The sequence below is a fragment of the Rathayibacter sp. KR2-224 genome, assembly GCF_049446075.1.
GTDB lineage: Bacteria > Actinomycetota > Actinomycetes > Actinomycetales > Microbacteriaceae > Humibacter.
The window spans coordinates 1712192-1827534 of sequence record NZ_JBMSEB010000001.1; the positions used below are offsets into that span (position 1 = coordinate 1712192).

Here is a 115343-nt window from a genome sequence, read left to right on the forward strand (position 1 = left end):
CACCAGGTGCGACCTCAGGGTTCCCGCCTTCGCCACCGTCGACCTGAGCGGCCAACTGGTGCGTGGCGCCGTCAGCCGGGGCAAACATCTGCTGATCCGTGTCGGAGAGCACACGATCCACAGCCATCTGAAGATGGAGGGCGAGTGGCGCGTCTACGCGCCAGGCGAGCCGTGGCGGCGCCCCGCTTTCCAGGCCAGGGCCGTGCTGGCGACCTCGACCGCTCAGGCGATCGGCTTCGAGCTCGGGTTGCTCGAGGTGCTCCACACCGCGCGCGAGGCGGAAGCGGTCGGCTACCTCGGCCCCGATCTGCTCGGCCCCGACTGGGACGAACGGGAGGCGGTGCGGCGATTGACACGGCATCCCGACGTGCCCATCGCAGTCGCCCTGCTCGACCAGCGCAACCTGGCGGGTCTCGGCAACGAGTACGTCAACGAAGTCTGCTTCGTGCGGGGAGTACTCCCGACGCGGCCGGTACGCGAGGTCGACCTGCCGAAGACGGTCGCCCTCGCGCACCGGATGATCGTGGCCAACAAAGACCGCGCCATCCGCACCACCACGGGTGAGACGCGTCGCGGCCGTACGTCGTATGTGCACCGGAGGGAAGGGATGCCGTGCCGCCGATGCGGCACGGCCATCCAGCGGATGCGGCTGGGCCGCAACGAACTGGAACTGCGCGAGACCTGGTACTGCCCGGTCTGCCAGACCTGATCCGGCGTCGGGACCGCCCCATCGCACCCCGCGCCGGGTGGCGCGGGGTGCTTGCGCCGGGTGGCGCGGGGGCCCTGAGCCGGACCCCTCAGGCCGCGGGACCGGAGGTCAGTGTCACGGTTGCACTGTGCGAAGCACCGGATGCATCCGTCCAGGTGACCGCGACCGAGTCGCCCGGCTTGTAGTTCGCGAGCACCGAAGTGAGGTCAGCGGACGAGCTCACTGCCGTGCCGTTGACCGCCGTGATCGTCGAACCCGCCACGATTCCGGCAGATGCCGCCGGCGTTCCGTTGAGGACTGCGCCGACCTGGGCGCCCTGTACCTGGGTCTGGGTGCCATTGCTGTAGCCGTTCCCGTTCAGTGAGCCGGGATACCCGGACGCACCACCAACGCTCGAGTCGCTCGATGCGACCTCGACGCCGAGGAAGGCGGGAAGCCCGATCCTGACGTTCGCAGTGGCCTGCCCCGATTCGATCTGCTTCACGACGGCGAGGGCCGCCTGAACGGGGATCGCGTAGCCGTCCGAGACGCTCTGGTCGGATGAGGCGGCGGTGTCGATCCCCACGACCTCGCCTTGCGAGTCGAGCAACGGCCCACCCGAGTCGCCGGCCTGGATGCCGGCGTTCGTCTCGATGAGCCCGGTCAGGGTTTCGGACGAGACGGCGCCCTCGGCCGCGGTCGTGATCGATTTGCCGGTTCCCGTGATCTGGCCGTCTGCGGCGACCAGGCTGCCCGTACCGCCGGCATTCCCCACGGCCGTCACGTTGTCGCCGACGTTGACGCTTCCGGTGTCCAGCGTCGCAGTCGCCAGTCCCGATGCTCCGCTGAGCTCGAGAACCGCGATGTCGTCCGCGGCATCCGTGCCGACCACGCTCGCCTTGTAGCTCGCTCCCGTCGATGGGATCGTCACCGTGATGCTGGTCGAGCCCTCGACCACGTGGTTGTTGGTGAGGATCTCTCCCGAGCTCGTGAGCACGATGCCGGTTCCGGCGGCCTCGGCACCCTGATACGCGAGGTCGGTGTCGATCACGACGACGCCCTTCTGCTCGTTCGCTGTAGCGGTCTGCGAGCTTCCGGTTGCCCCCGAGGTGCCGGACGAGCCGGTACTTCCCGAGCCCGTGCCCGCGCCGCCCGAGGCGCCATAGCCCGCGCGCTCGGCCGCCGACTGTGCTGCCGCCTGCGAGAAGGCCGTAGCGATGTTCTCCACCGTCACCGCACTTGCCGCAACTCCCGCCAGTCCGAAGGCGACGGATGCCGCAACAGCGGCCGTGATCCAGCCTGCGGTGCGTCGTTTTGTCGTGTTGTTGTGCATGATCGTGGTTCCATTCCGGGTCGATTCAATGCATCAAGTGCAACTCGCGAGAACACGAAAGCTCTTTGTCTGCTCCATGCGGTTTCTATGAATGGTGGGTGGTTCTTGAGTGTTTCCTATGCTGGGTCCGCTGGGAGCCGGACCTGACGCCGGAACCCTCCTTCTCCTTGACAGAGCGGCGTTCGCTTCTCTAACCTGCAGAAACAATTCGTGATAGATACGAAAGGTTTCGCATGCCCCAGACACCCCCATCGGGATTCGTCCGCACCGACGGCACTCGGTTTCTCGACGGACACGGTGTTCCGATCCGCTTCACCGGCGTCTGCGTCGGGGGTTGGCTGAACATGGAGAACTTCGTCACGGGCTACGCCGCGAACGAGTCCATGATGCGTGCAGCCGTACGGCGGGTGATCGGCGACGACCGCGCCGATCGCTTCTTCGAGCGGCTCCTGACCGCGTTCTACGGCGAGTCCGACGCGCGCTTTCTCGGCGAACTCGGCATGACGATCATCCGCATACCGGTGAACTACCGGCACTTCGAGTCGGATGCCCGGCCGTTCGAGATCCTGCCGACGGCCTTCGATCACCTCGATCGCGCCATCGAGGCCTCCGGCCGGCACGGGATCTACTCGATCATCGATCTGCACGCGCTCCCCGGCAGCCAGAATCACCACTGGCACTCCGACAACGAGACGCACCTGCCGCACCTGTGGCAGCATCCGCACTTCCAGGACCGCGTCGAGAACATCTGGAAGGCCATCGCAGAGCACTACAAGAACAACACCTGGGTGGCCGGCTACAACCTGATGAACGAGCCCGCCGACGAGTCGCGCGAGGTCGTCGGCCCGCTGTACCGGCGGCTGTTCGAGGCCGTGCGGGCCATCGACCCGCACCACACGATCTTCCTCGACGGCAACACGTATTCCACCGAGTTCGACATGTTCGATGCCGAGCCGTGGGAGAACACTGTGTACTCGCTGCACGACTACGTGGCGGCCGGCCTTGGCCGCGGCGGGGACTACCCCGGCTACACGGACGGGGTCTGGATCGACCGCGACTACGCCTACCAGAAGTTCCTGCAGCGGTCCGAGTACGCCAGGAGAACCGGCACGCCCATCATGGTCGGCGAATTCGCACCCATCTACACGGACGACGAGCGCAAGGATGCCATGCGCAGGCAGATCCTCGCCGACCAGCTCGAGATCTACCGCGACAACGACGTGAGCTGGACGAGCTGGATGTACAAGGATGTCGGCCGCCAGGGCCTCGTGCGGGTCACCGCCGACTCGCCGTATCGCCGTCGATTCGACACGTTCATCGCGAAGAAGAACCGCCTCGCCGCCGATCAATGGGGAAGCGATCGGCTGGGCGGCGAGGGCGTGCGGGAGGTCAGTCAGGCAGTGCAGGATCTCGTGGCCCGCGAGTTCCCCGGCTTCGACCCCTACCCGTGGGGACGTTTCGACTGGGTGGCGACGCTGCTCAACAATGTGTTGCTCGCGCAGCCTCTCGCGCAGGAGTACGCGGACCTGCTCAAGGGTTTGCACGACGACGAGCTCGACGCGCTCGCAGATTCGTTCACTTTCGAGCAATGTGCAGTAGCAGAGAGCCTTCGGGATCAATTGGTCGCCGGGCAAGACTCAGCGCCCGCTCGGACGGCCTGACGTGCGCGCCGTCGTGCTCCGCGGCGCCCGGACTCCACCGCTGGTCGAAGACGTGGAACTCGCCGAGCCGAAACGAGGCGAGCTCGTCGTGCGCATCGAGGCGGCCGGTGTGTGCCACAGCGACTTCCACTACATGTCGGGCGAGCTCACGGCGCCGCTTCCGCTCGTTCTCGGTCACGAGGGGTGCGGCATCGTCGAGGAACTCGGCTCCGATTGCGACGGGCGAATCGCGATTGGCGACCGCGTCGCGCTGCTGTGGCGACCGAGGTGCGGCAGGTGCGATGCATGTCTCTCTGGAAACCCCGCGCTGTGCGAGAAGGGTGCGGTGCAGGCATCCACGGGCGGCCTGCCTGACGGCACGAGCAGGCTCTCGCTCACCGACGGTTCGGAGTTGCATCACCTGATGGGTGTCTCGTGCTTCGCGGAGCGAGTCGTGGTGAGCGAGAGCGCCGTCGTGAAGGTGCCGGAGGGCGTTCCACCTGAGGTGGCTGCCATCTCCGCCTGCGCGGTGGTCACGGGCGTCGGTGCGGTTCTCAATGTCGTGGAGCACGCGGCCGGCGTCGGGATGCTCGTGGTCGGAGCAGGCGGCGTCGGACTCTCCAGCGTGATGGGTGCACGCCTCGTCGGCGCGAACCCGATCATCGTGGCCGATCTCGATCCGGCGAAACTGGCGCTCGCACGCGAACTCGGTGCCACGCACGTCATCGACAGCGGGAAGCACGACCTCGTCGAGGAGGTGGGGCGCATCACCGCCGGGACGGGAGTTCCATGGGTGATCGAGGCCGTTGGTAGGGCAGCGACCCTCGAGGCGGCGCTCGAGTGCGTGGCCGCGGGCGGCACCCTCGTCGCCATCGGTCTCGGATCCGCCGAGACCCGGTTCGCCGTTCCGCTCAACCGGCTGGTGCAGCGCCAGAAGCGCATCGTCGGCTCGCTGTACGGGTCGGCCAACCCACCGCTGGATCTTCCGCGCATCTTCGGCTTGTACCTGGCAGGGCGCCTGCCCCTCGACCGTCTCATCGGCGAGCGGATGCCGCTGGAACGGGTGAACAACGCGTACGAGGCGCTGTTGGCCGGCTCGGTCGGCCGCGGCATCCTCGTACCCTGACGGGCGCCGACCGCCCGCAAGTCGGGCGGAAATAGGTACAACTGCCGTACGAATTGCGCGCGGCTCGAACAAATTAGGCAGACTGGAGTCTGCGTCGCGGCCAGAACCGGCATCCCACGCGTCGCATCGAAGACACCCGCTGAAGCGAAGGAGCTTGTCCATGACCCTGCGCAGCCAGGACTGGTACGGCGGAGAAGGCCGCGACCCATACATCCACAGAGCGTGGATGCGGCGCGGCATACCCGCGGATGCCTTCAACGGCCGCCGCCCGCAGATCGCGATCGCGAACACCGCGAGCGACCTCACGCCGTGCAACATCCACCTGAACGAGGTGGCGGAGTACGTGAAGAACGGCGTGTACGAGGCGGGCGGCATTCCGCTCAACCTGCCGGTCGTCAGCCTCGGCGAGACGCTCGTGCGGCCCACCGCCATGCTCTGGCGCAACATGGCCGCCATGGCGATCGAGGAGATGCTGCGCGCAAACCCGGTGGATGCCGTCGTGCTGCTCGGCGGGTGCGACAAGACCATCCCCGCGCTGCTGATGGGCGCGGCATCCGTCGACATCCCGGCGGTCGTCGTGCCCGGTGGCCCCATGCTGAACGGACACTTCCGCGGAAAGCTGATGGGCTGCGGCACCGGGGTCTGGCAGCTGAGCGAAGAGGTGCGGGCCGGCACGCTCAGCGAAGCGGAGTTCGAGCGGTCCGAGACGTCGATGATCCGCTCGAAGGGCCACTGCAACACCATGGGCACGGCTTCGACCATGGGAATCATGGCCGAGGCACTGGGTATGACGATCCCGGGCCTGGCCGGCACGCCGGCCGCCGACTCGCGTCTTCTGGAGGCCGCGCACGCGACCGGACGCCTGGCCGTCGAGCTCGTCGCGGAGGACCGCCGCATCTCTCAGGTCATCACGAAGGAGTCGTTCCACAACGCGATCGTCGCCTTGGCCGCGGTGGGCGGCTCGACCAATGCGGTCGTGCACCTGCTCGCCATCGCCGGCCGGCTGGGCATCGAGCTCACGCTCGACGACTTCGACCGCATCGGCGCCGACGTACCGCTGCTGGTCAACCTGCAGCCGGCGGGCGAATACCTGATGGAGGATCTGTTCCGCGCCGGCGGTGTGCTCGCGGTCTTCGACCAGGTGAAAGACCTGTTCGACCCCAATGCCCAGACCGTGATGGGAGCACCGCTCGTGGACTTCCTCGGCGCCCATCCCGTGTGGGACCGTGATGTGATCTCGCTGCGCGAGGACCCGCTGCAGGATGCCGCAGGCATCGCGGTGCTGCGCGGCAACCTCGCCACCCGCGGCGCCATCATCAAGCCGGCGGCGGCAACAGCCGAGCTGCTCGTGCACAGGGGCAAGGCGGTGGTGTTCGACTCGATCGAGGACTTCCACGCCCGCATCGACGACCCTGATCTGGATGTCGACGCCGACTCGGTGCTCGTGCTGCGCGGATGCGGGCCGAAGGGCTACCCGGGAATGCCCGAGGTCGCCAACCTGCCGCTCCCGCCCAAGCTGCTGCAGCAGGGCGTGCGCGACATGGTGCGCGTGTGCGACGGACGGATGTCGGGCACCGCGTACGGCACCGTGGTGCTGCACGTTGCACCCGAGGCCGCGGCAGGCGGCACGCTCGCACTCGTGCGCGACGGCGACATCATCTCGCTCGACGTTCCGAACCGGCGCATCGAGCTCGAGGTCAGCGATGAGGAACTCGCACTGCGCAAGCCTCCGTTCCGCGAGACGGGAGCGTTCGCGAAGGCCGACCGCGGCTGGCAGAAGCTCTACATCGAGCACGTTCAGGGCGCAGACACCGGGGCCGACCTCGACTTCCTGATCGGATCGAGCGGCTCGCTCGTGACGCGCGAATCGCACTGACGCCGGCTCTCCGCGGGTTGAGTAGCGGGCCAACGGCCCGCGTATCGAAACCAAGACCTGGAACCCAACGGAGCACACACCCACCCCGGCAGGTTTCGATACGCGCCTGCGGCGCTACTCAACCAGCGACGCTCACCAACGTGCGGCGCCACTCAACCAGCGATACAGCGGTCAGCCGCACGAAAGGACGCAACATGAACGACACGACGAACCGCGCGCCGCTCGCGCTCGCACGGGTGCGGTCCGGCAAAGACACGATCTGGGCGGTGCGCTCGGGCGACGCCTATGGGCCGCTGGGGACCACCCTCTCCGAACTGCTCGGGCTGTCGCGCGACGAGGCCCGCGCAAGGATCGAGCGAGCAGCAGAGCAGGCCGCCGATGGAGGCATCCCCGTGGAGGCCGTTCTGGCGCCGGTCGACCCTGCGCAGGAGGTGTGGGCGGCAGGCGTGACCTACCTGCGCAGCCGCGACGGCCGCATGGAGGAAGCCACCGACGGCACACCGTACGACCGGGTGTATGTCGCGGAGCGGCCCGAGCTGTTCTTCAAGGCGACCGGCCGACGCGTCGTGGCGCACGGCGAACCCGTCGGGGTGCGGGCCGACTCAGGCTGGGATGCGCCGGAGCCCGAACTCGGCATCGTGCTCGACGCACACGGCGAGATCTTCGGATTCGTGCCGGGCAACGACGCGAGCAGCCGTTCCATCGAGGGCGAGAACCTGCTGTACCTGCCGCAGGCCAAGGTTTACACGGCATCCTGCGCACTCGGTCCAGAGATCGTGCCGTCCTGGCTGACGCAGCAGCCGTTCGACATCGGCATGACCATCACGCGAGCCGGCGAGACGGTGTTCCAGAGCAGCACCTCGACGGATGCCATGGCCCGCTCGCTCACGGACCTCGCCGACTGGCTCTTCCGCGGCCTCGACTTTCCGGAAGGCACCATCGTGCTGACGGGAACCGGCATCGTGCCAGGCGCGGACTTCACGCTCACGCCGGGCGACGAGGTCACCATCGACATCGCGGGCGTCGGCACACTCAGCAATCCCGTGATCGGGGTCGGCCGCTGAGACGCGCCGAGTGCGCGACAATGTACAACCAGCAAACGCTTTCTCAGGACGCGCGAGAACCGGTGAAGGAGACACGATGAGCGACAGCACCACCGACATCCGAGAGGACACCGACCTCGATTCGGTGATGAGAACGGCCGCCGAGGCTGCACCGGTGCTTGCCGCAACGACCCCGTCCGAGCGTGCCGGCTGGCTTCATGCGATCGCGGATGCGCTCGACGCCGACGCAGCCTCCCTCGTTCCGCTCGCGATGCGCGAGAGCCACCTGCTCGAACAGCGTCTGAAGGGGGAGCTCGTGCGCACCACGTTCCAGCTGCGGCTCTTCGCCGAGCACATCGAGCGGGGCGCTTACCTCGAGGCCACCGTCGATCACGCCGATCCGGCATGGGGCATGGGGCCCCGCCCCGACCTGCGCCGCGTGCTGCGCCCGCTCGGACCGGCAGCCGTGTACGCCGCGAGTAACTTCCCGTTCGCGTTCTCTGTGGCCGGCGGCGACACCGCCGCCGCGATCGCCGCCGGATGCCCCGTCGTCGTCAAGGCGCACCCCGCGCACCCCGAGCTGTCGCGCGCGGTGGCGACGCACGTGAGCGCCGCACTCAAGGCCTCCGGCGCTCCCGATGGGGCGTTCGCACTCGTCGAGGGCCTGGAGACCGGCCGTGATCTCGTGCTGCACCCGGAGACCACCGTGGCGACGTTCACCGGATCGCTTCGGGGCGGCCGCGCCCTTTTCGACCTCGCAGCATCGCGCCCGACCCCCATCCCGTTCTACGGCGAGCTGGGCAGCGTGAACCCCGTGTTCGTGACGCAGGCCGGGGCATCCGCCAGGGCCGACGAGATCGCGACCGGGTTCGCCGGCTCCATGACGTTGGGCGTCGGCCAGTTCTGCACGAAGCCGGGCGTGCTGCTCGTTCCCGCAGGAGCTGGGCTCGAGGAGCTCGTCGTCGACGCGGTGCGCGCCACCTCCGGCGGGGAGATGCTGGACGAAAAGATCCACAAGGGGTTCTTCGACAGTCTCGGCTCGCTTGCCGATCGCGACGACGTCGAGCTGCTCGCCGGAGATCCCACGCGTGCCGACGTCCCCACACCGACCCTTTACGGCACGGATGCCGCGGCCCTGCTCGCCCATCCGCATGAGTTGCTCGAGGAGCATTTCGGCCCGGCCGCGCTGCTCGTACGGTACGGGTCCCCTGACGAGGCGCTCGCGGTCGCCCGGGCGCTGGAGGGCCAGTTGACCGCCACCGTGCAGGGCGCAGACGACGACCAGGATGCGGCGGCGCTCGTCTCCGTGCTCGCGGACAAGGCGGGCCGCGTGCTCTACAACGGCTGGCCTACGGGTGTTTCGGTGACGTATGCGCAGCAGCACGGCGGACCCTACCCGGCAACCACCGCACCGCACTTCACGTCGGTCGGCACGGCATCCATCGCGCGGTTCCTGCGTCCGGTCGCCTACCAGGACGTGCCGGATGCCGCGCTGCCGCCGGCGCTCCAGGAGGCCAACCCGTGGCGACTGCCTCGGCTGGTCGACGGCGCGCCTGTCCCTGCGCCGTCAGGGGAGTAGGTGCTGGCGCACTCGTCGGCGGTCGTGGTCGAGTCCCGGTTCGTCGACCGCTGACCTTGCCGGGCTGGCGCGCTGGCCGGTCCGTGCATCGTCACTGCCATCCGCCGTCGACGACCCAGGTCTGGCCCGTGCACAGTCTGGAGTCCTCGGCGGCGAGCCACAGCACCATGCGCGCGACGTCGGCGGGGTACAGCAGCTCCGGCAATGCCTGCATGCGGTAGATGTGCTGCTTCTCCGCCTCCCCCACCCACTTGTCCAGCTGCCTGGCCGTCATGATCCAGCCGGGGATGACGCAATTGACCCGGATTCCGAAGGCGCCGAACTCTCTGGCCAGTGTTCTCGTGAGGCCCTCGATGCCGGCTTTCGCGGCTATGTAGACGGGTAGGTCCCTCAGGTCGATGTGCGCACTGATCGACCCGAGGTTGATGATCGAGCCCCGCCCGGCATCCTTCATGCCCTGCACGACGGCCTGTGCTGCGAAGAAGTGGTGCCGGATGTTCACGTCCATGCGGTCGTCCCATAGGTCGACGTCGACGTCGTCGACCCGGTGCCTCGTGTCGTTCGCGGCGTTGTTGACGAGCACCGTCACCGGACCGAACCTCTCCGCGGCCGCGCGGATGCTCGCGGTGAGGCCGGGGATGTCGCGCACGTCCGCGTGCCGATACGACGGTTCAGGGTCTCCGCGCTCCACCACCTCATGGATCAGGGATGCCGCCGCGTCGTCGTCGAGATCGACGAACGACACGCTCGCACCCTGTGCCGCCAGTTGACTCACGAATTCGCGGCCCAGCCCGGATGCCCCGCCGCTCACGAATGCGTGCGCACCCCGAAGCGATGGATAGTCGGCGAACTCGGCGGCGGGCGATCGCGCAGGCTTTGCCGAATCGAGGGTCACATCGCCCGCGTTCATCGGCGGAACAGGCATCCTCGCTCCTTCGCGTGGCCTCTCGCGGTGTGCGTGAAGTTTTCTCCGCGCGCACGAAACGTCTCGTGAGCCCAGGGTAGGGGCGGGTGAGTGCATGGTCAACTTCACGAGCGACGCGAGAAACTTTCGTGGCGGCATCCCGTGGCATACAGTGTGCACATGTCTGATCGCGAGACCGCCGAGGTGCGCCCGTCGAGGGCGACGCTGGCCGAGGTGGCAGCGCTAGCGGAGGTCTCGGTCGCCACCGTGTCGAAGGTGCTGAACGGACGCACCGGAGTGTCGGACGAGACCCGCAGCCGGGTCGAAGCCCTGCTGAACGACCGCAACTACAACCGGCGCTCGACGCCGCAGGGCACGGCGCCGCTGATCGAGGTGCTGTGCTTCGAGATCGACAGCCCGTTCGGCGCGGCCGCCATCGCCAGCATCGAGCGCATCGCGAGGGAGCGACAGATCGGCATCGTGGTGTCCTCTGCAGAAGAAGACCACAGGCCGAATCCCGGATGGGTAGACGGCGTCCTGCGCAGACAGCCGCTCGGCGTCATCCTCGTCGCGTCCGAACTCGACCCGAAGGATGCCCAGCGGCTGCGCTCGCGCAGCATCCCGATGGTCATGGTCGACCCGTACGGCGCCCCTGCGTCGGATGCCCCGTCGATCGGTTCGGCCGACTGGAACGGCGGCTTCCTGGCCACCCAGCACCTGATCGACCTGGGCCATACCGACATCGCGATCATCACCGGTCCGGAGAACCAGATGGCGTCGACCGCACGCCTCTCGGGCTACCGGGCAGCCCTCGACGCGGCGCGCATCCCGGTGCGCCCCGAATACATCCGCCCCGGCCGTTTCCACCATCACGACGGCTACGTCGGCGGCACCGAGTTGCTGACTGCTGCGCATCCGCCCACCGCGATCTTCGCCTCTTCCGACCTCCACGCCCTCGGCGTCTACGAGGCCGCTCGTTCGCTCGGCATCTCCATACCGGGCGACCTCTCGGTCGTCGGATACGACGACCTGGCCATAGCGAAATGGGCGGGACCGCCCTTGACCACCATTCGTGTACCGCTCGCCACGATGGCCGAGCAGGCCACGCATCTGGTCACGCGGTTGCGCGACGAGCCCGACCTCGCATTCAGCCGAGTCGAGCTCGCGACGTCGCTCGTCGTGAGAGAGAGTACGGCCGCGCCCAGGGCCTGACGGCTCCTGCCCACCTCGTATGCAACGGCCGTCGGGCCGGGATTCCCTTGGCGCACCCCGATGAGCTGGCGCCCCCAGCCTTCGCCTGTGCTGCCCCAGTGCCTGCACCTGGATGCACCTGCCCAGCCCGGCCCTCGTCGCCCTCGCCACCCGCCACGCTGCTCCGTTCCGAATGCACTCCAATCGATAACGAAACTTTCTTGCGTACATGGAAAGCTTGACATGAAGTTTCGCGCGGAATAACGTCATGCCGACAGCGGTATCCACCCGCTGCTGCAGCGAGAACAACGGCGTCCATGCGCGAACCTCTGACCAGGCGAACGGCGGCCGCCGATCCCGAACGCCGCGATTCCACGGATCCCGGCTCCCACTCGGATACGACGCCGTATCCGCAACCGAAGAGGATCACAATGCACGTGCCATTCCGATCGAAGAAGGCGCTGAGGGCCGTCGCCCTGGCAGCACTGGTGGGCATGACAGCGCTCGGGCTCGCCGCCTGCAGCAGCGGCAGCAACCAGAGCTCGAGCGGCAGCGCCACCAAGGGAACGATCAACTGGTGGGGCTGGACCCCGACGAACAGCCAAGAGGCCAAGGATTTCATCTCGGCGTTCAACAAGAAGTACCCAGACATCAAGGTCAACTTCAAACTCATCGACATCACGAGCTACGACGCGACCATCCGCGCCGCGCTCGCCTCCAGCGGCGGACCCGACCTGTTCGATCTGCAGCCAGGCGCACGCGTCCAGCAGTTCGGGCCGTACGCCGAAGACATGGCTCCCGTGGCGAAGGACGCCCTCGGCGCGAACTGGAAGTCGAAGATCGCGCCCATCGCCATCAGTGGCATGACCCTCAAGGGCAAGCTCACCGCGTTGCCCGTGGGATCCACGTACGCAGGCATGTTGTGGGTCAACTCGCAGCTGTTCGCCAAGTACAACCTGAAGCCTCCGACGACTCTCGACGAGTGGAAGAAGGACTGCCAGGTCTTCAAACAGGACGGAGTCGGATGCTTCGTGCAGGGGGCTGCCCAGGAGGGCTTCGACCAGGACACCCTGCAGTCGATCTCCAACTCGGTACAACCCGGCGTCTGGACGAAGGCCTCGCAAGGAAAGGCGAAGTGGAATGACCCGACGATCGTGAAGACGCTGACGATCTGGAAGGACCTGTTCGACAGCGGAATCATGCAGGCGGGTGCGCTGGGCGCTCAGCAGTATCCGGATGCGAACAACCAGTTCCTGACCGGCAAGTACGCCATGATCATGATGGGCACCTGGTACACGCAGTACGCGACCCAGACCGCCATGGCCGAGGCGATCTCGGCAGCAGGTGTCGCCGGCGCGAAGACCTTCCCCATCCTGCCCGTCGCCTTCCCGGACGTCGCGGGCAAGGGCCACACCAGCGAGATGTACGGCGACGCCGACTACGGACTCGCCGTGGCATCCAAGTCGAAGAACCGCGCAGCTGCCGAGACCTTCGCCAAGTGGATCGCGACCACGACAGAGGGTCAGCAGGTCATCGCGAACCGGCTCGACACCCTGCCGACGCTGAAGGGCGTCAAGCCGGACTTCTCGCAGATCAAGTTCGTCGATCCGGGTCTGCAGAGCACTCCGGTCAACGACCTGCTGAAGAAGGTGGGAAGCGTGAGCGAGCCGCGAGAGGCGCTGCTGAGCGCCGACGTGCAGAACGCCATCCTCGCAGCCGCACAATCGGTCGCGGGCGGGAGCTCCACACCGCAACAGGCGGCCGACACGCTCGAGAAGGCCGCAGAGGCCGCGGCGAACCAGTGAGCGAGTTCCGAACGTCGGGTGTGCACCGATCCTGTGGAGGCCGATCATGACCGATTCGGTGATTCGCACCAGGCGCACGTCGCCGACCGCGCCGCAGGGCGGCCGTCCCCCTCGCGGGGCCGGCCGCCGGCGCCGCCGGCTGCACGCCCCCGGCCTGCCCTGGATCCTGCCCGCTCTGGTGCTCGGCATCGGGCTCATCTATTACTGCATCGGCTACACCGGCTATATCTCGCTGCTCAACTGGGACGGCCTGAGCCCCGAGCCGGAGTGGGTCGCGCTGCACAACTACATGAGGATCTTCCAGGACCCCGTGTTCTGGAAGGCGGTTTGGCATACCGTCGTGTTCTTCATCGTCACGTTCGGCCTGCAGACTCTGCTCGGCCTGGTCTTCGCCGTCATGATGCATTCGAAGATCAAGCTCGGCGTTCTCTACAAGGTCATCGTTTTCGTGCCCGTCGTGCTGGCACCCGCGATCATGGCTCCGGTGTTCCGGCAGATGTTCGCTGCGAACGGGCAGTTCAACTGGCTGCTCGACCACATCGGCCTCGGCTTCCTCGCTCAGCCGTGGATCGGCCAGGAGAGCACGGCGCTGCCGGTCATCATGGTCATCACCATCTGGCAGTGGACGGGCCTCACCTTCGTGCTCTACTTCGCGGCGATGAGCCAGATCGACCAGTCGATGATCGAGGCGGCCCGAATCGACGGTGCCGGTAACGTGCGCACGCTCGTCAGCATCATCTGGCCGAGCGTGCGGGGCACGACGGTGGCGCTGGCCATACTCAGTGCGATCGGCGCGCTGAAGACGTTCGACGTGCCATGGCTGGTCACGATCGCTGGGCCCAACAACGCCACCCAGTTCCTGGGCACGTACATCTACCAGACCACCATCCAGCTGGCGCATGCCGGGTACGGCGCCGCACTCTCGGTCATCCTGCTCGTCGTCGCGCTCGTCATGGCCATCATCTTCCAGACCGCCGGACGTGAGCGCACGAGGGAGAAGGCATCCGTCAGGAAGGGAGCCAACTGATGTTCGAAGTCAGAACCTGGTGGGGAAAGCTTCTCTTGCAGCTGGCGGCGACCGTGTTCGTGCTGCCGTTCCTCTTTCCGCTGATCGTCATGGTGCAGGGCTCGTTCGCCGGCGCGGGCTGGGGCAACTACTCCGCCGTTCTCGGGGTGCCCGGATTCTTCCGGTTCTTCTTGAACAGCGGAATCATCGCGCTCGGCGTGATCGTGCTCGTGTACGTCGTGACCATGTTGGCCTCGTACGGATTCGCGAAGCTGCACATCAGGGCGCGCGAGGTCTACTTCTGGATGCTTCTGGTCTGCCTCACCCTGCCCGAGGTGGTGCTTCTCACCCCGCTGTTCGCCACCACGCAGCAGCTCGGGCTGTACAACACGTATCTGTCCGTGATCCTCCCGCTGGCCGCCCTGCAGGTGCCGTTCGCGGTGCTCCTCACCCGGAACTTCATCAACGGGCTGCCGGACGAGATGTTCGAAGCCGCGCGTGTCGACGGCGCCAATTCCTTCCGCGGATTCCTCTACCTGGTCATCCCGCTCACCCGCCCGATCGCCGCGGCGGTGCTCATCTTCACGCTCATCGGCGCCTGGAACGACTACCTCATGCCGTTGGTGTTCTTGCAGTCCCAAGATCTGCAGACCATCACGTTGGTGCCGCAGTTCTTCGTCGGCGAGTTCAGCAACGATCAGACCAAGGTGCTGGCATCCGCCGTGCTGACAGCGGTTCCCGAGATCATCGCCTACCTGTGCCTGCAGGGCTTGTTCGAGCGCGGCCTCTCGGCGGGGGCGATCAAGTAGCAGATCCTCCGGCGGGCGGTGCAGAGCCGCGCGCCGCCCACATCTCCACCCTTATCGATAGAGAGGACGGCCTCGTGCCACTCATCCAAGTAGATCTGTCCCGCGAGCTCTTCGACGCGTCGCACGACGCGATCGGCGACGCCATCCACGAGGCGCAGATCGAAGCGCTAGGCATCCCAGCAGACGACCGGTTCCAGGTGTTCCGGCCGCACGGGCCCGGTGAGCTCAAGTTCGACCCGACGTACAACGACGTCGACCGCAGATCGCTCCTGCTGATCAGGGTTACGGCCGTGCACATGTACCCCGCCGCCACGAAGCAGGCGTTCTTCCGCGCCGTGGTCGACAAGCTGGAGCCTTTCGGCATCCGTCGTGAAGACGTGCTGATCAGCCTGGTCGAGAACGGCTTCGAGGACTGGTGGGCCGGTCGCTGAGCCGTCAGCGCTCGAACTTGCCGCGCTCGCAGACGCGGGCGAACCATCCCAGAGAGGAAATCACTGTGCTCAAGCACGACAACGCACCGCTGAGCGTGCTCTTCATCGGCGGAACCGGAACCATCAGCGCATCCTGCGTGCGCCTAGCGGAGGCGACCGGCATGCGCGTGACCGTGCTGAATCGCGGCTCGAACCGGGCGCAACGCGAGCTGCCGGCATCCGTCGAGCAATTGACGGCCGATGTCGCCGACGAGCATGGGATCGCCCGTGCGATCGCCGACCGCGAGTTCGATTCCGTCGTCAACTTCCTCTCCTACGACGAGGGCGACGTGCAACGGATGCTCCGCCTCTTCTCAGGCCGCGTCGGCCAGTACGTGCACATCAGCTCGGCATCGATCTACGCAAAGCCCGTGCGGCAGGTGCCCATCACGGAGTCGACACCCACTGGTCCGAACCCGCCGCTGCCGTACGCGACGGCGAAGTGGCGAGCCGAGCGGGCGTTGTTCGAGGCGCACCAGGCATCCGGCTTCCCTGTGACGATCGTGCGTCCGTCGCATACCTACGACGACCAGAACCCGCCGCTGCCTGGCGGTTGGACCGTCGTCGACCGGCTGGCGCGAGGCGAAGAGCTGCCGGTGCACGGGGACGGCACGTCGCTCTGGACGCTCACGCACGCCGAGGACTTCGCGCAGGGACTCGTGGGCCTCCTGGGCAATTCCCGCGCTATCGGAGAGGTCTTCAACATCACGGGCGACGACGTCTACACATGGGATCAGATCTACACGATCGTCGCGAGGGCGCTGGGCGTCGAGCCGCGGCTCGTGCACATCGCGAGCGAGCTCTACCCGGTCATCGCGCCCGAGTGGTTCTGGTCGGGCGAGATGGTCGGCGACCTCGGGCATTCGGCCATCTTCGACACGACGAAGATCCGCAGGTTCGTGCCGGGCTACGCGCCCACGCTCACGTTCGAGCGCGCTGTTGCGCGCATGATCGGGTGGCGCGCCGAGCATCCGGATGCGGCAGCCGGTGACTCGGAGACCGAGGCCGTGCTCGACCGCTTCGTGGCCGCGTACCATGACGCGCGAGCGGTGGTCGCCAGGCATACTCCTGTCATGTCGACCGAGCAGACCGCCGCGCCCGTCGACGCCGCGGCCGTCGACGCTCCCGAGCCGGAGGAGGTACGAAGGTGACCGTGGCAACCAGAAGCCTGGGCACGAGCGGCATCGAGGTCTCGGAGCTGTGCTTCGGAACCAGTCCGCTGGCAAGCATGGCCCGGCTGTACGGGTACGAGGTGGACGAACGAAGGGCGATCGACACGGTTCTTGCCGTGCTCGAGAGCCCGATCCGTTTCATCGACACCTCCAACGGATACGGCGAGAACGGAACGGCGGAGCGGCGCATCCGAGCCGCACTGCGCGAGTACGGCGGGCTGCCGGACGACGTCGTGCTGGCGACGAAGGTGGATCCGGACCCCGTCACGGGGGACTTCTCGGGTGCTCGGGTTCGGGCATCACTCGACGAGAGTCTCGAGCGACTCGGCGTGGATCGCATACCCCTGCTTCATCTGCACGACCCGGAGCGCATCACCTTCGAGCAGGGTACGGCCGACGATGGACCGGTTGCGGCGCTCGTCGATCTGAAGCGACAGCGAGTCGTCGACCACATCGGCGTGGCCGGCGGGCCCGTCGACCTGCTCGGCCGCTATCTCGACACCGGCGCATTCGACGTGGTTCTCAGCCACAACAGGCACACCCTGCTCGACCGCTCGGCCGATGCGCTCTTCGAAGCCGCTCGAGCGCGCGGGATCGGTGCGCTCAATGCTGCGCCGTTCGGGGGCGGGATGCTCGCCAAGGGCCCTGCTGTGCAGCCCGGTTACGCATACGGCGAGCGCGACGGCCGCATCGCCGCAGCGGCGTCCGCCATGCAGGATGCCTGCACCCACCACGGCGTGCCTCTCCCAGCTGCCGCGCTCCAGTTCTCGCTCCGGTCCGAGGTGGTCGATTCGACGGTCGTGGGCATCTCGACACCGGAGCGCGTCGAGCAGACCCTCGAGTACGCGGCGATGGAGATCCCGGCCGAGCTCTGGGACGAACTCGAGGCCCTCGCACCCCCGGCCGACCTCTGGCTGCACTGACCCACCGCCGGTTGAGTAGCCGGCCAATGGCCGGCGTATCGAAGCCGCGCACTGGGATGCCGGGCTTCGATACGCGGCTTCGCCGCTACTCAACCGGCGGTGGGCGCAGCGACCACGGCCATCACTGGTCCGCGACGATGACCTCCACGCCGCCGGCCTCGAACTCGGCGACCAGGTCGGCGGGCGGTCGCGCGTCCGTGATGAAGTAGTCGGCCGCGGCGATGGTCGCCACCTGCGCAAACAGGTCCCGCCCGAACTTGGAAGAGTCCGCGAGTATGGCGACCCGGGATGAGCGTGCGATCATCGCAGCCATCATGTCGGCGTCGCCGACGTTGCTGGTCGAGTACCCGCTCGTCGGGGAGACGGCCCCAACACCGATGAAGGCGATGTCGCCGCGTACCTCGATCTCGCGATCGCTGGAGCCGAGTCGCAACGCGAGCGGTCCCGTAGTCGTCTGCGTCACCGTGCGCACGGAGCCACCGAACACGTAGAGATCGCGAAGAACGTTCGGTGAGATCTCGGCGGGTATCCGAAGATTGTTGGTCGCGATGGTGAGATTCCGCTGCTTCCTGAGGTGACGCACCAGCGCGAGCGTCGTGGTGCCGCCGTTGAGCATGACCACCGATCCGTCTTCGACCAGTGCGGCGGCCCGTCGCCCGATCGCTTCCTTCGCCGCCGTCTGCACACGCAGCCTGACCTCGAGCTCCGTATCGGGTTTGGTTCCCGCGCTCAGGCTGACGGCGCCGCCGTGGGTGCGGATGAGCAGCCCTTCACTGTCGAGCTGATCGAGGTCGCGTCGGATGGTGTCGGTGGAGACGCCGAAGTGCGACGCGAGCTTGGCAACAGTTACCTCGCCGTGTTCCGACACGTAAGCCGCGAGATCCGCTTTGCGCCCAGCGGGAAGTCGCCGTTCAGCTTCCAGCATGCTCATCGTTTTTCCCCCTCAGATCCGGATGCGTCGGCATCAGCCTAGGACAGCAGCATAAAACAGCATCGAACGGCACGTATAGGCCTACCTTTTCGGTAGACCGTGCTGTTTTCTGCTTGACGTCGCAAGCATGACGTTCCTATCATGCAGATAACTGCATAAAGCGGTAAAGAGCAGCAGCAGTCTTACCAACGATGGGAGAATCATGGGCAAGGGAGCTCAGCGGTCGTTCAAACGATCGCGATGGATGCTCACAGCGGCAGCGACGGTGTCCGCGGCCGCGCTCGCGCTGACGGGCTGCAGCGGCGGCAGCCCCAGCGCCAGCGACACCAATCAGAAGGTGAACCTGACCTTCTCGCAGTGGTGGGCCCCGGAAATGCCGAGCGGCGCCCTGCAGAAGATCGCGGATGACTTCCACAAGGCGCATCCGAACATCACCGTCAAGCTGATCAGTGCACCGTTCGCGTCGCTGCAGACGCAGACCATCTCGCAGGCCGCGTCAGGCACGCTGCCCGACATCGTCGGCCTTGATGGGTCATGGGTGAACCCCCTGTACAAGCAGGGCGCGCTCTACAACCTCACTGACGCGATGAAGTCGGCGAAATACGACGACAGCGACCTGGCCAGCCAGGTTGCGTTCAAGGGCAGCACGTACATGATCCCTGTGGTCAACTTCGTCTACCCGCTCTTCACGAACGACGCGATTCTGGCCAAGGCGGGCATCACGACGCCGCCTGCAACCTGGAGCCAGTTCACCGACGACGCCAAGAAGATCAGCCAGTCGGATGCCGGCGCCAAGGGTTGGGTAGTGCCCCTCGGAACCACGAACCCCAACGGTGTGCAGAACGACATCCTGTCCTGGGCGTGGGCCTCCGGCGGCAGCATGCTCAAGGCCGGGCAACCGGACCTCACAGGCAATGCCGACGTCACGGGTGCCGTGAACATGGTCAAAGACCTGGTGAGCTCCAACGCCGTGCTCCCGGGCGCGAACAGCCTGCAGGAGACCGACAAGGTCACGAACTTCATCAACGGCCGCGTCGGGATGATGATCGACTCTCTCGCGCACGTGACGACCATCACGAAGGGCGCACCTGACCTCAAGTTCAGCGTCTCGGCCCAACCGGTGAAGGACGGCTACAGCGGCACGAAGGGCATGCTGACCGCATCGTGGGGTATCGGCATCTCCGCGAAGACGCAGCACGCAGCGCAGGCGTGGCAGTTCATCCAGCACCTGATGAGCAAGGACACGAACTCCAAGCTCTCCACACTCGCGAACGGGTTCCCCGGGAACAAGACGTCGAAGCCGGACTTCACCGGCGCCGACGCGCACTTCCAGGCCGCGTTCGCCATCTACCAGAAGAGCAAGCCGGTCAACGAGTTCACCGGCCTTCCGGCCGCAGACCAGCTCATGACCTCGTTCCTCACGGAGTTCCAGAAGTCGGTCGCCGGCCAGGAGTCGACCTCGGCGATGCTCCAGAACGTCCAAGCCCAGTGGAAGAAGCAATTCTGATCTGCACCTGACCTGCAGAACGGGCGGCCGGCTCCGGCCTGCTGCAGCCGGCCGCCCCGAAAGGAACCACCATGACCACATCACCACCAGACACGGTGATGATCACGAGCCCGGCATCGCCCGTGCCGTCACGTCCGCGCAGGGGGCGACGCAGACCGTTCGAGCCGTACCTCCTGATCGCGCCGACGGTGCTGCTCGTCACCGGCCTCATGGTCGTGCCGGTCGTCATCGTCATCGCGTATTCGCTCTTCGACAACGTCGTCACGAACCAGAACCCGCAGTTCGTCGGGCTCGCCAACTACTTCACGATCCTCACCGACCCCAACTTCTGGAACGCGGTCGTCAACACCGTGGTCTTCACGGTCGCCAGCGTCGTCATCCACATGATCATCGGTATCGGTTTCGCACTGATGCTCAATTCGAAGCTCGTACACAAACTGCCGCGGGCGATCTTCAGGGCGATCTACATCTTGCCCTGGATCTTCACCGCCTCCGTCGTCGCGGTGCTGTGGCGACTCCTTCTCGACCCCTCAGGCGTCGTCAACTACCTGCTGCAGGCACTGGGGATCCTGCACGAAGCGGTGCCGTGGCTCGCCACACCTGCGACCGCGCTCCTCGCGGTCACCGTGATCAACATCTGGTCCGGCTACCCGTTCTTCATGATCAGCTTGCTCGCCGGGCTGCAGGGCGTACCTGGCGATCTCTACGAAGCCGCTCGCGTCGATGGAGCTGGGCTCATTCGCCAGTTCTTCAGCGTCACTCTGCCTGCGCTGCGGCCGATCCTGTTCAGCATGGCGCTGCTGGACCTGCTCTGGACCACGCAGCAGTTCACCCTGATCTGGGCCACAACGGGCGGCGGCCCGATCAACCACACCGAAGTTCTCAGCACCTACACGTACAAGCTCGCGTTCAACAGCTACCAGTTCTCACTGGCATCCACGAGTGCCGTGCTCATTCTTCTGGCATCGCTCTTCGTCGCGATCTTCTACGTACGTCAGCAGAAGAAGGCGAGCCTGTTTTGAGCATCGCACTGAAAACCCGCACGAAACGCAACGTCGGACGCGTCTTCATCTACGTCGCGCTGCTGGTCGGTGCCGTCTTCGCCGGTTTCCCGGTTCTCTGGATGCTGTCCAGCTCGTTCAAGTCGAACGCGAACATCTTCGCCTACCCGCCGAAGCTCTTCGACGGCTCGTTCTCTCTCCAGCCCTACGTGGCGGTCCTCACCGACCCGGTCAAGATCGGGTACTTCGTCAACAGCTACATCGTCGCCATCTGCGTCGTCATCATCACGCTCGTCATCGCGCTGCTGGCCGCATACGTGTTCAGCCGATACGAGTTCAGGTTCAAGTCGATCATCCGAGTGGTGATCATAGGAGTGCAGGCGGTTCCCCCGATCACCCTGCTGATCCCGTTCTTCGGAATCATGGTCGGGCTGCACCTCTACAACACCTACCAGGGCCTGATCCTCACCTACGTGGTCTTCACGCTGCCGTACGCGATCATCATGATGACCGCCTACTTCGACAGCCTTCCCCGCGAACTCGACGAAGCGGCGCGGGTGGATGGTGCCACATCCTTATCGGTCCTCTGGCGGATTCTCGTGCCCGTCTCCGTGCCTGGCATGGTGTCCGTCGGTCTGTACACGTTCATGATCTCGTGGAACGAGTACCTCTTCGCGCTGACCCTCACTCAAACGGACGACCGCAGGACGGTACCCGTCGGCATTCAACTCCTCATGGGCCAGAACAACTACCTCTGGAACGAGGTCATGGCGATGAGCATTCTCGGCTCGATTCCCGTGCTCGTGCTCTTCCTCATCTTCCAGCGCTACTTCATCGGCGGCCTCGCGGCCGGCGCCGTGAAGTCCTGAGCCACCCGACCTGACCACAACACAGAAAGAGAAACCGTGCTGTACAAAGGCAAGTCCATCCTCGACGTAGCGAACGAGCACAATTTTGCGATTCCCGCTTTCAATATCAGCGACTGGGCGATGTTCAACGGAGTCATGGACATCAGCGAAGAACTGGCGGCGCCGGTGATCATCGCCATCCATCCGGACGAGGTGGCGCACATCACCACCGACCTCATCGCTGCGATGCACTCCCGCGCTCACCGCTCGAGCGTTCCCGTCGCGATCCACTGGGATCACGGCGGTGACTTCGAGCAGATGATCACCGCGATCCAAGCGGGCTTCACCTCGGTGATGATCGACGCGTCGCTCAAGCCGTTCGACGAGAACGTGGCGCTGACCCGGAAGGTGGTCGAGGCCGCGCACGCCGTGAACGTGCAGGTCGAAGGCGAGCTCGGCACCATCGGAGCCAACGACAGCTACGGTGAATCCGGGGCCGCCGAGATCATCTACACGAACACGGCAGACGCCGTGCGTTTCGTCGAGGAGACCGGGGTGGATAGCCTCGCCATCGCCATCGGCACCTCCCACGGGCTGTACCCGGCAGACAAGAACCCGGAACTGCGGCATGATCTGCTCCAGGAGATCAAGGCGGCCACCGGCATCCCGCTGGTGCTGCACGGCGGCTCGGCCAACCCCGACGCCGAACTTCGCCGAGCGGTGGAGCTCGGAATCAACAAGATCAACATCTCCAGCGACATCAAGGTCTCATACCACAACCGCATGCGCGAGGTGCTCGGCACAGACGAGCGGCTGCGGGAGCCGAACGTCATCCAGCCCGAGCCGATCGCAGCACTGAAGGAAACCGCGAAGCAGAAGATCGAACTTTTCGATGCAGCCGGAAAAGCGGATCTCTACTGACGCGATGTCTCCCTCGGGGCCGGGGAACATCATCCTCGGCCTCGGTGGAACCATCGACTACGAAATCGTCTGGGACGAGCAGCTTCTCCAGCGGTTGGCGTTGGAACACGGCATCCGCCGTGACGAATGCGACTCGTCGCTCCCGATCAGCGACGAGCGTTCGCTCGTCGCTGTCATCCTCGGGTTCGCTCTCGAACGGCACGGCGGCGAGCGCTTCGTTCGGTCGCCCTCCGTGATCGAAGAGTTCGCGGCCTTGCACGAGAAGACGGTCACGTTGGGCGGGACATGTGTTCGCGCCGCGCTCATCATGAGGGCGCTCGGCGTGCGTTCGACCGTGCATCTCGTGAGCATCGACGACGACTTCCGGCGGCTGTATCCCCGTGACTGCGACTACATCTCCAGCGCCGTTCACGACGGAATGCCTCCGCACCTGATCGTGCAGCTGCCCAGGCACGCACGGATCGGGCTCGCCGATGGGGAGGTGTGCATCGAGGGCGCCGATCGGCTGATCTTCGCGAACGATCCGCCGCACGTTCGCATGGAGCTCAGCCCCGACCTTCAAGAGTCCGCGCGCACGGCGCAGTGGTTGCTCGTGTCCGGGTTCAATGTGATGACAGACCTGCAGCTCCTGCAACATCGGCTCGGGGAACTGCGATCGATGCTCGCGGTGCGCCGGGCGACGGCTGTCGTGATGTACGAGGATGCCGGGTTCCATTCGCCGCACCTGCAGCGGACGGTTCGTGAACGCATCTCGCCGATCGTTGACGTGTACAGCATGAATGAGGACGAGCTGCAGACGCATGTCGGCCGCGACGTCGATCTTCTCGACCCCGGCTCGGTCGCACGTGCGATCAACGACGTGCGTGCCCTCATCCCCCACCCCACTCTGGTGATCCACACCCGATACTGGGCCCTGGCATCCGGACCGAACGCCGAGCGATACTCGACCGGGCTACGCGGAGGAGTCTCCGCGGCAACGGCGCGCTACGTGCACGGCGACGGGGTCACCGCGGCGCGTGTCGCAGCGATCGACGAGCTCGAACCGCCGGCCGAACACCGCCGGATTGCGGAGTCCCTTCCGCAGGTCGTGAGCGAGCCGGTGGTGTGCGTCCCCGCGTACTCGGTCTCCGTCGCGCACCCCACAACGATCGGGCTGGGCGACTGCTTCGTCGGCGGCTTCCTGGCCGCGCTGGCGACAGATGCCGGCCAGGAGATGAGCCCGGCGTGAGTATCGGTGCGGCCTAGGGCGCGACGAGCTTGCCGTCCTCCGCATCCTGCGGCGCTTGCGCCTTCAGCTTGAAGTGCTGCTTCTTACCTGTTGCCGTGTACGGCAGGTCCGAGACGAACGTGTACCTGCGCGGACGCTTGTAGTCGGCGAGCGCGACGCTCGCACGCAGGTAGGCGTCGAGCTCGCCGGCCGCGGCGCGGGCATCCGTCAGCTTGCCCTCGCGCGGCTGCACGTAGGCGACGACGAGTTCGCCCCACTCAGGGTGCGGAAGGCCGACGACGATGGAGTCCGCCACGTCGTCGTGACCGGCCAGCACCTCCTCGACCTGCACGGGATGCACGTTCTCGCCTCCCGAGATGATCATGTCGTCCTTGCGACCCACCACGGTGATGATCTCGTTCTCGTCCCACGTGGCGAGGTCGCCCGGATACACCCAGCCGTCCCTGAACTTCTCGGCCTGCTCCTCAGGGTTGCCGAGGTAGGCGTATCCGCTCTTCACCGAGCGCATGATCACCTCGCCGATCTCCTGGCCGTCCTTCTTCGCGTACTCGTCCGGCGACGCGATCCGGTCGGCGAAGACCTTGACGACCGCGACGTCGTCGTCGAGGCAGGCCCGGCCCGCCGCGCCTGCGGCATCCGGAAGGTCGTCGGGCCGCAGGTAGGTGTTCCAGAACGCCTCGGTCGTTCCGTAGCCGTTCGCTATGCGCGGAGTGAGCACGCGCTGGTAGCGCAGCGCGGCGGCGCGGTCGAGCGGAGCGCCCATGGTGACGATGCCGTGCAGCGACGACAGGTCGCGCGCTTGTGCTTCCTGGGCATCGGCCAGGCGCTCGAGATTGGTCGGGGCGCCGATCACGTACGTGAGCCTGTCCTCCTGGATGCCGTCGAGCACCACCTGCGGATCGAACTTCGGCAGCGTGACCACCTCGGCACCCACGTAGAACGCCGTGTTCGGTCCCGCGCAGTAGTTGCCGCCGCGGTGGAACCACGGCGACATGTTCATCGTCTTGTCCGTTGGCGCCAGCGGGAAGTGCATGATCACGTCGTGCGCCGTGAGCACCTCGTTGAGGCTGGTCAGCGGCACCGCCTTGGGCATGCCCGTGGTGCCCGAGGTGTAGAGACGCGACGTCTCATCCCAGGTGCTGGCATCCGCGGGCGCGTGGAAGGTGGGAGCGTCATCCGCCAGCAGCTCCTCGAACCGCACCGCGCCTGGCAGCACCTCGCCCGAGCCCACGCCGGCGAGGATGCGCGGCGTGTGCTCGGCGAGCTCGAGCGCCTGACGCACGTTCGACGCGTCATCCGTGTCGTACACGAACACCGTCGGCTTCTGGCTGGTGAGGATGTGCGCGGTCTCGGCCGGCGCGAGTCGGAAGTTCATCGGGGAGCTGACGGCGCGAAGCCCCTGTGCAGCGATGTACAGGAAGGCGAACTCCGGAACGTTCATCAACTGGTACCCGACGATGTCGCCGACTCCGATGCCCCGGGAACGCAGCCCCTCGACGAGCCGCCCGGTCACCTGGCCGAGTTCTGCATAGTTCCAACGACGACCAGAGGACGGATCGGTCAACGCGGGTCGCCGGCTGTACCGGTGCGTGTTCCGCTCGAAGGCCGCAGCCCACGTGAAGTGGTTCTCGAAAACGCGTCGAAAGTCGCTTGGGTCGTAGTCCGTGTTCCGCTCCGCCGAGCCGTTGCCGCCGTCTGCCATCGTGGTTCCTTCCTTCGCCCTGACGCCCGGTCATCTTCGTCGGCCGCCTGCTCGGCGTGAGCCTATCCCCGGTCAGGCATCCTCATCCGGTGCCGTCGTTGGGCGGCGACTAACGTTGAACCCCATGCAGACGCCAGCGGCAGACATCCACGTCGACGAGCAACTGGTGCGCGCCCTGCTGAACGAGCAGCACCCCGACCTGCGCGGGAATCTGCGGCTGGTGACGAACGGCTGGGACAACGCGATCTACCGGCTGGGAGACGACCTCGCCGTGCGTATCCCGCGCCGCGACGCGGCAGCCCACCTGATCGCGCACGAACAGCGCTGGTTGCCCGAGCTCGCCGCGGGCCTGCCCGCGGCAGTGCCCGTTCCCGTTCGCGTGGGAGCGCCCAGCGCGTTGTTCCGCTGGACCTGGAGCGTGCTGCGCTGGGTCGAGGGAGTCGACGGAGCGGATGTCGCGGCACCCGATCGCACGCCCCTCGCCGTGCCGCTCGCGCGCTTCGTCGCAGCGTTGCACGTTCCGGCACCCCGGATGCCCGGCGGTCAACTGCACCCGGACGTTCCGCTCAACCCGGTTCGAGGCGTACCACTGGCATCCCGCGACCGTGTCGTACGTGAGCGCCTCTGGGAGTTGCGCCGGCTCTGGGACCTCAGCGCACTGGGCGAGCTGTGGGAGGAGTCACTTGCCGCACCACCCTGGCAAGGGCCACCGATCTGGCTGCACGGCGACCTGCATCCCGGCAACCTGCTGCTGGATGACCGTGCGGGCCACCCCGCGTCGCTTGCAGCCGTGCTCGACTTCGGCGACCTCACGGCCGGCGATCCCGCGACCGACCTGGCGACGGCCTGGCTCACGTTCCGCCCTGAGGCGCGGGAGGTGTTCCGCGCGGTGGTTGCGGACTCCTCCCATCCGCTGTCGGGCGCGACGGATGCCGCCACCTGGCTCCGCGCTCGCGGCTGGGCTCTCGTAATGGGCGCCGCGCTCGCCACCGCCTCCGACGACAACCCGCGGATGCATGCGGTCGCCACGCACACGCTGAGCGAGCTGTTGCGCGAGGCCTACGCCCGCTGAGTCACGGCCGCCGCGCCACCGCGGGTCGACTAGCACGCGAAGCGCGCGTATCGAAACCCACTCCCCCTGGAACACAACGGGTTTCGATACGCGGGCCGCAAGGCGGCGGGCTACTCAACCCACGGTTGCACGGAACGCCCGCAGCCTGAGGCTGTTGCCCACCACGAACACGCTCGAGAACGCCATCGCGGCTCCCGCCAGCATGGGGTTGAGCAGGCCGAGCGCCGCGATCGGCACAGCAGCGACGTTGTACGCGAACGCCCAGAACAGGTTCGACTTGATCGTGCGCAACGTGGCCCGCGAGAGTCGGATGGCGTTCACGGCTCCCCGGAGGTCTCCCCCGACGAGTGTGATGTCCGACGCAGCGATGGCCGCGTCGGTCCCCGTTCCCATGGCGATGCCCAGATCCGACTGCGCCAGCGCAGGGGCGTCGTTGACGCCGTCGCCCACCATCGCGACCGTCTTTCCCTGGTCCTGAAGGCGCGCGACGACCTCCACCTTGTCCTTCGGGAGCACCTCGGCGATGACCTCGTCGATGCCCACCTCGGCCGCGATGCGCTTGGCCACTGCTGCGTTGTCTCCCGTGAGCAGCACGGGCGTGAGGCCCAGCCTCTTCAAGCCGGCGACCGCCTCGGCACTCGTGCTCTTCACCGTGTCGGCGACCGTCAGGATGCCCCGCGCCACGCCGTCCCACGCGACAGCAACGACGGTCTTGCCGTCCCGCTCGGCCGCCGCCTTCGCATCCTCGAGCTCGGCGCTCAGCGGTACCGCCCAGTCAGCCAGTAGCGAGACCCTGCCTACGAGCACGGCGCGCCCGTCGACGACGCCCTGAACGCCCTTGCCCGGCACGCCCACGAAGTCGTCAGCGGTCGGCAGCTGGCCGAACTGGTTCCTCGCGGCGGTCACGATCGCGTGCCCGATCGGATGCTCCGAGGCATCCTCCAGCGCGCCCGCGTACCGCAGCACCTCGGCGCGATCGACCCCGGATGCAGCGTTCACGCCCTCGAGCGCCATGCGTCCGGTCGTGACGGTGCCCGTCTTGTCGAGCACGACGGTGTCGACCCTGCGTGTCGACTCGAGCGCCTCTGGCCCCTTGATGAGGATGCCCAGTTGCGCCCCGCGTCCCGTCCCGACCATGAGAGCGGTCGGAGTGGCAAGGCCCAGCGCGCACGGGCAGGCGACGACGAGCACCGCCACCGCCGCGGTGAGGGCGGCGGCGACGGGCGCGCCCGCCACGAGCCATGCGATCAATGCGACGACTGCCACGCCGATCACGATCGGCACGAAGACGCCGGAAATGCGGTCGGCGAGCCGCTGCACGCGCGCCTTTCCGGCCTGCGCGTCTTCGACGAGCTTCGCCATCTGCGCCAGCTGCGTGTCGGCCCCCACCCGCGTTGCGCGCACGATGAGTCGCCCGCTCACGTTCATGGTTCCGCCCGCCACCTGGTCGCCACCAGCGACCTCGACCGGCACCGACTCACCCGTCAGCATCGACACATCGACCGCGGATGCCCCAGAGACCACTGTGCCGTCGGTCGCGACCTTCTCACCCGGACGCACGACGAACTCGTCACCGACCTCCAGCTCGACCACCGGAACGGATGTCTCGCGTCCGCCGCGCAGCACCCTGGCCTCGTTCGCGCCGAGCTCGAGCAGGGCACGAAGCGCGGCGCCGGCCTGACGCTTGGAACGCTTCTCGATGTAGCGGCCGGCGAGGATGAACGTCGTCACGCCCGCCGCCACCTCGAGGTAGATGTTCCCGGTACCGTCGCCGCGAGAGAGCGTGAGTTCGAACGGATGCCGCATGCCAGGCATCCCTGCCGTGCCGAGGAAGAGCGCGTACAGCGACCACAGGAATGCGGCGGCGACCCCCATCGAGACGAGGGTGTCCATCGTCGCAGCGCCGTGCCGCAGATTCACGAGCGCTGCACGGTGGAACGGCCACGCACCCCACACCGCGACGGGCGCGGCCAGCGCGAGCGATGCCCACTGCCAGTAGGCGAACTGCAACGCCGGGATCATGGCCATCGCGATGACGGGAGCCGACAGCAGCGCAGACACGATCAGCCGGCCGCGCAGCGAGTCCAGCTCGGGGTCGGCGAGCGCAGTGCCATCGGTGTTGCGCTCACCGTCACTTGCGCCGGCCTGCCCTCTGCTCAGTGCGGCAGTGACGGCGGGCGCATGCACCCATGCCTTGTATCCGGCCTTCTCGACCTCGGCGATGAGCTGCGCGAGTTCGATTCCGGCAGGAACGGCAACGGATGCCCGCTCGGTTGCGTAGTTGACGCTGGCGGTCACGCCGTCGAGCTTGTTCAGCTTGCGCTCGATGCGGTTCGCACACGACGCGCAGGTCATGCCGCCGATCTCCAGTTCGATGCTCGGAGCATCGGATGTCTGCGTCAGCGTAGTCATCGACGCCTCCCTCAACGACGCACGGCGGTGTACCCCGCCTCACGCACTGCGTCGAGAACCGCGCCATCGTCGATAGGCGCCGCCGAGGTGACGAGGAGCTTGCCATCCCTGGCGCTCACGGCGATCTCCTGCACGCCCTCCAGCAGACCGACCTCTTCGCGCACCGACGACTCGCAGTGCTCGCAGCTCATACCCGTCACGTCGTACTCGGTGGTCACCATCGTCGTTTCCTCCTCATTCAGGTTCGATTCGATAATACCCCCCAGGGGTATTTCGTTCGCAACGCGAAGGCCTGTTGCCTTATTCCGAAACTCCGCCTCCCATCTCCGCTCCATCTGCGACGCTGGAGAACGTGCGCCCGTTTCTGCTCATCGCCACGCGTTTCGACGACCATCTGGCCGACGCGGAGTACGAGGCGTTCCGATCGTTCGCGGGCCTTGGCGGCAGCGAGCTGACCCGCGTCCGCCTGGAGAAGCATCCGCTGCCAGAGATCGACCTGGATGCCTACTCGGGCGTCTTCTTCGGCGGCAGCCCGTTCAACGCCAGCGACCCGCGCGCAACAAAGACGCAGGTGCAGCTGCGGGTCGAGGCGGAGCTTTCCGCACTGCTCGATCGCATCGTCGATGCCGATTTCCCGTTCTTCGGCGCTTGCTACGGCGTCGGCACTCTTGGCGTGCACCAGGGTGGTGTGATCGACCGCACCTACGGCGAGCCGGTTGGCACAGTGCAGGTGCGGCTGACCGACGCAGGAATGCGCGACCCGCTCTTCGCAGGCATGCCTCCCACCTTCGGCGCGTGGGTCGGGCACAAGGAGGCCGTCACGAGACTTCCGGCGGATGCCACGCTGCTCGCCGAAGGGGACTCCTGCCCGGTGCAGGCCTTCAAGGTGAAGACCAACCTCTACGCCACTCAGTTCCACCCCGAGCTGACGGCAGACGACATCGTCGAGCGGGTTCGCACCTACCGCTACGAGGGCTACTTCGAGCCGGACGAGTTGGACTCGACCGAGCGGACCATCCGCGCTGCGCCGCCCGTCGAGTGGCCGTCGCGCCTGCTCCGCGCTTTCGCGCAACGTTACGCACGCTGATCGACCGGTCGAGTCGACGGATGCTCCGCGCAACCTCAGACAGCGACCTCATAACGCGGTCCAAAGCTGCTCAGAATGCACGGTGGCAGCGTGGGCGCATGCCCGACTATGCAGCCGAGATCGAGTTCCACGTTCCCGACTTCGCAGGTGCCGAGTTCCGCATGCTCAGCCGCCAACTCGTCCCTCTGCTCGAAGATGCCGAGGGCGTGACGCACGTGCAGGCCGATCGCGCGGCCAAGTGCATCCGCGCGGGTATCGCGCTGAGCGCGCCGAGTTCGTCGACCGCGAGGGCCAAGGCCGGGTCGCTTGCCAGGGCGCTGCAGGCTCAGACCCGCAGGGTACGCAGCGAGCGCATAGCCCTGCGTGTGGAGATCGTTCGCAACTCATAGCCATCCCACAAACCGCATTCAGAGGTCAACCCCCCAGGCGGAGGCCGCTGGGCCGCGCTACATTAGAGGCATATCCACTGGATGTGGCATCGAGCACTCCCAGCAGGCATCCCCAGGAGGGGAGGCGAACGGTGCGTTCCCAGGGGTACAAAGGGAATCCTGGCGGCCAAGTGTTCGGGTCACTTCGCCTCCAGGATTCCCGCTTTCATTGTGGTTTGGCCCCATCGCCCCTTGCAGGACCGGGCGTTGCTGGCGGGCGAACGGGCCGGTGCCACGGCAGACGCGTTCCTTCGCGCCTACGCGGCCGACGCCGCATAGGACTCCCACCGCGACCTACTACGACGCAGACTGTAGTTCTGAACGGAAGGGCCAGCAGATGTCCGAAGCATCCTCCATCACCGTTCGTTCCGCCGACGGCACCTCCATCGGCTATGAGCTGCACGGAGACGGCCCCGGAGTCATCCTGATCGACGGCGCCATGTGCTTCAGAGACTCCGGCCCGATGCGGCCGGTGTGCACACAGCTCAACGCGGACTTCACGGTGCTCATGTACGACAGGAGGGGCCGCGGAGCCAGCGGCGACGCCCAGCCGTACAGCGTGGACCGCGAGCTCGACGATCTCGAAGCGCTGCTCGACACGCTGCTCGACTCGACAGGCACCACGTGCGGTGCGCCGACGCTCGTCGGGATCTCGTCGGGAGGTGCGCTCGCGCTGCGCGCCGCCGCGCGCTTCGGCAACCGGGTGCGTGCCGTCATCGCGTTCGAGCCGCCGTACATGCCTGAGCCGCTCGCTGCCCATGCCCAGAGCTATACCGCTGCCCTGTCGAACGCACTCACGTCTGGTGACCGGGACGCAGCGGTCGAACTCTTCCTTCGCAGGGTGGGGATGCCACAGGAGGCGCTCGCGGGCATCCGGCAGTCCCCGGCGTGGCCGGGCATGACAGCGCTCGCGCCCACGCTCGCCTACGACGACGCGGTCATGGGCGACAGCCGGATCCCCGTAGATCTGGTCGCCTCCATCGCCGCACCCGTGCTGGCGCTGGCCGGCGGTGCGAGCCCGGACATGATGCGGTTCGGGGCGCGCGAAGTGGCGGAATGCGCTCGCGGCGGCGAGTTCGACGTGCTCGAGGGACAGGGCCACGACGCGGATCCCGCGGTGCTGGGCGCACGCATCCGGGAGCTCCTGCTGGCGTGATCGCATCGTGACCCCGCAGCATCCGTTTCGCTAAGAGAAACGGCTACCGCGTGCGGGCGCCCGTGCTTCGTCAGCGAAGCGGGGTGCCAGGACGCAAGCGAGAACCGCCGCCGCCCTGGATCAGCGCTGCACGGCGAACGACTCGCCAGGACGAACGGCGCGCAGCTGGTACGCGCCGGAGAATCCGAGTGACCGGGTCACCCACCGTGGGGTGACGGTGCGGGCGCCCAGGTCGAACGACAACGTCAGGCGGTGCGGAGTATCGATGAAGGCGACGTCGATGCGCAGCACGCCATCGGAGGAGCGGATGCCGCCCCGCACGGCCACCGGGACCTCGAGCGTTCCCGACTCCCCACCATTGGTCACGACCCACTCGCCGTCACCGACGAGCCCGCCCACCGTGCCTGTCGGTGTCGTCGAAGTGCGCTCCGGAGCGACTGCCGCGAGCCAGCCGTCTGCTGCCTCTGCAGCCGAGGTCGCTTCGGCCGGCGGGATGGCGGCCGCCTCCGCACTGCCCTGCTCGCGCACGACGACTCGCCATCCACTCGCGCCGGACCCGTGCTCGCGCTCCAAGGCCACCGAGGTCAGGGTCTCATACTCCTCGAGCGATACGTCTTCGGCGGACCGCTGGTACTCGCCGGCGGCCGCGGCATCGAGTTCGGTCAATGAGAGGAACTCTTCCTCGCTCGCACCCTCCTGCGCCGTGGCGATCGGGAAGCCGATGCCCCGGCGGATGCCGTGCAGCGCGTCGCCGCCGCCGGTCTCCTGAAGCGGCTCGTCGCGGAACGCCGGAAGCAGATGCTTCCACACGCGGTTCAGCAGGTCTTGCATGTCGACGGTCTGCGACGTGATGGCCACGACGGCGTCGTGCTCTGGCAGCACGATGCAGTACTGGCCGAAGGCTCCGTCTCCGCGGTAGCCGTGCCGCGCCATCCAGAACTGGAAGCCGTACCCCTGCTCCCAGTCCGAGTCGGCCTTGGTGAGGGAGTTGCGCAGAGCGTTGTCGACCTGGAGGCTCGTCGCCTGCCGCACCCACGACTCGGACAGCAGGCGCTTGCCGTTCCACACACCGTGCCGCAGGTAGAGTTGCCCCAGCTTCGCGACGGATTCGGGAGTCGTGAACAGCCCGGAGAAGCCCAGTTCGACATCGACGGGCTCCTGTTGCCAGCCGACGGGAGCGATACCGAGCGGCTCGAGCAGTCTCGGTCGCAGGTACTCGCTCAAGCGCACGCCTGATCGGCGTTGGACGATGGCGCCGAGCGTGTAGGTCGCGAGCTGGTTGTAGGTGAAGACGCTGCCCGGTTCACGCTCCGGCGGTGTACCGAGGAACGCCTTGATCGGATGCTCGGGATCCATCGCGAACGCGACGATCATGTCGTTCAGGTGGCCGGTCGCCATGGACGCGAGGTGCCGCACCAGGATGCCTCTGCTCGCGCGCGCAACGCTGTCGGCGTACTCCGGAAAGTAGTCTGCGGCAGGCGCGTCCAGGTCGAGAAGGCCCTCCGCGGCCGCGAATCCGGCCGCGGTCGACGTGAAGCTCTTGCTGAGGGAGTAGACGAGTTGGGGCCGATCGAGCGCGTACGGCTCCCACTGTGCCGACGCGATCACGGCGCCGTGCCGAACCACGACGAGAGCGTGCGGGTCCTGCGTCGGGTCGCCGTCCAGGTCGTCGATGAGCGAACGGATGCCCGCCGGGTCCACCCCCTCGGCCTCGGCACTGCTACGGCGCCAGCCGGCCTGATTCGCTTCCCACCCGCGGGCCAGGCCATCCTCATCGATCGTCATTTCGCGGGCGTGGTCGGCGTCGTTGCTGCTCACTGGCATCCTCTCGATTTCGTCATGACGAGCCTTCCACGTCTGCACGAAGGCCGCGAGCACTGTATACAACAGTGTTGTATAGTTGCGCACACATCGTGAGGAGACATATGAAGCTGACCAGGCACGAGCACGCTTGCGTGACGATCGAGCACGACGGGACGACGATCGTCATCGATCCGGGAACCCTGACGCCCGCCGCCGCCGACCTGCTCAGGAACGCGCACGCCGCGTTGATCACGCACGACCACTTCGACCACTTCGACGCGGATGCCGTGCGGGCCGCTCTCGAGGAGCAACCGGAGTTGCGCGTGTACGGACCTCAAGCAGTGGCGGACGCGCTGGCCGGCACCTCCGCGGCGGCCGAAGGGCGTGTGGTCGCCCTCACCGAAGACGCGCAGCTGACCGTGGGCGCCGTCGACGTGACGGCCTTCGCCGGGTTGCACGGCGTGATCCACCCCGAGATCCCGGTCCCGGCCAACGTCGCCTACCTCGTAGGCGGAAAGGTGCTGCATCCCGGTGACGCGTACATCGCTCCCGGCGCGCCGGTCGACACGCTCCTGCTCCCCACCTCTGGCCCGTGGACGGTGACCGCACAAGCGATCGACTACGTGAGGTCGGTTGCGCCGCGCCAGACCATCCCCATTCATGACGCGATCCTCAGCGAGTTGGGCAGGGCCGGCTCACAGAGGATGCTCGGTGAAACGGGCCCAACGCGAACCCCGATGCTCCAGACGGCACCCGGACAGTCGGTCGAGTTGTGACGGCGACGCCGCACCGCGCCGGCTGCCGATCACGATCAGGCGGCCGGACCTAGGGTTCTCAGATGGCCGAATCGGATGCCCGCGCGCTCGCTGAAGACCTGCGCCTCGCGATCAGCAGGCTCGTACGTGCCACGCGCGCGCAGAGCTCAGGCCTGCCCCGCGTGCACGCCGAGGCACTGGCGCAGCTCGACGCGGAGGGCGCGCAGACGATAGCCCAGCTCGCAGCACGACGAGGCGTGCGCCACCAGGGCATGAGCAGAGCGGTGGCCGAGTTGGAGTCGACCGGTTACGTGTCTCGCTCGCCGAACCCGTCGGACGGTCGCGGGTACGTCATCTCGCTCACGGAGGCGGGGCACGCGGCACTCGAACACGGCCGGGATCTGCGCAGGGATCTGCTCGCGCGCGCGATAACGGAGCGTCTCGACGACGAGCAGCTCGAGCTCCTGAAGCAGGTGCCCGAGCTGCTCAGGCGCATCACGCCGTAGCTACGCCACCGGCAACCATGTGCGACGCCGGCACTCCTACTTCAGTTGCGACGTGAGCGTGTTCTGCAACGTGGTCAAAGCATCCTTCGGCGTCGCCTTCAAAGCCAGCACGCTCTGCGCGAAGTTCGTCATGGCAGGAGTGCTGTCGACCAGGGTGACGTTCGAGAAGAGCGCGGCACCACCAGGAGCGGCCCACGTCTTGCAGACCGGTTGCCATACCGAGATCATTTTCGCGGCGTTCTTGTCCGCCTGGAACTCCTTGGTCTGGGCGATCGACTTGAGCACGGGCAGCCCGGGACCGGTCCCCTGAGTCCACAGCGGCGCCATGTTCTTGTAGTAGTAGGTGAGGAACGCCTCCGACCCCTTCTGCGACGGGGTGTTGGTGTACATCATGATGTTGTTCGGGAACGAGAGCGTGCCCTTCTTGCCGCTCGCCGATACGAGCGGGTCGCCGACATACATGTCGGGGCCGGCGTCCCCGCCCACCTGGGAGGCGAGGCCCGGCGCCTCGAAGCCCATGGCGAAGCGCCCCGCCTTCCACTGCGAATACGCGTTGTTGGTCGAGTAGCCGGTGCTGCCTGGGTCCATGTACCCCTTCTTGACCATCTCCACCACGAAGTCGAGCGCCTCGATGTTCTGCTGCGTCACGCAGTTCGGCTTCTGCTCCGCGTCGAAGAGGCCGCCGCCGTTGTTGATCAGCAGCGCGACGAGGATCTGGAAGCCGTTGCCCTGCGCTCCCGACGAGATGCCGAAGCCGTATACGCCGTTCTTCTTCAGCGCCTCGCACGCGTTCAGGTAGGACTGCCAGTCGGTGGGCGGCTCGACTCCCGCCTGGTCCAGAAGCGACTTGCGGTACCAGAGCACCCGCATGTCGAGGTTGTAGGGAACTGCGACATAACCCTCAGGGGTCTTCATCGTGTCGATGAGGCCGGGGAGGAAGTCGTCATACAGCCCGTTCTTCTTCCACGAGTCCAGCAGTCCGTCGGCATACGCGATGTGGTGCTGCTTGGAGAACTGGAAGGCCTGCGTTCCACTGCCGCTGCTGACGGCCGGACCCGTTCCAGATGCCACGGCCGATGCGAACGTCGTCGTGAAGTTGGCCCATTGCACGGACTGATAAGTGGCCGCCGGCAGCGAGCCACTTGGCTTGTAGCCAAGCGTGATCTTCTTGTCCAGCGGAGCGAACTTCACGTTGCCCCATGGCATGTTCCAGAACTTGATCGGTTTGCCGCCGGCCCCGGTCGAGGAGCATGCGGCAAGAAGCGTCGCAGCGGCCACGCCGCCTGTGACGGCCATGAAGCCACGCCGCGAGAGAGCTGCAGCACTGGGTGAGCTGTTCATCGAATTTCCTCCGCTAAGCCGATCCTGCGTCGGCGCTCGTCGTTGAACGTGGAGAACGGACGTGCTTTGCGCAAAGTACCGTCATTTGTTCAGCTGTCGGCCATATCTTGACAGCCAATTTTCCCGATTGCAACCGGGATGGTGGCTAAGGCGTTTGCGCAAACTCTCGTCCTCGATATGCTCGTGCTCATGACGGATGGCGCGAGTAACCGGCCGCCGCAGCGCGCGACGCTGTCGATGGTCGCCGAGGTCGCGGGCACGAGCATCCCCACGGTCTCCAAGGTGCTGCGGGGCGGCACCGACGTCTCGCCGGCCACGCGTTTGAGGGTGATGGATGCCGTGCGCAGCGTCGGCTACACGCGCCGGGCATCCGCATCGCCTGTCGTCCCCCCGGCCAGCGAGAGCCGGCCAGGCATGATCGACCTCGTCGTGAACCATGTCGAGGGCTCGTGGGCGAACAGCGTACTCACCGGGGTGGAACGCGTGGCGTCCGAAGCCGACCTCGACGTCGTGATCACGCTGGTGCGCAACGGGGCCGACTGGGTATCGCGGTTGCTGCGGCGCCCGTCCGCCGGAGCCGTCGTTGTGCTGGTCGACCCGACGTCCAGCCAGGTGCAGGCACTTGCCGCCGCACACATCCCGGTCGTGCTGATCGATCCCATGACCAAGCCGGCGGTCGAGGTGGCAAGCGTGGGCGTGGCGAACTGGGACGGCGGGCGCCTCGCCGCCGAGCATCTGACCTCCCTCGGGCATCGGCGCCTCGGCGTCATCGCAGGGGCAAAGGCGCACGTCTACAGCAGGGCCAGGATCGACGGCTTTCGCTCCGCAGTGGATGCGGCCGCATCGGACGGTTCAGCCGTACGCGTCGGGTACGCGGACTGGGACCGCGGGCTTGCCGCGCGTCAGACCCACGAGTTGCTCGAGCGCGATCCGGGGCTCACCGCGATCTTCGCATGCTCGGACATCATGGCTCTCGGGGTCTACGACGCCCTGAAGGCTGCCAGCAGGAGCATCCCAGCCGATGTGAGCGTGGTCGGATTCGACGACGTGCCAGAAGCAGAGTGGGCCAGGCCCTCGCTCACCACCATCAGGCAGCCGAGCGCGGAGATGGGGGCAACGGCCGTGCGGATGCTTCTGGAGCTGATCGGAAGGGGAACGGCGGCGGGTGGCGCAGTTCCGCGGTGGGAGATGTCGACCGAACTCGTCGTGCGGGAGTCCACGTCCGGCCCAGCGGCCTGACCGGCCGTACTCGGACGGAACCCAGGCGAGCAGCGTATCGAGGGCCGGGCAGAATTTGGCGAAACCTGAGGATTTCCCGCGGCGTCTCCGCTGGTCGGTCTGAGACGATCGGGGGGCTGCGTTTCGCAGTGCGCCGCAACCCGATGCGGGCGAGAGCCACCCCGAAGCGATCGCCCGGCCTGGCGAACACCCCTTCGTTCGAAGGTCGCGGTTCGGCGGCGGACCCGCCCCACCCTGCAGAGCACCGTTGGGGCGGGTCCGGCCGTCCGGCGCGTTGCGCCAGGAGACCGCTCCCTAGTCGATCCGACCGATGGGGGATTCGTCGTAGCTGTCGGTGTCGGTGATCGCCGTCGCGATGGCCCTACCCGACTGCGCGAAGGCAGCATGCACGCCGTGCGAGGTGAAGTCGGCTTCGACGATCGTCTCAGCGCGCAGTTCGCCGAAGCCGGGGAACGACACGGTGAGGAAGCGCGGAGGCGCGCTGAAGGCATCTTCGTGCACTAGCGCCGAGGCGTGGAGCAGAAGCATGCCGGGCAGGTGGTCGACTGCGTGGTCGAAGAAGAACGGGTCGGCCTCGTCCACCCTCAGCCGCGCACGCAAGTGGTCGCTGTCGCGTTCGATCGTATCGATGAGTGCCGCGCCGGCATCCCGGATGTCATCACCCAGCCGCTCGGCATGCCGCCTGATCGCGCGGTACTCACTGTCGCTGAGCACACGCGCCCCGACGTGCCCGGATGCCACGCCAGGCAGCCGGTAGTCGACCTCGAGAATGAACGGCAGGTCTTTGCGATAGCGGATGTCGGCGAACGTCACCTCGAGCTTGCCCTCGAATGCCCCAAAGCGCGGGAAGTAGAGGTTGTCGGTCTCAACTTGCAACGTCATCGTGGAGACGACGAACTGCACCGAGTGGCCCATTCCGAGGCCGGCCACGCAGATCGCCAGCCCTGCCTGCCGGAACGCCTCGGCCAGCAGCGTCACGGGAATGCGCGAGGGCACGGGATGGCACAGCCAATGGCTGCGCGGGATCTCGATCTCGGCAGACCAGGTCTGCTCGGTTACTTGCTCGATCGCCCAAACGAGCGTTTCCGATCGAGTGGAGCGGTGAGCGGCACTGCTGTCAATGAGAGGCAACGGATGCACCCTTAGCTTGTCGAGTTCGCGCTGAAAACGGCGAACCGACCGACAGGCTCGGCCGGTTCAACCATCTGACCGCTTCGGGTACGGCCGCGCGATGTGCTCCAACACTAGCGGCCGGCCGGCGCTCACGGACGCGGATTCGTGTCCCCCAATCAGGCCCTAGCGGCTCACGGATGCATGGGCAACGTCGTCAGCGGCGTCGACACCGCCCTGGCGGGCAGACGCACCGTGAAAGTCGAGCCGAGCCCCGGCTCGCTGTCCACCTTGACAGTGCCGCCGTGAGCATCCACGATCGTCTTCACGATCGTCAGCCCGATCCCGACGCCCTGGATCGCGGCCTCACGGGCGTCGCGCGTTCTGAAGAACCTGTCGAAGAGTCGCGACTGGTCGGACTTGCTGATGCCGCGGCCGTTGTCGCACACGGCGATCACGATGCTGTCGTCTTCATTCTCAAGCCGTACCGCGATGGTTCCTCCCTCTGGCGTGTATTTCGCGGCGTTGGAGATCAGGTTGTCGACGACCTGCTTGATCCTGGCGGCGTCGAGATGGGCGAGCACCGTGCCCGAAGGCACCTCGAGCTGCAGAACCTGGTGCGCGGCATCCAGCGTCGGTCGGAACGTGGTCACCGATTGCGTCAGGAGTCCCGACACGTCGACGGGCTCGATGCGCAGCGCCAGCTCCCGCGTGCTCGTGCTGAGCAGGTCTCGGATCAGGGCGAGCATCTGCGTTGCGCTGCGTTGGATCGTCCTGAATTCCTTGCCGAACCCGAGTGCATCCACATCGAAGCCGTCATCGATGAGGTCGAGGTAGCCGACGATGGAGGTCAGCGGCGTTCGCAGCTCGTGCGAAACGGTCGCGAGGTATTCCTCTCGAATCTCGATGGCGTTGGCTAGGTCGGTTACGTCGTAGGTGACGATGGCCGAGCCGAGCCGCTCGCCGTTCGGGCGCGCGATCGCATGTGCCTCGGTGACGATGGCCCGCTGTTCGCCCTCCGGGTCACCCACCCAGTAGATGAGCCCCCTCTGGTCGCCTTCAAGCGTCTCGGAGATGATGTTCTTGTCCTGCTTGACTCGGGTGCGCCGGTCGGATGCATACACATGGTGGCTGAGGCCGGTCGCCGGATCGAAACCCGTCAGTCCGAGCAGGCGCTCGACCATTCGGTTGTGCAGCACCGGCTTGTTCTCGTTGTCGTAGAACAGCACGCCGACGTTCACCGCGTCCGCAATGGAGCGGATGACGACGCTGAGATCACCCATCTCGTCGAGGAGCCGCTTCAGCTCGGCCGAAGTCTTCTGCAACTCGATTTCAGCCTGCTGCTGCCTGTCGCGCAGCCAAAGCTCCGATGTCGCACGGCCCACCTGCACTCCGATGTAGGCGAAGAGCGAGCGTTCGAATGCGGTGCGACGCGCGGGCGACGCGCCGTCCGCGACGAGGAGCGCACCTGTGGCGGAGTCGTCGAAGCCGATGGGCACGAGCACGACGCTCCGCGTGTCGCGATCGAACAACGCCGTCGCGACGTCGCGATCCTGCTCAGGCGACAGATCGACGATCGGCTTCACCACCGGCCCCGTACGCGGCGGCTCGAGCCCGGCCTGCGCATACTGCGAGGCGAGGGTCGTCAACGGCTCGACCAGTTCACCCGATTCACCGCCAGGCGATGTCCAGCAGACCGGCAGCGTCGATCCGTCTGCCGGATCGGCAGGAACCAGAACCGCAACCTCTTTCGCCCCGAAGATGCGTCGGATGCCGTCGGTCGCGGCCGCGGCAAGGTCAGGGAGTGTCTCGGCGGTGTGTATCGCCCAGGTGAGTTGCATCGTCTGGGTTCTGAGGGACTCGGCCGCGGCAAGCCGTGTACGTCGCTTCAGCGCCCGCTCCCTCAGCAGGCCGACTCGCACGGCGAGTTCACGCGGTACCTGGTCGAGAAGCACATAGTCGCGGTCGATGGCGGCCACGTCATCGTGGTCCAGGTCGCCAGGCGATTCCGCGACGATCAGCACTGCGTCGTTCTCGGCGTCCACTGCATGCCGTCGCACTGTGGCAACGGACGAGCGGATGCCTGCGGCACCCAATGCCGCGCGGGCTGCAGCCTCACCCGCTGCCGTCTGCGCGACCACGATCACGTGCGGCGCATGCACGACATGCTGCTGGCGGCCGAACGGATCCATAGCCACTGACCATCCAGACATCGCGCTCCCCCTCCGGGCGCGGGCGGGGACCTATCTCCCCGACCCCAGACCCTGGCGGCCGGTACAGCAGCCTGTGATCCACCGTGCCGCGCCGTAGCGTCACCTCAAGTGTGACATGCGAAAGCCCACTGTCCTGAGGGAGTCTTGAGCAGCCGTTGCGTTCAATGCGTAGAGAGGTGCGACAGACTGGCAAAGTTCCCGCGAACGAAGAATTGTGGGGGCGCCTTCAACCCGAATGAAGACGCCCCCTCTCCCCCGGTCCGAAACGTGCCTCAACCCGAATGTGGCTCGTCGGCACACGGCGCGTCTGTAACGATCGCAGTGTGGAGAACTACAGAGTATCCGTCCTGGCTGTAGTTCTCCACACAACGCGCGCAATTGGATCACCCCCTAGTGGGGGATTGACAAAGGTGATACCGTGCAGGACTCAATCGCGAGGAGCGGCGAGTCGGTAGCCGACGCCGCGCACGGTCTCGATGAGATACGGCGAGTTGGCGTTGTCGCCGAGTTTCTTGCGCAGGTTGCCGACGTGCACCTCGACGCCCCGCCGGTCAGCATCGCCGACGTAGGGATTGGCCACGTAGCCATCGCCTCGAAGCAGGCGCGCCAGGTCGTCCTTGCTGCGCACGTTGCGGCCGGATCGGAGCAGCGCTTCGAGGATTTCGAACTCGCTTCGCGTGAGCACGAGCTCGACGCCGTCGCGTTCGACGATGTGCGCATCCGGATCGAGCACCACTCCGTTGTGCTCGAGGCGTCCGCCGACCGACGTGTCGGGAGGATCGGGAATTGCCGCGATGTCCTGACGGCCGTGAGAACCCGAGTCGGCCGCATGGCCCCCCGGTATCGGAATCTCCATGGTGCGCGGGCGACGCAGCATGGCCTCCGCTCGAGCGCGCAGCTCACGTGGACGGAATGGCTTGAGCACGTAGTCGTCGGCTCCCACCCCAAGGCCCTGCAGAGCGTCGATCTCCTCGTCCCGAGCCGTCACCATCATGATGTACGCACTGCTGAGCGCGCGGATGCGCTTCGCAGTCTCGAACCCGTCCATGCCGGGCATGCTCACGTCCACCGTCACAAGCACCGGACGACGCTCGGCAACTTGCACAACACCGTCGACGCCGTTCGAGACGGCGATGACTTCCAGACCCATCTGCTCCAGCACGGTGCCGATCAGTTCGCGGATACCGTCATCGTCCTCGATGACGACCGCGCACTCCCCCACGATCGTTCCCATGGACCGAAGCGTAGCAACCGTGCGGCGGCGATGAGACCGGCCGAACGGCGCGGGAGATCAATGGTTTCCGCTACGCGCCGCACTTGGGGGGCATAGGCTGAGACCGATGGCACAAGCGCGAGCCGTAGCGCGACGGGATGAGATCGTGCATGCCGCGGCTGCCGAGTTCGACGAGGTGGGCTACGCCGCAGCATCCCTGTCCGGCATCGCTGCGCGCTTGGGGCGCACCAAGGGTGCGATGAGCTATCACTTCTCGTCGAAGGCATCCATCGCTCGCGAGGTTGTGGTGCTCCAATACCAGCACTGGGGCGACGTCGTCGAACGGGTGCGCCGCGAAGGCTACTCGGGGCTCGAAGCGATGGTGCTCCTCTCCTTCATCGTGGGCGGCAGATTCCGCGATGATGTTCTCGTGCGCGCGGGCATCCGTCTGCAGCACGACGCCGGCTTGCACGAAGTGGACCTGCCGACGCCGTTCGTGGGATGGAACACCCTCACGCTCGAGTTCCTCGAGGAGGCAGGGTCTGCGGCGAAACTGCCGGATGGGCTTGATCGCGCGGGCGTCGCCGAGGTTCTGGTCGCGGCGTTCACCGGTCTGCAGCAGGTCGCGTATCGCCTGACTCGTGCCGCAGACATCGACGACCGGGTCGAGCGCTACTGGCTGCTCCTGCTTCCCAGCCTCGGTGTGTCGGACGCCGGGCATCTCATCTCGCGGTTGCGCGAGCAGTCCAGGCGGTTTTAGCCAAAAGTCGCTCAATTTGCAACCGTCCAGACGCGCGTCTAGATTAAGCGCGGACCCAAGGACGGACAAGGGGCGAACGCATGGGCAGCCTGCTCGTGCCGCGGACGCGGCCGACTCACCCGGAGCATCGGGCCGATGACTCCGTCGGGCCGAGGTGAGCCCGAACGCGCAGCGGAACGCCGTCGTCATCGAAGACGATGTCGAGATCCGAAACCTCATCAGGGCGGTGCTGGAGCGTGCCGGCCTTCACGCGACCGTGTCGTCGAACGGACTCGAGGGCATCGCAGCCGTGCGTGCGGTGCATCCCTTCGTCATCACCGTGGACATCAGGATGCCTGGCATCGACGGCTACGAGACGATCCGCCGCATCCGTGCCATGAGCAACGCCTGCATAGTCGTACTCACGGCGCTCACCTCCAAGCACGATGAGGAAGAGAGCATCCGGTCGGGTGCCGACTTCTTCATGACGAAGCCCTTCCGCCCGCGCGAGCTGCAGGCGTGGGTCGCTCATCTGCTGCGCGGAGTGCGCGAGAACTGAACCTGCCCCACAGAAACTGCGAACCTACGACTCGCCCTCGGCGCTGGCGCCGCGCTTGCCTCAGGAGGCGGTGATCGGGCGGAACGTCTCCTGCAGCGAATCGAACCTGCCGTCGGCGGCGAGCTCTGCGAAGAGGTACACCTCACGCGTGGTGATGGAGCCATCCCGCCCGACCAGCCGGATGATGTGCCGCTCGGCATAGGCGGATCCGCGCGCCAACTCGTCGAGCACCTCGATCTCGACCGTCTTGATGAGGGACCGCAGGTGCTCGACCTGCGTCGCGAAGCCGCCGCGGTCTATCCACTCGCCGTCCGTGCTCTGCCGATATGAATCGGTGAAATGGCGGGTAAGCGCTTCCTCGACGGGGAGGTCGTGGTCGGCGAGGAGGTCGCGGAGTGCCGCGGAGATCGATGCCATACGGGTCCCTGATGGTCGAATCTGAGTAAGGCCACCGTACCGTGTTCGGGGGCACGCCAAAGCCTATCCGTTGCTAAGACGCGAATTCGTCGGCGCCTAGGACCCGCGCGGCGCCAACGGTGCGTCGATGGCCATGACGGGCCACCCTCGCTCGTGCGCCACTTGGAGCATGTAAGGGTCGGAGCCCACGACGACAGGGTGGTCGACGCCCTCCAGGAGCGGCAGGTCGCTTGAGTGGTCTCCGTAGCCCCAGCTCTCCGTGTCGGTGCCCAGCGCCGAGAGGTAGGCCTCGACCGTGCGCCGCTTGTCGTCGCCGATCATCGGGCGGCTGATGGTGCCGGTATATCGGCCATCGACGACCTCGAGCCCCGTGCAGTACAGGTCTTCGACGGCGAGATCGTCGGCCAGCGGGCGCAGCGGGCCCACGAACGAGCCGGAGACGAGCACGACGTGGTCGCCGCTCTGCTGGTGTTCTCGGAGCAACTCCAGAACATTCGGCCGATAGAAGCCGGGCTTCGAGGATGCCTGCGCGTACCAACTCCGGCCCGCCTCGGCTACCTGCGCGGCCGGTTGGCCTGCCCAGATGCCGAAGTAGAGGCGATTGAATTCGCTTCGGTCGAGACGCACCACCTGCTGCGCGAGATCGCGAAGCTCGTCCTGGGAGATCATCGAGGGCACGAGGCTCAGATAGTGCAGCAGAAACGACTCGAGCGTCCGCACCGATACGAGCGTCTCGTCGACGTCGAAGAACGCCACACCCTGCACACGTGACATCGGCTTCGCTCCTCACCGCCCTGATGCTCAAGACGGCATGGCTGGGCCGCTCCGACGCTAACACGCCGACGTGGCGTGCGGGAGGCACGCCGCGACGGCCCTGGAGCCCGAGAGCCCACGAGGCGAAAGAAGGATGCTGGCGCCTGCCGCTCGCCCTGGCAACCCCTTTGCAGCATGCTGCGACTCACGTTGGCTGTCGAGTGACAACAAGGAGGATGCATATGGCTCAGATCATCGAGAGCATCGACGTTTCCGTGCCGGTCACGACGGCGTACAACCAGTGGACGCAGTTCGAGTCGTTCCCCGACTTCCTCGACGAGGTGGACTCGATAACCCAGCTCGACGATACGCACACCCGTTGGAAGGTGACGGTCGGCGGCGTGACGCGGGAGTTCGATGCCGAGATCACCGAACAGCATCCGGACGAACGGGTCGCCTGGAACAGCATCGGCGGCGAGACCGAGCACGCCGGTGTTGTCACGTTCCACAAGCTGAGCGATGCGAGTTGCAGGGTGACCGTGCAGCTCGACTGGGAACCGCAGGGACTCGTCGAGAAGGCCGGATCCATGTTGGGCATGGCCAAGCACGCCGTGAACAAGGACCTCGAGAACTTCAAGAAGCTCATCGAGAGTCAGGGAATCGAGACCGGAGGATGGCGAGGCGATGTCCCGCGGTGACGAGGCGACCGGACTGCAGGAGCAGGCCAAGCGCCCGCGCACCGCGATCGCGGGGCCCTACGGGCATCCGTTCCACCCGATGATCGTGACGATCCCCATCGGAACGTGGCTTGCGAGCGTCGTCTTCGACATCGTTGCCCTGTCTGGCGTGGAGCCTCGGGCGTTCGCCCTCACGTCGCAGTGGCTCATCGCCATCGGGGTGATCGGCGCGGCGATCGCGGCATGCTTCGGGCTGATCGATCTGTCGGGCATCCCGTCGCGCACACGCGCGAAGCGGACCGGACTGCTGCACCTCACGTTCAACACGATCGCGCTGATCCTGTTCATCGTGAGCTTCATCATCCGGGCCGTGCAGGGCCCGGACCCCTCGGTGGTCGGCTTCATTCTGTCGATCATCGGGCTCATCGTCGTCGGGGTCTCCGGATACCTCGGCGGCGAGCTGGCCTACCGATACGGTGTGCGGGTGGCCGACGAGGGCACGCAGCGCGCCGGGTACTACGAAGGGTGAGGATCACTCCTCGAACGTGACGGTCCCGATATACATCTGTCTGGCCGTGCGCTGCCCGTTCCAGGCGTGGAATGCGGTCAGGTAGCGGTCGTCCGCTACCAGCACCGAGTTGTGCCCGGGGCCGGTGAGGCGCGTGCTCGCGGAGCTGAGGAAGCCGGGCGCTGGGCCAATGCCCACCGTCGACGCGAGTTCCCCGGACAAGGATCGACGCAGGCAACTCCTGCAAGGAGGAGTCGCCTGCGTCGCAGTCGAGCAAGCCGAGGTACCGGTCGCTAGGTGTCAGTGGGTCTTGACGAAGATCTCGTCGCTGAGCACGCCCGGACGGATGCGAAGCAGGCCGTCATCTCCGACTGGCACCTGGATGACAATGTTGCCCGTCACAGTTGCGCCTGCGTAGAGTTCCTGGCCGCTGAAGCTCGGATCTGGAGGTACGACCAAGTGGTCGAAGGTATTGATCACGTTGCCCTTCGAGGTGACGTAGGAGACACCGACAAGTGATGTGTCTCCGGAGTCCTTTCCGCTGTAGGTGACAGTGAGGTTGATCAGTGCATACGTCGATCCAGCCTCCGGCTGGTCGTTGAACTGGTTGGCCTGGGTGACGGCGTCTGCACCGTTCAGGTTCACCGAGTTCACCGTGACGCTGTAGTCACCGCCCGTGATCTGCGACCCGATCGGGGCCGGATTGTTCCGCGTGCCTACTTTGCCCGAGCCTGCGTCTGCCTTGGAGCTACTGCTGGCAGCGCCGGAAGACTTCGGCTCGGCCACACTCGAGTCCGTGCCACCCAACGCGCCGGCGACAACCGCGAAGAAGACCACGAACCCCACGATCGTGCCCACGATCGAAATGATGAGGCCAGTGAGTGCAAGAGCCTTGCCTTTGCCCTTGAGGAAGAGGGCGACGATGGAAAGGACAAACGCGATAGGCAGCGCCACCCAGCCAACGATGAGGGCGCCCGGAATGCAGGCGAAGATGAACCCGATGACGGCGACGCAGAGCGCGACGATTCCGAGCACGTTCACCTGCTTCGCGGGCGTGGACGGCGGGAGAGTCGTCGTCTGCCCTGTCCCATTTGCCGGAACCTGTCCTGATGAGTACTCACCAGCCTGCTGTGCCGATTGGGTCCCATACGTGGGCTCGACGGAGGCGACTGCTGCAGCTGCAACTGGTGCCGTCGTGGGCGTGTCTGCCCATCTTTGTCCGTCCCAGTACCGTTGCTGACCTGTCCCGTCGTCGTAGAAGCCGGGCGGCGGGGGTACGGGATTGTCGCTCATGTGGTGCCTTCCTCTCATTGCTGTGTAACGTGCAAACGATACTGAGCAAACACTCAGGATCAGGGCGTGCGAGCCCCTCAGACCCGTTTTGGGGGTAGGAGCGCCAGCAGTCCCGACGGTCGATCAAGGGGGCCTCGTCCGCGGCGTCGGGCCTCCTGCCCTCACCCGATCGTGATCGGCGAGCCGGGCGTAAACGCGTTGTCGCTGACGAGCAATGTCGTCGGCTTCGCGCCCGGGGGCAGGTCGAACAGCACCGGTCCCTGCACGGCGTTGCCGGGGTTGATCGCCGCGAGCCACGTGTTGGCGTCTCCGGATGCGTAGAGGGTCGCCGCGTCGTCGGCACTGAACGTCTTGCCGGATGCGTCCTTCAGCTTCAGGTCATCGGCGATGAACATCTGCGAACTGCTGCCCACGTTCGCGACCTTCAGGTCCACCTGGAAGAAGGAGCCCTGAGCTGTCTTCGTCAGCGGCGCTGAGCCGGCCGTTGTGCCGGCATCCTTGACGTCCAGCACCGTGAATTCGAAAGCGCCGGCCTTCACCGGAGTATTCATCCCGGGCGCCGATGGTGTCGAGGCCTTGGTCGCGGGCTTACCCGAGGAGGAGGAGGCAGGTGTCGTACCTGCGGAGCACCCGGTGAGGGTCGCCGAGAGAACCACGGTCGCGGCGCAGAGGAGCAGTGTGGTGCGAGCTGTTCGTGTGAACATTGGTCTTTCCGATCCGGTGAGATGTGTTCGAGTCATGCAGCCGATCAGGCCGAGACCAGATCACCAGGACAGCTCGGCGCGCCCAACGTCGGAAGGGTCGGGATCGACCGACTGAAAGGAGGGTGTCCGCGATCTCGGATCCGCATCATCGGAGGGAAGAAATCGGCTGCCCACTCCCTACCATCGGATCCATGACGACCCTGGACGCATCATCGATGCCGTACGTGCCGTAGCCGCCGGGGATGCCGCATTCAGCGCTCGTACCGCTCGGCAGCTGACCGAATGGGTGCAGGACTCGCATACGGCGCAGCTGCGACGAGATGCTCAACTCAAGCTCGCGACGCTCACGGAGCGGGAACGCGAGTACGCTCTTGCCACTGTCACCGGCGCATCCGATGCCGAGCTTGCGGCTCAGTTCTTTGTCTCCGAGACGACGGTCAAGTCGGCGCTGGCGACGATCCGCATGAAACTGGGGCTGCGGACGAAGACCGATGTCGCAGTTCTCGTCGCCCGCGCCGGCAACTGAATTGCCGGAACTCGTCCGCTCTTGTTGCCAAGAGGCGTACACCCGACCGGGTCCATGCCCGGAGCCGCATGAGCGGAACTCGACGCCCGCATCGCGCGCCTTACGAGATGCTTCCGAAGAGCCTCAGCTCGGCGATGTTGATCCAGTTGTTGTTCGTGATCCTCAGGTAGCGATAACTGACGGCTGATGTTCCGTCGGGTCGTGCCCAGCTCTGCCAGCTGAGCGCGCCGACCGCGTTGTTCGTCACACGGGTCCAGGTCGTGAGATCGTTCGAACCCTGGATGTACATTCCGCTCGCCCTACTCGTGCCGTTGGCATCCTGCCGAACAAGCAGTTCGGCGCCGTCAAGCCGGATGCTGTGCCCCGCTCCCGCATCGATGGTCTCGTAGTACTGGCCGCTCACGGGTCCTATGTCCGAGAAGGTCGCCGCGTTGTCGTCGAACATGTTCTTGACGTACTTCAGGTTGGCCGTGTCCGGCTGCCCTGTCGCTGTCACCGGAGTCATTGTGCTCAGCGGGTCGGCTATGAGCCCCACGTCCGATGTCAGGAACACACTGGACGCGTCAGTGGTCCGTGTCAGCGCTTGCCTCTGCTCACCATTCGGCCCGGAGTAGGTGATGCGGAACGCGAGCTTGCGGCCGGGGGTTGCATCGGAATCCTCCTTCAGGAAGGCGTGCCAGGACGTGCCGCTTCCTGTGACGATCGCGTCGGACCCGTCGATGCTCGCATCGACATTCGTGATCGTCTCCGAGGTGGTGAAGTCAACGGTGACTGTGTCTCCCGCGACAGCGATACCGGGTTCGGCGTCCGTGCTGCTGGCGTGCGCCGAGACCACGGAACTCACCGGTGGCGCGACTCGGGCCCCGAAGAGCCTGAGTTCGGCGATGTTGATCCAGTTGTTGTTCGAGATCCTCAGGTAGCGGTACGGCACGGGCGAGCCGCCCGGCCGCAGGGCTAGGGTCTGCCAGTCCAAAGTGCCGTGGGCATTGTTGGTGATGGTCGTCCATGTCGACTGGTCGTTGGACCCCTGGATGCTCAACCCTCCGGCCCGACTGGTTCCGTTGTTGTCTTGGCGCACGAGGACCTCGGCACGAGCTAATGCGACCGAACCGCCGTCTCCGAAGTCGAGCGTGATGTAGTACTGACCGTTGACCGGGCCGACATCGGAGAAGGTCGCCGCGTTGTCGTCGAACATCTTGGCTACGAACGGCACCTTCGAGGTCTCCACATCTCCGGCCGGGGACACGGGCGTGGAGATGCCCGGCACGTCGCTGATCAGCCCTTGGGAGTCGGACAGGAACAGTTTCGTACCGTCGCTCGTCACCTCGAGGGGGTCTGCCTTCTCTCCGTCGGCCGTGGTGTATCCGATGGCGAAGCCCGCCAGCTGGCCCGAGGCGATTGAGCTCGGAAGTACGGCCGTTGCAGTCCACGAAGTGCCGGAGCCCCCGATCGAAGCCGTCTGGCCCGCAATGGAACCGCTCACTCCATGGATCGGTTCCGTGCTGGTGAAGGCGACGGTGATCGTGTCGCCGTTACTGGCGATCCCCGGTTCAGGGTCGTTGGAGCTGATCGACGCGGTGGCGATGCGGTCGACCGCCTCGTGCCGCGCGCCCTGAATGTGGAACTCTGCGAGGTCGAAGATGCCGGGGAAGTTCGGATCCGTCGGCGCACCAGGATCGTCGACCTGCACTTTGAAGAATCGGAATGCCTCGTCTGTCAGAGACGGATCCACCGGAAGGGTCTCGAGGGCGTTCGTGTTCGTCGTCTCCTTCGTGGTGAGCTTGGTCCACGTGATGTCGTCATTCGACCCGTACACGTTGGCGCCCTGGGAGCGGTTGCCGAAGGTCTGACGAGCCTGCAGCTCAAAGGCGGTGCTCTTCACCCGGTATCCTCCGCCGAAGTCGACGGTGAACGAGTTGACGCTGAGATCGCCGGGGAACGTGTAGTTGTCGTCGTCGGTGAGGTAACCCGCAGTGCCCGAAGGCAGCGTGGACGTGGTGATACTTGCGTAGTCCAGGGTTCCGTCACGCAGCCGCGGATTGAGTAGCCGAAGCCCGGCCACAGCCTTCTGAATGCTCGAGAGTGCGACCGCGAACTCCGCGTCGCTGTCGGAGCTCATCCCCGCCGTTGCGTCGGCGACTGCCTCGTCGAAGGCCGCTTTCGTCGGTGTCGTGTATGTCTCGGTCGAGTCGTGGCCGCTCTGTGCGAGCGCGAGTGCCGCTGTCCGGTCCTTCCCGATCCGAAGAGCGACCTTCAGTGCTGTCGTCGTGGTGCCGTCGTCCGCCTGAACGACGAGTTGATGATCGCCGACATCGTTCCTCGAGGGGCTCCACCGAAGCGTGCCGTCCGCGGAGTCGACCGTGACTCCTCGGGGTTCGGCCGACGCGCTGTAGCTGACGGCGTCGTTCGAGTTCGAATCCACCGCGGCCAGGGCGACACTCATGGGCGTGCCTGCGATTCCCACGAGGGTTGCGTTGCCACCCTGCGGGAAGACGGGTGGAGTGACGGTCCCTGCGGCATTCGGGATGACGTAGTCGAGGTCGAGGTCGCCATGTGACCCGGCGAACGTGTAGTAGACGATGTTGTTGCTTCCGGAATTCCAGCCGGGCACGACGGAGGTGTCCATGTCGTAGGTGACCATCCGCCACTGCCCGTGCGTGTCCGGAATCGTGATCGTCTGATAGGGAGACGTGCCCGGTCTGCTGCGCACCTCCAACGTCGATACTGAGTTCGTGCGCACCCTGATCGCGACGGGGCTGTAGCCCGTCAGGCTGCCGTATTGCATGGTGCGCACGGCAAGGGTCGTGCCCTTGGTGCCGAGCCGGGCGCGGAGGATCCTGTTCCCGCTATCGTCGACGGACTTCGCATCGCCGCTGATGATGGATGCCTTCTGCACGAATGACACGTTCTTGTCGGGCTGCGGGACCGTTTCGCCCTTCGCCGCCGCAGGGATCGAGAGCCAGTAGTCGTCGCCGGTCAGCGTTCCACCCCAGAAGCTTTGCAGTCCGTCGGAGCCGACCTTGGTTCCGACCTCGTTGGTGTTGAAGTTGTAGAAGAGGGCTCCATCGCGCTGCTGGAACTGTTGTGCGACGTACGGCGCCACCTTGGAAACGTCGACATGTTCGTCGTAGGTGTAGACGTGGTAGAGCTCGTTGAGCGAGTTGCTCCAGCGCCCGCGGTATGACTGAGCGAGCTTGCCGCCCTGTCGGGTTATGTCGACCCAGGGGATCGTGTAGCCGTCCATGAAGCCGAAGAATGCGTTGCTGCCGGCGAGGAGCCGGTTCCCTAAGAACCGGTATGGGTCCACGGCGTTCTTCTTCGTGGAGACGGTGCCTGCCGACGGGTCGAGCTTGGTGCCCTGAGTGTTCACTAACCGCGCGAGAGTTGTCAGGGTGAGCACATCGTCGGCCGCATGCGCCTGGTCGCGCCCCATCTCCAGATGGTTCACGAAGGAGTGCCCGTAGGGGTTGTTCGGATCGTTCTTGTCGATCAGTCGGTACATCGATGCGAGCGCGCCATTGACATCCTGCTCGGGTGCGGTCGAGTTCACGGTGAACCACTCGACCGCCTGGTCGTAGCGTGCGCGGTTGTCGGTGAAGATGTAACTGGCCATGGCGCCCTCGAGCGGCAGCGTTCCCTGATTCATGTACCAGGCGTTGCCGTAGTCCATCGTGTCGACCATGGGAACGGCGAAATTGTTCGTGAAATCGGCTGTGTCCTGGTCGGTCCATTCCAGGGGATACGCGTCGGAGCTCGGCACGGCCGAGGTGTATCGGAGCAGCTCGGCTGCGGCCATGATGCGGTACACGAAGGGCCCGGTCTTGATCTCGGCGTCCGCAAAGAACTTGTATCCACCCGGATTCATGTGGCTCCAGATGCGCACGATCTTCAACGCGTTCTCCCGGTAGACCGGGTTCCCCGTGAGGTAGTAGAGAATCGCCTGCGTGTACGCGCCCTCGGAATCCTGTCCGAGCTTGTTGCTTTCGTCGACGCTGTTGAAGTCGGCTTCAGCAGGGATGCCTTCGCCGGATCCCTGATTGGCGGAACCGAGAGTGGTGCTCGCGTAGCTGGTTGCGAGCATCCCCTGGTAGTAACTCGTCCACGGTTCAGCCCCGGCGAGCAGTTCAGTTCGCGTGGTTTCCAGACTGGAAGCGTCGACGCCGACGCCGGGATGCACGAACCCTGCAGGACTCGTGGTCTTGGCTATCGTGACCGAATCCGTCACCGCCGGCGCCGTATTCGTATCCGCCAGTGCGGCATGCGTGGGCACGAGGCCGGACGCCACCACGGCTGCCGCCACGGCGAACGCGGCCCATCCTCCTCGCGCTTTCTTCAGCCCGAACATTCGTCTTTCTCCTCCAGTGCAGAATTGGCGGTACTTCGTTGTGATGTGCTTGGCGTCGGCGTGGCATCGAAAACCCGCCCGCCGCATCCCTTCCGCTAGTCGAGGTAAAGCACCACGGTGCTCTGGGGCGGGACCGCGATTCCGCTTGCCACCGCGACGTGCTCCGTGTTGCCGTGGAATCCGTGCGGCGGAGTGCTCAACAGACGAGCGGTCCCCAGACCGGTCACTTTCACAGTGAAGATCTGGTCGATGGTGGTGTTCATGCCCACCAGATACCGGCCGTACCGAAGCTCGTAGTAGGGGGCGATGCCGACGAGAGCCTCTTCGACGCCGAGCTCCGTGGAGCCCAGTGCGGGGTGGGCGTCGGACGGGATGATCGCCAGCGGAAGTACCTCGCCCGCGTAGGCCTGGTGCACCGTGTCTCCTGGCGGCGTTATGCCTCCGAGAGGGAAGTTCGAGCCGCCGTTGCTGTCATTGATCGTGTAGTCCTGGTTCACCCAATCCTGCACAGTGAACGTGCTCGAACTGAGCGCGCCCCCGGTCTTCTGCCGAACCGTCGCCGACTGTTCGGCCGACGGGCTGAGCAGGTGCACGCGGCCCCAGCTGTTCACGCCCTGTCGCGCCCTCCAGTACAGCGAAGCGAAGAACAGCTCCTGCCCGTTCTTCACGGCCAGAACGCCGTCGACCTCGTCGGTGAAGACGAAGTCCGGAGCGTCCCAGTCCACCGGCATCCGCTCGCTGGATACGGGAAGCGCGCGATAAGCATCCAGGTCTCGGGCGAGCATCCGCGTGGCGTTCAACTGCACCCGGTTGCTCGTGTTCGTGAACATCAGATCGAGCTGCGGAGCGAACTGCCCATCGTCGAACATCTCCTGCGTCCACCCGGTGAGCTTCGGGTCTCCGAATGCGGCGGCGGCCATGACCGGGCTGCAGTCCCAGACCGTCCGCGAGGCGTAGACGATGACACCTGGGTACTGCTCGTTGCGCCATCCCACGACGGTCTCGAGCCTCGCGACGCGGTATCCGTCGGCATCGGCATCGAATTGCCTGAAGTAGCCGCGGGCCTGAACCATCTTGACCATCTGGGCACGCACCTCGGGAGCCGGAACGGCCCCGAAACCGCGAGTGATGGACTCGTACATCATCACCAACCAGTCGGTGACCTCGCCGTAGCTGCCCACGTATCCGAGTTCGCGGGTCAGGCCCTTCGGCGTGACCACGTAGTAGTCGGTCCCGAGCGGCTTGGTCCGGGTGCCGTCTGGCAGTTCCGGGCCGTACCACGGCTTCAGGCCGATGCTCTCGTAGATCCATTCACGGGCGCGTGACTCGGGCCAGGAATCCTTCGGGGAGATGAGAGACAGCCCGCGGTTGGCCTGGTAGATGCCGATCGCCGTGATCTGCGCCTGGTTGGAGTAGTGGCGCATGTTCTGTTTCCAGTAGTCGCGGCTGGAAAGCAGCATGTCGGTGTAGGCGGCACGACGACCTGGCAAACCGGCTGGCGCAGGCGGTGTGCCGGTGACGAGACGCATCGAGACGTCGTCGAACCATGCCGTGCCCGTGCCCTGCACCCGAAGGTCGATGCGAACCTTCGTCGCCCCAGACGGCACGGGTAATGCCGCGGTGATCTGCTGCCAATCGTGAGTACCCGTCGGGCCATAGAACTTCTGATCGGACTTCACGATCTGCCCGGCGTCGTTGTAGAAGAGGATGTCCAGAAACGGGCCGGGCGCGGAGACGGAGTCGGTCTTGCACCAGACGCCGAAGGAGTACGTGCCGGTGCCAACCAGAGGGCGGCCGGCGATCGTCACGCCGACGGCGCTGCCCGCGGTGCCGTTCGGGTTGGCCACGATTTTCAGCGACGCGCTTCCGCTGTGCGCGACGGTCGTGTCGGTGCTGACGGTGCCGGACCCCAGCCACGTGGCGGTATTCCAGCCGGCGGTGCCGAGCTCGAATCCGGGGTTCGCGACGGTCGTCGGCCCCGTAGTCACGGTCTTGTCGAGCTCGTCCTGGATGTCCTCCCATAGGTAGGAGAGCACGAGTCCGACGCGACCGAAGCCCTGCCATTGCTGGTCGGAGCCGGTGAGCACGGTGGGATCGGCTTTCCACGCGTTGTATCGACTGTCGATCCCAGCGCAGATCGCGGTGAGCGCGTCTGGATTCTGGTATCCGGGGCTGGCCTTCCAGGTGTACGCCTCGGCGAGCATGTTGAATCCCCAGGCGTCTGTGCCGTACGCGCCACCGCCGTAAATGAGTCGGTTGTGCTCGGCGAGAACCGAGGCGGTGAGCTTCGCTATGGCGGCGTCGTCCTCGTTCGGGCGAGCCTTCGTCGCGGGCACCGTGCCCAACACATCCGTGGGGGCAGGCGAGAAGTACGGATCGGTGTGCGTGTAGACGCGGTAGACCGGCCGGGACGGCTCCGTCTGGTTGTAGTAGTACGTGCTGACGGTGCCGCCGTAGTCCCAAATGCGGCCCATGGAACGGATCTCTATGTCGAGACTCGTCTTGCCGTTCGTATATCTCTCGGGCAGCGGGAGGGTATGGAAGAAGAAGCGCCCAGGGCGGCGGGGGTCGGTGCCCAGCTGATCGAGATTGTCGACCGGCCCCTCGTCGTACCATCCGACCGATTTGCCGTCGACGAAGAGCTGGAGCCGCCAGTTGTGCGATTCATCCGCTTTGTCGGCGACGTCACCTCCCCACAACTTCACGGTGAGATAGGTCGTCTGCGTGGGGTCGACCTTGACTGTGAGGGCGGCGGATCCGCCCCACCAGCCCGGGGTCGCCTGAGGGTTGAAGACGCGGGCGGGTTGAGACAGCGCGCCGGCAACCACGTCGGAGAGCGATGCGCTGAACGCGTGCGCCTGCTCCGATGCAGCGTCGCCGAAGACCACGGTGTCGAGTGGCTCGTTGAGCGATGGCTTCCCGCCAACGGCGTGCAGACCGGTCACGGGTTCCGCACGTGCGGCGGCCGGCGTCCAGATGAAGGCGTTGGTCGCGGCGATGCCCGCGGTTGCTGCGGCGGCTGTCAGGATGCTCCGTCGGCTGATCTCGTTGCTCATGCTTTCTCCGTTCACTTCGTTGTGGTGCTGGAAAATCGCGAACACGGCTCCCCCACCGCGTCGGGCGCACGGCATCTCACCGACCGCGCGTGGGCGCGAGGCCGACCGGCTCGGGCGGCGAGCCGGTCGGCCGCCCGAGCCGAGAATCCGAATCGGACTACTTCTGGGCTTTGAGGTAAGCGCTGACCTGCTTCTGCATCTCGTTCTGCAGCTTGCTCAGGCCCGCCGACTCGGCAGCGGACTTCAACTGGTCGAGCTGGCTGTCGACATCCACGGCGCCGTAGTAGAGCGGGTTCGCGTACTGAGTGATGACGTTGTTCATCGCGGCGGCGGCCTGTTTCACCGGCGTGACGTCGGGGATGAACGATGCGAGAGAGGCCTTGGTGAAGTTGTTGTAGTCCTGGGCCCAGTCGAAGACCTTGGACTCCGAGTCGGTCATGAACGACGAACGCCGCTCGAGCTTGGTGCGCCACAGCAGGGCGAAGCCCGGGAAGGCGTACGTGCTGAGCTGCTTGACGCCGTTGTTGTCGACCGGTTCCCAGTCTGTGCCTTTGATCCCGTATTCGAGCAGGTCGTGATTCTCCTGGATCGACACGTAGTCCTGCAGCGCCAGCGCTCGGTCGACGTCACCGCCGTTCGCGTTGACCACGACGAGGTTGTCGGCCTGGAAGGTCTGAAGCGGTTTGGCCGAGGTCAGCGGGCCGCCGAAGGGAAGGACCTCTTCGAGATCTGCCGAAGGCACAGCCTTTCGCAGGGCGACGAGCGCGTTGCTGGCGGTGCCGTCCGTGATGGCCCATTGGCCTGCGAACTTGCCCGCCTCGAATTGAGCCGTTGTGGTCGCGCTGTCCGCGTTGAGGCCGTTGGCGTTGATGATGCCGTCTTGGTAGTACTTGCGGATGCGACGCAGCGTTTCGACGATCTGGTCGTTCTCCCAGAACGGCACCGGATCGGCTGAGCCGGCCGCGAGCTTCTTCTCTTCGAAGCTGAAGTAGAGCCCGGAGCCTGCGAAGAGCGTGTTGAAGTACTTCGTCGGGTTCTCCCAGCCGGACTGGTCGAAGAGGCCGACCGGTCCTTGAGGCCCGATTGCAAGTTCGAAGGTCTCGTTGGATGACACTGCGAACGGTGTGACGCCTGACTCCTTCTGCTTGATGGAGTAGAAGAACTTCTCGAGCGTGCCGTAGTCCTGAATGGTGTCAAAGCCGTACTTGTCGGCGAGGTCTTTACGGATGCTGAAGTGCTGCACCCGGCCAGCGCTGTTGACCTGGGGGATGCCCCAGAGGTGTCCGCTCCATTTGTTCGAGGAGAGCAACTCGGGTGCCAGCTGCTTCGACAGGTTCGGCCACTTGGAGATCTCCTTGGTGAGATCGATGAGCGACTTGTCCTGCTGCAGCTGTGCCATGTTCAGCCAGAGCGCCTGGAGCGCGGTGTCGAACTTCGCACCAGCGGTGAATTTGAGCAGCGACTGCTGCGCGTAGTTGGTCCAGTTGATGAACTGCGCATCGAGCTCGAAGCCATGCTCCTTCTTTAGGCCCGCATTGAACTTGGCCAGCACGGTCTTCCAGTTTGTGGGTGCAGTGCTGGGCAGAATCGCCATCGAGCTGCCTGAGAGTGCTCCGCTGCTCGACGAGCCTGACGGCGTGCATCCGGCGAGGGTTCCCGTCAAGCCGAGACCGATCGCGGCGGCTCCGCCCATGGCGAGGAACCCGCGACGGCTGATTGTCGTGGACATATCCGTGTACTCCTTTGTGAACAGACTGCGAGGGGGTGAGGGGTGGAGCGGAGTCAGCCCTTCGTCGCGCCGAGCGTGAGCCCTTTGACGAAGAAGCGCTGGGCGAAGGGATAGGCGAAGAGGATCGGGGCGATGGTCATGACGGTCATCGCGAACCGGAGCTGGTAGACCGGCGCAGCAGCCTGAGACGCGGATGCGCCGGGCAAGGTCGCAGCGTTGGTCACGTTCGAGATCAAGTTCTGCAGGATCAGTTGCAGCGGAAATTTGTCAGGGTCGGAGATGAACAGCAACGCCATGAACCACTCGTTCCAATACGTCACCGCATAGAAAAGGCCGAGTACGGCCAGAATCGGTTTGGAGAGCGGGATGACGATCTGGAAGAAGACGCGCAGTTCCCCTGCGCCGTCAATGCGCGCCGAATCGAGGATCTCCTCCGGCAGTTGCCGGAAGAAGCTCACCGCCACGAAGATCAGGAACGGCGCCAGCATGACGGGCAGGATTACCGAGAACCAGCTGTTCGAGAGGTTCAGCACCTGCGTCACGAGCAGGTAGAGCGGTACAAGGCCGCCGGTGAACAGCATGGGGATGTAGGCGAAGACCGTGAGTGCCCGACTCACGCGTGGCAGCCTCCTCGCGATGACCCAGGCGAGCGATGCCGTACACGACAGCGACAGCGCCGTTCCCACGACGGTGATGAAAAGGGATGCGATGTATCCGTTGATCAACGACTGTCCGGTGAACAGCATTTGGTACGCGGCGAGCGAGAAGGGGGCCGGCCAGAAGCTGTAGCCGTTGGCGGCAAGGACCGACTCGTCCGTGAACGAGCCGGAAACGATCATCCAGAGCGGCACGAGACAGAACAGGCCGAAGATCGCCACGCAGACGTAGCTGATGATGGTGAACGGCTCCAGCTTCGCGCGCGCCGGGCGCGGCGCTGCCGGTACGGCTGGGGTGACCTCGTCGAAGACGGTCTCCGCCTCGATGTCCGTGATGGTCTGGGTGCGACCGGAAGAGATGAGGCTCACAGGATGCTGCTTTCCTTGTCGACGCGGCGCTGTACGAACACCGCGGCGGAGACGAACACGAAGCCGACGACGGATTGAAAGAGACCGATGGCCGCCGTGGTCCCGAAGTCGCCGACGGTGCGCAGCGAACGGAACACGTAGGTGTCGATGACATCGGTGGTCGGAAAGAGGGTCCCGTTATCGCCGACGATCGCGTAGATCGTCGCGAAGTCGCCGAAGAAAATGCGACCGACGCCGAGCACGATGAGGATGCCCATCGTGGGAAGCAGAAGCGGGGTGGTGACCGACAACGCCATGCGCGCCCTGCTGGCGCCATCGATCGCGGCAGCCTCGTAGATCTCTTCCGGGATCGAGGTGATGGCGGCGAGGAAGATGACCGAGGTGTAACCGCCCAGCTGCCACACCTTGACGATCGTGAGAATCCAGGGCCAGGCGCCCGGCGTCGTGTACCAGTTCACCTGCGGGAGGTCGACCACGTTCAGAAGGTTGTTCACCATGCCGCCACGGCCGCCGACCCCGGCAAGCACCGCCTGCAGGATGATGCTGATCACGATCGGCGAGACGAAGTACGGGAAGAAGATGATCGACTGCCCGAATCGACGGGTGAAGTGTCCCTTGATCTCGTTCAGCATCAAAGCGAGCAGCAGACCGGCGGCGAGCGAGGCGGCCAGGAACAGCGCATTCAGGAAGATCGTGTTGACGACGATCCTTGGCGCATCCCCGCTGGAGAAGAAGTACGCGAAGTTCTGCAGGCCGTTCCACGGGCTGCCGAAGATTCCCTCGCTGACGTTGAAGTCCTTGAAGGCGACGACCAGTCCGGCCATCGGCCCGTAGGCGAAGACGGCGAACCAGATGACGCCAGGCAACGCGAGAAGCAGAAGCCCGGCTGTGCCCCGGCTCGTCGGTTTGCGGCGGCGGGGCGCGACGACGGCGCTGCGTGGTGCGGCGACTGCGGTGCCTCGTTGCACGTGTGGACTCCTCATAGTCTCGATCAGTTCGCTATGGAACTAGTTTCACAACCGCGAAGCTAGACCACCTCGAGACGCAAGTCAAGCGACCTGAAGCGACCTCTGGCGCAAACCGCCTGCCCGCATGTGAAGGCGGATGCCTGCGGCGCTACGGCGAGTACGATCCCCTGCATGTCCACTGCACGCAAAGCTCTCAACCCGCGACAGGGCGGTTCGCGCGGTCCAGCTCGAGTGGGTGCAGCGAACCTTCGCGACGTCGCCGCGCGGGCAGGCGTATCCCCCGCGACGGCCTCAAGGGTCTTCGGTGGTCACAGCAATGTGCATGCCGACACGCGTGCCCGGGTGCTCGCTGCCGCTGACGAGCTCGGGTATGTCGTCAACGGACTCGCACGGGCGATGACCGGGCGAGGCCCTGGCACCGTCGCCTTCGTCGTTCGTTCGATGATCGGCCCCACGTTCGCATCGCTGGCAGCCGGCGCCGAAAGCGTCGCGAGAGCCAACGGGCATCTGCTGCTGATCTCGACGACGGAGGGCGACCGGGAGCGGGAACGCGAACTGGTCTCCACACTGCGGGAACAGCGAACGCGGGCCGTGCTGTACGTCGGTTCCACGGAGTCGGACGCCGAATTCGACTCACGAATTGCGGGATACGCGAAGGATCTCTCCGATGTGGACGCCTCGCTTGTGCTGTGCGGACGCCCTCCGGTGAAGGGCGCACCAGGCATCGTCAGCGTCGACTATGACCACCGAGCCGGCGTGGGTGTGGCCGTGGACGAGCTGGTCGCACTCGGCCACACACGCATCGGGTACCTCGGCGAAGGCAAAGGCATGACGACGGCCGAACAGCGCATCGACGGGTACCGAAAGGCGATGAGCCGCCACCGGCTGCCGCACCCCAGGGACCTGGTCGGCAATGCGGCCAACACGGAGGAAGCCGGCGAAGCCGCGGCTCGAGAACTCCTGTCCAGCGACGCACGACCGACGGCGATCGTCGCGATGACCGACAACATCGCCGTCGGCAGCTATCGAGCGGCGAGGTCGTTGGGCATCCGGATTCCTGAAGACCTCTCGATCGTGGGCTTCGACGATGTGCCGTTCGTCGGGGACCTCACCCCCGGCCTGACGACGGTGCACCCGCCGTTCTTCGAGGTAGGCGTTCACGCCGCGAAGATCGCGCTGGGACTCGAGCCGGCGCAGCACGTGCTTCTGCAGCCATCCTTCGTGCGGCGCGGCTCGGTCGCCCCGCCAGCAGCACGCGTCTGATTCGCAGCCCTCGCCGACAGACCATGGTTCTCGTCAGAGGCAGTTGCAATCCGTGCATCTTGTAACTAGTTTCAGTGCTGCGGGCTTTCCGCCGTGAACGACACTGATCGATGAGGTTTCAATGACGAGCGCCCCTGGCAAGACCGAGTCGGCGGCACGGCCCCATGGGGAACCGGCGAGGTCGGCTGTGAGCTTCGCCATCATGATGAGCCCGCCCGACCTCGCGGATCATCTGTTCGGCGCCGACCTGAACTCGTTGCGGATCGACGGCGCCAAGGCTCTGAGCAAGGCGCCTTTCAGCTCCCTGGACGATGTGGACGCCCGACGCGCCCTAGCCGACGCCGAAGTGCTTATCACGGGCTGGGGAGCGCCTGCCCTCAGCGACGCGGACCTCGATGGCGCGCCGAAGTTGAGATATCTCCTGTACGCCGGCGGGCAGGGCTCGTCGCTCTTGCCGGCGAGTGCATTCAGCCGAGGCATCCAGGTATCCAATGCCGGCTGGTTGAACGCGATTCCCGTCGCCGAGTTCACCGTTGCGATGATCGTTCTGGCGAACAAGCGGGCCTTCCAAGCACGACGGATGTATCGCCAACGACGAGCACGGATCGACCGCGAGCTCGAATTCCCCACGAGCGGAAACCGCGACAAGACCGTAGGCATCGTAGGTGCGTCACGCATCGGCCGAATTGTTCTCGAGCGACTCCGCGACCACGACCTTCACGTGCAGATCTACGATCCGTACCTCACCGCAAGCGAGGCGCGACGCCTAGGCGCACTGCGCGTCGACCTCCATACGCTCATGAGCACCAGTGATGTCGTCACACTGCACCCACCGCTCAACGCATCGACCGAGGGCATGATCGACGCCGATCTCCTGGCTGCGATCCCCGACGGCGCCACGCTCATCAACACCTCGCGTGGCGGCATCGTCGACCAGGACGCCCTCCTCGTGGAGCTGCGCACGGGTCGCATCGAAGCCATCCTCGACGTGACGACCCCCGAGGTCCTCCCGCGGGAATCCGAGCTCTACACCTTGCCGAATGTCTTTCTGACCCCACACATCTCCGGTTCGATGGGCACAGAGATCCGTCGCCTGGGTGACCATGTGGCCTCCGAGCTGGAGCGGATCGTGCTTGGCCGACCGCTTGCTTTTCCTGAGGCCCTGGACCGATGAACCTGCATGTCGAAGAGTTGGCGCCGGCTCACGGCCGGCGCCGCGGAACGATAGTGGCTCTGCCTGGGCTGGCCGAATCGGCTGGAACACTGCGCGTCACAGCTCAGCACTGGGTCGGCCGCGGGTTCCGGGTGCTCTGCGTGGACCCGCGCGGACATGGGCTGTCGCCCAGGTGGACTCCGGAGTTGCTGCAGCGTCATCCCGGCGATGTCATCGCCGAGGAGGTTCTGCACACCATCTCGCCATTCCTCGCTGGCGACCCTCTCATCGTCTTCGGGCATTCTGCCGGCGGGTCTGCGGGCGCCGCGGTTGCAGCATCTCACCCTCAAGGCCTGGCGGGCGTTGTGCTCGAGGATCCGTTCTGGCGCCTCCCGGTCACACCTCACCAGGACCGCGGCGTGGCCGCTGCAGCCGCCTCGGCACTCGAACGCCAGCAGGCGATGCCGGATGCCGAACGCCGACGGGAGATCGGCGAACTCTTTCCTCTCTGGCCGGCCGACGAACTCCCCGAATGGTCTCTGGCGAAGGAACGGATGGATGTGGCGTTAGTTCTGAACGGTGACGTCATCCCGACGCGAGCCTGGACCACGCTGCTGACAGATCTGGCGGAGAGGTCGGTACCCGTGCACATCGTCACGGGCACCATCGCGATAGGGATCACGGCCAATCATCGTGCGATTGCGCGGACTTTCGGCGCCGATGTCAGGGTCATCGAGGGAGCCAGCCACTTCGTCAGACGGGATGCTCGCAAGCGATTCCACGCCGTCGTCGACGAGTTCCTGGACGAAACGGTGCCGATCGACGACTGAGCCGCCGCGCGACCGTGCCGCACGTGACGAATGTCACGTGCCATCCGTGACGGATGCCGTGTTCCCGCCCTCGATCAAGAGAGCAGGGTTGCCGCATGAAGACGTTTCTGCGCACTCTTTCGCTCGCCGTGGCCTCCGCCGTCACGGCGGAGTTCCTTCTCGGCGATCAGTACTTGAACGGGATGGCGTCGCTTGGGCAGCAGTTCGCCCAACTCGTGCTGTTCACCGCCTTCTACGGCTCGGCAGCGGTGCTGATCCGCGAACTCGCACGACGCGCGCAACTCGGATGGCCGGGCATCCTGGTGCTCGCCCTCGCCTTCGGCGTCATCGAGGAGGGAGTCGTGACGCAGTCCCTCTTCAACCCCGACTACGTGGGCCAGCACCTGCTCGCCTACGGATTCATCCCGTGGATCGGCACGGCAGGACCCTGGCTGGTGTTCGTGCTCACGCTGCACGTGGTGTGGAGTATCGGATCGCCGATCGCAGTGATGGAGGGCGCGTTCGGAGAGCAGCCCTGGGTGCGCCACCCGGGCTGGCTCGCGGTACCCGCCGTGCTCTACGTGCTGGGCGGAGCGGCGATCTTCTTCGCTTCCTGGGCAGCGGGTGGCTTCATGGCCGATGCGTGGCAGCTGATCGCCACCGTCGTGATCGCTGTCGCCCTCATCGTCGTCGCGTTCACAGTGCGCCTCAGGCGGGAACCGCTTTCGGCACCCGGGCGTGGCACCGGCTTTGTCGCGTCGCTTGTCGCTGGCCTGGTGCTGAGCGGGGCGTTCCAGCTCGCGTTCGGCCTGCTCCACCCGTTCTCGCCGTGGCTCTCGGTCGCAGGGATGCTCGTGGTGATCGTGGCAGGCATCCTGTTCGCCTTCCGTGCCCGCCCGGATGCGTTCGGTTTCGGCTGCGGCGCCATCCTCACCTACTGCGCGGTCGGCTTGCTGCTGCACGCCGGACCAACGGGGCCCGCCGCGGTTGCGGAGCAGTCCGTGCTCGCGCTGATCACCCTCGCGGTGCTCGCGACTATGGTCGTTCGGCGCCGGCGGCACCGCACAGTTGAGGCCGCACGGGTTGACGCGACCGTATGAGGCGACGCGGCTGTCACTCGGCGCGTCGTCCGGACACAGCCGCGTTACGCCTTGACGGCCACCTCGAATATCTCGGAGAGCGGTGACTCCAGTCTTGCTTCGGCTTTGACCCGTTCGCGGACTGACGCGTTATTGGCTTCGAGTCGACGTACGTCGGCTTCGGTCTCCCAGAACGAGATCACCAGAGCCTTCCCGTTATCCCGATCGACGAGGTAATAGAAGCCCTGGAAGCCCGATAGGTCGGGCGCGCTAGCGAGTTGCTCACGCGCCAGGCCGCTCAGCGCGTCGAGCTTCTCGGCGGGCTGACGAACCGTTTGTACCCGTGCAAACATCATTCCTCCCATGTTCATGATGAGACATCAGCGTCTCACAATGAGACCTTTCTGTATAGCCCAGCTATGCTCTCACCGGGAGGCGTTGAGAACCGTGAAAGCGACCAGGGGCGAAGCAGCACGCCTTCGCACGCAAGCGGCGATCATCGACAGTGCCGCGACCGTCCTCGCCGCGCGCGGCGACGCGGCGAGCATGGATGAGATCGCGACGTCTGCCGGCATCGGCAGGGCAACGCTCTACCGCTACTTCCCCAATCGAGAGTCCCTGCTCACCGCGATGGCGGAGGCGAGTGTGCGCGAGCTCGCCGCACGGATAGAGGACGCCCACCTTGACGCGGTGCCGTTCGACGAGGGCTTGGCCCGTCTCGCGCGCGCCGTCATCGCCACCGGCAGCAAATACGTCGCCCTCGATGCCGACAGCAGCAGCTACAGCTCTATGTACCCGGACTTCGATGCCCGCGTGACCGAACCGATGTTTGCCCTGTTTCGCCGCGGAATCGCCGACGGCTCGCTGAGGCGGGATCTCCCGTCCGATGTGCACATCGACCTGTTCTCCGGGTTGATCAAGGGAGCGCTCACGGCGACCGCGAGCGGGCGCCGTGGAATAGAAGAGAGTGCCGCCGCCGTCACCTCGGTCTTTTTGAGAGGAGCCGGCGCAGCCGCATGACTGGCGACCGATCCGCTCTCCGACGAGCCTCCCGGTTAGCGCTCGGACGTTCGCACCGACTGTTGCTGCGTCGCGGCATCCTTCGACTCTCGGCCGATGCGAGACAGCGAGCGGTCCAGCACGCTGATCAGCAGGAAGACGATGGCGATTCCGAGCACCACCCAGCCAAGGACGTGGAGGCCGGAGGTGGTCGCCCGCTCGCCGTAGACGCTGCCATAGATGACCGACGACGCGATCGAGCCCAGGTACATGAAGGTGCGCAGCAGCCCTGCGGCCGAACCGATGCGCCGGGGATCGGCCTGGTAGTACAGGGTGTTCTGGATGGCGAGGTTGTTGAGCCCCTGAGGAATGCCGAGCACGATCATGGCGGCGACGATGAACCAGATCGGGGAGTCGTCACCCATGAACAGCACCAGGAGACCGGCCACGACCTGCGCCGCGGAGCCGAGCACGAGCTTGAAGCGCACCTCCGGTCGCCTGCCTAGAACGACCGCTACGACGATGCCGGTTGCGAAGACCGGTAGCAGCACGAGGCCGGCCGCTGTAGGCGTGAGCCCCCGGCCGTCTTCGAGCCATTGGGTGAATCCATAGACGAAGAGATACGCGATGGTCGCGGTCAGGAACGACCGCAGGTACGTCAGCACGAGTGGAACGTTGCCGCCGAGAACGCGGAGATCGACGAACGGTTCGACCGGCGTGCGCAGCTCCCACCACGCGAAGGCGACGAATGCGGCGACCGCGAGCGCGAGCATCCAGAGCAGTTGCACCCCGATGTTCTGCAAGAAGACGAGTAGTGACACCATCGCGATCGCGAAGAACAGGATGCCCCACCAGTCGATTTTGGGCCTGGCATCCTTGGACGGCTCGAGGCCCGTGCGACGCGGCATGAAGATCCAGCCGAGTATCAACGACGCCAGCCCGAGGGGGATGTTCACCGCGAACGTGGCCCTCCACCCCCAGCCCGCGATGAGCAAGCCGCCGAGTGTAGGGCCGATGACCGCCGTGGTCTGGGTCGTGACGCTGAGGGCGGTGAGGATGCCCGCCGGGCTCTTGAGCCCGGTGCGCTCGCCTTCGCTGCGGATCAGGTGCATCGCGGCGGGATAGCCGGCGCAGGTTCCGAGTCCGAGGATGACGCGAGCCGCCACGAGCCACCAGATGCCTGTTGAATCGTTCGGAGCGATGAGGCCGACAAGTCCCGCGACTGCGACGAGCCCACCGCCCAGAAGGAAGAGCGTCTTCACGCCGAAGATGTCGACCAGTCGGCCGACGAGCGGTTGTCCGATCGCCGTCGCCAGGTAGAGGCTCGAGACGAGCCAGACCGTGTCGCTCGCCGGAGCGCCGAGCGCGATGCCGATCGGCGTGAGGGCGACGGCGATGATGGCGGTGTTGATGGGGTTCAGCACCGAGCCGAGCATCATCGGTGCAAGGAGCCGCCTGTCGAAGCGGTCCCCGGGCGGCGGCTTCAAAGCCATCAGGCGAGCACCCGCTCGAGGATGCCCGTCGCCGCGGCGACGACGCGCAGCTCGGCTGAGTCGAGCCCGGCGAGTGTCTCTTCGAGCCAGGCGGCGGCGGCTTCCTGTTGGTTCTCGGAGCGCGCAGAACCGGACTCGGTCAGATGAATCAGCTGACGCCTGCCATCTGTCGGATCCTGGCTCCGCGTCACGAACCCCGCCACCTCCAGCGCCTCGATCGTTGCAGCCATCGACTGCGGCCGGACCTTCTCCACGGCAGCCAACGCACTCACGGTCGCGACGCCACCCTTCGCGAGCCGCGCCAGTGCGGATGCCTGCGCGGGCGTGAGCGAGCCGTCCGCACCCGCTTCCCGGAAGCGCCGCAGCAACCGGGCGATAACCGCCCGCAGATCGATCGCGGTTTGAAACGCGCTCGGGTCGGCACGTTCGGCTCCGGGCCCCGTCGCGCTCTCCGGCGCCCGAACAACCGAGTTTCGGGACTGTTCACCTGGGTCCACGGCGGCGCCGGCTCGTGCGCCCGTTTGCGGTTCAGCCATATAGACAGTTTAGGCTGTGCAGTTGTACCTGTCTAATGCCGAAAGGGCGACATGACGACCGCACTCCTCCTGATGGACTTCCAGAACAGCATCCTCGCCGGGCGCCCCGGAGCGGAGCCGGCGGCTGCGGCTGCGAAGCGCGCGCTCGCAGCGGCTCGGGATGCCGGCATCCCCGTCGTGTTCGTGCGTGTCGGTTTTCGGGCGGGCATGCCAGAGGTGAGCGCAAGGAACAAATCATTCGGCGCCGCAAAGGCATCCGGAGCAGTACTGGACGAGACGGCTCCGGCAACCCAGATCGTCGACGCATTGAGCCCACTGCCCGATGAGCCGGTGGTGGTGAAGCGCCGGATCGGCGCATTCGCCTCGGATCTCGCCGTCGTGCTCAGCGGCTTGGGCACGACCGACCTCGTACTCGCCGGCATCTCGACGAGTGGGGTCGTGCTCAGCACCATCCGCGACGCCGCGGACCGCGACTTCGGGCTCACGGTGCTCCACGACGCGTGCTTCGACGCCGATGACGAGGTGCACAGGGTCCTGACCCAGAAGGTCTTTCCTCGCCAGGCCGAGGTGGTGAGCACAGAGGAGTGGATCGCGAGCCTCTAGGGATTGAGGCCTGTGACGGAAGCGAGCGGTAGGCGGCGTCAGCCGTCGCTTCGAAGTCGTTCGGTGTGGCGTCGCTGCACTACCGTGGCCCCCTTGATGAAGCGCTCGACGGTGCCGAGCTCCGTCGCGCTGAAGTGTGCCGTTATCTCCGACTCGCTGTCCTTCAGGAGGGGAGCGATCATCGAATTCGCCAGGTCGCGAACCGCCGAAGTGGCGCGGACCAGAACCTTGCGCCGGTCATCGGCGTGCGGCGAGCGCACAACGTAACCCACCGCCTCGAGCCGGTCGAGCATGGTCGTGACGCTCCCGGGCGTCAGGTCGAGTTGTGCCGCGATCTCGCGCGGCGTGATGTCGTCCTCGAACTTCGAAATCAGGATCTCGAGGCATCGCAGGTCCGTCCTGTTGACGTGAAGCACTCTGGCCATCTCGCGATCGAAGTCATCGACCGCCGCCTGGTACTGCTGCATCGCGAGCCCGAGGGTAGCTATCTGAGTCGCCAAGTCGTTTGACATTCAAACCATCCAGTCCTAAGGTCGTTTGAGGCTCAAACAATATCACGCGGAAGGACGCGCTCTTCATGACCAAGGCACTCATCGTCGGCGGTGGCGTCGCTGGTCCGACGCTCGCCGTTGCTCTACGCAAGATCGGCTTCGAGGTCGACATCTTCGAGCAACTACCTGCTGATGCGGACCAGCGTGGTTCCTGGATCAACTTCCAGGCAAACGGACTCGATGCACTGCGCTCCATCGGCGTCGGCGATTGGATCGAGAACATCGGCTACCCGGTCGACACCATCAGCTTCATCAATGGGAAAGGCCGTCTGCTCGGCACGATGCCGATGGCGTTCCGTCGGCCGGACGGTTTGACCTCGAGGATGATGCCGCGCGCCAGGCTCTTCACTGCGCTGGCCGAGATGGCGAGGCACCATGGGGTGCAGGTCCAGCACAACAAGCGCATGGTCGAGGCGAGCAACACCGGGTCGGGTGTGGTTGTGCGCTTCGACGACGGGACCGAGGCGAGCGGCGACATCCTGATCGGGGCCGATGGCATCCACTCGCAAATCCGTCACGTCATCGACCCGACCGCGCCGCGACCGCGGTACGTGCCGGTGCTCAATGTCGGCCACTACATTCCGGACTTCACGGTCGATGTGCCTGAGCGAGACTTCCGCATGCAGTTCGGAACACGATGCTTCTTCGCGTGGATGAACACGCCAGACGGCGGCACAGTCTGGTTCGCCAACCCGCCCATGAAGTCCGAACCGGCTCGCGGCGAGCTGTCAGGCATGACCGACCAGCAGTGGCGCGCCTGGCTTCGCACCCTGATGGCCGGTGATGCGGGCCCTGCCTTGCAGATCATCGATGCGACGCCGGGACCGCTGACCGGATGGGCCACGTACGACATGCCCGTTGTGAAGAAGTGGCACGACGGCTCTCGCATTGCGATCATCGGCGACGCCGCCCATGCCACGTCGCCCGCGGCCGGCCAGGGCGCGTCAATGGCGTTGGAGGACGCCGTTATCCTCGCGAAGTGCTTGCGGGATTGCCCGAGTGCGGCGATCGCCTTCACGACGTTCGAATCGCTGCGCCGTGATCGTGTGGAACAGATCGTCGCGCTTGGACACAAGTCCTCCACGGACAAGGCTGCCGGGCCCGTCGTCCGAGTCATCCGAGACGCAATACTCCCCGGGAAGTTCCGGGCGGCGTCGAAGGACGGTGGACAGTCGATGATGTGGCTCCAGGGGCACCACATCGACTTCGACCGGCCCGTATTCGGGCCGGTCGAAGGTGTCTCGACATCCCACGCCTCACCGAGCTGATGCCCGCGCCGGCACCTATTCGTATCGCAGCGAAGCGACAGGATCAGCCTTCGCGGCACGCGCCGCCGGCAGGGTCCCCGCGACGAATGCGATTGCCATGACCACCAGGATGATGACGCCGATAGAGGCCGGGTCGAAGGCGAGAAGGTGCAGTCCTGGCAGGTTAGCCAACAGCGATCCGGAAAGCGCTCCGCTCACGGCCGCCCCCACAGCGATTGCGACACCGGCGCCGAGTGCGCTTCCGAGGAAGCCGATGAACGCTGCTTCCAAGCTGAAGAGGCTGAACACACGCCCGCTTCCCATTCCCATGGCTTTCATCAGCCCGATCTCTCTGGTGCGTTCCTGGACGCTCATGAGGAGAGTGTTGACGATTCCGAAGCTGGCGGCGAGGAGCGCGATGACGGCGAAGGCGTTGAGTACCAACACGATTCCGTCGATCACAGTCTTGAACGTGCCCAGCTGGTCGGCGACCGTGGTTCCCGTGTACCCCGACTTGAGCAGCCGGTTCTTGAGAGCGGTGACCTGCTGGTCGGAGGCCCCAGGGCTGAAGCGGATGCTCGCCTCGGCATAGCGCTGAATCTGGTTCGACGGCACGCCCGTGTTCTGGGCGGTGAAGAGCGCGTCGGTCAGGGCAGCGTTCGGCGTGGCGCTCGGCCCGGTCGGCGAGGCGATGCTCTGATCGGCCACCCCGACGATGGTCGCTTCTACGATGTGCTGCGTACGAAGCGCGTCCGTGACGGCAATGGAAACCTTCTTACCGAGCGCCGACTTGTTGTCGCCGAATCCCAACGGTTTGACGAACGATGTCGGCAGCGCCACTTGTTGTTCGGCGGAGGAGTCGTCCGGCTGGACGCCTGCGACGAGCTGGATCCTTTGCCCGGCGATGAGGCTTCCCATGCCGATCACGTATTTTGAGCCGCTTCGGCCCTGGATGAAGTCAGGCGAGACCGATTTGGTCGCTTTCACGCTGCGCACGCCGTCGATGCCGGAGATCTTCTTCAGGTCTGACGGAGTAAGCGCCACCACCGTTGCCCCGGGTGCGCCTGGGCCTGTGCGGGCAATGGCATTGGGGTCGTATTTGACGGGTCCCGAGTTCGCGGCGGCGACACCGTTCGTGTGCGAGGTGCGCGTCACTGTCATGACGTCTGCTGCCCCCACAGCATTGACGGTCTTCCCGATATACGCGTTGATTCCGGTGCCAAGCCCGTTGGTCAGGGTGAGTGTGAACGCACCTACGAAGATCGCCAGAACCGTCAGAAGCGTCCGCGTTTTGGACCGGAATGTGTTGCCGACCGCGGTGCCGATCAGATCGATCGTCTTCATGCCGCCACCGCCACGGATTCCTCGACCAAGAGGCCGTCCCGGATCAGGATCCGCCGATCGCAGCGAGCCGCGAGGTCTTCATCGTGGGTCACGACGATGAGAGTGATGCCGCTTTCGCGGTTGAGCGTGAAGAGGATGTCCTCAACCACCGCGCCCGTGGTCGAGTCCAGGTTGCCCGTCGGCTCGTCGGCGAAGATCACGCGTGGATTGTTCACCAACGCCCGGGCGATGACGGCGCGCTGCTTCTGACCGCCGGAGAGATTGACCGCCTTGTTCTTGGCCTTGTCGTCAAGTTCGAGTTGCCGCAGTGCCGCCAGCCCCCGTCGCTTCCGCTGCGAGCGTCCGATACCCGCGATCTTCATCGGGAGCACCACGTTATCGAGCACCGACGTATTGGAGGTCAGGAAGAACTGCTGGAAGACGAAACCGAAGGTCTTGTTCCTGGTGCGGTTGAGATTCCGCCCCTTGAGCGACCGAGTGTCGGTGCCTTCGAGCTCGACCGAACCCGACGTTGGTACGTCGAGCAGTGCCAGCACGTGCATGAGCGTGGACTTGCCCGATCCACTCTTTCCGACGATGGCGACGCTCTCACCTTCCTGAATGTCGAAACTCACGCCCTTGAGGGCGTCGAAGCGGTTCGGCCCTCTCCCGTACGACTTGCGCACGTTCTTGACACTGATGATGGATGTCGTCATCGTTGGTTCCTCCTGGGATGCTCGGCGATTGCGACGCCTTGCCCAGACTGCGCGATTCTGACCCTCGCCGCGTCACCCTTCGGTGGTGGAGGCATACCGCGGCTGGGGTATCGCATATGACGCCGACGGGGGCTCCGTTTCCGTTCAGCTGGCAGCAGACTGGACGAATGGGAAACGAGACGGCGCCTACTCTCGCATCTGCTCGACCCCATCCGCTTCCCCCGCCATGGGTCGGGGACTTGCTCGCCGCCGTGCTGGTCGTGGTCGCGGCGTTCGTTCCGTTCCCCGACGATGAGTACCGCCCCAGAACTCTGCTCGCGATCGCCGTCCTGATAGCACCGGCCGGCCTGTTGCCGCTTCGCAGACGGTGGCCGTTGCAAGTTCTCGCCGGCACGCTCGCGCTCTTCGGCGCCGCAGCGCTCATCGGAACGCTCTCCCCCGGCATCGTCCTCGCCTCTGCGATAGCCATGTTCGGTGTCACCAACCGTTCCAGCCGTCGCGTCGGGCTCATCGCCACCGCTTGTGCGATCGCCTCCCTGATCCTTCTCAGCCTTCTGTATTCCGTCCACAACGTCTTCGACCCCAGGACCATCCAATTCGCAGCGACGGTCGCTTTCGCCGCGGCCGCCGGTGACGCGACGCGGTACCGGCGGGAATACATCCAGTCGATCACCGAACGGGCCGAGCGTGCAGAACAGGGCCGCGAGGCCGAGGCAAGCCGACGGGTCGCAGAGGAACGACTGCGGATCGCCCGCGACCTTCACGACGCCGTCGCTCACCAGATCTCGGTGATCAGCCTCAACGCAGGAGTCGCCTCCACCGCACTCGACTCACGGCCCGAACGCTCGCGCGAAGCACTGGCCGCCATCCGCGTTGCAGCGCGCACCGTACTGCGCGAAATCGGCGATCTCCTGGAGGTGTTGCGCAGCGGAGACGACGATTCCCCCTCGCTGTTGCCGCAACCCGGCCTGGCTGAGCTGGGCAGCCTGATCACCTCGTTCGGAGAAACGGGACTGGCCGTGAATATCCGCATGGAGGGCGATCTTGCCCGCATCGACGGAGCCGCCGAGTTGGTCGCCTACCGGGTGATCCAAGAGGCACTGACGAACGCACACAAGCATGGCAGCGAACATCGGGCCCACGTATTGATCTCGATCGGTGACGACGAGGCCCTCATCGTGATCAGCAACCCGACCTTCCCACAAGCCGGCCGGTCCAGTCCTCACCCTGGGTCGAATGTCGGTGGTCACGGTCTGCTGGGCATGCGCGAACGCGTTGCGTCCGTGCGCGGCACCATCACCTTCGGCGCGACCGGCACCGAATACCGAGTGGATGTCGTCCTGCCGATTGCGAAGGAGAAGCCGCAATGATCGGTGTGCTCGTCGTCGACGACCAAGCGCTTATCCGCCGTGCGGTCGTAGACATCCTTGAACAGGAAGAGGATCTCCGAGTCGTCGGTGAGGCCCGTGACGGCGACGATGCGCTACTGCTCGCCCGGGAACTCCACCCCGATGTCGTGCTGATGGACATTCGGATGCCGAACCGCGATGGCATCGAGGCCACGGCCGCCATCTGCGATGATGCCTCTCTTGCCGGGACCCGGGTTCTGATCCTGACCACGTTCGAAGAAGATGAGTACCTCGTCGCCGCGCTCCGAGCGGGCGCCAGCGGATTCGTCGGAAAGGGAGCCGAACCGGAGGAAATCGCGCGGGCCATCCGATCGGTGCATGCCGGCGACGCACTCCTATCGCCCACGGCCACCCGCAACCTCATCACGACGTACGTTCTAGGTCCCGTTCGCACCTCGACGGAGGCTTCACGCCATGCGCCTCGATTGGATGCTCTGACCGAACGCGAAGGAGAGGTGTTGCTTCTCGTCGCCCGCGGCAAGAGCAATCAGGAAATCGCAGACGAGCTGTTCATTTCGCCGCACACCGCCAAAACCCATGTGAACCGCATCATGTCGAAGGTGCACGCCCACGACAGGGCCCAGTTGGTGATCCTCGCCTATGAAACCGGCATGCTCGAACCCGGACCTCGTTGACGGGACGACCGCCCGATGCAAACGCCGCGGATCCGTGTTTTTGAGGGATTCCGGGGGGCTGTCCAGAGGGATTCGGGGGGCGTTTTCGTGGCGGTACCGGTGGGATTCGAACGCCCGGGGATCGAGTTGGGGTGCTTACTCGGGTAGAGAGGTGAAAAGCGCGATACCGTCGTGCGCTTCCAGGCGCAGGAGCCCGTTCGGTGTGGTGTGAAGGGTGGTTCCCGACCAGGCGTCGAAGTAGTGCCCGGGCGAGACGAGCACGGTCATCGGTGTTCCGTGTCGTTCGAGCGCGGTCGGCCCGAAAAGGCCGAACGCCTGTTGCCGCTCCCCCTGGATGGGTAGGAGCACCGTATCGGGGGTGAGGACGGCCGCACCGTTGACAGGTCCGCACGCGACACCCAGGATCGCGGACACGGCGGCCCTACCGTCGGGGCCGGCAAGAGCGGAGTGGGTAAGCGAGACCGTGCAGTAAACGATCGAGCCCGAGCCCCACGTGCGTCTCCACAAGACGGGGCTGCCGCTGTGCTCCAGCGTGATGCTCGTCTCCGCCGCCCAGTTCTCGTCGAAGTCGACCGCGGCTTCCACGGGCGCTACCGCCCCGATCCGATGCCCGTGGACCAACAGCTCGAAGCCGTCCGCCCGGTCCGTCGCGGTGCTCAGACCAGCGCTGCGAATACCGGTCGCCGGCCCGATCGTTCCGGGCCACGGACGGTGAAGGCCGGCGTCCGTGTCGAACTGGCCCGTGGTGGCATCCAGTACCACGGTGGCCCCGTTGTCGGCGAGAGTCAGGATGCTGCGGGCGTCGCTCTCGTCCCAGGCAGCGACGTTGGGCAGGATCAAAGTCTGGGCGCTACCCGGGTCGATGGCGTCGATCGACGACAGTGACGTGGGCACTCCCAGCCGCATCATCTCGACAGTGATCAGTGCCGCGCCCTGGGACGCCGCCGACGTCGAGGCTGCGTACCGATTGTTCCGACCGCCCTGCGCCATGGCCAGCTGAACCGCTTGCGATCGTTCGCTCACCGCGACCACCGCGCGGACCGGCTCCGGCTGCCACGCACCGATGTGCGACTCGACCGATTCCAGCGCGCGCCTCACGGCGTGCATCGTCGCGGCCCGCTCGCCGATCGCGTCGTCATCATCCAGCAAGCCCCATTCACCGGCCTCGAAGTCGTGCTGGCGGGTGTTGAAGCACCATCCCGTCACGGACTGGGCTCCGACGAGGAGGGGCGCAAGGTAGGTTGCCCCGATCTCGGCCGGCCCCACGCCTGCGGGCGTGCCGCCTGCGTAAAACGTGTTCCCCGTCTGCACCTCGGTCACCTCGGTCGAGGTCGGTCCGGCCGTGCTCTGCAGCAGGCGGACGCCGGCGCACACCAGGGCGGTGAAATCCGCCTTGGTCGCGAACGAGAAGGCCCAGGGCGCGTGAAAGCTTGCGCCGAGAGTGTCGACCGTTCCGGCGAGCTGCGTGAGCTCGTATCCGTACTCAGCGAGGTTCAGGAACACCTGGTTCGGGTTCACGCAGAGTGGCGTGATCTGGTCGGTCTCGCGCACGAAGGAGGCGATCCGGTCGAGCTCCTGACCCAGGAGTCGCGTCCTCAAAGCGACATCGGCCAGGACCGGTCCGAACGACTGCCAGGCGCTTGACCGGTGCGCAGGATGTGCGAGGTCTTCGGGGAAGGGTACCTCCGCAAACGAGCCGAACCCGCTTCTCCACCGCTCGTTCAGTTGCGCGATGTCGTTGTTGTAGCGATCGCTCAACACACGCGCCCACTCTTCGCTGCTGCCCGCGCCTCTGAAGTGAGGTTCGTCGTTGGGCGCGAATGCGTAGAGCGGCTCGTTCCAGAGAATCCATTGACCGAGGCCGGGGTGGCGATGGTAGCGCCGTACGCACGCCCGCACGTAGGCGGCAGCGGCATCGAGCCACTCGGGAGAGAGTGTAGGAGTGTGACTATGCAGCACCGATGGGGTTCCCAGCCACCAGGGACCGGAGTTGGCGGTCAACGTCGCCTTGATCCGGATGCCGTACCGCTCGGCCGCGTCGAAGGCCGCATCGAACAGCCGAAATTCCCAGTCATCGGAGGAGGCGGGCTGGATCCACGGCCACATGAGGAAGAGCCTCACCTGGCCAAACCCGAGCGAGGCGGCCTTTCCGAAGAGCTCGTCGACCCGCTCAGCGCTGTCATGCTGTTCCAGCCAGATCTGCGTGCCGAACCGGGCATCGACGTTCCGCTGCTTCATTGCCGTATCTACTCCTCACGCACCGCACCGTGACGACCGAGGCTATCGCCGCAAACGTACCCGGCCAAGGGCAATGGTCCGTGAAGCACAAGCGGATCCGTTACGGGCGGCTTCATCGACGCAGCTGCTTCGCGACGTCAAGGTTGGCGCTGGCGGCCCACGGTGGTGGGTACAGGCGGTGCCGGCACAAAATCCGACGTCACGAACCATCGTCGAGCTGCCCGTGACGTGCACATGACCAGACGACGAGATCCCAACTCCTCATCCACGACCTCGACGTCACCGTCGTCAACAGCACCACCGGCGAACTACTCCGACACCTCACCATCGACACCACACGCGACTTCCAACCCCGCCACAGAAAGCAATAGCCCGAACCCACAAACGTGGGTTCGGGCTATTCCGATGTCCAGAGACATCACACTGGCGGTACCGGTGGTGTCCTGGTTCGGGACATTGGAATGGGGTGTCTCGGGTGATCGGAATAGCGTGTCTCGGGTGATGGGAATGCCTCAGCGGTGACGCTGAGGGATGACCAAGCAGCGTCTGGTGATCACCGCAGTCCTGTCCGGAATCTCGCAATCCGAGGCAGCTCGCCGCTACGGGGTGTCACAGGGGTGGGTGTCCAAGCTGGTGGCCCGCTACCGGTTGGAGGGCGAGGCCGCGTTCCAACCGCACTCGAGGCGACCGGTCACCTCACCGGGCGCGACCCCGGCGGCGAGCGTCGATCTCGTGATCGGCATCCGTGGCCGCCTCGTCCGGGCCGGCCTCGACGCCGGCGCGGACACGATCGGCTGGCACCTCCAGCACACCCACCGCATCACCCTGTCCCGGGCCACGATCAATCGGATCCTGACCAGGGCAGGGATGATCAGCCCGGAACCGGCCAAGCGTCCCAAATCGTCCTACATCCGCTTCCAAGCCGACCAGCCCAACGAGACCTGGCAATCCGACTTCACCCACGTGCGCCTCACCGACGGCACCGACACCGAAGTCATCGGCTGGATCGACGACCACTCCCGATACCTGCTCCACCTGACCGCGCACCCACGAGTGACCGCCAAGATCGTCGCCGACACCTTCCACACCGCCGCCACAACCAACGGCTACCCGGCATCCACCCTGACCGACAACGGCATGGTCTACACCGTGCGCCTGGCCGGGAGCAAAAACGCCGGAGGACGCACCACACTCGAACACGACCTACACCGGCTCGGCATCACCCAGAAGAACGGGAAACCCAACCACCCCACCACCCAAGGCAAGATCGAACGACTCTGGCAAACGTTGAAGAAATGGATCACCGCGCAACCAGACCAACCTGCCACGATCCAGCAACTGCAACACCTACTCGACGCATTCACCGTCGAATACAACACCCGCCGACCACACCGATCACTGCCCCACCGGGCCACCCCCGCCACCGTCTACAACACCGGCAACAAAGCCTCACCCGCAGCCACCAACACCCCCACACACGACCGCGTCCGCGACGACCGCATCGACAAATCCGGCACCGTCACACTCCGCGTCGCCGGCCAGCTCCGACACATCGGCATCGGCCGAACCCACGCCGGAACCCACGTCAAACTCCTCATCCACGACCTCGACGTCACAGTCGTCAACGCCACCACCGGCGAACTACTCCGACACCTCACCATCGACACCACACGCGACTACCAACCCCGCAAAAACCAATAGCCCGAACCCACAAACGTGGGTTCGGGCTATTCCGATGTCCAGAGACATCACATGGCGGTACCGGTGGGATTTGAACCCACGGTGGAGTCACCCCCACACATGTTTTCGAGACATGCTCCTTCGGCCGCTCGGACACGGTACCGCCGTCTACTGTACGCGACCGCGCCACGCCCGACCAACTTGCGCGGGGCATCCGACCACGGCCGCAAAACCGCCATGGCCGCGTCTTCGCAGCCTTCGATCACCGGCGCCCTAGGCTGAATCGGTGCGAAGTGGAGGACGGATGCCGCGAGGCTCGATGGCCGCGCTCGTCACGGCATCCGGTCTGGTCGCGCTTGTCGTCGGTGCAACTGCTCTCGTCAGGTCGCTGCGCGCCAGGCAACGCATCGCCGCGCGCGCACTGAACGAGACGCTGCCCGTGAATTCCGCCTGGTGGCGGGCTCGGGCGAAGGCCGAGGGCGAGCTGCTGCTCGTGACGCTCGGCGACAGCGCTGCCCAGGGGATCGGCGCGAGCGAACCAGGACTCGGATATGTGGGCATCCTCGCGGACCGCATCGCGCACCGCAGCGGACTCTCGGTCCGCACCGTGAACCTCAGCGTCTCAGGTGCGACGGTGGAGCAGACCATCGGGTATCAGCTGCCGCGGCTTGCCAAGCTGCAGCCGGACATCGTCACCGTATCGATCGGCGCCAACGACATCGCATCGTGGGATGCCCGCTCCTTCGAGATCGCGCTTGCCGCCGTTCTCGACGCCGTGCCGCGGCACGCGATTGTGGCGGACCTCCCCTACTTCTACCTGCCTGGCAACGAGCGCAAGGTCGCCGCCGCGAACGGCATCGTGCACAGGCTTGCTCGCGACCGTGGGCTTGCGGTCGCCCCGCTGCACGCCACCACCAAGGGTGCCGGCATCCTCGGGGCGCTCACACTGTTCGCCGGCGACCGCTTCCACCCCAACGACCGCGGCTACGAGGTGTGGGCATCAGCGTTCGCACCGCTCGTGGACAAGCGCGTCGACGAAGTGCTCAGCGAGCGCTCGACTCATCCCCCTCGGTAAGGAACTCGAGCACCCGTTCCCAGGCAGGAACCACGACCAGGTGTCCCACCCCGTCGATGTCATGCCGTCGGGCGTTCGCCAGCTGGGACGCATACCACTCTCCGTGTTCCGGCCCGATTTGGTCCGCCGTTCCGTACACGAGCAGTGTCTCGGCCTTCACATCGGCGACATCGAACCCCCACGGATGCGCCGTGTACGCGAGCAGGTCCGTCACCTGACCGATCGGCCCCTGCTGCACCGAATCCGCGAGCATCCTCTCCAGGCGTTGCTGAACTCCCGGTCGCTGCAGCACGTCGTCGTCCACATCCCGGATGCCCAGCATCGCGAGCGGTGGCGGGTCGGTCGGCTGGAAACCTTGGATCTCCGCCTGCTGGGCGAAGGCGCCCATCAAGGCCTCGAACGCCTGTCCTGCCGGCAGGTGCGACAACGCCTCGCTCTGCTCGGCCAGCGGCTTCGGTATCCACTCCACCGCGTCATTCGGTGCGGGTGTGCCGATGACGGCGACCCGTCCGACGAGCTGCGGATGCCGCGCGGCAAGCGCGAGAGCCACCCGCCCTCCCGCAGACCAACCCACCGCCGACACGTGCCGCTCGGCGGATTCGCCGAAGGACATTCCCGGGCCGGAGCGCTCGTGGAGGAACTCGGCGATGTCATCTGCCGCACGCGCCACCGACGGCCACTCGCCCTGCGGCAGCGGATCGGACGAGCCGTAGCCGGGCCGGTCGAGCGCGAGGATATGTGCGTTCGACGTCTCCGACAACGTCGGATCAGGGTCGAAGACTCCACTGCCCGGCGCGGGGTGACAGAAGATCACCACCCGACTCGCGGCCGGGTTGCCGTGCGTGGAGACGCCGATGCGTCGGCCGTCACCGAGCGTGAATGTCTGATCTGCCATGGCGTGATTGTGCGACCCACCTCCGACATAGCTCCAGGCCTTGCGCTCTCCACAGCAGCCCGCCTTCCACAAGTACGGCCGTTCCGGGAGGCTCCGTCGGTGGTTCCACATAGCCTGAACCCGCGTCCACAACCCGGCACGGCGAGCAGAGCCTTCGGCCGAGACGGATCGAAGTGGCAGTACGAGACCCGCGAGGGCGAACGGTCGGAGACCTGATGGCGAAAACGCAAGGCGGATACCGCTGCACCGTGTGTGGATGGACGACCGCCAAGTGGGTCGGCAAGTGCGGCGACTGCCAGGCGTGGGACACCATGAGCGAGGTGGTGCAGACATCGGCCCGCGTCACCCCGACCCGCATCGCCGAAGATCGTGCGGCCGTCCCGATCACGGAGATCGGGATGGATGCCGTCTACCACTGGCCAAGCGGTATCGACGAGTTCGACAGGGTGCTCGGCGGCGGCATCGTGCCAGGAGCCGCCATCCTCCTCTCCGGCGAGCCCGGCGTCGGCAAGTCGACCCTGCTCCTCGAGGTGGCGTCTCGCACCGCCGCGGCAAAGTCACGCGTGCTCTACGTCTCGGCCGAGGAGTCCGCGGGCCAGGTGCGGCTGCGTGCGGAGCGCACCGGCGCGCTCCGGCCGAGTCTTTTCCTGGCGGCCGAGACGGATCTCGCGGCTGTAGTGGGCCAAATCGATGCTGTCGATCCCCAGCTCGTCATCGTCGATTCGGTGCAGACGGTGGCGAACTCATCAATGGACGGAATGGCCGGCGGTCCCAGCCAGGTGCGGGAGGTGGCATCCACGCTCATCCGGGTGGCCAAGGAACGCAACCTCCCCATCCTGCTCGTGGGACACGTCACGAAAGACGGACAGGTCGCCGGCCCACGCGTGTTGGAGCATCTCGTCGACGTGGTGTGCCAGTTCGAAGGCGACCGGCAGACGGCTCTGCGATTCGTGCGGGCTCTGAAGAATCGGTTCGGCCCCACCAACGAGGTCGGATGCTTCGAGATGTCCGGCGACGGCATCGCAGAGGTCCCCGATCCCAGCGGGTTGTTCTTGAGCCGGTCCGCGACTCCTGTTTCCGGCACGTGCGTGACCGTCGCGATGGAGGGCAAGCGGGCAATTCCCGTCGAGGTGCAGGCGCTCGTGATCGACACGTCAGCACCCAATCCGCGGAGAGTCACCAGCGGAGTGGATGCCGCGCGCCTCGCAATGCTGCTGGCGGTGCTCGAGAAGAGGGCGGGCATCCGCGTGTCCGACAAAGATGTGTACGTGTCGACGGTCGGCGGTGTACGTCTGACCGAGCCGGCGGCAGACCTGGCGATCGCGATCGCCGTGGCATCCGCCGTGCGTGATCGGGCCGTCGGCCACTCCATGGTGGCCTTCGGCGAGATCAGCCTCGCGGGCGAGGTGCGTGCCGTGACATCCGCTCGTCAACGGTCGGCCGAGGCCACGAGAATGGGCTTCCGCGAGCACCTCGACGGGGAGACCGGCGGCATTGCGGCGGCCCTGCGCTTGGCCTTCGCCAGCGGTCTCAGCGATCGGGAACGCGAACTCGACGCCGCGTTCTGATCGCTGCGGCCTCCGGCCGGACGAGCTCAGTTCAGCAGGAACTGCTTGGTCGTCTTCGACGTCACGCCGTTCACCTGAACCTTCAGGTGATACGAGGCTCCGGCGGCGGGCGCGGCCTGACGCGCCTTGTCGCCGCACGTCGAGGGATCCGACCGCGTACGGTCCCAGGCGATCGGGTTCGAGGTGAGGGTCTTACCCGGCTCAAGCAGGACGACCGTGTCGACCGGAGTGGTCTGGCAGTCCGTGGACTTCCAATAGACCTCGTTACCGCTGGTGACGGTGAAGATCTGCTTGGCCGTGCCGACGTCGAAGGTGCAGGAGCTGGCTCCGGTGTTGGTGATCGAGAACGAGAGCTGCGGCTGTGCTCCCGCGCCATAGCTGTTCGAGTCCGTGATGGCCTCGACATCGATGGCGGACGTCGCACACGCCTTGCCGCTCGCGGACGCCTTTGTTGTGGGAACCGTGGTCGGATTCGTCGTTGGCTTGGTCGTAGCCTTCGTCGTCGAGCTCGTGGAGGTGTGCGTCGCGACGGGAGCCGAGGCATTCGAGTTGCCACGCGGGGCGAACACGATCAGCAGGATGACGACGAGGATCGCCAACAGCGCCAGCCCTACGACCAGCCGGCGGCGCCAGTAGATCCTGTTCGGCTGGGGGCCGACCGGATGCTTCAGGCTCGACATGCGAACAGGTTAAGCGGCGCTGCAACGGTAGCTGAGGCAACTCGCCGGAAGCATGGCGCAATCACGGCCGTACGACGTGATATCGGATGCCCCGCGCCTACACCCGCGCGCGGTCCTGCGCGCCGGGACCCGACGCATTCGCTCCCAGGCTCCGTTTGGTTGCGGCGCCGAGACCGCGACGGCGCCGCTACAGGCGCTTGATCATGCGGGTGTTGCCCAGCGTGTTGGGCTTCACGCGTGCCAGGTCGAGGAACTCCGCAACGCCTTCGTCGCGGCTGCGAAGGAGTTCGTTATACACCTCGGGATCGACGGTCGCCTGGCCCATGTCTTCGAAGCCGTGGCGTGCAAAGAAGCGCACTTCGAACGTGAGGCAGAAGAGGCGGCTGAGTCCGAGGCCGACGGCGTCGTGCTCGAGTCGTTCGAGGATGGCATGCCCGACGCCGCGCCCGCGCCACCCGTCTGCGACCGCGAGAGTGCGCACCTCGCCGAGGTCCTCCCACAGCACGTGCAGAGCGCCGCAGCCGATCAGGCCACCCTCGAGATCCTCGGCCACCCGGAACTCCTGCAGCGCCTCGTACAACGCCACCCGCTCCTTGCCGAGCAGGATGCGTCGCTCCACCAAAGGCTGCACCAGTTGCTGGATGCCCGGCACGTCGCTCGTGCGCGCACGCCGCACCCGGAACCCGCGCAGCTCGGTAGTTGAGATCGGCTCGGTGAGGAGGTCTGCCACGTAATTCAGCCTAGGCCGTGTTGCTGAGGAGCCTCGATCGAGGGGGTAGCGAGCAATAAGTAGCAGATCGAACTCGACCCGACGCAGATGGATGCCGGTGTGGAAATCGCCCGGGCACGCCGAAGGGGGCGGGTCATGGGTCTGGGACGCGCGAGGGGCCGGACCCGTGATCCGGGCACGCGGAAGGGGCCGGACCAAACGGTCCGGCCCCTTCGATGCGCTCGCCTTACAGGCCCGCTGCCAGGTCGGGCGTCGTCGCGCCGGTGCCGATCGGGCCGGCGGAGATGGCCCCCACCGGCTCCTTGCGAGCAGCCGTGGTGAAGACGAACTCGCCGTCCACGAAGTCGACCGTGACGTGGTCGCCCGAGTTCAGCTCGCCGTGCAGGATCTTCTCGCTGAGCCGGTCCTCGACCTCGTGCTGCACCGCGCGGCGCAGCGGCCGTGCACCAAGCGTCGGGTCGAAGCCGACCTCGATGAGGCGTTCCTTGGCGGGAGTGGTGAGCTCGATCGTCATGTCGCGGTCGAGCATCCGCTCGCCGAGACGCTTGGCGAAGAGGTCCACGATCTGCAGCAGCTCGCCCTTGTCGAGTTGCGGGAACACGATGATCTCGTCGACGCGGTTCAGGAACTCGGGCTTGAAGTTCTTCTTCAGCTCCTCGTTCACCTTGCCGCGCATGCGGTCGTAGCCCGACTGGCTGCCGGCGTCACCCTCGGCCTGGAAGCCGACGGGACCACCGGAGATGGCAGCCGTTCCGAGGTTCGTCGTCATGATGATGACCGTGTTCTTGAAGTCGACGACGCGGCCCTGGCCATCCGTCAGACGCCCCTCCTCCAGAATCTGCAGGAGCGAGTTGAAGATGTCCGGGTGTGCCTTCTCGATCTCGTCGAACAGCACCACGCTGAACGGCTTGCGGCGCACCTTCTCGGTGAGCTGTCCGCCCTCTTCGAAGCCGACGAACCCGGGAGGGGCACCGAAGAGACGCGAGACCGTGTGCTTCTCGCCGTACTCCGACATGTCGAGCGAGATCATGGCCGACTCGTCGTCGAACAGGAACTCCGCCAGCGCCTTGGCCAGCTCCGTCTTTCCGACGCCGGTGGGGCCGGCGAAGATGAACGAACCGGACGGGCGGTGCGGGTCCTTCAGACCGGCACGCTGACGGCGGATCGTACGGGAGAGCGCCGAGATGGCCTCCTCCTGGCCGATGACACGCTGGTGCAGCGCCTTCTCCATGAAGACGAGCCGGCTGGACTCCTCCTCGGTGAGCTTGAAGACCGGGATGCCCGTCGCCTGCGCCAGCACCTCGGCGATGAGTCCCTCATCGACCTCGGCCGTCGTCTTGACGTCGCCGCTCCTCCACTGCTTCTCCAGCCGCAGACGCTCGCCAAGCAGGTTCTTCTCCTCGTCGCGCAGCGCTGCCGCCTTCTCGAAGTCCTGCTCCTCGATCGCGCCTTCCTTGCGCTCGCGCACCTTGGCAATCTTGTCGTCGAACTCGCGCAGCTCGGGCGGAGCCGACAGGATCGACAGGCGCAGGCGGGCGCCTGCCTCGTCGATCAGGTCGATCGCCTTGTCGGGAAGGAACCGGTCGCTGATGTAGCGGTCGGAGAGGTTCGCCGCGGCGACGATCGCGCCATCCGTGATCGACACCTTGTGGTGGGCCTCGTAGCGGTCGCGCAGTCCCTTGAGGATGTTGATCGCGTGGGGCAGCGACGGCTCCGCCACCTGGATGGGCTGGAAGCGGCGCTCTAGCGCGGCATCCTTCTCGAAGTGCTTGCGGTACTCGTCGAGGGTGGTCGCGCCGATGGTCTGCAGCTCGCCGCGCGCCAGCAGCGGCTTGAGGATGCTCGCCGCATCGATCGCGCCCTCGGCGGCGCCCGCACCCACCAGGGTGTGGATCTCGTCGATGAACGTGATGATGTCACCGCGCGTGCGGATCTCCTTGGTCACCTTCTTGAGGCGCTCCTCGAAGTCACCGCGGTAGCGGGACCCGGCGATCAGCGACCCGAGGTCGAGCGTGTACAGCTGCTTGTCTTTCAGCGTCTCGGGCACGTCGCCGCGCACGATGGCCTGGGCCAGCCCCTCCACGACGGCGGTCTTGCCCACGCCGGGCTCCCCGATGAGCACCGGGTTGTTCTTCGACCGGCGCGACAAGATCTGCATGACGCGCTCGATCTCTTTCTCGCGCCCGATCACCGGATCGAGTTTGTTCTCGCGCGCAGCCTGCGTGAGGTTGCGGCCGAACTGGTCGAGGATCTGGCTGCCGCCCTGAGCGGCTTGCTGCTCGTTCGCCCCCACCTGTACCTGCTCCTTGCCCTGATAGCCGGAGAGCAACTGGATGACCTGCTGGCGCACCCGGTTGAGGTCCGCGCCAAGCTTGACGAGCACCTGTGCGGCCACGCCTTCGCCCTCGCGGATGAGTCCGAGCAGGATGTGCTCGGTTCCGATGTAGTTGTGGCCGAGCTGGAGCGCCTCACGCAGCGACAGCTCGAGAACCTTCTTCGCACGCGGAGTGAAGGGGATGTGCCCGGTCGGCTGCTGCTGACCCTGGCCGATGATGTCTTGAACCTGCTCGCGCACGGCATCAAGCGAGATCCCCAGGGACTCGAGGGCCTTCGCCGCAACGCCCTCACCCTCGTGGATCAGGCCGAGCAGGATGTGCTCGGTGCCGATGTAGTTGTGGTTGAGCATCTTGGCCTCTTCTTGGGCCAAAACGACGACTCGGCGAGCTCGATCGGTGAATCTCTCAAACATGTGTCACTCCTCGCGGGGCTGCTGGCGGAGTGCCGGCGAGATGCCCGCGCGACTTGCTGTCGAGCATCCGGATGCCTGCACGTCGGCCCCGATACTTCGAGGGTAGTGAGCGGTTCCCTTCGTTTGGCCGCTGTTCGCCGTCGGCGTTACGGATGCGCCGGTGCGGGGCACCGGGTGCATACTCGGCGGCCGGCGCTACTTCGAGGACAGCGCCTGCAGAACCCAGGTGAGTCCCTGGCCGGTGACGGCCACATCCCCGTGGCGATCGATGGTGTTCGGAGTGGCGAAGACCGTGGTGTGCGGCACGTAGTCCATCGTGCAGGGCTTCGCCTTCGGCGGGCCGGCCACGGTGAGCTCGATCTTGTTGTGTCCGGTCAGCTTGAAGCGGCTCGCGATCGGCGGGCACGTCGAACTGCCGTAGAGGGTGACGGTGAACTGGTCCCCGCCCTTGAGCCACACGGAGAACGGCGCACCTCCCGCACTGCTCGCCGGCGCCTCGACACCCTTCGGCTCACCCTTGTAGTCGGTGATGGGCTTCGTGGAGTTTTGAGCGCATCCGGCCAGAGCCAGCACGACCAGACCCGCCACGACGGATGCCGCGACCACGTGAACACGACGACGCGGGCGAATCAGGGTGCGCGGCATGCCTCCATGGTAGGGCGGTCAGTGCCCGCGGCCGGGGAGCCCGGGCGGCGTTCGGGAGGCGACGCTCGCGGTTCGTACTGCGAGCTTTAGACAGCTAATGGGCACCATGGCCCGAAGCGCGGGCGCGGCGATGCGAACGTAGGATGCCGCACATGAGCAACCTGGAGCGGGAACCCGCCGAGCTCGTGACGGTCCCGTCCGGCACGCCGGCGACCGAGCTCACCACCGTCCTCGACACCGCCGTCGAGACCAGCGCGGCAGCCGCAGCCGCCAGCGACACCGCCACCGCCACCGACATCGCGACAGCCAGTGGCGAAGCAGAAGGCAGGGCCGCGCGCGGCAATCCGAGCACGAGCACGAGCACGAGCGACGGCGTCGTGCTGCTCGAACCCCGCGACGTTCCCCTCGGCGGCCCGCGTGCCATGCCCGTGCATCGCACTCTTCCGCAACGCTCGAGGTCGACGATCGGCGGCTGGTGCTTTCTCGATCACTACGGTCCGGACGACGTGTCGGTCACGGGTGGGATGCGCGTGCCTCCGCACCCGCACACCGGCCTGCAGACCGTGAGCTGGCTGTTCCAGGGTGAGATCGAGCATCGCGACAGCGTCGGGTCGCACGCCCTGGTGCGCCCTGGCGAGCTCAACCTGATGACCGCGGGGCACGGCATCAGCCACTCCGAGGACTCGACGCCGGGTACGACGGTGCTGCACGGTGCGCAGCTGTGGCTGGCGCTTCCGGATGCTTGGCGCGGCCAGGCCCCCTTCTTCGAGTGCACGGTGCCGGCGCCCGTTCGCATCGGCGACGCCGTCGCCCGCGTGTTCATCGGGGAACTCGCCGGGGCATCCTCCCGGGCGACCGTCTTCAGTCCGCTGCTCGGCGCCCAGCTCGACCTGGATGCCGGTGCAGAGTTGGTGCTCGACGTGCGGCGCGAGTTCGAGCACGGAATCCTGCTCGATCTGGGCGACGTGTCCGTGGAGGGCGTGGAGGTGCCGCACCGCCACCTCGCCTACGTGCCCACCGGACGTGCGCGGTTGCGGCTGTCGAGCGTGGGCGGGGCGCGCATCCTGTTACTGGGGGGCGAGCCGCTCGGAGAGCAGATCGTGATGTGGTGGAACTTCATCGGCCGTTCGCACGAAGAGGTGGTGACCTCTCGGGAGCAGTGGCAGCACGAAGTGATCGAGGGCGAGGATGCCTCGGGCCGCTTCGGGACCGTCTCCGGTTACCCCGGTCCCCCGCTACCCGCGCCCGTCATGCCGAGCGTGCGGTTGAAGCCCCGGCAGTAGCTCTCGGATCGTCTCGCGGCCGCGCTCAGCGGTACAGCGGACTTCCGTCGGGCCCGGTTGGCACCGGCGTTCCGTCGAGGAACGTGGGCCACGCAAGGGGCGCGCCGCCGACGGCTCGGAAGTCCGGCGCTCCTGTCTGGTCGGCGGGAACGGGCGCACCGTTGGCGAGGCGCGGCCACGTGAGCGGGGGGTGGGATGCAGCGGGCGACGCACCCTGCTGCGCGCCGGGGGCGCTCGCAACGGGCGGCAGCCCCTGCTGCGCCCCAGGAGCCGGCGGCACGGACGGAACGGGCGGGGCGTACCCCGGCTGGGCTGCGCCGGCCGGGTAGCCCGCGGCCGGGTAACCCGAGCCGGGATAGCCAGTGCCGGAATTCCCACTGCCGTACTGGTTTCCGCCGAAGGACGCACCGGGGTAGGCCCCGCCCGCACCGTAGCCCGCGGTGCGCTGCGTACGGTGGCTCCGGTTGATGAGCAGGCCCCAGAGTGGGATCAGGACGAGTGCGACGCCCGCGATGACGGCAAGCGATGCGACGATGCGGCCGTAGAAGTCGTAGTCCCACAGGTGGCTGAACGGATTGGGCGCCGGAATGGTGACCATGACCGCGATCACCCCGAACGCGCCGGCCGAGACGAAGGCCAGCACGCGGGTCACCGTCGTGACCCACCGCGAATACAGCAGCCGCACGAGGTCGGCGAGCGCGAGCATGCCGCGCACGAAGATGAGACACAGGATGCCCCGCCAGATGTCGGCCCACAGAACGAACGGGCCTGAGCCGTTCTCTGTCCAGATGGTGACGATCCAGAGGAGCAGCAGGTAGGCATCCGTTGCCAGCGACGCGAACTCGAACCACTCTGGCCGATATGCGCCGATGACCGTGTCGAGCCAGACGAGCAGGGCGAACACGACGAGCGCGACATCGGTCGTGACGACGCGCCCCAGTGTGTCGCCACCAGCGCCGAAGAGGATGAACGCCACCGAGACGAGCGCGCACGCGGCGACCACGATGAGAACGATGCGAGCACCCCACGCCCCCAGCACACTGGCGCGCTTGCCCGTCGAACCTGTCACAGGACGCCCCTCGCCAACGGACGCCGGGTCGCCCCACGGCGCTGCCGTCTGCCCGGCCGGATTCTCGTTGCTCATCAGGACCTCCTCGTGGTCGCGTCGCCAGCGTATCGAAGGGGTGGGTCCGGGACGACGGAATTCCACAACGGCCTGTCACGCCGGGCGGTTGTCCACATGCGGCTCGCTCACTGCAGGGCGGAGGTCAGCCTCGCAAGGTTGTCGAGCACGGTCGATCGAAGAGGCTGGCGCATCCACTCCTCGAGGGTCAGCTTGGTGCTGGCATCCCGGTAGCCCTGCTCCACCCTGCGGAGGTCCGCCACGAATGACCTGCCCCGCACCATGAGCGAGATCTCGGCGTTGAGCATGAACGAGCGCATGTCCATGTTGCTGGAGCCGATCACCGCCACCTCGTCATCGATCGTGAAGTGCTTGGCGTGCAGGATGTATGGCGCCTTGTACATCCAGATCGTCACGCCCGCCCGCAGCAGCTGCTCGTAGTACGAGCGCTGTGCGTGATAGACGAGCACCTGGTCTCCGATCTCGGACACGAACAACTCGACCCGGATGCCCCGCTGCACGGCAGTGGTGAGTGCGGTCAGCATCGCCTCGTCCGGCACGAAGTACGGAGATGTGATGATGATCTGCTCGGTGGCGTAGTAGAGCAGGGCGAGGAACAGCTTGAGGTTGTTCTCGTTGTCGAACCCGGGACCGCTTGGCACCAACTGGCAGTCGAGCTCCTCCTCGGTGCGCACGGCCTCGATCGGGTCGCGCTCACGCGCCAGCAGCTCACCCGTCTCCGAGTACCAATCGGTGATGAAGATGGCGTTGAGCCCCGCGACGATCGGACCCTCGAGGCGAGCCACCAGCTCTTGCCACTTCAGCCCCCGCCTGATGTTGCTCCGCTTGTTGTAGGTACGGTCGATCACGTTCTGCGAGCCCATGAAGCCGATGCGACCGTCGATCACCACCAGCTTCCGGTGGTTACGAAGGTCGGGCCGTTGGTACTTGCCCTTGAGCGGCTGCACCGGCAGCATGAGCTGCCACTGGGCGCCCATCTCGGTGAGCCGCTTGATCGTGCGCCGGTACTGCGGGGTGCGAAGGGATGCCACGTGGTCGAGCAGCACACGTACGGTCACGCCTCGCCGCACGGCGGCCTCGAGCGCATCGAAGAACGGACCGGTCGTGTCGTCCCACGTAAGGATGTAGAACTCGACGTGCGCGTAACGGGTCGCGGAGTTGATCGCGTCGGTCATGGCATCCAATGACGCGTTGTAGTGGCCGATGAGCGACGCCGAATTGCCGCCGACCAGCGGCATGGAGCCGAGGCTGCGGTTCAGGTGCACGACCGACTCGAGCCATGGCGGCCAGGGATGGTCGCGGCGCAGCCGTTCGATGCCGTCTGTGGACTGAAGGATGAACTCGTTGATCTGCTGCTGGCGCAGCCTCCGCTGCTTCGGGAGCTTGTAGCTGCCGATCAACAGGAAGAACAGCCATCCGATGTAAGGGATGAAGAAGACGGCGAGCAGCCAGGCCGTCGCCGATGTGGGTCGTCGATTGCGTGGAACCACGATGATCGCCACGATGCGGAACGCGAAGTCGACGACCAGCGCGATGACGATGATGATCCAGGTCAGGGTGCCGCTATCCATGCCATTCCCCCATGCACGTGCCCCGCATGTGACGCGGAACGCCGGAGCGGATGCCTGACGCCGGCGACCCCGTGCGTCTAGTGGGGCAACCGGCGGCGAGCGCGCTCCTGTGCCTCGATCTTCGCGTACGCCTTGCGTTCGCTGCGGTCGGCACGCACAACGGCGCGCATCACCGCCCAGAACACGAGCCCGACGAGAACGGTCGGCGCGAGTGCCCAGATGATGCCTGCCCATACGCCGTTCATGATGAGACAAGGATACGCGGGCGAGATAGGGGGAACGGTCGGGGCCGGCTAGGCGCGAGCTGGCCCCGACTCCACCTGTACCACCTCCCCCGCCCGTGCACGAGGCGAGGCGGTGGACCCGCGCTGCACGAATACAGGGAGCGGAGCAGTGAGATCCTGGGGTTGTCCCCCATCGACGACCGTGAGCAACGCCTCCGCCGCAAGCGCACCAAGCTCTCGCACGTCGTGACTCATGGCCGAGAGGGGCGGCAACGTCATTCGGCACACGGTCGAGTCGTCCCACGCCAAAATCGACAGGTCGTCAGGCACAGAGAGCCCTCGCTCTAACACCGCCTCCAGGCCAGCGACGGCCATCAGGTCGTTGTCGAACACGACGGCGGTCGGAGGGTCAGCACGGTCGAGCAGCTCAAGGATGCCCGCGGCGCCGCTCCATCGCGAATAGTCACCTACGACGGTGCGGAGGGTTCCGCCAGATGCAGCCATGGCGTCCGCGAACGCTGCACTGCGAGCTTGCGTGTGCGCGAGCCTCTCGGGTCCGCAGACCCGTCCGATCGAGTGGTGTCCGAGCGCCGCGAGTTCCTGCACTGCGTGGACCGTCGTGGTGTAGTTGTCGACGCGCACGACGGCGCCACCCGCCGCGTCCATGGGCTCACCGAGCGTCACGTGCGGCAATCCGAGTTCTGTGAGCAGCGCGCCGCGAGAATCGTTCACGGTCAGGTCGGTGACCACAACTCCTGCTACGGCACTGGACGCCGCCCAGCGCCTATAGGCCGCAATCTCCTCATCCAGAGTCGGCACCGTCTGCATCAAGACGCGCATGCCGCGCGGGTGCAGCACGTCCTCCATGCCGGAGATGACCTCGCTGTAGAACGTGTCCACTCCTGCGGGCGAGCGTACGAACGCCATGCCGATGGCGGGCGGCACATCATGGGATGCGTTCATTGGACAAGTATCTCCGCAGGCCGCCGGTTCTCTACCGGCCGCGTCAATGGGGCAGGAGGTCGTTCGCCGACCTCAATACGAGACCATCCGTGAATCGTTCAGGATCCACGACCGCGTCGCTCTTGATGTGGAAGGTCGTCGACTCACCCGCGAGCAGTGTCACCAGGCCTCGGTCGACCGTCGCACGTGCGTCAACCCGGTCGACGGCGAGAAAGACGTCGCGTAGATAAGAACGCGCGGTGACCACCACGCGGTATCCGCTCTCCGACTGCGCCGCCCTTGCCTCCGCCGCTGTGGGATCAAGGCGTTGGTCGATGACCTCCGCGCCGTTCCAGACAGCCCTCGCGAACCCTTCGATGTCGGCCACGACGATCTCGCCGGCGGGGTCGCCAAGGGTTGCGACGTCTGAGGGCAACGGGAAATCGGCGGCGGAACGGGGCGGGACGTGGACGGGAATCTGTCGCTCCGCCAGCACGGTGCCGTCGAATGCCACCCGCATGACCCGCGCGAATGCGGAGACGGCATCCGACGTATCGTTCACGAGCACGAGGGCGATGCTGGCGCCGTCTTCCGATGGTGCGCTCTCGCCGGGCCTGGGCTCGACGAAGACGGGCTGTATGGTCGCCAGGCGCGGTGCATACGCGTCACGCATAGCGAACCAGAGCGGCTTACGGTGCTCGTCGAAGTCCACTGCGGCCCAGGAGACCACCGGCCAGTCGTCATTCAACTGCCACAAGATGGTGCCGGTGTTGAACGGCGTGAGCGACCGGAGGTGCTCGATTCCGAACCGGACGGCGTGCGCCTGGTTCAGCTGCGTCGCCCAATGCCAGTCCTCGACAGTGCCCGGCTTCGGCAGGTGCGCCGCCATCCCCAGCTCGAGCTTGAGATTCCCGTGGTCGGCCTTCTGGTGCACGAGCATGTCATGCCCGTAAGGCTCCATGGGTATGTCGTGCACGACGCGACTCAGGGTGCTCCACGCGGGCGGCCCCTGGTACCCGAACTCGCTGACGAACCGTGGGCGGTGGTCACGGTATGCGACGTAATCGCGCTCGTTCCAGACATCCCAGATGTGCATGGTGCCGTTGCGTTCGTCGTTAGGGTGCGCATAGTCGACGAACGAGAACGGGCTTGCCGGCGAGTACGGCCTGGTCGGATCGAGCTCGGCCAGCAGCCGTGGCAAGAGGCCGCGATAGTAGCCGTCGCCCCACGCGCGGCCTGCCAGCACAGGGCGCCAACCCCATTCCACGTAACCCCAGAGGTTCTCGTTGTTGCCGTTCCAGATCGCCAGTGACGGATGCTGCGACAGTCGGGTGATCTGCTCACGCGCCTCGGCCTCCACCTCCTTCGCCAGCCATTCCTCTTCGGAGTAGGCGGCGCAGGCGAATAGGAAGTCCTGCCACACCAGGAGGCCATGCTCGTCGGCGAGTTCGTAGAAGTCGTCCGATTCGTAGATTCCGCCACCCCATACGCGAAGGAGATTGACGTTGGCGTCGACAGCGTCTTTGAGGCGCCGGGCATAGCGGTCGCGGTTCATCTCGGTGATGAACGCGTGATCCGGGATCCAGTTGACACCCCGGATCAACACCGTCTCACCGTTCACACGCACCACAAACTTGTTTCCGGCCTCATCGGGCGAGGTATCTACCACCACCGTGCGGAAGCCGATCCTTCCGTGCCACGAAGCCGGGGTGCCGTGCAGCGACACGTCGACGTCGTATAACGGCTGATCGCCGTGACCGATCGGCCACCACAGCTTCACATCCGGCACCCGCAGCACGACGGATGCCCGCCCCGCTCCGGCGGCGATCGTCGCTTCGGCCCGCACGCCGCCCACACGCACATCGAGGCGGACCGCATCGTGCGTGTTCTCATCTCGCTCAATGTCGACATGCACCGTAGCCACGCCCTCAGCGGCGTCGACGTCGACGAGTGGACGCACTGATGCGATGCGTGCCCCGGACCAGGAATCGATGCCGATGGGCTTCCAGATGCCGCTTGTCGCCACGTCGATTCCCCAGTCCCAGCCGAAGTTCGAGGCGGACTTGCGCAGCTGGTTGAACGGATGATGGTTCACATGCGGCCACACTCCGTACTCGGCGTCGCGCCGCTCCGCCTCCGTTACAGGTGCAGCGAACGTCACAGTCAGCAGGTTCGCGCCCTGCTTGAGCAGTTCGCGAACGTCGAACCGGTAGCTACGGTGCTGGTTCTCGGTGCGCCCGACGAGCCTGCCGTTCAGTTCGATGGTGGCGACCGTGTCTAGCCCGAACGCGACCAGATCATGACGCGTCTGGCCGTCATCGACCCACCGGAATGTCGTCGAGTAGCGCCAGACCGTGCTGCCGATCCATTGCTGCTCCGCTTCGTTGTCGCCGTCGAATGGGTCGGCGATGAGGCCGGCCCGCAGGAGGTCTGTGTGCACCACGCCAGGCACGACGGCTTCCACATCTGCGAGATGCAGACCGTCGGGCGTCGGTCCTTGCACCGCGCTGAGGGTCCAGCCGTCGTGGATCGATGTGAATGTGCTGGGGAAGAACGGCATCGTGATCTTTCTGTTTCGTGATCCTGGTACCCGTGCCCGCATGACTCGGACGCGGCTCGTCCGGCATCGGAGAACGGCCGCGTCCGAGACCTGCGCCGCGCGTTGTCTACGCGCCGGCGAGTTGCTTGAGCCTGAGCTCAGGGTTTGGAGCGGCGGCCGCCAGAAGCTTGGTGTACTCGTGCTGCGGGTTGAGGATGACATCGTCAGCGGGCCCCCGCTCGACGATCTCACCGCGGTACATCACGAGAATCTCATCGGAAAAATGCCTGGCCGTCGCAAGGTCGTGAGTGATGTACAACACGCCGAGGTTCTCTTCACGCTGGAGCGCGGCGAGCAGGTTGAGCACGCCAAGGCGGATCGACACGTCGAGCATCGACACGGGCTCGTCGGCGATCAGCATGCTGGGCTGTGGAGCAAGCGCTCGGGCTATCGCGACGCGCTGCCTTTGACCGCCGGAGAGCTCGTGCGGATGCTTCGCCGCGAACTCGTCGGTAGGGGTCAAGCGCACGCGCTCCAGTAGCCGGGCAACTTCGACGTCGATCTCCGCCTTGCTACTACCTCTTCCATGCAGCTTGAGCGGCCGGGCAAGGTGATGGGCAACGGAGTGGTAGGGGTTGAGCGACGCGAACGGGTCTTGGAAAACCATCTGCACCTCGTGTCGATAATCGCGAAGACCTCGACCGCGCCGGCTGATCGCATTGCCGTCGAGCAGGATTTGCCCCTCGCTCGGATGTTCCAGCTGCAGTAGCAGCTTTGCGATCGTCGACTTGCCGCTTCCGGACTGCCCGACCAAGGCCACGGTCTTACCGGACTCCAGCGCGAAACTCACGTCGTTCACGGCGACAAGCTCCTTCGAGCGCCATCCGCCGCGCACTCGATATCGCTTGAAGACATTGCGGAACTCGAGGGTCGTCATCAGTGGGCTCCTTCGGTTTCGACGGAAGCGGGCAGAGAAGTCGAATTCGCCTCGGGAACCGCGTCCGGGTCCAGACGTGCGTCACGAACCCCCGTGCGGATGAAGTCGCCGCGCTCACCGGTGAGGCTCGGGAACGAGGCGAGCAACTGTTTGGTGTATGCGTGTTGGGGCTTCGTGTAAAGGTCGTACGCGTCGTTCAGCTCGACAATCTCGCCCGCCTTCATGACGGCGATCCGGTCACTGATCTCCAGCAGCAACGGCAGGTCGTGGGTGATGAAGATGACTGCGAATCCGAGTTCGGACCGCAACCGGGTGATCTCGTTGAGGATCTCTCGCTGCACCACCACGTCGAGCGCCGTGGTGGGCTCGTCCATGATCATGACCTGTGGATTGAGCGCCATGGCCATCGCGATCATCACCCGCTGCCGCATTCCGCCGGAGAGCTCGTGCGCGTACGACTTCAAACGATCGCGGCCGACGCCCACGCGCTCCAGCAGGTCACCGCAGAGTTGCACGCGCTCCTTCTTCTTCATCTCCGGACGATGCGCGGTGAAGATGTCTTCGAGCTGATCCTGCACACTGATGACCGGATTGAGCGAGTTCATCGCACCCTGGAACACCATCGAGATCTTGTCCCAGCGGAATGCGCGCAAATCCGCGCCGCCCAACGTAGCCAGGTCTACCGAGTACCCCTCACGGGAGTGGAAAGTGGCGGACCCCGAAGTGATGAGCGCCGGCGGCTTCAGCAGCCGCGTGACGCCATAGGCGAGCGTCGACTTGCCACAGCCGGACTCGCCGGCGAGCCCGAGCACCTCGCCGCGGCCCAGTGTGAGCGAGACGTTCTTCACCGCATGCGTGGTGCGAGCGCCCAGGTAGTCGACGCTGAAGTCGTCGATCGTGAGCACCGGGTCGGTCACGTTACGGGGCGGACGGATGGTCGTGGCCTGGCTCACTTGATGTCCTCCTGCTCGAGACGCTTGATCTGGGAGGCGCTGAGCCCCCACGCCTTGCGGGCCGCTCTGGTCTGGTTGCGCAGCTTCGGGTTGATGATCTCGTCGATCGAGAAGTTGATCAGCGAGAGCGCGCAACCGAAGAGGGCGATCACGAGACCCGGCGGGACGAACCACCACCAGGCGCCCTGCGTGAGTGCGAGATCGTTGTAGGCCTGGAACAGAATGGTGCCTAGCGTGAACGAGTTGTTCGCACCCAGCCCCAGGAACGACAGGCCCGCCTCGCCGAGGATCGCGAAGATGATGGCGAACACGAACTGCGACGCCATCACCGGGATGAGGTTCGGCAGAATCTCCACGACGAGCACGCGCCACGTCTTTTCTCCCGAAACCCTCGAAGCAGCGACGTAGTCCCGATTGCGGAGTGAGAGCGTGACGGCTCTGAGAACGCGAGCCGATCCCGCCCAGCTGGTGATCGCCAGAACGATGGCGATGAGGAAGAGGCCGCGCTGGTTCTGCGGAACGTAGTTGCCGATCACGATGACGAGCGGCAGACCGGGGATGACGAGAATCACGTTGGTGAACAGCGCGAAGCCCTCGTCAACGGCCCCGCCGATATATGCGCCGAGGATGCCGAAGAACGCGGACAGAACGGTGGCGAGCACACCGACGACGACGCCGATCACAAGCGAGCCACGGGTGCCGTACGCGATCTGCGTCCAGACATCCTGTCCGGTTTGGGTGGTACCGAGCCAGTGGTCGGGTCCGGGCGGCGCGAAGGCATTGGTGCTGATCGCGTTGGGGTCACCGACCAGAAGCGGGCCGACGACGCCCCAGAGAATGATGACGCCGGCGATGATCAGGCCGACGATGAGCTTCGGCGAGCGCGAGGGCAGCAGCCTGGCGATGCTGCGCCGGGCGCCGATCGCCGCCGGTGCGACGTCGGTCGTTGCGACTGTGGATGCCATGAGTCACCTCCTATGAGCGAGCGCGTGTGCGCGGGTCGATGAGTCCGTACAGCACGTCGACCACGAGGTTCGCGGCGAGCACCGAGAGTGAGATCACGAGGAATACGCCCTGCATGAGCGCATAGTCGTCGTTCGCGACCGAACTGAAAAGCAGTTGGCCGATGCCCGGGTAGCTGAAGACCTGCTCGGTCACAATCGACCCGGCGACCACGAATCCGAGTGAGATCGCGAATCCGGAGAGCGAGGGCAGCACCGCATTCCGGGCCGCGTACGTCATGCGCACCCGCCTGGGGTTCAGGCCCTTCGCCTCCGCTGTGACGATGTAGTCCTCGGAGAGCGTGGAGACCATCATGTTGCGCATGCCGAGCATCCATCCGCCGATCGAGGAGATGACAATGGTCAGAGCGGGCAGGAAGCCGTAGTAGACGGCGCTGCCGACGAAGTCGAGGCTGAAGCCCGGCGTCGTGGTGGCCACGTTGTAGCCGCCTGCGTAAGGAAAGAGCGGCACGACTCGGGTGAGCACCAGAACCAGGATGAGCGCGAGCCAGAAGTATGGAACGGCTTGGAACATCGTGGTCACCGGGATGAGGTTGTCGAGCCACGATCCGCGCTTCCAGCCGGCGAGCATGCCGAGGCCGATTCCCACGATGAACGAGATGAGCGTGGCCAGCCCGACGAGCGCGATGGTCCAGGGCAGCGCCTGGCCGATCACCGTCGTGACCTTCTCCGGGTAGTTGGTGAGCGAGATGCCGAGGTCGCCGTGCAGCAGGTTCACGATGTAGTCGCCGTACTGCTGCAGCAGGCTCCCGCTGCCACCGCCGAGTTCGACCTCGAGGGCGTGCCTGGTGCCAGGAGTGACCGGCTGGCCGGCCGCACCCATCTTGGCGATCATGATGTCGACCGGGTTGCCCGGCATCATGCGAGGAATCAGGAAGTTCAGCGTCACCGCGGCCCATAGGGCGACGACGTAGAACGCGATCTTCTGAAGGTAGAACCGCATCTGAAGTCTGCTTTCTGCGCGGTCGTGAGTCGGGCGGATGCTTGGCAGGCATCCGCCCGAGTCACGGCCCCTTATCGCGTTGCGGCTACTTCACCGGTCGGATTGTCTTGAGCACGATGCCCATGCCCCAGTTGCCGCCCCACGGAAGCGGGAACGCGTACTGGTTGCTCTGCGACGGCCAGCCCGTGGCGCGCGAGTTGTTGTACTCGGCGAGGGCGGAGTTCACGTACACCGGCACGTACGGCATGTCCTTGACGATCTGATCCTGGATCGTCTTGTATGCCGCCTGCTTCACCGACTCTTGGTTCGTGGTGGCGAGCTGCTTGATCGCCGCGTCGACGGAGGGGTTGGAGTAGCGCGACGTGTTCGTCGACGCCGCGGGCTGCCCGACCGGGGCGGTCGCCGAGCTGGACAAGTAGTTGTTGTATTGGAAGTACGGGTCGGACGAGACGCCCATGTTGACCGAGTTCATCGAGATCTGGAACTTGCCCGTCGACTCCGACTGAGTCCACGCGTTCTGCGCCATCTGGTTGACACTGAGCTTGATGCCCGCCGCCTTGAACTGGCCCTGCAGCAACTGGCAGATCGTGTCGTAGTCGGTCCAGCCCGAGACCACGTTGATCGACAGGTCGAGCTCCTGGCCGTCCTTCGCGTAGTAGCCGTTCGAGCCGAGCTTCCAGCCGGCCGCTTCCAGCAAGCCCTTGGCCTTGGCGATATTCGCTGTCTGCGGCACTTCGAGATAGTCGGACTTGGTGATCTGCGACTTGTTTACGGTGTTCAGCAAAAGCGACGGGGATGCCGGCGCACTGAACCCGGCGGCGGCCTGCTTGTCGAGCTGCGTACGGTCCATCGCGTAATACATCGCCTGCCGCACGGCGACATCGGTCTGCGGTCCCGTGCAGCCGAGCGACGCGTTCTCGCAGGTGAAGAGCGCGGTGGTCGCCTGAGGCGAGTTCGAATAGCTGAGGCCCTTGTGCTTGGACATGATGCTCTTCAGCGTCGGTAGGAAGGCGCCCATATAGTCGGTCTGTCCGGCTTCGAGGGCGGAGGTCGCCGCATCAGCGTTGGCCAACGAGATGGTGCGCACCTCGTCCACCTTGGGCGCATCTGCACCCGTGCCCCAGTACTTCGGGTTTCTCTCGAGCACATAGCTCTGCGGCGTGAAGGTCTTCAGCATGTACGGGCCGGTGCCGACCGGGCTGGTGTTGGTCACCTTCGTCGGGTCGGAGATCTTCGACCAGATGCTCTGCGGCACGATCGGCTCGTTGCCCAGGATCTGCGGTTCGAGCGTGAAGGCCGTGGACGGGAAGGTGATGACGACCGTGTCATCGGCGGTCTTCTTGGCAACCCACTTGACGCCGGAAGTGTTGAGCGCCGGGTTGTTCGAGATGAGGTTGAGGGAGTACACGACGTCGTCAGCGCTCTCCGGCTTGCCGTTCGACCACTTCACGCCCTGGCGGACCTTGACCGTGAGCTGCGTGCCGTCACTGTTCCAGCTGTACGACGTTCCGAGCAGTGGCACCGGCTTACCTGCACGCGCCTTGTTGTAGTAGAAGAGCGGCTCGTAGATGGCACCGTTCGTCTGCGGTAGAAAGGCGCCCGTGTTGTTCAGCGGGTTGAAGTTCTCCGTGAAGTTGCCGACCTGACCCGTGAACATCGTGATCGTGCTGGTGCCGGACGAGCCGCCGGAGCCGTTGTTGGCGGAACAGCCCGCCAGGGCCATCGTTGCCGCGGCGGCGACCGCGACTATCGCGACGCCGAACCGGCGTCGTGTGCTGCGTGGAGACATCCTTGTCCTTTCGTTGACCGGGAGGAATGCGGTGCAGAGCAGGTCACCGCGGCCGAAACGAAGATGCGCTTCGTTGCGATACGGTCTTTCTTAGGCCACTTTATAAAGCCTGTCAAGTTAGAGTTCATGGCAAGATCAGTCCAAGGAGGAGCGGGTGGCCAGACAGCGCATCGCGCTCGCGGGCGGAACCAGCAGAGGACTGGTGCTCGACCTCATTCGCACGCTCGGTCCGATCAGCCGGGTCGAACTCGCCGAGACGACAGGTCTGACGCAAGCAACCATGTCCACGGTCGTGCGGCAGCTGCTGAGCGAGGGACTCGTCGTAGAGACCGGCAGGGGTGAGTCGACAGGGGGCAAGCCCCCAGTCATGCTCGATGTGAACCCCGACGCGCGTTTCGCCGTCGGTGTACAACTCGGCCGCGAGTCGATCACGTACGTAGTGATCAATCTGGCCGGCGCCATTGTGGGAAGAACCCGGACGACGGGCATCGGATCCACAGAACCGAACGAGATGGTGCAGCGGCTCGCGGCCGAGGTTGATCGCACACTCCATGGCCTGGGCATAGCCAAGGACTCGGTGGTCGGAGTCGGAGTCGTGGCGCCTGGGCCCCTCGACATCGGGCGCGGCATGATCCTCCACTCACCCCATCTTCAGGCGTGGCTCAACGTGCCAATTCGCTCGATGCTCTCTGATGCGGTGGATTTGCCCGTCATTCTCGACAACGACGCCACCGCCGCTGCGATCGGAGACTTCTGGAGCGGCAAGCTCGACGACGCCACGGCGCACGCCACGGTGTACATGGGAACGGGCATAGGCGCGGGAGTGCTCATCGACGGAATCGTCTTCCGCGGCTCCAGCTCAAATGCCGGAGAGCTCGGCCAGGTGTGCGTGACCGGACCGGAAGGCGAGCAGGCGTATCTCGAAGAGCTTGCGGACCCTGGAGCTGTGGTACGCCGGGCGCAGGCAAGCGGAGAGGCGGAGCGGTTGGGACTGTCCGGCACGGATGACTTCGTCGACTTCCGCTTGATCGCTACGTTGGCAGCGCGGGGGGATTCCGGTGCTGCAGCCCTCATCGAGGAGTCGGCCGAACACCTCGCATCTGGAGTGCTCACGCTCGCCAACCTGTTCGATCTCGACTCCGTGTCGTTAGCCGGGCCCGCATTCGCTGTGGCCGGCCCGACTTACGCACGAGCCATCTCACGCCGCTTGGAATCGGACTTCTTCGTGCGCATGCAGCACGGCATACGAGTTCGTCTCTCCACCGACGTGTCGGATGCCGCAGCGGTCGGCGGCGCGGCGCTCGTACTCCAGACGGAGCTCGCGCCTCGCACGATGGGGTTGACGACCGCAACTGTGGGTTGAGCGGTTGAGCCAGGTGGTACCGATCGACGCTGCGATCACGGTTGTCGCACGGGTGCGGGACGGATAATGTCTAGGCCCCCCACACACCCCCGGAGCCACCGACGCCTGACGTACTGACGTTCCTCACCACGTTCTCGTTCGACCCCTATGCGTTCGGCCTGATCGTGGTCGCGGCCGCGCTCTACGGCCTCGGACTGCACTTCGCCCGCCGCAACGGCGTGCGCTGGCCGGCATGGCCGACGATCGCGTTCTACGCCCTCGGGCTCGGTTCCTACGCCTGGGTGCAGTTCGGATTCCTCGGCGCCTGGAGCACCGACCTGCGCTGGGCCTTCACCACGCGCATCGCCTTCCTGCTCTTCGTGGTGCCAGGCCTGCTCGCGCTCGGCCGGCCCGTCTCGCTCGCGCGCGCCGCCATGTCGGGGATGCCCGCGCGCGTGCTCGAGCGCATCCTCGGCTCGTGGCCGGTGCGGCTCATGGGCAACGCCATCTTCGCTCCGGTCGTCGCGCTCATCGGATTCTGCGTCTTCCTCACGCCGTTCGCCGCGGTGCTGCGGCTCGATCCGGCGTGGGAGGCGGCGATCACGATCGGAGTGCCGCTGGTCGGGCTCCTGATGGTGCTGCCCATCACCGACAGCGGGCTGCTGCGCACCAGCCTTTTCATCACGGCCGAGTTCATGCTCGCGTTCGTCGAGCTCGTGCTGGATGCCGTGCCAGGCATCCTGCTGCGCCTCAACGAGACCGTGCTCGACCACGCCCCGGCAGTGACCGGCTTGCTGCCGCCGTGGTTCCCCTCGCCGCTGCACGATCAGCATCTGTCGGGCGACTTCCTGTGGTTCATAGCCGAGGTCGCGGACATCCCGGTGCTGATCATCCTTTTCGTGCGCTGGATGCATACGGACAAGCGCGAGGCCAAGAAGATGGACGAGCTCACCGACGAGCAGATGGAGCAACTCACGCAGGAGCACCTGAAGCGGTTCCAGCGGTAGGCGGGCCCGCCCGGGCCCGGTGCGCTCGGCGGGGTCCGGTGCTCGGCAGCTGCCCTGCGGGCCCCGTTCCGAAAACAGCAGTCATCACGCTCTCGTGCCGAAGACAGCAGGATGTCTGCTGTTCCCATGCACGTCTGCTGTTCTCCGGCAGCGAGCGGGATCGGGTCACGGTCCGCAGCGGTCACGGTCCGCAGCGGTCACGGTCTGCACTGGTCACGGTCTGCACTGGTCACGGTCCGCACCGGTCACCCTCCGCACGGTCACACTCCGCACCGAGTCCCGATCCGCACCGGGTAACAGTCCGCACAGAGTCAGGGCCGTCCAGCGGCGAGCAGCGCCCTCGTGACCTCAATGCATCCCTCGAGGTCGGACATGACCTGGCGGTAATCGAAGCGGTGGGAGCGCATCCCTTGTCGGACGAGTTCGGCCTCCCGGGCTCGATCACGTGCTCGCTGCTCGGGAGTCGAGTGCCAGCTGTCGCCGTCGACCTCGATAACCAACCACCCGTTGATCACGAAGTCGACGCGACCCACGTGTCTGATGGCCACTTGCACCGCAACGGACCACCCCTCACCCACGGCCGCTATGCGGAAGAGTGACTCGATTCCGGATTCTGCACGAGCGTCGATCAGCAGCCGAAGCCGGGCGAATCGTCGGGGCAGACGAGCGAACAGATCGTCGAGGCGTGAGGCTGCGAGCACACGCGTGTACAACGCGCTGTCGATGGAAGCGATGAGGTGTTGCGAATCAACTCGGGGAGCTAGTTGCACGAGCGCGCTTACCCCGTCCGCGCGCCACCGGATGCCTGTCGGCCACACATGGTCGTGCGGATAGATGCGGTACTCGTGATCCGCGAGGCCGGGCAGCCTGCTTGTGCCGGGTTTCACCGCTACGCAGAGGCCGGTATTGTGCGAGACCCAGACGCCGTAAGAGCGCAGCGCGCTCTCACCACCGAGCATCCCGCCCAAGCCGACAGCACGCACGGCGAGTGGGTCGGCATTCGGGGCGGCAACCCACGACCTGCGCACGGACCGGCCCGCTTTCTCGAGGTATTTCGCGATCGCCCGAGTTCCGCACCCGAGTTGCCGGAGCTGATTCCGTGTGGCGAGGCCGCCGAATCGGGCCAGCGCGGTCGAAACATCCATGCAGCCACGGTGACAAGATCCAGCCCCGACGCGATCGTCGGTCATTGGTTCGGTGGAACATCTGGAGCAGCACCCGCCTGGGGAGGACAGGCAGGAGGCGCATCCGGTTGCGGTTAGAACAGCAGATGTCGCAGAGAACAGCGAACATCCTGCTGTTCGCGACGCGAGAGCGCGATCACTGCTGTTTTCGGGGATGCGGGGAAGCGAGCCGGCGGCCGAACCTGGCGCTGGTGCGGCGACCGGAACCGGCACCCGGCCCGGGACGGGCGCTGCGTCGGAAGCCCGGGACGGGCGCTGCGTCGGAAGCCCGGGACGGGCGCGCTGAAAGCAGCAGATGTCAACCACAACAGCAGACATCCTGCTGTTTTCGGCACGAGAGCGCGATCACTGCTGTTTTCGGCGCGGCCGTGCGCCCGGACCCGGCCGTGGCGGCGGTGGGGCGGCCGTGGCGACAGTGGGGCGGCCGGGGCGGCGGTGGGGCGGCCGAGGCGGCGGTGGGGCGGCGGCGGGGCGGCCGGGGTGCGGCGGGCGGCGAGGGCGACGGTGGGGCGGCGGGGCGCGCCGCCGCTACTTGACGAGGGGGAAGAGGATCGTCTCGCGGATGCCCAGGCCGGTGAGCGCCATCAGGAGTCGGTCGATGCCCATGCCCATGCCTCCGGTTGGCGGCATGCCGAACTCGAGGGCGCGCAGGAACTCCTCGTCCAGCCGCATGGCCTCGTCGTCACCCTGCGCCGCCAGCCGCGCCTGCTCGACGAAGCGCTCGCGCTGCACGACCGGGTCGACGAGTTCGGAGTATCCGGTGGCGAGCTCGAAGCCGCGGATGTAGAGATCCCACTTCTCCACGACACCCGCCTTCGAGCGGTGCGCACGAACGAGCGGAGATGTGTCCACGGGAAAGTCCCGCACGAACGTCGGCCGCTCCAGTCCGCCCTTCACGAAGTGCTCCCACAGCTCCTCGACGTACTTGCCGTGGATCGGATGCTTGACCTCGATGCCCACGAGTTCGGCGAGTGCCGCTAGCTCGTTCAGGGGCGTCTCGGGAGTGATGTCGGTGCCGCCCGTCCACGGGACGCGACCCGACGCGACCGCCTGCGTGAGGGCATCCGTGAGGCTCTCGTACATCGAGACCGAGTCCCACCTGCCGCCGAGATCGTACTCGGTGCCGTCGGCCCAGGTGACGACGTGTCCGCCGCTGGTCGCCCACGCCGCGTCTTGGATGAGGGTCTGCGTCAACTCCGCCATGGTGTTGTAGTCGCCGTACGCCTGGTAGGCCTCGAGCATGGCGAACTCGGGGCTGTGCGTGGAGTCGGCTCCCTCGTTGCGGAAGTTGCGGTTGATCTCGAAAACGCGGTCGATGCCGCCGACGACGGCACGCTTGAGGAACAGCTCGGGCGCGATGCGCAAGAACAGTTCCGTGTCGAACGCGTTCGAATGCGTGACGAACGGGCGAGCGGATGCCCCGCCGTGCATCGTCTGCAGCATGGGCGTCTCGACCTCGATGAAGCCCCGCGAGGCGAACGTGGCGCGCAGTGACGCGACCGCCTTGGCGCGGTTCACCACGTTGGCGCGGGCCTGGTCGCGGGCGATGAGGTCGAGGTACCTGCTGCGCACGCGCGTCTCTTCGGAGAGCTCGTTGTGCAGGTTGGGCAGAGGCAGGATCGCCTTCGAGGCGATGGCCCAGTCATCCGCCATCACCGACAGCTCTCCGCGTCGCGACGAGATCACCTCGCCGTGCACGAAGACGTGGTCGCCGAGATCGACGAGCTCCTTCCAGCGCGTCAGCGCCTCCTCGCCCACCGACGCGAGCGACACCATGGCCTGGATGCGGGATCCATCTCCCGACTGCAGCACCGCGAAGCACAGCTTTCCCGTGTTGCGCAGGTGCACGACGCGACCCGCGATGCCGACGAAAACGCCCGTCGTGGCATCCGCTTCGAGATCCCCGTACTTCTGGCGCAGCTCGGGAATGGTCGCGGTGATCGGCAAGGCGACGGGATAGGCGCCGCCGGCGGCATCCGACTCCGCGATGAGCCGCTCACGCTTGGCGAGCCGCACGGCCTTCTGTTCGCCGATCTCCTCGGCGGTCAGCTCGGCGCCCGGCTCTGCCGACGTTGTGCGGGTCTCGCTCGCCATGGTTCCTCTTCGTTCGGTGCGATTCGTTGGTGTGCTGCCCGGGTCGGCGCACGCTAGTCGATCAGGGGTGATGCACGGGTGCCGTCAGGCAGCACCTCAGCCGGCGGCCCCGATCACCACGCTCGCGTTGTCGATGAGTCGGGTTCCGCCCACGCGCGCCGCGATGAGTGCGATGGCCGGTCCGCGGTACCGCTCGTCAACGGAACGAAAGGTGTGCGGGTCGACGATGGCTAGGTAGTCCAGCTTAACGGCCGCGGATGCCTGCACGCGCGCGAGCCCGGCGGCGAGCGCCTCGTCGGCTCCGTGTGCAGCGGCCGAGGCGACATCGTTCAAGGCGGAGGACAGGGTGACGGCCTCACGTCGCGCGTCGCCGTCGAGATAGGCGTTGCGGCTGGAGAGGGCGAGGCCGTCGTTCTCACGCACGGTGGGAACGGCTTCGACGGACGACCGGATGTCGAGGTCCGACACCATCTGCCGCACCAGAAAGACCTGCTGGGCATCCTTCTGGCCGAACAGCACAACGTTCGGCCGCACGATGTTCAGCAGTTTGGCGACCACTGTCAGCATGCCGTCGAAGTGGCCGGGCCGCGATGCGCCCTCGAACTGGGATGCGACGTCGCCACCCGTCACGCGGGTCTGCGTGGGGCCATCCGGATACATCTCGTCGACGGCCGGCGCGAAGACGACGTCGGCGATGCCCGTGAGCGCGCCGAGGTCGGTCTCAAGGGTGCGCGGGTAGCGGTCGAAGTCCTCGTTCGGGCCGAACTGCAGGGGGTTCACGAAGATCGACACCACCACGAGGTCGCCCAGTTCGCGCGCTCGCCGTACGAGCGCCAGATGACCGTCGTGCAACGCACCCATCGTCGGCACGAGAGCGACGCGCTCGCCCTTGGCAGTGGCATCCGCAACGATGCTGCGGATGCCCGGAATGGTGGTGGCCACGTGCGGGGTCGGGGTCATTTCGTCTCCGTCATCTGGTCTCCGTCGTATCGTCTGCGTGGTCTCGCCCGATCATGCCGGGTGGTCCAGGCGGCATCGGGTCCCGGTGGCATCGGGCCCGCCGGCCGTTCGGCATCAACGCGGACGCTCGTCCGGGTCGTCCGGCCATCCGCTCGTGTCGTCCCAGCCATCGGCCGCGCTATCGGTTGCTCCGCCGAGGTCCCATCTACCGGGCGGCACGGGCGGTTCGGGCGGAGTCGCAGCGTCGAGCATCCCGACGTCGAGCACGTCGAGCTCCGTCGGCACCCCCGCCCTGCGCAGCGCCTCGTCGACGGATGACCGCACAAGCGACGACAGGTAGGCCCCCGGATTGTCGATGCCCGCGCGGGCGAGGATGCCGGATGCCTGCTCCACGATGGAGCGCGAGAACGTGGTGGCCGTGGAGATCGCCTCAGCGTAGGCGGGGCGGTCCTGCTCATCTACTATGACGGGCTCGCCGCCCATCTCCACGACGAGCGCCTGCCCGATCGGTTGAACGGGTGTCGGGGCCGTGACCGCGAAGTACGTTTCGGCAAGCCTCGCGAGGTCGAGACTCGTGCCGCTGAACACCATCGCCGGGTGGATCGCCAGCGGGATGGCGCCGCGCTGCAACGCCGGCGTGAGCACGCCGACGCCGTACTCGGGCGACGTGTGCACGACCAACTGTCCGGGCTGCCAGGCGCCGGCGATCGCGAGCCCGTTCACAAGTTCGGGCAGTTCCGACCCCGGAACGGCGAGCAGCACCAGCTCCGAGCGCTCGATGAGATCCGGGATGCTGAGCACGGGCACCGCGGGCAGCAGCGCCTCGGCGCGCTCCCGGTTGCGATCACTGGCGGTCGCGATGCCGACGACGGCATGTCCCGCTCCGGCGAGCGCGGCGCCCAGCACCGGCCCCACTCGGCCGGCGCCGACGATTCCGACGCCGAGGCGTCCCGACCTGCCGGCCATCAGGCATCCCCCACCGCGTCGGGCCGCGGAGCCGGCGCGTGCTCGGCGTCTGCCCATGCGATCGCGCCCGCGCTGACGATGGCGAACAGTTCCTCTGCGGCCCGCGTGTCCATGACCGGGACCTTCGCGTGCACGGGTCCGTCGATGAGGTGCACGTCGACCGACGCCAGGTCGAGGATGCGCCGCGCGGGCCCTTGCTCCACCTCCACACTCTGCATGCGCGCGAGCGGCACGAACACGATGCGCCGCCACACGGCACCGTGCCGCACGACGATCACGCCGTCGGCGATGGTGTAGCCCGTCTTGCGCCATGAGAACGGCCGCAGCCATCTGGCGCGCGGCGGAGCAGACGAGAACGCGGACTGGTCGGCGTGAGCGTTCATGCCGGCGTGCGCGATGGCATCCCGCACCGTGTCGTCCATGCCGGGAAGCAGCAGCGGCAGCACCCGCTGAACGTCGCGGATGCTCCCCACGGGCAGCGTCGTCGTGCGGGCCTCGCCCGCGGCGTTCTTGCCGCGTGTGTGGCCTGCGGTGTTCATGCGCATCTGCCACCAGCCGAACGGCCGCCACGCCAGCGGCTGCAGCAGTTCGACTGCGTGGATCCGCCGCGGCGGGATGTTCTCGCTGCTCGTGGTGAGTAGCCCGAATCCGATGCGAACGCCCTGGTCGCCGGCGGAGATGCTGTAGCGCAGCGCCTTGCTGAACCGGCGGACGAAGAGGCCGCCGAGGCTCAGGATGATCGGGAAGATGACGATGATCAGCCAGAGCCGCCCGAGCGACGCACCGACGAGCATGGCGATGAGGATGGCGGCGAGCACCATCGTGGGACCGCTCAGCAGCAGAGATCCGGCCAGCCTCCCCGGGTGCATGTGCACGACGGATGCCGGCGGCGCGGCATCCGGGTCGAGGTCGGCGGGGGTGATGAATTCGTCGACCCGATCCGTGAGGATGCCCCTCGCCGAGATCCGTTGCGCCTCCGGCTGCGCCTCCGGCTGGGCCGGCGGCTCCCCGATCGCCGACCCACCTGGCGCTGCCTGCTGTCCGATCGCCGTCGCGATCCCGTCCTCGGCCGGGATGCCCGTCGGCGCGTCGTGCTCAGCGCGCACGCCGGAAGCAAGTCGCAGGATCTCGCGGCGAAGGGTCTCGGTCACGGCGGAGGACAGGTAGGCGAGATTCAGGTTGGCGTCGTTGCCCGCCACGACGATTTCGAGCTTCGCCGCGCCGAAGATGCGCGCGAACACCGGCCGTTGGATGTTCACACCCTGGATGCGGTCGAGCCGCGCCTTGCGCTCCTGCCTCCGGAGGATGCCGCTGCGCAGCTCGACGGCCTGCTCCGTCACCCGGAACGTCTGCACGCGCCATGACAGCGCGAACACGCCTACGCAGAGCGCGATCATGAGGGCGGCGATGCCGATGGCCGGCCATACGAAGTTGTGGCGGATGATGACGTCTACCGGGTCCCCAGACGGATAGTCGGGTGTGCCGATGACGAAGCTGACGATGCGTTCCCGGAGGTTGGCCACGATCACTCCGACGACGGCCACGATGGCGATACCGCCCCGCAGCAGCGGCGTCGCCTTGTGCATGCGGTGCCACTCGCCGTCGGCGAGTCCCGTCGCCCGGCTGTACGTCTGGGTCACAGACCTGTCCTGCGCGACTCTGCGAGTTCCACGAGTCGGTCACGCAGCCACGCGGCATCCGACTCCACAAGACCGGGAATCGAGACCCGGCTGGATGCTGCGGCCGTCACGAACTTCAGCTCGGCCAGCCCCAGTGCGCGGTCGATGGGCCCGCGCTCGATGTCGAGCAGCTGCATCCGCCCGTACGGAACGGCGACGAAGCGCTGGAACATGATGCCCCGCCGGATGAGCAGGTCGTCGTCTCGCAGGATGTACCCGATCGCGCGGGCGCGACGCGGCGCGATGATCAGCTGCACGATGGCCACCACGACGATGACGACGAGCGCGATCCACGCCCACCACCACAGCAGCACGAGCCAGGCGAAGACGGCGATCGCGGCCGAGACGGCACCGCTGATCAGGGAGCCGACGACGACCACCACGACGTACTTCGGCGAGACCCGCCGCCACGACGTGCCGTCGAGCGCTGCGACATCCAGTCGTTGCGACACTGTGCTCCTGTCCCGTGCTGCCCGAGCGACGCCGTCATCGCACGATGTTCGCGGCGTGCTCTTACGCAACCTGCGGGTTCCATGGTACTGACGCGCCCTGCACGCGAAGTGTGGCCCGTCTGCGATGTGCGCCCGGCCGCGCTCCGTCGTTCGGCGGCCACGAAATGCGGGTGGCGGATGCCCGCACCCGCGTTTCGCGACAACCGGAAGGTGTGCGCGTGCCCATTGGCAACGACCGCCAAACAATGCGTGGATCGGATGTCTACACCGAACGGCCGGTCACCCTCGGCCGCGGTCTAGTGTTGGACCGTTGCCCGCCGCCCGCTCACGATCGGAGCCCGCCTTGTCCACAGCAACTCCCACCGCACGTCTCGTCCCCACGCTCGCCGACCGCGTCGTACCGCGCAGCGCCGTCGCCAACGCACTGCTGATCCTCGCCGGAACCGCGCTCGTCGCCATCTCGGCCCAGGTATCGGTGCCGCTCTGGCCCGTGCCCGTCACAGGGCAGACGCTCGCCGTGCTGCTCGTGGGCGCGAGCCTCGGCGCCTGGCGGGGGGCGGCATCCCTCGGGCTCTACCTGGTGCTTGGCCTGGCCGGCCTGCCCATCTTCGCCGACTTCACCGGCGGCCCCGCCTCCGTGCTGCTGCCGAGCTTCGGCTTCATCATCGGCTTCATCCCCGCAGCAGCGCTGATCGGATGGCTGTCCGAACGAGCGTGGGATCGTCGCCCGGTACTCGCCGCGATCGGCTTCTTCGCTGCGAGCATCGTGCCGTTCCTGTTCGGCCTGCCCTACCTGGCTGTCGTGCTCGGCAACCTCGGACTGCCGCACGACTTCGCCGCGGTCATGGCCGCGGGCTTCACCCCCTTCATCGTCGGCGGCATCGTCAAGTGGGCGATCGCCGCTGCGCTGCTTCCGCTCTCCTGGATGCTCGTGCGCCGCGTCGACCGCCGCAACCGCCCCAGCGAGTAGAGCCCCGCAACCGCGCCACCGCCGGTTGAGTAGCGCCCGCGAAGCGGCCGCGTATCGAAACCCGCACATACGAACCCGGATTTCATACGCGCCTTCGGCGCTACTCAACCGGCGGTCACACGCCTCAGGCCTGGGCGATGCGGATCATGTTGCCGCTTGGGTCGCGCACTGCTGCGTCTCGAACGCCCCAGAACTGGTCGGTCGGCTCTTGAAGCACCTCGACGCCCGGCGCGGATGCCAGCTTGTCGAACGTGCCTGCGAGGTCGTCGGTGCGTAACTGCAGCATCTGCAGCTCGCCCTTGGCGAGGAGGGCGGCGATGGCGTCGCCGTTCTCCTGAGAGCGGCCGGCGTGCGGCTGCTCCAACACGATCTCGATCTCCGGCTGAGTAGGCGTGGAGAGGGTGATCCACGTGAAGCCGCCGTTGGAGACCTCGTTCTTGACGGTGAGTCCGAGGATGTCTCGGTAGAAGGGAAGGGCTGCCTGCGGGTCGTCGACCAGCACGTGCACGCCGCTGATTGCTACTGTCATGCCCTCAACGCTAGGGGGATGCCTGTGCCCGGGCTTCTCCGAAACTGCTCGCCTTCGCGGTGGGCTGCCTCAATACTTCGAGAGCTCGAGCTCTTCGAGGTGCGCGCGTCCTTCGCTGCGCCTAGGCCGCGTGAGCACCATCGTCTGGCAGGAGGCGAAGGCATCCAGTTCCTCGTGGCTGCGCGCTCGATACGCCGATGGCGTCTCCCCCACCAGCTCGGTGAACCGCGACGAGAACGAACCGAGGCTGGTACAGCCCACGGCGAAGCAGACATCCGTGACGCTCAGGTCGCCGCGACGCAGCAGAGCCTTCGCGCGCTCGATACGTCGGGTCATCAGGTAGGAGTACGGCGTCTCCGAGTACTCGTCACGGAAGCGGCGGCTGAAATGGGCGGGCGACATGAGCGCGGTCGCCGCGAGTGCCTGCACATCAAGGGGCTGCGCGTATTCGCGGTCCATCCTGTCGCGGGCGCGCCGCAGCCGCTTCAGCTCATCGAGATCGGCGCCCATGAGTCCAGTGTGCCGCAGTTGTCGGCCGCCGCCCAGAGTCAGGTCGCGATGTGGGCGGGCAGGGCGCGGATCAGTACCCGAACCGCCGCCTCCGCGCAGCGCCGACTCAGTGCGCGGGCGCGTGGTCGGCGCGCTCCGCCTCCTCGTCCTTTGGCGGCGGCAAGGTGCAGAAGTACTCCGCGATGAGGCCGCCCACGAGCAGGATGACCGCGCTCACGGCCGCGATCACGCTCAGCCAGATGGCCTCGCTCGAGGCCTGAACCGGCCGAGTCAGGATGTAGACGACGACGCCGATCCCGGTTCCGGTGAGCAGTCCGCCCACCAGGCTGCAGGCCTTGGCCAGCACCGCAATGCGCATGGCCCTGAACGGATCGACGTGCACCTTCACCTTGCTGCGCACAGCGCGTCTGATCGGCACGGCCAGCAAAACGACGATCACGCCGATCGCGACGAGCGTGACGGAGAGCGAAACCGGCGGGACGAGCATGGGCGCGCCGGCCGCCACGAGAGCGATCTCGAGCAGGTAACCGATGCCGATCCCCACCAGGCCGAGGGGAATCAGCGCGCCGGGTCCCGTGCGCCTCATGAGTGACTCCCGTCGTCCGTCCAACCCGGCCCATGCTCCGTCGAACCGGCTGCAACCACGGATGCCCGCACGCGCGCGAGCAGCGCATCCACCCGTCCCAGCCCTGGCAGCTCGGCATCCGGGTCGACGTCCAGCCACGGTGCGAGCACGAACTCGCGCTCCGCAGCACGCGGATGCGGCAGCACGAGCGTGTCGTCGTCCACTTGCCGGCCGCCCACAGCGATGAGGTCGAGGTCGAGCGTGCGGTCGCCCCAGCGCTCAACGCGAACGCGCCCGTGGGCATCCTCGATGCGGTGCAGCTCGTCGAGCAACGCGTGCGGATCGAGCGCCGTGGAGATCAGCGCGACACCGTTGAGGTAGCGCGGCGCGCGCTCGTCCACTCCGTCGAGGCGCACTGCGGCGCTCTCGATGAACGGGGAGACGGCGTCCAGTCGAACACCTGGCGTCTCGGCGAGGTCGTCGAGCGCCCCACGAATCGTGGCCTCCCGGTCGCCGAGGTTGCTCCCGAACGCGATCACCGCCGGCTCGAGCGGGCGCATGCGCTGCGGCTTGGCGATCACGAGACCACCCCATCGATCCAAGCGCGGTCGCGCACCACTGTCACCGCTACGTCGCCGAACGGCACGGCTATCGGCGCTTCCGGTTTGTGCACCGTCACCTCGGTGCGCTCCACCGGGAACGACAGCACGACGCGTGCGACGCGCTCCGCGACGGTCTCGATGAGGTCGACCGGATCGGATGCCACGGCGTTCGCCACGGCCTCCGCCAGCTCCCCGTAGTGCACTGTCTGGGCCAGCAGGTCGCCGCTTGCCGCGGGCCCGAGGTCGAGCCAAGCCACGAGGTCGATCACGAAGTCCTGCCCCTGCTCGCGTTCGAAGTCGAAAACACCGTGGTGCGCGCGCACCCGGATGCCCGTCAACGTGATGCGGTCGCCGCTCATGACTCCATCTTCCCGTCGGTCGCCCCGTCGGCGGCAGGCGGCTCCCCGAGCCACGAGCGCACCACCTCGAGCGCGATGCGCGTGGAGACCACGTCGTGCACGCGAACGCCCCACACGCCGTCGCGCGCCGCCAGCGCCGCGATGACCGCGCTCGGCAGATCGCGGTCCTGCGGGCTCGCGCCCTCCGGCATGAGCTCGCCCAGGAATCGCTTGCGGGATGCCCCGAGCAGCACGGGCAGGCCGGCCGTCTCGAAGTCGCGCAGGTGGCGCAGCACGTCCCAATTGTGATCGGCGTTCTTCGCGAATCCGAGCCCGGGGTCGACGATGATGCGGTCGTGGGCAACGCCCTGAGCCTGCAGGTCGTCCACCCTGCGGAAGAGCTCCTCGCGGATCTCGCGCGCGGCATCCGTATAGCTGGCGAGCTGGTTCATGCTGCGGCTGTGCCCGCGCCAGTGCATCACCACGTAGTCCACGCCGCTGGAGGCCACGAACGGCCCCATCGCGGCGTCGGCCAGGCCGCCGGACACGTCGTTCACGATCTGAGCGCCGGCGTCGACGGCAGCTCTGGCCGTCTCGCTGTTCATGGTGTCGATGCTCACGCGGATGCCTCGCGCCGCCAGCTCGCGCACGACCGGTAGCACGCGTCCCAGCTCTGCCGGCACAGGCACCCGCTCGGCGCCCGGACGCGTCGACTCGCCGCCCACGTCGACGATGTCCGCGCCCTGTTCCGCGAGTTCCACGCCGTGCGCGATGGCGGCATCCGTCGACGCCCACCGTCCGCCGTCGCTGAAGGAATCAGGCGTGACGTTGAGCACGCCCATGATATGCGTCACGCGACTCCCCGGCCGATCAGCGTGATCAGTTCGGTGCGCGCCATGGGGTCGCTGAGCTCGCCTCGCGTGGCGATGGTGACGGTCGAGGCATCCGTCTGCCGTGCGCCCCTCGTGGTCACGCACGCGTGCGTGGCGTCGAGCACGACGAGCACGCCGCGCGGGTCGAGACCTGCGACGAACGTGTCGGCGATCTCCTCGGTGAGGCGCTCCTGCAACTGAGGACGCGCCGCGAGGATCTCGACCACCTTCGACAACCTGCCGAGGCCCACCACGCGATCGCGCGGCAGGTAGGCCAGGTGTGCAACGCCCATGAACGGCAGCAGGTGGTGCTCGCACATCGAACGGAAATGGATGTCACGCAGCAGCACCGTCTCGGCCTCGCTGTCGCCAAGCGGAACCGACTCACGCAGCGGCTCCACCGGGTCCAGTTCGAGCCCGCCGAAGAACTCCTCGTAGGAGTCCGCCACGCGTTCCGGGGTCTGCTGCAGCCCGGAGCGCGTGGCGTCCTCACCGATGGCGGCGAGCAACTCGGCTACGGCCGCTTCGATTCGTCCGCGGTCGATGGCCATCAGGTCGCGGCCCTCGCGCTAAGCCGTTGCGGGGCGCGGCTTGATCTGGCGCGAGCGCTTCGGCTTGCTCGGGTTCGGGTCGGAGTCCACGTCGCCGTCGACGATGCCCGGGTCGATCGGCGCGGTCTGCGGCTCGGGGTAGGCGATCGGCGGGATGCCGGGCGAGACCCGGTTCTCCGCGGAAACCCACTCGGGGCGCTCCGGCAGCTTCTTGACGTTCTTGAAGATCTCGGCGATCTGGTTGTGGTCGAGCGTCTCCTTCTCGAGCAGCTCGCGAGCCAGACCGTCCAGGATCTCTCGGTTGTCGTTGATGACCTGCCACGCCTCGTCGTGCGCCTTCTCGATCAGCGCACGAACTTCGGCATCTACGCGCTCGGCGATGCGCTCGGAGTAGTCGCGCTGGTGACCCATGTCGCGGCCGAGGAACATCTCGCCGGACGACTGGCCGAGCTTGACCGAGCCGATGTCGGAGCTCATGCCGTACTCGGTGACCATCTTGCGGGCGATGCCGGTCGCCTTCTCGATGTCGTTCGAGGCGCCCGTCGTCGGATCCTTGAAGACGACCTCCTCGGCCACGCGGCCACCCATCGCGTAGGCAAGCTGGTCGAGCAGCTCGTTGCGCGTGATCGAGTACTTGTCTTCCAGGGGCAGCACCATCGTGTAGCCGAGTGCGCGTCCGCGCGGCAGGATCGTGATCTTCGTCACGGGGTCCGTGTGCCGCATCGCCGCCGCAGCGAGAGCGTGGCCGCCCTCGTGGTACGCGGTGATGAGCTTCTCCTGGTCCTTCATCACCCGGGTGCGGCGCTGAGGACCGGCGATGACGCGGTCGATGGCCTCGTCGAGAGCGCGGTTGTCGATGAGCTGCGCGTTCGAGCGGGCGGTGAGGAGCGCCGCCTCGTTCAGCACGTTGGCGAGGTCGGCACCGGTGAAGCCCGGCGTCTTGCGGGCAACGACCTCGAGGTCGACGCCTGCAGCCAGGGGCTTGCCGCGTCCGTGCACCTCGAGGATCTTCTTGCGGCCCTGCAGGTCGGGTGCATCGACGCCGATCTGACGGTCGAAGCGGCCGGGGCGCAGCAGCGCCGGGTCGAGGATGTCTGGCCGGTTCGTGGCCGCGATCAAGATGACGTTGGTCTTGACGTCGAAGCCGTCCATCTCCACGAGCAGCTGGTTCAGCGTCTGCTCGCGCTCGTCGTGACCTCCGCCGAGCCCAGCACCACGGTGACGGCCGACAGCGTCGATCTCGTCGACGAAGATGATGGCCGGCGCGTTCTGCTTCGCCTGGTCGAACAGGTCTCGAACACGGCTGGCGCCGACACCCACGAACATCTCGACGAAGTCGGATCCCGAGATCGAGTAGAAGGGAACGCCGGCCTCGCCTGCCACAGCACGCGCGAGCAGAGTCTTACCGGTTCCCGGAGGGCCGTACAGCAGCACGCCCTTGGGAATGCGGGCACCGACCGCCTGGAACTTGGCCGGTTCCTTCAGGAAGTCCTTGATCTCCTGCAGCTCCTCGATGGCCTCGTCGCTGCCTGCAACGTCGTCGAACGTGACCTTCGGGCTCTCCTTCGAGACCAGCTTGGCGCGCGACTTGCCGAACTGCATGACCTTGTTGCCGCCGCCCTGCATGCCGGAGAGCATGAGCCAGAAGAACGCGCCGATCAGTACGACCGGCAGCAGGATGCTCAGTGCTGACAACCACCAGCTGGGCTGCGGTACCTGGTCGTTGTAGCCCTTCGCCAGGTCGGCATTCGTCACAGCCTTCACCACGTCGGCCCCGCGAGGCGCCACGTAGTAGAACTGCACCTGCGTGCCGTTGTTGCCGTCGGCCTTGTCGAGTGTGAGGTCGACACGCTGATCGTTGTCGACGATCGTGGCCTCTGTGGCCTTGCCGTCTTTCAGGAGCTGCAGGCCGTGCTCGGTGCTGATCTCCTTGAAGCCCGACATCGTGATCAGGCTCGACCC

General features: G+C 66.2%; 103 protein-coding genes and 1 tRNA gene (2 of these 104 running past the window's edge). 46 read left to right on the forward strand and 58 right to left on the reverse strand.

From position 1 onward, the window contains the following. Positions 1-709: the 3' portion of a DNA-formamidopyrimidine glycosylase family protein gene (locus tag ACO2Q7_RS07755; RefSeq protein WP_423355026.1), read on the forward strand. 68 nt of this gene lie to the left of the window's left edge; 709 of the gene's 777 nt are visible here — the last part of the coding sequence; its start codon lies beyond the left edge, outside the window; its stop codon occupies positions 707-709. Positions 710-797: 88 nt separating this feature from the next. Here the strand turns inward: ACO2Q7_RS07755 and ACO2Q7_RS07760 are convergent, their stop codons facing one another. Next, the gene (locus ACO2Q7_RS07760; protein WP_423355027.1) at positions 798-2021 is read right to left on the reverse strand and encodes a S1C family serine protease; all 1224 of its coding nucleotides are present in this window, start codon (positions 2019-2021) and stop codon (positions 798-800) included. A 233-nt stretch (positions 2022-2254) separates the two neighbouring features. Here ACO2Q7_RS07760 and ACO2Q7_RS07765 point away from each other — a divergent pair, with 233 nt between their 5' ends. From ACO2Q7_RS07765 to ACO2Q7_RS07785, 5 genes are all read left to right on the forward strand, one after another. Beyond that, positions 2255-3682: a glycoside hydrolase family 5 protein gene (locus tag ACO2Q7_RS07765; protein WP_423355028.1), complete on the forward strand. Its 1428-nt coding sequence runs from the start codon at positions 2255-2257 to the stop codon at positions 3680-3682. 1 nt (position 3683) lies between these two features. Continuing rightward, on the forward strand, positions 3684-4787 hold the full coding sequence (locus ACO2Q7_RS07770) for a zinc-binding dehydrogenase (protein ID WP_423355029.1): 1104 nt from the start codon (positions 3684-3686) through the stop codon (positions 4785-4787). A 160-nt stretch (positions 4788-4947) separates the two neighbouring features. Further along, positions 4948-6663 carry a dihydroxy-acid dehydratase gene (locus tag ACO2Q7_RS07775; protein WP_423355030.1) on the forward strand — a complete coding sequence of 572 codons (1716 nt, stop codon included), beginning with the start codon at positions 4948-4950 and terminating at the stop codon, positions 6661-6663. Between the two features lie 194 nt (positions 6664-6857). Beyond that, positions 6858-7727 (forward strand): fumarylacetoacetate hydrolase family protein, encoded by an 870-nt coding sequence (locus tag ACO2Q7_RS07780; protein ID WP_423355031.1) that lies wholly within the window; start codon positions 6858-6860, stop codon positions 7725-7727. Between the two features lie 76 nt (positions 7728-7803). Then, a complete protein-coding gene (locus tag ACO2Q7_RS07785) occupies positions 7804-9285 on the forward strand; it encodes an aldehyde dehydrogenase (NADP(+)) (RefSeq protein ID WP_423355032.1) in 1482 nt (493 codons plus the stop codon). Positions 9286-9376: 91 nt separating this feature from the next. Here the strand turns inward: ACO2Q7_RS07785 and ACO2Q7_RS07790 are convergent, their stop codons facing one another. Continuing rightward, positions 9377-10210 carry an SDR family NAD(P)-dependent oxidoreductase gene (locus ACO2Q7_RS07790; protein WP_423355033.1) on the reverse strand — a complete coding sequence of 278 codons (834 nt, stop codon included), beginning with the start codon at positions 10208-10210 and terminating at the stop codon, positions 9377-9379. Between the two features lie 159 nt (positions 10211-10369). On the opposite strand from ACO2Q7_RS07790, the gene ACO2Q7_RS07795 reads away from it, so the two are divergent. From ACO2Q7_RS07795 to ACO2Q7_RS07825, 7 genes are all read left to right on the forward strand, one after another. Next, complete coding sequence (locus ACO2Q7_RS07795) at positions 10370-11401, forward strand: LacI family DNA-binding transcriptional regulator (protein ID WP_423355034.1); 1032 nt, start codon at positions 10370-10372, stop codon at positions 11399-11401. A 416-nt stretch (positions 11402-11817) separates the two neighbouring features. Next, positions 11818-13185: an ABC transporter substrate-binding protein gene (locus ACO2Q7_RS07800; protein ID WP_423355035.1), complete on the forward strand. Its 1368-nt coding sequence runs from the start codon at positions 11818-11820 to the stop codon at positions 13183-13185. Between the two features lie 46 nt (positions 13186-13231). After that, on the forward strand, positions 13232-14212 hold the full coding sequence (locus tag ACO2Q7_RS07805; RefSeq protein ID WP_423355036.1) for a carbohydrate ABC transporter permease: 981 nt from the start codon (positions 13232-13234) through the stop codon (positions 14210-14212). Next, positions 14212-15000, forward strand: a complete 789-nt coding sequence (locus ACO2Q7_RS07810) for a carbohydrate ABC transporter permease (protein WP_423355037.1) — start codon at positions 14212-14214, stop codon at positions 14998-15000. The genes ACO2Q7_RS07805 and ACO2Q7_RS07810 overlap by 1 nt, the downstream gene beginning before the upstream one ends. Positions 15001-15074: 74 nt before the next feature. Then, positions 15075-15431 carry a tautomerase family protein gene (locus ACO2Q7_RS07815; RefSeq protein WP_423355038.1) on the forward strand — a complete coding sequence of 119 codons (357 nt, stop codon included), beginning with the start codon at positions 15075-15077 and terminating at the stop codon, positions 15429-15431. A 65-nt stretch (positions 15432-15496) separates the two neighbouring features. Beyond that, positions 15497-16621, forward strand: a complete 1125-nt coding sequence (locus tag ACO2Q7_RS07820; protein ID WP_423355039.1) for an NAD-dependent epimerase/dehydratase family protein — start codon at positions 15497-15499, stop codon at positions 16619-16621. Further along, the gene (locus ACO2Q7_RS07825) at positions 16618-17565 is read left to right on the forward strand and encodes an aldo/keto reductase (RefSeq protein WP_423355040.1); all 948 of its coding nucleotides are present in this window, start codon (positions 16618-16620) and stop codon (positions 17563-17565) included. Before ACO2Q7_RS07820 ends, ACO2Q7_RS07825 begins: the two co-directional genes overlap by 4 nt. 121 nt (positions 17566-17686) lie before the next feature. On the opposite strand, the gene ACO2Q7_RS07830 is transcribed toward ACO2Q7_RS07825, so the two are convergent. Further along, positions 17687-18496, reverse strand: coding sequence for a DeoR/GlpR family DNA-binding transcription regulator (locus ACO2Q7_RS07830; protein WP_423355041.1), 810 nt, complete (start codon positions 18494-18496; stop codon positions 17687-17689). Between the two features lie 244 nt (positions 18497-18740). Between ACO2Q7_RS07830 and ACO2Q7_RS07835 the strand changes: the two genes are divergently transcribed. From ACO2Q7_RS07835 to ACO2Q7_RS07855, 5 genes are all read left to right on the forward strand, one after another. Next, complete coding sequence (locus tag ACO2Q7_RS07835) at positions 18741-20003, forward strand: ABC transporter substrate-binding protein (protein ID WP_423355042.1); 1263 nt, start codon at positions 18741-18743, stop codon at positions 20001-20003. Between the two features lie 71 nt (positions 20004-20074). Further along, a complete protein-coding gene (locus tag ACO2Q7_RS07840) occupies positions 20075-21025 on the forward strand; it encodes a carbohydrate ABC transporter permease (protein ID WP_423355043.1) in 951 nt (316 codons plus the stop codon). Then, positions 21022-21873, forward strand: a complete 852-nt coding sequence (locus ACO2Q7_RS07845) for a carbohydrate ABC transporter permease (protein WP_423355044.1) — start codon at positions 21022-21024, stop codon at positions 21871-21873. Before ACO2Q7_RS07840 ends, ACO2Q7_RS07845 begins: the two co-directional genes overlap by 4 nt. Positions 21874-21909: 36 nt before the next feature. After that, complete coding sequence (locus ACO2Q7_RS07850; protein WP_423355045.1) at positions 21910-22773, forward strand: ketose-bisphosphate aldolase; 864 nt, start codon at positions 21910-21912, stop codon at positions 22771-22773. Positions 22774-22777: 4 nt separating this feature from the next. Beyond that, complete coding sequence (locus tag ACO2Q7_RS07855) at positions 22778-24001, forward strand: ADP-dependent glucokinase/phosphofructokinase (protein WP_423355046.1); 1224 nt, start codon at positions 22778-22780, stop codon at positions 23999-24001. A 13-nt stretch (positions 24002-24014) separates the two neighbouring features. Here ACO2Q7_RS07855 and ACO2Q7_RS07860 read toward each other — a convergent pair whose 3' ends face one another. After that, entirely contained in the window at positions 24015-25703 is a 1689-nt protein-coding gene (locus tag ACO2Q7_RS07860) for a class I adenylate-forming enzyme family protein (RefSeq protein WP_423355047.1), read from the reverse strand. A 124-nt stretch (positions 25704-25827) separates the two neighbouring features. Here ACO2Q7_RS07860 and ACO2Q7_RS07865 point away from each other — a divergent pair, with 124 nt between their 5' ends. Next, positions 25828-26775: an aminoglycoside phosphotransferase family protein gene (locus ACO2Q7_RS07865; RefSeq protein ID WP_423355048.1), complete on the forward strand. Its 948-nt coding sequence runs from the start codon at positions 25828-25830 to the stop codon at positions 26773-26775. A 114-nt stretch (positions 26776-26889) separates the two neighbouring features. Here the strand turns inward: ACO2Q7_RS07865 and ACO2Q7_RS07870 are convergent, their stop codons facing one another. Next, on the reverse strand, positions 26890-29187 hold the full coding sequence (locus ACO2Q7_RS07870; protein ID WP_423355049.1) for a heavy metal translocating P-type ATPase: 2298 nt from the start codon (positions 29185-29187) through the stop codon (positions 26890-26892). An 11-nt stretch (positions 29188-29198) separates the two neighbouring features. Continuing rightward, positions 29199-29408, reverse strand: a complete 210-nt coding sequence (locus ACO2Q7_RS07875; protein WP_423355050.1) for a heavy-metal-associated domain-containing protein — start codon at positions 29406-29408, stop codon at positions 29199-29201. 131 nt (positions 29409-29539) lie between these two features. Between ACO2Q7_RS07875 and ACO2Q7_RS07880 the strand changes: the two genes are divergently transcribed. The 3 genes from ACO2Q7_RS07880 to ACO2Q7_RS07890 all read left to right on the forward strand — a co-directional run bounded on the left by ACO2Q7_RS07880 (position 29540) and on the right by ACO2Q7_RS07890 (position 31858). Further along, on the forward strand, positions 29540-30274 hold the full coding sequence (locus ACO2Q7_RS07880; RefSeq protein WP_423355051.1) for a glutamine amidotransferase: 735 nt from the start codon (positions 29540-29542) through the stop codon (positions 30272-30274). Between the two features lie 98 nt (positions 30275-30372). Further along, a complete protein-coding gene (locus ACO2Q7_RS07885) occupies positions 30373-30663 on the forward strand; it encodes a hypothetical protein (protein ID WP_423355052.1) in 291 nt (96 codons plus the stop codon). Between the two features lie 376 nt (positions 30664-31039). After that, positions 31040-31858: an alpha/beta fold hydrolase gene (locus ACO2Q7_RS07890; RefSeq protein ID WP_423355053.1), complete on the forward strand. Its 819-nt coding sequence runs from the start codon at positions 31040-31042 to the stop codon at positions 31856-31858. Positions 31859-31978: 120 nt separating this feature from the next. On the opposite strand, the gene ACO2Q7_RS07895 is transcribed toward ACO2Q7_RS07890, so the two are convergent. Continuing rightward, positions 31979-33676, reverse strand: a complete 1698-nt coding sequence (locus tag ACO2Q7_RS07895) for a serine hydrolase domain-containing protein (protein ID WP_423355054.1) — start codon at positions 33674-33676, stop codon at positions 31979-31981. A 107-nt stretch (positions 33677-33783) separates the two neighbouring features. On the opposite strand from ACO2Q7_RS07895, the gene ACO2Q7_RS07900 reads away from it, so the two are divergent. Together ACO2Q7_RS07900 and ACO2Q7_RS07905 are read left to right on the forward strand one after the other, a co-directional pair. Next, positions 33784-34437 (forward strand): MBL fold metallo-hydrolase, encoded by a 654-nt coding sequence (locus tag ACO2Q7_RS07900; RefSeq protein WP_423355055.1) that lies wholly within the window; start codon positions 33784-33786, stop codon positions 34435-34437. 62 nt (positions 34438-34499) lie between these two features. Then, positions 34500-34922 carry a MarR family winged helix-turn-helix transcriptional regulator gene (locus ACO2Q7_RS07905; protein WP_423355056.1) on the forward strand — a complete coding sequence of 141 codons (423 nt, stop codon included), beginning with the start codon at positions 34500-34502 and terminating at the stop codon, positions 34920-34922. 36 nt (positions 34923-34958) lie between these two features. On the opposite strand, the gene ACO2Q7_RS07910 is transcribed toward ACO2Q7_RS07905, so the two are convergent. Then, positions 34959-36263, reverse strand: coding sequence for an ABC transporter substrate-binding protein (locus ACO2Q7_RS07910; protein WP_423355057.1), 1305 nt, complete (start codon positions 36261-36263; stop codon positions 34959-34961). Between the two features lie 189 nt (positions 36264-36452). Between ACO2Q7_RS07910 and ACO2Q7_RS07915 the strand changes: the two genes are divergently transcribed. Further along, positions 36453-37502: a LacI family DNA-binding transcriptional regulator gene (locus tag ACO2Q7_RS07915; protein WP_423355058.1), complete on the forward strand. Its 1050-nt coding sequence runs from the start codon at positions 36453-36455 to the stop codon at positions 37500-37502. 294 nt (positions 37503-37796) lie between these two features. On the opposite strand, the gene ACO2Q7_RS07920 is transcribed toward ACO2Q7_RS07915, so the two are convergent. The 3 genes from ACO2Q7_RS07920 to ACO2Q7_RS07930 form a co-directional block, all read right to left on the reverse strand. After that, on the reverse strand, positions 37797-38633 hold the full coding sequence (locus ACO2Q7_RS07920) for an AfsA-related hotdog domain-containing protein (protein WP_423355059.1): 837 nt from the start codon (positions 38631-38633) through the stop codon (positions 37797-37799). A gap of 173 nt (positions 38634-38806) precedes the next feature. Beyond that, positions 38807-40825: a sensor histidine kinase gene (locus ACO2Q7_RS07925; protein ID WP_423355060.1), complete on the reverse strand. Its 2019-nt coding sequence runs from the start codon at positions 40823-40825 to the stop codon at positions 38807-38809. A gap of 427 nt (positions 40826-41252) precedes the next feature. After that, entirely contained in the window at positions 41253-42059 is an 807-nt protein-coding gene (locus tag ACO2Q7_RS07930) for a response regulator transcription factor (RefSeq protein ID WP_423355061.1), read from the reverse strand. 106 nt (positions 42060-42165) lie between these two features. Between ACO2Q7_RS07930 and ACO2Q7_RS07935 the strand changes: the two genes are divergently transcribed. Then, complete coding sequence (locus ACO2Q7_RS07935; RefSeq protein WP_423355062.1) at positions 42166-42798, forward strand: ScbR family autoregulator-binding transcription factor; 633 nt, start codon at positions 42166-42168, stop codon at positions 42796-42798. Between the two features lie 154 nt (positions 42799-42952). Continuing rightward, positions 42953-43336 (forward strand): response regulator, encoded by a 384-nt coding sequence (locus ACO2Q7_RS07940; protein ID WP_423355063.1) that lies wholly within the window; start codon positions 42953-42955, stop codon positions 43334-43336. Between the two features lie 60 nt (positions 43337-43396). Here the strand turns inward: ACO2Q7_RS07940 and ACO2Q7_RS07945 are convergent, their stop codons facing one another. Both ACO2Q7_RS07945 and ACO2Q7_RS07950 read right to left on the reverse strand, forming a co-directional pair. After that, a complete protein-coding gene (locus ACO2Q7_RS07945) occupies positions 43397-43753 on the reverse strand; it encodes a hypothetical protein (RefSeq protein ID WP_423355064.1) in 357 nt (118 codons plus the stop codon). Between the two features lie 96 nt (positions 43754-43849). Beyond that, positions 43850-44527 (reverse strand): HAD family hydrolase, encoded by a 678-nt coding sequence (locus tag ACO2Q7_RS07950; protein ID WP_423355065.1) that lies wholly within the window; start codon positions 44525-44527, stop codon positions 43850-43852. A 221-nt stretch (positions 44528-44748) separates the two neighbouring features. Between ACO2Q7_RS07950 and ACO2Q7_RS07955 the strand changes: the two genes are divergently transcribed. Then, a complete protein-coding gene (locus tag ACO2Q7_RS07955) occupies positions 44749-45204 on the forward strand; it encodes an SRPBCC family protein (RefSeq protein ID WP_423355066.1) in 456 nt (151 codons plus the stop codon). Continuing rightward, a complete protein-coding gene (locus tag ACO2Q7_RS07960) occupies positions 45191-45712 on the forward strand; it encodes a DUF2231 domain-containing protein (RefSeq protein WP_423355067.1) in 522 nt (173 codons plus the stop codon). The genes ACO2Q7_RS07955 and ACO2Q7_RS07960 overlap by 14 nt, the downstream gene beginning before the upstream one ends. A gap of 3 nt (positions 45713-45715) precedes the next feature. On the opposite strand, the gene ACO2Q7_RS07965 is transcribed toward ACO2Q7_RS07960, so the two are convergent. The 3 genes from ACO2Q7_RS07965 to ACO2Q7_RS07975 all read right to left on the reverse strand — a co-directional run bounded on the left by ACO2Q7_RS07965 (position 45716) and on the right by ACO2Q7_RS07975 (position 47688). Beyond that, the gene (locus ACO2Q7_RS07965; RefSeq protein ID WP_423355068.1) at positions 45716-45913 is read right to left on the reverse strand and encodes a hypothetical protein; all 198 of its coding nucleotides are present in this window, start codon (positions 45911-45913) and stop codon (positions 45716-45718) included. A 78-nt stretch (positions 45914-45991) separates the two neighbouring features. Beyond that, positions 45992-46984, reverse strand: a complete 993-nt coding sequence (locus ACO2Q7_RS07970; RefSeq protein WP_423355069.1) for a DUF4352 domain-containing protein — start codon at positions 46982-46984, stop codon at positions 45992-45994. A 161-nt stretch (positions 46985-47145) separates the two neighbouring features. Then, positions 47146-47688, reverse strand: a complete 543-nt coding sequence (locus ACO2Q7_RS07975; RefSeq protein WP_423355070.1) for a DUF4352 domain-containing protein — start codon at positions 47686-47688, stop codon at positions 47146-47148. 286 nt (positions 47689-47974) lie between these two features. On the opposite strand from ACO2Q7_RS07975, the gene ACO2Q7_RS07980 reads away from it, so the two are divergent. Then, the gene (locus tag ACO2Q7_RS07980) at positions 47975-48214 is read left to right on the forward strand and encodes a response regulator transcription factor (RefSeq protein ID WP_423355071.1); all 240 of its coding nucleotides are present in this window, start codon (positions 47975-47977) and stop codon (positions 48212-48214) included. A 100-nt stretch (positions 48215-48314) separates the two neighbouring features. Here ACO2Q7_RS07980 and ACO2Q7_RS07985 read toward each other — a convergent pair whose 3' ends face one another. The 5 genes from ACO2Q7_RS07985 to ACO2Q7_RS08005 form a co-directional block, all read right to left on the reverse strand. Beyond that, positions 48315-52559: a putative Ig domain-containing protein gene (locus ACO2Q7_RS07985; RefSeq protein ID WP_423355072.1), complete on the reverse strand. Its 4245-nt coding sequence runs from the start codon at positions 52557-52559 to the stop codon at positions 48315-48317. 95 nt (positions 52560-52654) lie between these two features. Beyond that, a complete protein-coding gene (locus tag ACO2Q7_RS07990; protein WP_423355073.1) occupies positions 52655-55615 on the reverse strand; it encodes a hypothetical protein in 2961 nt (986 codons plus the stop codon). A gap of 157 nt (positions 55616-55772) precedes the next feature. Next, positions 55773-57344, reverse strand: a complete 1572-nt coding sequence (locus ACO2Q7_RS07995) for a DUF3502 domain-containing protein (protein ID WP_423355074.1) — start codon at positions 57342-57344, stop codon at positions 55773-55775. 53 nt (positions 57345-57397) lie between these two features. Further along, positions 57398-58369 carry a carbohydrate ABC transporter permease gene (locus tag ACO2Q7_RS08000; RefSeq protein WP_423355075.1) on the reverse strand — a complete coding sequence of 324 codons (972 nt, stop codon included), beginning with the start codon at positions 58367-58369 and terminating at the stop codon, positions 57398-57400. After that, positions 58366-59337, reverse strand: coding sequence for an ABC transporter permease subunit (locus tag ACO2Q7_RS08005; RefSeq protein ID WP_423355076.1), 972 nt, complete (start codon positions 59335-59337; stop codon positions 58366-58368). Before ACO2Q7_RS08005 ends, ACO2Q7_RS08000 begins: the two co-directional genes overlap by 4 nt. A 171-nt stretch (positions 59338-59508) precedes the next feature. On the opposite strand from ACO2Q7_RS08005, the gene ACO2Q7_RS08010 reads away from it, so the two are divergent. The 4 genes from ACO2Q7_RS08010 to ACO2Q7_RS08025 all read left to right on the forward strand — a co-directional run bounded on the left by ACO2Q7_RS08010 (position 59509) and on the right by ACO2Q7_RS08025 (position 63662). Next, positions 59509-60600, forward strand: a complete 1092-nt coding sequence (locus tag ACO2Q7_RS08010; RefSeq protein ID WP_423355077.1) for a LacI family DNA-binding transcriptional regulator — start codon at positions 59509-59511, stop codon at positions 60598-60600. Between the two features lie 121 nt (positions 60601-60721). Then, positions 60722-61774, forward strand: coding sequence for a hydroxyacid dehydrogenase (locus ACO2Q7_RS08015; protein ID WP_423355078.1), 1053 nt, complete (start codon positions 60722-60724; stop codon positions 61772-61774). Continuing rightward, entirely contained in the window at positions 61771-62583 is an 813-nt protein-coding gene (locus ACO2Q7_RS08020) for an alpha/beta hydrolase (protein WP_423355079.1), read from the forward strand. The genes ACO2Q7_RS08015 and ACO2Q7_RS08020 overlap by 4 nt, the downstream gene beginning before the upstream one ends. Before the next feature lie 95 nt (positions 62584-62678). Continuing rightward, the gene (locus tag ACO2Q7_RS08025) at positions 62679-63662 is read left to right on the forward strand and encodes a hypothetical protein (protein ID WP_423355080.1); all 984 of its coding nucleotides are present in this window, start codon (positions 62679-62681) and stop codon (positions 63660-63662) included. Between the two features lie 44 nt (positions 63663-63706). Here the strand turns inward: ACO2Q7_RS08025 and ACO2Q7_RS08030 are convergent, their stop codons facing one another. Next, positions 63707-64012 carry an antibiotic biosynthesis monooxygenase gene (locus ACO2Q7_RS08030; RefSeq protein WP_423355081.1) on the reverse strand — a complete coding sequence of 102 codons (306 nt, stop codon included), beginning with the start codon at positions 64010-64012 and terminating at the stop codon, positions 63707-63709. Positions 64013-64088: 76 nt separating this feature from the next. Between ACO2Q7_RS08030 and ACO2Q7_RS08035 the strand changes: the two genes are divergently transcribed. Further along, on the forward strand, positions 64089-64661 hold the full coding sequence (locus ACO2Q7_RS08035) for a TetR/AcrR family transcriptional regulator (protein ID WP_423355082.1): 573 nt from the start codon (positions 64089-64091) through the stop codon (positions 64659-64661). Between the two features lie 35 nt (positions 64662-64696). On the opposite strand, the gene ACO2Q7_RS08040 is transcribed toward ACO2Q7_RS08035, so the two are convergent. Both ACO2Q7_RS08040 and ACO2Q7_RS08045 read right to left on the reverse strand, forming a co-directional pair. Then, positions 64697-66133 carry an MFS transporter gene (locus ACO2Q7_RS08040; protein WP_423355083.1) on the reverse strand — a complete coding sequence of 479 codons (1437 nt, stop codon included), beginning with the start codon at positions 66131-66133 and terminating at the stop codon, positions 64697-64699. Then, entirely contained in the window at positions 66133-66669 is a 537-nt protein-coding gene (locus ACO2Q7_RS08045) for a MarR family winged helix-turn-helix transcriptional regulator (protein WP_423355084.1), read from the reverse strand. Before ACO2Q7_RS08045 ends, ACO2Q7_RS08040 begins: the two co-directional genes overlap by 1 nt. A gap of 51 nt (positions 66670-66720) precedes the next feature. Between ACO2Q7_RS08045 and ACO2Q7_RS08050 the strand changes: the two genes are divergently transcribed. Beyond that, on the forward strand, positions 66721-67272 hold the full coding sequence (locus tag ACO2Q7_RS08050) for a cysteine hydrolase family protein (RefSeq protein ID WP_423355085.1): 552 nt from the start codon (positions 66721-66723) through the stop codon (positions 67270-67272). Positions 67273-67310: 38 nt separating this feature from the next. On the opposite strand, the gene ACO2Q7_RS08055 is transcribed toward ACO2Q7_RS08050, so the two are convergent. After that, positions 67311-67784, reverse strand: coding sequence for a MarR family winged helix-turn-helix transcriptional regulator (locus ACO2Q7_RS08055; RefSeq protein WP_423355086.1), 474 nt, complete (start codon positions 67782-67784; stop codon positions 67311-67313). Between the two features lie 65 nt (positions 67785-67849). Here ACO2Q7_RS08055 and ACO2Q7_RS08060 point away from each other — a divergent pair, with 65 nt between their 5' ends. After that, positions 67850-69091: an FAD-dependent monooxygenase gene (locus tag ACO2Q7_RS08060; protein ID WP_423355087.1), complete on the forward strand. Its 1242-nt coding sequence runs from the start codon at positions 67850-67852 to the stop codon at positions 69089-69091. Positions 69092-69106: 15 nt separating this feature from the next. Here the strand turns inward: ACO2Q7_RS08060 and ACO2Q7_RS08065 are convergent, their stop codons facing one another. After that, complete coding sequence (locus tag ACO2Q7_RS08065; protein WP_423355088.1) at positions 69107-70414, reverse strand: ABC transporter permease; 1308 nt, start codon at positions 70412-70414, stop codon at positions 69107-69109. Then, positions 70411-71109, reverse strand: coding sequence for an ABC transporter ATP-binding protein (locus tag ACO2Q7_RS08070; protein ID WP_423355089.1), 699 nt, complete (start codon positions 71107-71109; stop codon positions 70411-70413). Before ACO2Q7_RS08070 ends, ACO2Q7_RS08065 begins: the two co-directional genes overlap by 4 nt. A 167-nt stretch (positions 71110-71276) precedes the next feature. Here ACO2Q7_RS08070 and ACO2Q7_RS08075 point away from each other — a divergent pair, with 167 nt between their 5' ends. Both ACO2Q7_RS08075 and ACO2Q7_RS08080 read left to right on the forward strand, forming a co-directional pair. Further along, positions 71277-72479 carry a sensor histidine kinase gene (locus tag ACO2Q7_RS08075; protein ID WP_423355090.1) on the forward strand — a complete coding sequence of 401 codons (1203 nt, stop codon included), beginning with the start codon at positions 71277-71279 and terminating at the stop codon, positions 72477-72479. Next, complete coding sequence (locus ACO2Q7_RS08080) at positions 72476-73153, forward strand: response regulator transcription factor (RefSeq protein WP_423355091.1); 678 nt, start codon at positions 72476-72478, stop codon at positions 73151-73153. The genes ACO2Q7_RS08075 and ACO2Q7_RS08080 overlap by 4 nt, the downstream gene beginning before the upstream one ends. Positions 73154-73288: 135 nt before the next feature. Here ACO2Q7_RS08080 and ACO2Q7_RS08085 read toward each other — a convergent pair whose 3' ends face one another. Then, positions 73289-75391, reverse strand: a complete 2103-nt coding sequence (locus tag ACO2Q7_RS08085) for a beta-galactosidase (RefSeq protein ID WP_423355092.1) — start codon at positions 75389-75391, stop codon at positions 73289-73291. A gap of 531 nt (positions 75392-75922) precedes the next feature. Between ACO2Q7_RS08085 and ACO2Q7_RS08090 the strand changes: the two genes are divergently transcribed. Further along, a complete protein-coding gene (locus tag ACO2Q7_RS08090; protein WP_423355093.1) occupies positions 75923-77092 on the forward strand; it encodes an integrase core domain-containing protein in 1170 nt (389 codons plus the stop codon). A 52-nt stretch (positions 77093-77144) separates the two neighbouring features. Here ACO2Q7_RS08090 and ACO2Q7_RS08095 read toward each other — a convergent pair. Continuing rightward, positions 77145-77234 (reverse strand) — tRNA-Ser (locus tag ACO2Q7_RS08095). 123 nt (positions 77235-77357) lie between these two features. On the opposite strand from ACO2Q7_RS08095, the gene ACO2Q7_RS08100 reads away from it, so the two are divergent. Further along, positions 77358-78146, forward strand: coding sequence for an SGNH/GDSL hydrolase family protein (locus tag ACO2Q7_RS08100; RefSeq protein WP_423355094.1), 789 nt, complete (start codon positions 77358-77360; stop codon positions 78144-78146). On the opposite strand, the gene ACO2Q7_RS08105 is transcribed toward ACO2Q7_RS08100, so the two are convergent. Next, positions 78115-79041: an alpha/beta fold hydrolase gene (locus ACO2Q7_RS08105; protein WP_423355095.1), complete on the reverse strand. Its 927-nt coding sequence runs from the start codon at positions 79039-79041 to the stop codon at positions 78115-78117. The two genes, ACO2Q7_RS08100 and ACO2Q7_RS08105, sit on opposite strands and share 32 nt — an antisense overlap. 215 nt (positions 79042-79256) lie before the next feature. On the opposite strand from ACO2Q7_RS08105, the gene radA reads away from it, so the two are divergent. Then, on the forward strand, positions 79257-80609 hold the full coding sequence (gene radA, locus ACO2Q7_RS08110; RefSeq protein ID WP_423355096.1) for a DNA repair protein RadA: 1353 nt from the start codon (positions 79257-79259) through the stop codon (positions 80607-80609). Positions 80610-80635: 26 nt separating this feature from the next. On the opposite strand, the gene ACO2Q7_RS08115 is transcribed toward radA, so the two are convergent. The 4 genes from ACO2Q7_RS08115 to ACO2Q7_RS08130 form a co-directional block, all read right to left on the reverse strand. Further along, positions 80636-81289, reverse strand: coding sequence for a hypothetical protein (locus ACO2Q7_RS08115; RefSeq protein WP_423355097.1), 654 nt, complete (start codon positions 81287-81289; stop codon positions 80636-80638). Positions 81290-81476: 187 nt separating this feature from the next. Continuing rightward, positions 81477-82019, reverse strand: a complete 543-nt coding sequence (locus tag ACO2Q7_RS08120) for an amino-acid N-acetyltransferase (protein WP_423355098.1) — start codon at positions 82017-82019, stop codon at positions 81477-81479. 226 nt (positions 82020-82245) lie between these two features. Then, positions 82246-84768: an ATP-dependent Clp protease ATP-binding subunit gene (locus ACO2Q7_RS08125; protein ID WP_423355099.1), complete on the reverse strand. Its 2523-nt coding sequence runs from the start codon at positions 84766-84768 to the stop codon at positions 82246-82248. 195 nt (positions 84769-84963) lie between these two features. Then, positions 84964-85413, reverse strand: coding sequence for a hypothetical protein (locus ACO2Q7_RS08130; protein ID WP_423355100.1), 450 nt, complete (start codon positions 85411-85413; stop codon positions 84964-84966). 152 nt (positions 85414-85565) lie between these two features. Between ACO2Q7_RS08130 and ACO2Q7_RS08135 the strand changes: the two genes are divergently transcribed. Next, complete coding sequence (locus ACO2Q7_RS08135) at positions 85566-86696, forward strand: pirin family protein (RefSeq protein ID WP_423355101.1); 1131 nt, start codon at positions 85566-85568, stop codon at positions 86694-86696. 25 nt (positions 86697-86721) lie between these two features. Here the strand turns inward: ACO2Q7_RS08135 and ACO2Q7_RS08140 are convergent, their stop codons facing one another. The 10 genes from ACO2Q7_RS08140 to ACO2Q7_RS08185 all read right to left on the reverse strand — a co-directional run bounded on the left by ACO2Q7_RS08140 (position 86722) and on the right by ACO2Q7_RS08185 (position 98760). Then, on the reverse strand, positions 86722-87840 hold the full coding sequence (locus tag ACO2Q7_RS08140) for a hypothetical protein (RefSeq protein ID WP_423355102.1): 1119 nt from the start codon (positions 87838-87840) through the stop codon (positions 86722-86724). A gap of 107 nt (positions 87841-87947) precedes the next feature. Beyond that, a complete protein-coding gene (gene cls / locus ACO2Q7_RS08145) occupies positions 87948-89411 on the reverse strand; it encodes a cardiolipin synthase (RefSeq protein WP_423355103.1) in 1464 nt (487 codons plus the stop codon). A 77-nt stretch (positions 89412-89488) separates the two neighbouring features. Continuing rightward, positions 89489-89656 (reverse strand): hypothetical protein, encoded by a 168-nt coding sequence (locus tag ACO2Q7_RS08150; RefSeq protein WP_423355104.1) that lies wholly within the window; start codon positions 89654-89656, stop codon positions 89489-89491. Between the two features lie 48 nt (positions 89657-89704). Then, entirely contained in the window at positions 89705-90598 is an 894-nt protein-coding gene (locus ACO2Q7_RS08155) for a LacI family DNA-binding transcriptional regulator (protein ID WP_423355105.1), read from the reverse strand. 43 nt (positions 90599-90641) lie between these two features. Next, positions 90642-93137, reverse strand: a complete 2496-nt coding sequence (locus ACO2Q7_RS08160) for a glycoside hydrolase family 2 protein (protein WP_423355106.1) — start codon at positions 93135-93137, stop codon at positions 90642-90644. Between the two features lie 106 nt (positions 93138-93243). Next, positions 93244-94053, reverse strand: a complete 810-nt coding sequence (locus ACO2Q7_RS08165) for an ABC transporter ATP-binding protein (RefSeq protein WP_423355107.1) — start codon at positions 94051-94053, stop codon at positions 93244-93246. Continuing rightward, positions 94053-94970: an ABC transporter ATP-binding protein gene (locus ACO2Q7_RS08170; RefSeq protein ID WP_423355992.1), complete on the reverse strand. Its 918-nt coding sequence runs from the start codon at positions 94968-94970 to the stop codon at positions 94053-94055. Before ACO2Q7_RS08170 ends, ACO2Q7_RS08165 begins: the two co-directional genes overlap by 1 nt. Before the next feature lie 32 nt (positions 94971-95002). Next, positions 95003-95971 carry an ABC transporter permease gene (locus ACO2Q7_RS08175; protein ID WP_423355108.1) on the reverse strand — a complete coding sequence of 323 codons (969 nt, stop codon included), beginning with the start codon at positions 95969-95971 and terminating at the stop codon, positions 95003-95005. Positions 95972-95981: 10 nt separating this feature from the next. Further along, positions 95982-96971 carry an ABC transporter permease gene (locus tag ACO2Q7_RS08180; protein ID WP_423355109.1) on the reverse strand — a complete coding sequence of 330 codons (990 nt, stop codon included), beginning with the start codon at positions 96969-96971 and terminating at the stop codon, positions 95982-95984. An 85-nt stretch (positions 96972-97056) separates the two neighbouring features. Then, the gene (locus ACO2Q7_RS08185) at positions 97057-98760 is read right to left on the reverse strand and encodes an ABC transporter substrate-binding protein (protein ID WP_423355110.1); all 1704 of its coding nucleotides are present in this window, start codon (positions 98758-98760) and stop codon (positions 97057-97059) included. A gap of 154 nt (positions 98761-98914) precedes the next feature. On the opposite strand from ACO2Q7_RS08185, the gene ACO2Q7_RS08190 reads away from it, so the two are divergent. Further along, positions 98915-100123 (forward strand): ROK family transcriptional regulator, encoded by a 1209-nt coding sequence (locus tag ACO2Q7_RS08190; RefSeq protein ID WP_423355111.1) that lies wholly within the window; start codon positions 98915-98917, stop codon positions 100121-100123. Between the two features lie 164 nt (positions 100124-100287). After that, on the forward strand, positions 100288-101109 hold the full coding sequence (locus tag ACO2Q7_RS08195; RefSeq protein ID WP_423355112.1) for a cytochrome c oxidase assembly protein: 822 nt from the start codon (positions 100288-100290) through the stop codon (positions 101107-101109). A 311-nt stretch (positions 101110-101420) separates the two neighbouring features. Here ACO2Q7_RS08195 and ACO2Q7_RS08200 read toward each other — a convergent pair whose 3' ends face one another. The 6 genes from ACO2Q7_RS08200 to ACO2Q7_RS08225 all read right to left on the reverse strand — a co-directional run bounded on the left by ACO2Q7_RS08200 (position 101421) and on the right by ACO2Q7_RS08225 (position 108444). Further along, a complete protein-coding gene (locus ACO2Q7_RS08200; RefSeq protein WP_423355113.1) occupies positions 101421-102254 on the reverse strand; it encodes an endonuclease domain-containing protein in 834 nt (277 codons plus the stop codon). 567 nt (positions 102255-102821) lie between these two features. Next, positions 102822-104387, reverse strand: coding sequence for a lysine--tRNA ligase (gene lysS / locus ACO2Q7_RS08205; RefSeq protein WP_423355114.1), 1566 nt, complete (start codon positions 104385-104387; stop codon positions 102822-102824). A gap of 96 nt (positions 104388-104483) precedes the next feature. After that, positions 104484-105347, reverse strand: coding sequence for a pantoate--beta-alanine ligase (gene panC / locus ACO2Q7_RS08210; protein WP_423355115.1), 864 nt, complete (start codon positions 105345-105347; stop codon positions 104484-104486). A 114-nt stretch (positions 105348-105461) separates the two neighbouring features. After that, a complete protein-coding gene (locus ACO2Q7_RS08215) occupies positions 105462-106313 on the reverse strand; it encodes a Rossmann-like and DUF2520 domain-containing protein (RefSeq protein ID WP_423355116.1) in 852 nt (283 codons plus the stop codon). Beyond that, positions 106313-107953, reverse strand: a complete 1641-nt coding sequence (locus tag ACO2Q7_RS08220; RefSeq protein WP_423355117.1) for a PH domain-containing protein — start codon at positions 107951-107953, stop codon at positions 106313-106315. The genes ACO2Q7_RS08215 and ACO2Q7_RS08220 overlap by 1 nt, the downstream gene beginning before the upstream one ends. Continuing rightward, positions 107950-108444, reverse strand: a complete 495-nt coding sequence (locus ACO2Q7_RS08225; protein ID WP_423355118.1) for a PH domain-containing protein — start codon at positions 108442-108444, stop codon at positions 107950-107952. Before ACO2Q7_RS08225 ends, ACO2Q7_RS08220 begins: the two co-directional genes overlap by 4 nt. A 343-nt stretch (positions 108445-108787) precedes the next feature. Here ACO2Q7_RS08225 and ACO2Q7_RS08230 point away from each other — a divergent pair, with 343 nt between their 5' ends. Then, positions 108788-109414, forward strand: a complete 627-nt coding sequence (locus tag ACO2Q7_RS08230; RefSeq protein ID WP_423355119.1) for a biotin transporter BioY — start codon at positions 108788-108790, stop codon at positions 109412-109414. Positions 109415-109538: 124 nt separating this feature from the next. On the opposite strand, the gene ACO2Q7_RS08235 is transcribed toward ACO2Q7_RS08230, so the two are convergent. From ACO2Q7_RS08235 to ftsH, 8 genes are all read right to left on the reverse strand, one after another. Continuing rightward, a complete protein-coding gene (locus tag ACO2Q7_RS08235; RefSeq protein ID WP_423355120.1) occupies positions 109539-109943 on the reverse strand; it encodes a VOC family protein in 405 nt (134 codons plus the stop codon). Positions 109944-110012: 69 nt separating this feature from the next. After that, positions 110013-110453: a helix-turn-helix domain-containing protein gene (locus ACO2Q7_RS08240; protein WP_423355121.1), complete on the reverse strand. Its 441-nt coding sequence runs from the start codon at positions 110451-110453 to the stop codon at positions 110013-110015. Between the two features lie 106 nt (positions 110454-110559). Beyond that, the gene (locus ACO2Q7_RS08245) at positions 110560-111039 is read right to left on the reverse strand and encodes a DUF3180 domain-containing protein (protein ID WP_423355122.1); all 480 of its coding nucleotides are present in this window, start codon (positions 111037-111039) and stop codon (positions 110560-110562) included. Beyond that, positions 111036-111599, reverse strand: a complete 564-nt coding sequence (gene folK, locus ACO2Q7_RS08250; protein ID WP_423355123.1) for a 2-amino-4-hydroxy-6-hydroxymethyldihydropteridine diphosphokinase — start codon at positions 111597-111599, stop codon at positions 111036-111038. Before folK ends, ACO2Q7_RS08245 begins: the two co-directional genes overlap by 4 nt. Further along, entirely contained in the window at positions 111596-111979 is a 384-nt protein-coding gene (gene folB, locus ACO2Q7_RS08255) for a dihydroneopterin aldolase (RefSeq protein WP_423355124.1), read from the reverse strand. The genes folK and folB overlap by 4 nt, the downstream gene beginning before the upstream one ends. Further along, entirely contained in the window at positions 111976-112812 is an 837-nt protein-coding gene (gene folP, locus ACO2Q7_RS08260) for a dihydropteroate synthase (RefSeq protein ID WP_423355125.1), read from the reverse strand. The genes folB and folP overlap by 4 nt, the downstream gene beginning before the upstream one ends. Beyond that, a complete protein-coding gene (folE, locus tag ACO2Q7_RS08265) occupies positions 112809-113381 on the reverse strand; it encodes a GTP cyclohydrolase I FolE (protein ID WP_423355126.1) in 573 nt (190 codons plus the stop codon). Before folE ends, folP begins: the two co-directional genes overlap by 4 nt. An 18-nt stretch (positions 113382-113399) precedes the next feature. Next, positions 113400-115343, reverse strand: partial view of an ATP-dependent zinc metalloprotease FtsH gene (ftsH, locus tag ACO2Q7_RS08270; RefSeq protein WP_423355127.1) — the 3' portion only. The gene runs 69 nt beyond the window's last position; only the last 1944 of its 2013 coding nucleotides appear in the window; its start codon lies off the right edge, out of view — the gene reads right to left on this strand; its stop codon occupies positions 113400-113402.

Bases quoted from the DNA above. Each gene is read 5' to 3' on its own strand.
- ACO2Q7_RS07760 (WP_423355027.1), bottom strand. From the start codon at position 2,021: ATGCACAACAACACGACAAAACGACGCACCGCAGGCTGGATCACGGCC.
- ACO2Q7_RS07765 (WP_423355028.1), top strand. From the start codon at position 2,255: ATGCCCCAGACACCCCCATCGGGATTCGTCCGCACCGACGGCACTCGG.
- ACO2Q7_RS07775 (WP_423355030.1), top strand. From the start codon at position 4,948: ATGACCCTGCGCAGCCAGGACTGGTACGGCGGAGAAGGCCGCGACCCA.
- ACO2Q7_RS07780 (WP_423355031.1), top strand. From the start codon at position 6,858: ATGAACGACACGACGAACCGCGCGCCGCTCGCGCTCGCACGGGTGCGG.
- ACO2Q7_RS07785 (WP_423355032.1), top strand. From the start codon at position 7,804: ATGAGCGACAGCACCACCGACATCCGAGAGGACACCGACCTCGATTCG.
- ACO2Q7_RS07790 (WP_423355033.1), bottom strand. From the start codon at position 10,210: ATGCCTGTTCCGCCGATGAACGCGGGCGATGTGACCCTCGATTCGGCA.
- ACO2Q7_RS07795 (WP_423355034.1), top strand. From the start codon at position 10,370: ATGTCTGATCGCGAGACCGCCGAGGTGCGCCCGTCGAGGGCGACGCTG.
- ACO2Q7_RS07805 (WP_423355036.1), top strand. From the start codon at position 13,232: ATGACCGATTCGGTGATTCGCACCAGGCGCACGTCGCCGACCGCGCCG.
- ACO2Q7_RS07810 (WP_423355037.1), top strand. From the start codon at position 14,212: ATGTTCGAAGTCAGAACCTGGTGGGGAAAGCTTCTCTTGCAGCTGGCG.
- ACO2Q7_RS07830 (WP_423355041.1), bottom strand. From the start codon at position 18,496: ATGAGCATGCTGGAAGCTGAACGGCGACTTCCCGCTGGGCGCAAAGCG.
- ACO2Q7_RS07835 (WP_423355042.1), top strand. From the start codon at position 18,741: ATGCTCACAGCGGCAGCGACGGTGTCCGCGGCCGCGCTCGCGCTGACG.
- ACO2Q7_RS07840 (WP_423355043.1), top strand. From the start codon at position 20,075: ATGACCACATCACCACCAGACACGGTGATGATCACGAGCCCGGCATCG.
- ACO2Q7_RS07855 (WP_423355046.1), top strand. From the start codon at position 22,778: ATGTCTCCCTCGGGGCCGGGGAACATCATCCTCGGCCTCGGTGGAACC.
- ACO2Q7_RS07860 (WP_423355047.1), bottom strand. From the start codon at position 25,703: ATGGCAGACGGCGGCAACGGCTCGGCGGAGCGGAACACGGACTACGAC.
- ACO2Q7_RS07865 (WP_423355048.1), top strand. From the start codon at position 25,828: ATGCAGACGCCAGCGGCAGACATCCACGTCGACGAGCAACTGGTGCGC.
- ACO2Q7_RS07870 (WP_423355049.1), bottom strand. From the start codon at position 29,187: ATGACTACGCTGACGCAGACATCCGATGCTCCGAGCATCGAACTGGAG.
- ACO2Q7_RS07875 (WP_423355050.1), bottom strand. From the start codon at position 29,408: ATGGTGACCACCGAGTACGACGTGACGGGTATGAGCTGCGAGCACTGC.
- ACO2Q7_RS07885 (WP_423355052.1), top strand. From the start codon at position 30,373: ATGCCCGACTATGCAGCCGAGATCGAGTTCCACGTTCCCGACTTCGCA.
- ACO2Q7_RS07890 (WP_423355053.1), top strand. From the start codon at position 31,040: ATGTCCGAAGCATCCTCCATCACCGTTCGTTCCGCCGACGGCACCTCC.
- ACO2Q7_RS07900 (WP_423355055.1), top strand. From the start codon at position 33,784: ATGAAGCTGACCAGGCACGAGCACGCTTGCGTGACGATCGAGCACGAC.
- ACO2Q7_RS07905 (WP_423355056.1), top strand. From the start codon at position 34,500: ATGGCCGAATCGGATGCCCGCGCGCTCGCTGAAGACCTGCGCCTCGCG.
- ACO2Q7_RS07910 (WP_423355057.1), bottom strand. From the start codon at position 36,263: ATGAACAGCTCACCCAGTGCTGCAGCTCTCTCGCGGCGTGGCTTCATG.
- ACO2Q7_RS07915 (WP_423355058.1), top strand. From the start codon at position 36,453: ATGACGGATGGCGCGAGTAACCGGCCGCCGCAGCGCGCGACGCTGTCG.
- ACO2Q7_RS07925 (WP_423355060.1), bottom strand. From the start codon at position 40,825: ATGTCTGGATGGTCAGTGGCTATGGATCCGTTCGGCCGCCAGCAGCAT.
- ACO2Q7_RS07930 (WP_423355061.1), bottom strand. From the start codon at position 42,059: ATGGGAACGATCGTGGGGGAGTGCGCGGTCGTCATCGAGGACGATGAC.
- ACO2Q7_RS07935 (WP_423355062.1), top strand. From the start codon at position 42,166: ATGGCACAAGCGCGAGCCGTAGCGCGACGGGATGAGATCGTGCATGCC.
- ACO2Q7_RS07945 (WP_423355064.1), bottom strand. From the start codon at position 43,753: ATGGCATCGATCTCCGCGGCACTCCGCGACCTCCTCGCCGACCACGAC.
- ACO2Q7_RS07950 (WP_423355065.1), bottom strand. From the start codon at position 44,527: ATGTCACGTGTGCAGGGTGTGGCGTTCTTCGACGTCGACGAGACGCTC.
- ACO2Q7_RS07955 (WP_423355066.1), top strand. From the start codon at position 44,749: ATGGCTCAGATCATCGAGAGCATCGACGTTTCCGTGCCGGTCACGACG.
- ACO2Q7_RS07960 (WP_423355067.1), top strand. From the start codon at position 45,191: ATGTCCCGCGGTGACGAGGCGACCGGACTGCAGGAGCAGGCCAAGCGC.
- ACO2Q7_RS07970 (WP_423355069.1), bottom strand. From the start codon at position 46,984: ATGAGCGACAATCCCGTACCCCCGCCGCCCGGCTTCTACGACGACGGG.
- ACO2Q7_RS07975 (WP_423355070.1), bottom strand. From the start codon at position 47,688: ATGTTCACACGAACAGCTCGCACCACACTGCTCCTCTGCGCCGCGACC.
- ACO2Q7_RS07985 (WP_423355072.1), bottom strand. From the start codon at position 52,559: ATGTTCGGGCTGAAGAAAGCGCGAGGAGGATGGGCCGCGTTCGCCGTG.
- ACO2Q7_RS07990 (WP_423355073.1), bottom strand. From the start codon at position 55,615: ATGAGCAACGAGATCAGCCGACGGAGCATCCTGACAGCCGCCGCAGCA.
- ACO2Q7_RS07995 (WP_423355074.1), bottom strand. From the start codon at position 57,344: ATGTCCACGACAATCAGCCGTCGCGGGTTCCTCGCCATGGGCGGAGCC.
- ACO2Q7_RS08010 (WP_423355077.1), top strand. From the start codon at position 59,509: ATGTCCACTGCACGCAAAGCTCTCAACCCGCGACAGGGCGGTTCGCGC.
- ACO2Q7_RS08015 (WP_423355078.1), top strand. From the start codon at position 60,722: ATGACGAGCGCCCCTGGCAAGACCGAGTCGGCGGCACGGCCCCATGGG.
- ACO2Q7_RS08020 (WP_423355079.1), top strand. From the start codon at position 61,771: ATGAACCTGCATGTCGAAGAGTTGGCGCCGGCTCACGGCCGGCGCCGC.
- ACO2Q7_RS08025 (WP_423355080.1), top strand. From the start codon at position 62,679: ATGAAGACGTTTCTGCGCACTCTTTCGCTCGCCGTGGCCTCCGCCGTC.
- ACO2Q7_RS08030 (WP_423355081.1), bottom strand. From the start codon at position 64,012: ATGAACATGGGAGGAATGATGTTTGCACGGGTACAAACGGTTCGTCAG.
- ACO2Q7_RS08040 (WP_423355083.1), bottom strand. From the start codon at position 66,133: ATGGCTTTGAAGCCGCCGCCCGGGGACCGCTTCGACAGGCGGCTCCTT.
- ACO2Q7_RS08045 (WP_423355084.1), bottom strand. From the start codon at position 66,669: ATGGCTGAACCGCAAACGGGCGCACGAGCCGGCGCCGCCGTGGACCCA.
- ACO2Q7_RS08050 (WP_423355085.1), top strand. From the start codon at position 66,721: ATGACGACCGCACTCCTCCTGATGGACTTCCAGAACAGCATCCTCGCC.
- ACO2Q7_RS08055 (WP_423355086.1), bottom strand. From the start codon at position 67,784: ATGTCAAACGACTTGGCGACTCAGATAGCTACCCTCGGGCTCGCGATG.
- ACO2Q7_RS08060 (WP_423355087.1), top strand. From the start codon at position 67,850: ATGACCAAGGCACTCATCGTCGGCGGTGGCGTCGCTGGTCCGACGCTC.
- ACO2Q7_RS08065 (WP_423355088.1), bottom strand. From the start codon at position 70,414: ATGAAGACGATCGATCTGATCGGCACCGCGGTCGGCAACACATTCCGG.
- ACO2Q7_RS08070 (WP_423355089.1), bottom strand. From the start codon at position 71,109: ATGACGACATCCATCATCAGTGTCAAGAACGTGCGCAAGTCGTACGGG.
- ACO2Q7_RS08075 (WP_423355090.1), top strand. From the start codon at position 71,277: ATGGGAAACGAGACGGCGCCTACTCTCGCATCTGCTCGACCCCATCCG.
- ACO2Q7_RS08080 (WP_423355091.1), top strand. From the start codon at position 72,476: ATGATCGGTGTGCTCGTCGTCGACGACCAAGCGCTTATCCGCCGTGCG.
- ACO2Q7_RS08085 (WP_423355092.1), bottom strand. From the start codon at position 75,391: ATGAAGCAGCGGAACGTCGATGCCCGGTTCGGCACGCAGATCTGGCTG.
- ACO2Q7_RS08090 (WP_423355093.1), top strand. From the start codon at position 75,923: ATGACCAAGCAGCGTCTGGTGATCACCGCAGTCCTGTCCGGAATCTCG.
- ACO2Q7_RS08105 (WP_423355095.1), bottom strand. From the start codon at position 79,041: ATGGCAGATCAGACATTCACGCTCGGTGACGGCCGACGCATCGGCGTC.
- radA (WP_423355096.1), top strand. From the start codon at position 79,257: ATGGCGAAAACGCAAGGCGGATACCGCTGCACCGTGTGTGGATGGACG.
- ACO2Q7_RS08115 (WP_423355097.1), bottom strand. From the start codon at position 81,289: ATGTCGAGCCTGAAGCATCCGGTCGGCCCCCAGCCGAACAGGATCTAC.
- ACO2Q7_RS08125 (WP_423355099.1), bottom strand. From the start codon at position 84,768: ATGTTTGAGAGATTCACCGATCGAGCTCGCCGAGTCGTCGTTTTGGCC.
- ACO2Q7_RS08130 (WP_423355100.1), bottom strand. From the start codon at position 85,413: ATGCCGCGCACCCTGATTCGCCCGCGTCGTCGTGTTCACGTGGTCGCG.
- ACO2Q7_RS08135 (WP_423355101.1), top strand. From the start codon at position 85,566: ATGAGCAACCTGGAGCGGGAACCCGCCGAGCTCGTGACGGTCCCGTCC.
- ACO2Q7_RS08140 (WP_423355102.1), bottom strand. From the start codon at position 87,840: ATGAGCAACGAGAATCCGGCCGGGCAGACGGCAGCGCCGTGGGGCGAC.
- cls (WP_423355103.1), bottom strand. From the start codon at position 89,411: ATGGATAGCGGCACCCTGACCTGGATCATCATCGTCATCGCGCTGGTC.
- ACO2Q7_RS08150 (WP_423355104.1), bottom strand. From the start codon at position 89,656: ATGAACGGCGTATGGGCAGGCATCATCTGGGCACTCGCGCCGACCGTT.
- ACO2Q7_RS08155 (WP_423355105.1), bottom strand. From the start codon at position 90,598: ATGAACGCATCCCATGATGTGCCGCCCGCCATCGGCATGGCGTTCGTA.
- ACO2Q7_RS08160 (WP_423355106.1), bottom strand. From the start codon at position 93,137: ATGCCGTTCTTCCCCAGCACATTCACATCGATCCACGACGGCTGGACC.
- ACO2Q7_RS08165 (WP_423355107.1), bottom strand. From the start codon at position 94,053: ATGACGACCCTCGAGTTCCGCAATGTCTTCAAGCGATATCGAGTGCGC.
- ACO2Q7_RS08175 (WP_423355108.1), bottom strand. From the start codon at position 95,971: ATGGCATCCACAGTCGCAACGACCGACGTCGCACCGGCGGCGATCGGC.
- ACO2Q7_RS08180 (WP_423355109.1), bottom strand. From the start codon at position 96,971: ATGCGGTTCTACCTTCAGAAGATCGCGTTCTACGTCGTCGCCCTATGG.
- ACO2Q7_RS08185 (WP_423355110.1), bottom strand. From the start codon at position 98,760: ATGTCTCCACGCAGCACACGACGCCGGTTCGGCGTCGCGATAGTCGCG.
- ACO2Q7_RS08200 (WP_423355113.1), bottom strand. From the start codon at position 102,254: ATGGATGTTTCGACCGCGCTGGCCCGATTCGGCGGCCTCGCCACACGG.
- lysS (WP_423355114.1), bottom strand. From the start codon at position 104,387: ATGGCGAGCGAGACCCGCACAACGTCGGCAGAGCCGGGCGCCGAGCTG.
- panC (WP_423355115.1), bottom strand. From the start codon at position 105,347: ATGACCCCGACCCCGCACGTGGCCACCACCATTCCGGGCATCCGCAGC.
- ACO2Q7_RS08215 (WP_423355116.1), bottom strand. From the start codon at position 106,313: ATGGCCGGCAGGTCGGGACGCCTCGGCGTCGGAATCGTCGGCGCCGGC.
- ACO2Q7_RS08235 (WP_423355120.1), bottom strand. From the start codon at position 109,943: ATGACAGTAGCAATCAGCGGCGTGCACGTGCTGGTCGACGACCCGCAG.
- ACO2Q7_RS08240 (WP_423355121.1), bottom strand. From the start codon at position 110,453: ATGGGCGCCGATCTCGATGAGCTGAAGCGGCTGCGGCGCGCCCGCGAC.
- ACO2Q7_RS08245 (WP_423355122.1), bottom strand. From the start codon at position 111,039: ATGAGGCGCACGGGACCCGGCGCGCTGATTCCCCTCGGCCTGGTGGGG.
- folB (WP_423355124.1), bottom strand. From the start codon at position 111,979: ATGAGCGGCGACCGCATCACGTTGACGGGCATCCGGGTGCGCGCGCAC.
- folE (WP_423355126.1), bottom strand. From the start codon at position 113,381: ATGGCCATCGACCGCGGACGAATCGAAGCGGCCGTAGCCGAGTTGCTC.